The 88,798-nt window shown below is 66.9% G+C and carries 67 protein-coding genes and 2 pseudogenes (1 of these 69 running past the window's edge); 32 read left to right on the top strand and 37 right to left on the bottom strand.

Annotated features, from left to right (window positions below):
- Nucleotides 1-73 precede the first annotated feature (73 nt).
- The 10 genes from IFS44_RS03335 to IFS44_RS03290 all read right to left on the bottom strand — a co-directional run bounded on the left by IFS44_RS03335 (nt 74) and on the right by IFS44_RS03290 (nt 14,687).
- Nucleotides 74-2,659 carry a cation-translocating P-type ATPase gene (locus tag IFS44_RS03335; protein ID WP_192097473.1) on the bottom strand — a complete coding sequence of 862 codons (2,586 nt, stop codon included), beginning with the start codon at nt 2,657-2,659 and terminating at the stop codon, nt 74-76.
- The gene (locus IFS44_RS03330; RefSeq protein ID WP_192097472.1) at nt 2,660-3,475 is read right to left on the bottom strand and encodes a universal stress protein; all 816 of its coding nucleotides are present in this window, start codon (nt 3,473-3,475) and stop codon (nt 2,660-2,662) included.
- 396 nt (nt 3,476-3,871) lie between these two features.
- Nucleotides 3,872-5,983 carry an ATP-binding cassette domain-containing protein gene (locus tag IFS44_RS03325; protein WP_192097471.1) on the bottom strand — a complete coding sequence of 704 codons (2,112 nt, stop codon included), beginning with the start codon at nt 5,981-5,983 and terminating at the stop codon, nt 3,872-3,874.
- Nucleotides 5,980-8,586 (bottom strand): cysteine peptidase family C39 domain-containing protein, encoded by a 2,607-nt coding sequence (locus tag IFS44_RS03320; protein ID WP_192097470.1) that lies wholly within the window; start codon nt 8,584-8,586, stop codon nt 5,980-5,982. Before IFS44_RS03320 ends, IFS44_RS03325 begins: the two co-directional genes overlap by 4 nt.
- On the bottom strand, nt 8,583-9,731 hold the full coding sequence (locus IFS44_RS03315; RefSeq protein WP_192097469.1) for an HlyD family secretion protein: 1,149 nt from the start codon (nt 9,729-9,731) through the stop codon (nt 8,583-8,585). Before IFS44_RS03315 ends, IFS44_RS03320 begins: the two co-directional genes overlap by 4 nt.
- Nucleotides 9,732-9,738: 7 nt before the next feature.
- Nucleotides 9,739-11,178 (bottom strand): efflux transporter outer membrane subunit, encoded by a 1,440-nt coding sequence (locus IFS44_RS03310; RefSeq protein WP_192097468.1) that lies wholly within the window; start codon nt 11,176-11,178, stop codon nt 9,739-9,741.
- A 311-nt stretch (nt 11,179-11,489) separates the two neighbouring features.
- Nucleotides 11,490-12,116, bottom strand: coding sequence for a TorF family putative porin (locus IFS44_RS03305; protein WP_192097467.1), 627 nt, complete (start codon nt 12,114-12,116; stop codon nt 11,490-11,492).
- 67 nt (nt 12,117-12,183) lie between these two features.
- Nucleotides 12,184-13,428: a S8 family peptidase gene (locus tag IFS44_RS03300; protein ID WP_192097466.1), complete on the bottom strand. Its 1,245-nt coding sequence runs from the start codon at nt 13,426-13,428 to the stop codon at nt 12,184-12,186.
- Nucleotides 13,425-14,087 carry a zf-HC2 domain-containing protein gene (locus IFS44_RS03295; protein WP_192097465.1) on the bottom strand — a complete coding sequence of 221 codons (663 nt, stop codon included), beginning with the start codon at nt 14,085-14,087 and terminating at the stop codon, nt 13,425-13,427. Before IFS44_RS03295 ends, IFS44_RS03300 begins: the two co-directional genes overlap by 4 nt.
- Before the next feature lie 9 nt (nt 14,088-14,096).
- Nucleotides 14,097-14,687: an RNA polymerase sigma factor gene (locus tag IFS44_RS03290; protein WP_342366315.1), complete on the bottom strand. Its 591-nt coding sequence runs from the start codon at nt 14,685-14,687 to the stop codon at nt 14,097-14,099.
- A 391-nt stretch (nt 14,688-15,078) separates the two neighbouring features.
- Here IFS44_RS03290 and IFS44_RS03285 point away from each other — a divergent pair.
- The 3 genes and pseudogenes from IFS44_RS03285 to IFS44_RS03275 form a co-directional block, all read left to right on the top strand.
- Nucleotides 15,079-15,629 (top strand): annotated as a pseudogene (locus IFS44_RS03285) (transposase); the annotation flags it as partial.
- A 95-nt stretch (nt 15,630-15,724) separates the two neighbouring features.
- Nucleotides 15,725-15,946, top strand: a complete 222-nt coding sequence (locus IFS44_RS03280; protein WP_274604203.1) for a transposase — start codon at nt 15,725-15,727, stop codon at nt 15,944-15,946.
- A gap of 38 nt (nt 15,947-15,984) precedes the next feature.
- On the top strand, nt 15,985-16,299 hold the full coding sequence (locus IFS44_RS03275; RefSeq protein WP_152555467.1) for a hypothetical protein: 315 nt from the start codon (nt 15,985-15,987) through the stop codon (nt 16,297-16,299).
- Here the strand turns inward: IFS44_RS03275 and IFS44_RS22080 are convergent.
- Nucleotides 16,281-16,450: pseudogene (locus IFS44_RS22080) on the bottom strand (IS3 family transposase); the annotation flags it as partial. The gene IFS44_RS03275 and the pseudogene IFS44_RS22080 sit on opposite strands and share 19 nt — an antisense overlap.
- 76 nt (nt 16,451-16,526) lie before the next feature.
- On the opposite strand from IFS44_RS22080, the gene IFS44_RS03270 reads away from it, so the two are divergent.
- Both IFS44_RS03270 and IFS44_RS03265 read left to right on the top strand, forming a co-directional pair.
- Nucleotides 16,527-18,239 (top strand): methyl-accepting chemotaxis protein, encoded by a 1,713-nt coding sequence (locus tag IFS44_RS03270; RefSeq protein WP_192097463.1) that lies wholly within the window; start codon nt 16,527-16,529, stop codon nt 18,237-18,239.
- A gap of 861 nt (nt 18,240-19,100) precedes the next feature.
- Complete coding sequence (locus IFS44_RS03265) at nt 19,101-21,821, top strand: TonB-dependent receptor (protein ID WP_244649848.1); 2,721 nt, start codon at nt 19,101-19,103, stop codon at nt 21,819-21,821.
- Between the two features lie 273 nt (nt 21,822-22,094).
- Here the strand turns inward: IFS44_RS03265 and IFS44_RS03260 are convergent, their stop codons facing one another.
- A complete protein-coding gene (locus IFS44_RS03260) occupies nt 22,095-22,421 on the bottom strand; it encodes a putative quinol monooxygenase (RefSeq protein ID WP_192097461.1) in 327 nt (108 codons plus the stop codon).
- 121 nt (nt 22,422-22,542) lie between these two features.
- Here IFS44_RS03260 and IFS44_RS03255 point away from each other — a divergent pair, with 121 nt between their 5' ends.
- On the top strand, nt 22,543-22,899 hold the full coding sequence (locus IFS44_RS03255) for a winged helix-turn-helix transcriptional regulator (RefSeq protein WP_192097460.1): 357 nt from the start codon (nt 22,543-22,545) through the stop codon (nt 22,897-22,899).
- A 232-nt stretch (nt 22,900-23,131) separates the two neighbouring features.
- On the opposite strand, the gene IFS44_RS03250 is transcribed toward IFS44_RS03255, so the two are convergent.
- On the bottom strand, nt 23,132-23,512 hold the full coding sequence (locus tag IFS44_RS03250; protein WP_192097459.1) for a hypothetical protein: 381 nt from the start codon (nt 23,510-23,512) through the stop codon (nt 23,132-23,134).
- Nucleotides 23,513-24,123: 611 nt separating this feature from the next.
- Between IFS44_RS03250 and IFS44_RS03245 the strand changes: the two genes are divergently transcribed.
- Nucleotides 24,124-24,690: a hypothetical protein gene (locus IFS44_RS03245; protein ID WP_192008562.1), complete on the top strand. Its 567-nt coding sequence runs from the start codon at nt 24,124-24,126 to the stop codon at nt 24,688-24,690.
- A gap of 179 nt (nt 24,691-24,869) precedes the next feature.
- Here IFS44_RS03245 and IFS44_RS03240 read toward each other — a convergent pair whose 3' ends face one another.
- Nucleotides 24,870-25,667 carry an SGNH/GDSL hydrolase family protein gene (locus tag IFS44_RS03240; protein WP_192097458.1) on the bottom strand — a complete coding sequence of 266 codons (798 nt, stop codon included), beginning with the start codon at nt 25,665-25,667 and terminating at the stop codon, nt 24,870-24,872.
- 179 nt (nt 25,668-25,846) lie between these two features.
- Between IFS44_RS03240 and IFS44_RS03235 the strand changes: the two genes are divergently transcribed.
- From IFS44_RS03235 to IFS44_RS03220, 4 genes are all read left to right on the top strand, one after another.
- The gene (locus tag IFS44_RS03235; protein WP_192097457.1) at nt 25,847-28,057 is read left to right on the top strand and encodes a hypothetical protein; all 2,211 of its coding nucleotides are present in this window, start codon (nt 25,847-25,849) and stop codon (nt 28,055-28,057) included.
- Nucleotides 28,058-28,067: 10 nt separating this feature from the next.
- On the top strand, nt 28,068-29,690 hold the full coding sequence (locus IFS44_RS03230; RefSeq protein WP_192097456.1) for a DUF5597 domain-containing protein: 1,623 nt from the start codon (nt 28,068-28,070) through the stop codon (nt 29,688-29,690).
- 52 nt (nt 29,691-29,742) lie between these two features.
- Entirely contained in the window at nt 29,743-32,631 is a 2,889-nt protein-coding gene (locus IFS44_RS03225; protein ID WP_192097455.1) for a glycoside hydrolase family 31 protein, read from the top strand.
- Nucleotides 32,632-32,796: 165 nt separating this feature from the next.
- Nucleotides 32,797-35,106: a glycoside hydrolase family 3 C-terminal domain-containing protein gene (locus tag IFS44_RS03220; RefSeq protein ID WP_197977721.1), complete on the top strand. Its 2,310-nt coding sequence runs from the start codon at nt 32,797-32,799 to the stop codon at nt 35,104-35,106.
- Here the strand turns inward: IFS44_RS03220 and IFS44_RS03215 are convergent.
- Both IFS44_RS03215 and IFS44_RS03210 read right to left on the bottom strand, forming a co-directional pair.
- Nucleotides 35,060-36,268 (bottom strand): MFS transporter, encoded by a 1,209-nt coding sequence (locus IFS44_RS03215; RefSeq protein ID WP_192097453.1) that lies wholly within the window; start codon nt 36,266-36,268, stop codon nt 35,060-35,062. The two genes, IFS44_RS03220 and IFS44_RS03215, sit on opposite strands and share 47 nt — an antisense overlap.
- A 27-nt stretch (nt 36,269-36,295) precedes the next feature.
- Nucleotides 36,296-37,330: an aldo/keto reductase gene (locus tag IFS44_RS03210; protein WP_192097452.1), complete on the bottom strand. Its 1,035-nt coding sequence runs from the start codon at nt 37,328-37,330 to the stop codon at nt 36,296-36,298.
- A 120-nt stretch (nt 37,331-37,450) separates the two neighbouring features.
- Here IFS44_RS03210 and IFS44_RS03205 point away from each other — a divergent pair, with 120 nt between their 5' ends.
- Nucleotides 37,451-38,341, top strand: coding sequence for a LysR family transcriptional regulator (locus IFS44_RS03205; protein ID WP_192097543.1), 891 nt, complete (start codon nt 37,451-37,453; stop codon nt 38,339-38,341).
- Between the two features lie 26 nt (nt 38,342-38,367).
- Here IFS44_RS03205 and IFS44_RS03200 read toward each other — a convergent pair whose 3' ends face one another.
- The 8 genes from IFS44_RS03200 to IFS44_RS03165 form a co-directional block, all read right to left on the bottom strand.
- Nucleotides 38,368-39,900 carry a DHA2 family efflux MFS transporter permease subunit gene (locus IFS44_RS03200; protein ID WP_192097451.1) on the bottom strand — a complete coding sequence of 511 codons (1,533 nt, stop codon included), beginning with the start codon at nt 39,898-39,900 and terminating at the stop codon, nt 38,368-38,370.
- Complete coding sequence (locus IFS44_RS03195; RefSeq protein ID WP_342366312.1) at nt 39,897-41,366, bottom strand: TolC family protein; 1,470 nt, start codon at nt 41,364-41,366, stop codon at nt 39,897-39,899. The genes IFS44_RS03200 and IFS44_RS03195 overlap by 4 nt, the downstream gene beginning before the upstream one ends.
- Nucleotides 41,363-42,265 carry an efflux RND transporter periplasmic adaptor subunit gene (locus IFS44_RS03190; protein WP_192097450.1) on the bottom strand — a complete coding sequence of 301 codons (903 nt, stop codon included), beginning with the start codon at nt 42,263-42,265 and terminating at the stop codon, nt 41,363-41,365. Before IFS44_RS03190 ends, IFS44_RS03195 begins: the two co-directional genes overlap by 4 nt.
- Nucleotides 42,262-42,468 (bottom strand): DUF1656 domain-containing protein, encoded by a 207-nt coding sequence (locus IFS44_RS03185; RefSeq protein ID WP_192097449.1) that lies wholly within the window; start codon nt 42,466-42,468, stop codon nt 42,262-42,264. Before IFS44_RS03185 ends, IFS44_RS03190 begins: the two co-directional genes overlap by 4 nt.
- On the bottom strand, nt 42,465-44,519 hold the full coding sequence (locus IFS44_RS03180; protein WP_192097448.1) for an FUSC family protein: 2,055 nt from the start codon (nt 44,517-44,519) through the stop codon (nt 42,465-42,467). Before IFS44_RS03180 ends, IFS44_RS03185 begins: the two co-directional genes overlap by 4 nt.
- Nucleotides 44,516-44,968: a MarR family winged helix-turn-helix transcriptional regulator gene (locus IFS44_RS03175; RefSeq protein ID WP_107932957.1), complete on the bottom strand. Its 453-nt coding sequence runs from the start codon at nt 44,966-44,968 to the stop codon at nt 44,516-44,518. Before IFS44_RS03175 ends, IFS44_RS03180 begins: the two co-directional genes overlap by 4 nt.
- A 113-nt stretch (nt 44,969-45,081) precedes the next feature.
- Nucleotides 45,082-46,872, bottom strand: a complete 1,791-nt coding sequence (locus IFS44_RS03170) for an IlvD/Edd family dehydratase (RefSeq protein ID WP_056676310.1) — start codon at nt 46,870-46,872, stop codon at nt 45,082-45,084.
- Nucleotides 46,873-46,903: 31 nt separating this feature from the next.
- Nucleotides 46,904-48,049, bottom strand: coding sequence for an aldose epimerase family protein (locus IFS44_RS03165; protein WP_192097447.1), 1,146 nt, complete (start codon nt 48,047-48,049; stop codon nt 46,904-46,906).
- A 135-nt stretch (nt 48,050-48,184) separates the two neighbouring features.
- Here IFS44_RS03165 and IFS44_RS03160 point away from each other — a divergent pair, with 135 nt between their 5' ends.
- Complete coding sequence (locus IFS44_RS03160) at nt 48,185-49,516, top strand: sugar MFS transporter (protein ID WP_192097446.1); 1,332 nt, start codon at nt 48,185-48,187, stop codon at nt 49,514-49,516.
- Between the two features lie 25 nt (nt 49,517-49,541).
- Here IFS44_RS03160 and IFS44_RS03155 read toward each other — a convergent pair whose 3' ends face one another.
- Complete coding sequence (locus IFS44_RS03155) at nt 49,542-50,303, bottom strand: FadR/GntR family transcriptional regulator (RefSeq protein ID WP_056407587.1); 762 nt, start codon at nt 50,301-50,303, stop codon at nt 49,542-49,544.
- 111 nt (nt 50,304-50,414) lie between these two features.
- Between IFS44_RS03155 and IFS44_RS03150 the strand changes: the two genes are divergently transcribed.
- The 3 genes from IFS44_RS03150 (at nt 50,415) to IFS44_RS03140 (ending at nt 53,957) form a co-directional block, all read left to right on the top strand.
- Complete coding sequence (locus IFS44_RS03150; protein ID WP_192097445.1) at nt 50,415-51,968, top strand: aldehyde dehydrogenase (NADP(+)); 1,554 nt, start codon at nt 50,415-50,417, stop codon at nt 51,966-51,968.
- A 67-nt stretch (nt 51,969-52,035) separates the two neighbouring features.
- The gene (gene araD1, locus IFS44_RS03145; RefSeq protein WP_192097444.1) at nt 52,036-53,028 is read left to right on the top strand and encodes an AraD1 family protein; all 993 of its coding nucleotides are present in this window, start codon (nt 52,036-52,038) and stop codon (nt 53,026-53,028) included.
- 2 nt (nt 53,029-53,030) lie between these two features.
- Complete coding sequence (locus IFS44_RS03140) at nt 53,031-53,957, top strand: Gfo/Idh/MocA family protein (protein ID WP_192097443.1); 927 nt, start codon at nt 53,031-53,033, stop codon at nt 53,955-53,957.
- A gap of 41 nt (nt 53,958-53,998) precedes the next feature.
- Here IFS44_RS03140 and IFS44_RS03135 read toward each other — a convergent pair whose 3' ends face one another.
- The gene (locus IFS44_RS03135; protein ID WP_183935735.1) at nt 53,999-54,688 is read right to left on the bottom strand and encodes an OmpW/AlkL family protein; all 690 of its coding nucleotides are present in this window, start codon (nt 54,686-54,688) and stop codon (nt 53,999-54,001) included.
- 126 nt (nt 54,689-54,814) lie between these two features.
- Here IFS44_RS03135 and IFS44_RS03130 point away from each other — a divergent pair, with 126 nt between their 5' ends.
- Both IFS44_RS03130 and IFS44_RS03125 read left to right on the top strand, forming a co-directional pair.
- Nucleotides 54,815-56,134 carry a radical SAM protein gene (locus tag IFS44_RS03130; RefSeq protein ID WP_192097442.1) on the top strand — a complete coding sequence of 440 codons (1,320 nt, stop codon included), beginning with the start codon at nt 54,815-54,817 and terminating at the stop codon, nt 56,132-56,134.
- On the top strand, nt 56,124-56,840 hold the full coding sequence (locus IFS44_RS03125; protein ID WP_192097441.1) for a Crp/Fnr family transcriptional regulator: 717 nt from the start codon (nt 56,124-56,126) through the stop codon (nt 56,838-56,840). The genes IFS44_RS03130 and IFS44_RS03125 overlap by 11 nt, the downstream gene beginning before the upstream one ends.
- A 23-nt stretch (nt 56,841-56,863) precedes the next feature.
- Here the strand turns inward: IFS44_RS03125 and IFS44_RS03120 are convergent, their stop codons facing one another.
- Together IFS44_RS03120 and cydD are read right to left on the bottom strand one after the other, a co-directional pair.
- Nucleotides 56,864-58,522, bottom strand: coding sequence for an amino acid ABC transporter ATP-binding/permease protein (locus tag IFS44_RS03120; protein ID WP_192097440.1), 1,659 nt, complete (start codon nt 58,520-58,522; stop codon nt 56,864-56,866).
- Complete coding sequence (cydD, locus tag IFS44_RS03115; protein WP_192097439.1) at nt 58,519-60,246, bottom strand: thiol reductant ABC exporter subunit CydD; 1,728 nt, start codon at nt 60,244-60,246, stop codon at nt 58,519-58,521. The genes IFS44_RS03120 and cydD overlap by 4 nt, the downstream gene beginning before the upstream one ends.
- Before the next feature lie 119 nt (nt 60,247-60,365).
- On the opposite strand from cydD, the gene IFS44_RS03110 reads away from it, so the two are divergent.
- From IFS44_RS03110 to IFS44_RS03095, 4 genes are all read left to right on the top strand, one after another.
- Complete coding sequence (locus IFS44_RS03110; RefSeq protein ID WP_192097438.1) at nt 60,366-61,967, top strand: cytochrome ubiquinol oxidase subunit I; 1,602 nt, start codon at nt 60,366-60,368, stop codon at nt 61,965-61,967.
- Nucleotides 61,968-62,000: 33 nt separating this feature from the next.
- On the top strand, nt 62,001-63,140 hold the full coding sequence (cydB, locus tag IFS44_RS03105) for a cytochrome d ubiquinol oxidase subunit II (protein ID WP_192097437.1): 1,140 nt from the start codon (nt 62,001-62,003) through the stop codon (nt 63,138-63,140).
- A gap of 28 nt (nt 63,141-63,168) precedes the next feature.
- A complete protein-coding gene (cydX, locus tag IFS44_RS03100) occupies nt 63,169-63,291 on the top strand; it encodes a cytochrome bd-I oxidase subunit CydX (RefSeq protein ID WP_031440400.1) in 123 nt (40 codons plus the stop codon).
- 103 nt (nt 63,292-63,394) lie between these two features.
- Nucleotides 63,395-64,105, top strand: coding sequence for a Crp/Fnr family transcriptional regulator (locus IFS44_RS03095; protein ID WP_037529129.1), 711 nt, complete (start codon nt 63,395-63,397; stop codon nt 64,103-64,105).
- Nucleotides 64,106-64,133: 28 nt separating this feature from the next.
- Here the strand turns inward: IFS44_RS03095 and IFS44_RS03090 are convergent, their stop codons facing one another.
- Entirely contained in the window at nt 64,134-64,730 is a 597-nt protein-coding gene (locus IFS44_RS03090; RefSeq protein ID WP_192097436.1) for a hypothetical protein, read from the bottom strand.
- 419 nt (nt 64,731-65,149) lie between these two features.
- On the opposite strand from IFS44_RS03090, the gene IFS44_RS03085 reads away from it, so the two are divergent.
- The 3 genes from IFS44_RS03085 (at nt 65,150) to IFS44_RS03075 (ending at nt 70,099) form a co-directional block, all read left to right on the top strand.
- A complete protein-coding gene (locus tag IFS44_RS03085) occupies nt 65,150-67,747 on the top strand; it encodes a PAS domain S-box protein (protein WP_192097435.1) in 2,598 nt (865 codons plus the stop codon).
- Nucleotides 67,748-67,766: 19 nt separating this feature from the next.
- Nucleotides 67,767-68,381: a response regulator transcription factor gene (locus IFS44_RS03080; RefSeq protein ID WP_031394397.1), complete on the top strand. Its 615-nt coding sequence runs from the start codon at nt 67,767-67,769 to the stop codon at nt 68,379-68,381.
- Between the two features lie 77 nt (nt 68,382-68,458).
- Entirely contained in the window at nt 68,459-70,099 is a 1,641-nt protein-coding gene (locus IFS44_RS03075) for a Na+/H+ antiporter (RefSeq protein WP_192097434.1), read from the top strand.
- Nucleotides 70,100-70,114: 15 nt separating this feature from the next.
- Here the strand turns inward: IFS44_RS03075 and IFS44_RS03070 are convergent, their stop codons facing one another.
- On the bottom strand, nt 70,115-71,101 hold the full coding sequence (locus IFS44_RS03070; protein ID WP_244649847.1) for an alpha/beta fold hydrolase: 987 nt from the start codon (nt 71,099-71,101) through the stop codon (nt 70,115-70,117).
- 152 nt (nt 71,102-71,253) lie between these two features.
- Between IFS44_RS03070 and IFS44_RS03065 the strand changes: the two genes are divergently transcribed.
- On the top strand, nt 71,254-72,660 hold the full coding sequence (locus IFS44_RS03065) for a coniferyl aldehyde dehydrogenase (protein WP_446740836.1): 1,407 nt from the start codon (nt 71,254-71,256) through the stop codon (nt 72,658-72,660).
- Nucleotides 72,661-72,697: 37 nt separating this feature from the next.
- Here IFS44_RS03065 and IFS44_RS03060 read toward each other — a convergent pair whose 3' ends face one another.
- From IFS44_RS03060 to IFS44_RS03045, 4 genes are all read right to left on the bottom strand, one after another.
- Complete coding sequence (locus IFS44_RS03060) at nt 72,698-75,025, bottom strand: TonB-dependent receptor (protein ID WP_192097431.1); 2,328 nt, start codon at nt 75,023-75,025, stop codon at nt 72,698-72,700.
- Nucleotides 75,026-75,112: 87 nt separating this feature from the next.
- The gene (locus IFS44_RS03055) at nt 75,113-76,363 is read right to left on the bottom strand and encodes an MFS transporter (RefSeq protein WP_192097430.1); all 1,251 of its coding nucleotides are present in this window, start codon (nt 76,361-76,363) and stop codon (nt 75,113-75,115) included.
- A gap of 100 nt (nt 76,364-76,463) precedes the next feature.
- On the bottom strand, nt 76,464-77,543 hold the full coding sequence (locus IFS44_RS03050; RefSeq protein WP_192097429.1) for an LLM class flavin-dependent oxidoreductase: 1,080 nt from the start codon (nt 77,541-77,543) through the stop codon (nt 76,464-76,466).
- Nucleotides 77,540-78,433 (bottom strand): aldo/keto reductase, encoded by an 894-nt coding sequence (locus IFS44_RS03045; protein WP_192097428.1) that lies wholly within the window; start codon nt 78,431-78,433, stop codon nt 77,540-77,542. Before IFS44_RS03045 ends, IFS44_RS03050 begins: the two co-directional genes overlap by 4 nt.
- A 31-nt stretch (nt 78,434-78,464) precedes the next feature.
- Between IFS44_RS03045 and IFS44_RS03040 the strand changes: the two genes are divergently transcribed.
- From IFS44_RS03040 to IFS44_RS03015, 6 genes are all read left to right on the top strand, one after another.
- Nucleotides 78,465-79,553, top strand: coding sequence for a Gfo/Idh/MocA family protein (locus IFS44_RS03040; protein WP_274604196.1), 1,089 nt, complete (start codon nt 78,465-78,467; stop codon nt 79,551-79,553).
- Between the two features lie 72 nt (nt 79,554-79,625).
- Entirely contained in the window at nt 79,626-79,925 is a 300-nt protein-coding gene (locus IFS44_RS03035; protein ID WP_031394383.1) for a putative quinol monooxygenase, read from the top strand.
- A gap of 108 nt (nt 79,926-80,033) precedes the next feature.
- Nucleotides 80,034-80,549 carry an RNA polymerase sigma factor gene (locus IFS44_RS03030; protein WP_192097427.1) on the top strand — a complete coding sequence of 172 codons (516 nt, stop codon included), beginning with the start codon at nt 80,034-80,036 and terminating at the stop codon, nt 80,547-80,549.
- 36 nt (nt 80,550-80,585) lie between these two features.
- A complete protein-coding gene (locus tag IFS44_RS03025; RefSeq protein ID WP_192097426.1) occupies nt 80,586-81,521 on the top strand; it encodes a FecR family protein in 936 nt (311 codons plus the stop codon).
- Nucleotides 81,500-83,893 carry a TonB-dependent receptor domain-containing protein gene (locus tag IFS44_RS03020; protein WP_197977719.1) on the top strand — a complete coding sequence of 798 codons (2,394 nt, stop codon included), beginning with the start codon at nt 81,500-81,502 and terminating at the stop codon, nt 83,891-83,893. The genes IFS44_RS03025 and IFS44_RS03020 overlap by 22 nt, the downstream gene beginning before the upstream one ends.
- A gap of 79 nt (nt 83,894-83,972) precedes the next feature.
- Nucleotides 83,973-87,170 carry an autotransporter outer membrane beta-barrel domain-containing protein gene (locus tag IFS44_RS03015; protein ID WP_192097425.1) on the top strand — a complete coding sequence of 1,066 codons (3,198 nt, stop codon included), beginning with the start codon at nt 83,973-83,975 and terminating at the stop codon, nt 87,168-87,170.
- 24 nt (nt 87,171-87,194) lie between these two features.
- On the opposite strand, the gene moaC is transcribed toward IFS44_RS03015, so the two are convergent.
- The 3 genes in view from moaC to trpD are tightly spaced (at most 1 nt apart) and all read right to left on the bottom strand, a layout consistent with a single transcriptional unit that may run on beyond the window.
- A complete protein-coding gene (gene moaC, locus IFS44_RS03010; protein WP_192097424.1) occupies nt 87,195-87,668 on the bottom strand; it encodes a cyclic pyranopterin monophosphate synthase MoaC in 474 nt (157 codons plus the stop codon).
- The gene (gene trpC / locus IFS44_RS03005; RefSeq protein ID WP_031440383.1) at nt 87,665-88,441 is read right to left on the bottom strand and encodes an indole-3-glycerol phosphate synthase TrpC; all 777 of its coding nucleotides are present in this window, start codon (nt 88,439-88,441) and stop codon (nt 87,665-87,667) included. Before trpC ends, moaC begins: the two co-directional genes overlap by 4 nt.
- 1 nt (nt 88,442) lies before the next feature.
- On the bottom strand, nt 88,443-88,798 hold the 3' end of the coding sequence (trpD, locus tag IFS44_RS03000) for an anthranilate phosphoribosyltransferase (protein WP_192097423.1). It continues 637 nt past the right edge of the window; 356 of the gene's 993 nt are visible here — the last part of the coding sequence; its start codon lies beyond the right edge, outside the window — the gene reads right to left on this strand; its stop codon occupies nt 88,443-88,445.

Below are 88,798 nucleotides of genomic sequence, written 5' to 3'. Positions count from 1 at the left end.
GCCTGACAGGTTCATCGTCGATCCGATCCACCAGATGCCGGGACTAAACAGCTAGTCCCTGAAAGAGCGTCGATCATTGCACGACAAGGGCGCGGCTGCCCAGATCGCTCCGCCTGCGCGGCGTCGCCTTGCGGATCAGCGGCTTGCACGCTTCGAGTATGGCGAGCAGCCCGATCCCCATGCCGAGCGCCAGCGTCATATCGCTCCAGGCGATCAGCCCGAACTTCAGCAGCATCTGCGCACGGGGCAGAAACAGGATCAGACCGGTTACGCAGACAATCGCTGCGACGACATAGCGGAGTGCTGCATTGTGGCGGACCAGCGCATCGCGCATCGACGCGCTGAACGACCGGTTGACCAGGATCAGCGCGAGGATTTCGGCGATCAGCGCAAAGAAGATTAATGCGCGAAGCTCGCGCTCCGGCATCCCGGCTGCTTGCTCGATTATAAAAACTGCCGCCAGCATGGCGAAGGCAAGCCCGCCCTGGAACACGCTCCAGACAATCATCGGCACGGAGAACAGCGCCTCGGACGGCGCGCGTGGCGGGCGGCGCATGACGTCTTCCTCGTCCCGCTCGGCTTCGAACACGAGGGTGCAGACCGGATCGATCACCATTTCGAGCAGGGCGATATGGATCGGCCCGAACAGGATCGGCATGCCGAAGAACAGCGGCAGCAGCGCGAGCCCGGCGATCGGCACGTGCACCGCAAAGATGAACGCCATCGCCTTGCGGATATTGTCGTAGATCCGTCGGCCCAGCCGCACCGATTGGACGATCGCGCCGAAGTCGTCATCGATCAGTATGATCGCGGCGGCTTCGCGCGCGACGTCCGTCCCGCGCTTGCCCATCGCCACACCGATATGCGCGGCCTTGAGAGAGGGCGCGTCGTTGACGCCGTCACCCGTCATCGCGACGATCTCGCCCGCGGCCCTGAACGCGTCAACGACACGCAGCTTCTGCTCGGGCATTATCCGCGCGAACACCGTCACAGATGGCAGCTGTGCCGCGAGATGGGCATCGTCGAGCGTCGTGAGGTCCGCGCCGGTCAGGACCTCGCCCTCGGCGATCCCCGCCTGCCGTGCGATCGAGCGCGCGGTCGCGGCATAATCGCCGGTGATCATCACGACACGAATTCCTGCGCGACGACACTCGGCGACTGCACCCGGAACACTGGCGCGGATCGGATCGGCCAGTCCGACCAGCCCGACCAGTTGATAGCGATAGCCGTGCTGCGTTTGCGCCCAGTCGCGATCCGGCGGTGCCGCGCTCGCGACGGCGAGGACGCGAATGCCGCGCACCGCCATGGCGTCGACCGCGGCGGTCATCGCTGCATGTTGATCCGGGGCAAGCGCGCACAGGCCGGCGATCGCCTCGGGCGCGCCCTTGGCCGCGATGCGCAGCGCGTCGCCGTCGTCCCACACGTTCGACATCGCCAGCAATTCGGGACGCAGCGCATAGGTGTGGACGAGCGTCCCGGTGGATGGCGACCGCGCCACGACCGCGGACCACGCGTCGTGCAGCGCGATTTCCATCGGGTCGCTCGGAGCAATCGCACTGGCGCGCGCGGCGGTGGCGAGCAGCGCGTGATAGCCAGGCGTCACCGGCCTATTCCCCGCGAGCACGAGCGTCGCGGAAGAGGGCAACCAAAGCTCGCCGACCGACATGCGGTTTTCAGTCAGCGTGCCCGTCTTGTCGGTGCACAGGATCGTGGCCGATCCCAGCGTCTCGATCGCGGCCGCGCGGCGGGTGAACACGCCGACCTTGCCGATCCGCCACGCTCCCATCGCCAGAAACACCGTCAGGACGACGGGAAACTCCTCCGGCAACATCGCCATGCCGATCGCGATCCCGGCCAGCAGCGCCTCGATCCAGCCGCCGCGCAGCAGCCCGAACAACAAAACGACCAGTAGCGCGACCACGCCGCCGCCGATCCCGCACCAGGTCACGATCCGGGTCGTCTCGCGGCGCAAACGCGGTGCCTCGGTCTCCAGCCTCGCCAGCGACTGGCCGATCCGTCCCACCTCGGTGCGAGGCCCGATCGCGAGAACGCGTGCAAGCCCATTGCCGCGTGCGACGAGCGAGCCCGAATAGACGAAGGGCTGGCCTTCGCCACCGGGGCGGCGGGGCTCCGCGACGGCGGCATCCGCGGCCGGGAGCTTGCCCACGGGCAGCGATTCGCCGGTGAGGAGCGACTCGTCGGTCTGGAGATCGTCGGCGTCGAACAGCAGCGCATCGGCGGCGATCCGGTCCCCCTGTTCAAGCACGAGGATATCGCCACACACCACCTCGCGCGCGGCGATGTGCTGCCGCGCACCATCGCGGATGACCTGCGCACGCGGTGCGGAGAGATCGCGTAGCGCATCGAGCACATGCTCGGTGCGGCTTTCCTGGACCACCGTCACAACGATCGAAAACGTCGCGAAGGCGAGCAGGATCAGCGCTTCGGTAAGATCGCCGAGCAGCATATAGGCGACACCGCCGGCGAGCAGCAGCGCCAGCATCGGCTCGCGCAGCACGTCCAGCGCGAGCCGCAACACCGAATGCCGGTCGGCGCGCGGCAATTCATTGGGGCCGTCGCGTAAAAGCCGATCGGCGGCGACCGCACTGGACAGTCCGCTGCGATCGGCGTCGACGGACAGCGTGGCCGTGCCGGACATTCAGTGCGCCATGAGAACGGGCAAACGCGGATCGTCGATCAGACTGCGCGTGACGCCACCGAGCACGATCTCGCGCATCCGTGAATGCGCAAAGCCGCCGACAACGAGAAGGTCGGCACCGCGATCGAGCGCGAAGCTGGTCAGCCCGTCCTGCGCTTTCCCGCTCCGGTCGAGCGCATGCCCCTCAACGCCGAAACCGTGGCGGTGCAACAGCGCGACGACCGGTTCGAGCGCGGTTTCCGGCTGATCGGCCAGACCGTGTTTAATCGCAACGACATCGATCCGCGCACCGGACGCGGCGAGCCGGACGAGATTCTGCAAGGCGCGCATCGCAGTCGGCCCGGGCTTCCAGCCGAGCACGGCGTGATCGACGTTGCGGATCGAGCGGCCCGGCGGCAGCAGCAACAAGGGCGTGCCCGAGGCCATTAATACGGTCTCGATTGTCCGGCGGCGGAGCCAATCGATCGACCAGGTCTCATGCGGACCGATCATGACGAGATCCGCGAGAGGCGCGCTGGCGCGGACGTCGCCCGGGATCCACCCGACATCGTCGCATTGCGACACGATCTCTGCTTGGCTGTCGGGCGGCAGGAGCGCGCGCAGGCTGCTGGCATGGTCGCGGACCAGTTGCCGAAGTTCGCTGGACAATGTGTACACCGTGCCGAACGGGGCAAGATGAGGCGACAGCATGGGTGCCGCGGTCAGGACATCGAAGATCATATGCGCCTGCCGGTGGTCGGCTAAGCCAAGGACCGCGTCAATAAAGCTGCCACCGCGGACGGGGCCCTCCACGATTGCGAGAATTGTCTTGATCATGGCCACCTCGTTGTATCGGGCCAGTTTAGGTCAAGGATCATGGGCTAGATTTACGTAGTTTACGCAGAGGCTGCCGCGACGCTTTGCGATCTTCTCGGCCAGTCACGCCTCCCGCGCTTCAGCGTAGGGGGCGCTCTCATGGGAAAAGAGCAGTCGGAGCGTGTTGGCCAGTCTACCGGACGAAGTAAGCAGCATTGACCGATATGCGTACCAACGACTTGGATACCAATTTTTCGAAAGGCATCTAAGGCGCCAGGTGCCTAGAACCGCAGACGGGTCACTGCCAAGCGGCTTGTAAAAGTTTGGCTTCCGCAGGATTCTGTCCGAGATCTGAGGATACCCTGAGGCTCCAATCAACACGCTGAGCGCGATGCTGGCATAGTCGAATATGCGCGGTCATCGATGCGTGATGACGACCAGGGCCTGCGACCGGCTGGTCGCCGCAGCCAGGCATTGACCAAGACGCTGTGGATCCAGCGACGCGAAGCTCTCGTCGAGGATCGTGAGCGATGCGCGCTGCAGCAACGCACGCGCGAGGAAGATGCGGCTCCGCTCGCCATGCGACAACTGCCAGCCGGTCTCGCCCACCTGCTGCTCGATCCCGCCTGGCATCCGCGACAGCAGATCCCCCAGACCAAGCTCCTCGCATAACTCTGTCGCATCGGCGAGATCGGTGGACGTGGGCGGCCAGCTGCGGGCCATCAGCAGGTTGAAGGCGAGCGATCCCGACAGGATGTGGTTGTCGTGAAACTGCGGCGCGGCGGCGGCCAGACGGTGCCAGGCGTCGCCCCGCGTCGCCTTGTCGAGCCCGTCGAGCAGCAGCAGGCCCGATGTCGGCGTCTCCAGTCCGGTCAGCAATGCTGCCAGCGTGGACTTTCCGCCGCCCGATGCGCCGTCGAGCAGGATCTTCTCACCGTGCCTGATCATCAGGTTCGCGCGATCGACGACTCGGCGATCGGCACCGGGATAGCGAAACATAAGTCCCTCGGCCTCGATCACCGGCCGGTCCTCGTCCGCAATCCCTTCGGTTCGCCGGGTCACGGTGACCGCCCCGCCGCGCGACGCGGCAAAGAGCTCGCGCACCCGCGACCAGGCGATCGCGGCGCGTGCAAGTCCAGCCGAACCGCCGGCGATCCCGCCAAAAGCGCGCTGGCCGAGAAGCAGCCCGCCCAGACTTATCGCCAGCGTCACGGGCGACGGCACCGGCTGTCCCGCGAAGGCCGGGACGAGGGCGGCGATGCCCGCCAGCAGCCAGATCGATGGCAGCGCGGTGACGCCGACAATGCTCGCGCCATCCATCGCCGCCGATGTCGTGAGATAGCGCTGCACCACCGCGTCGTCCTGCGCGTCCCGGCGCGCAGCGCGGTCCTGGGCCAACCGGGTCCGATGTCCGACCATCGCCTCGATAAGCGCGTTGGTCATGTCCAGACGTTCCCCCGACCACTGACGCATCCGCACGAAATACCGCCAGCCAAGCAACCCGGTCAGCACGACCCAGCCGACCAGTAGGGTCAGATGCGCGGCCGGCGCCGCGCCATGGGCAAGGACCCATGCGGTGAAGACGAGTTCGATCCCCGCGAGCAGCACCCCGATACCGCCGTTGAAGGTGAGCGCTTCGAGCGCCTGCGCCTCGATCACGCGACCGATCATCTGGCCGACACCGCTGCGCTTGATCGCGTCGGGTCGCAACGCGAGCGCGCCGGCGAGCAGCCGCGCCTTCATGATCCGTCCGAGGTCGACCGCGAGGCTCGCCTCGCACCACGCGCTCGCGGTCTGCGCAACGACGGCGGTGAGCAGGATCACCATCCAGCCGAGCAGCCAGCCGGAATCGACCTTGCCCGCCAGAACGCCTTCGCCGATCACCTTCCACCCTGCGATTTCCAGCACGTAGAGTGCGACGAATGCCACAACGATCAGCGCGAGCGTACGCAGGCCGCCGTCCAGCCGCATCTGCCGCCAGACCGGCGCGGAGGCCGGCACACGGAGCAGGCTGATCCCGCCGATCCGTTCGGCTTGCAGCCGTCCGTGGAGCAGCGCGGCCGCGGCGCGCGGACGACGGCGTGGCTCGATCAGCGCGCGATCGAGCAGCTCGTCGACCGCCGCGCGGTGTTCTGCGGCGACCGGCTCGACGAGGCGATCGCGCAGCATCCCGAAGGGTACGCGGCGACGGTACGCATGCCGATCGAGCAGCAGCACGCCGCCGAGTCGTCGGCCGGCGAGCGCGAAGAAACCCGGGCCTTCCGCCGTGTCATCCAGCAGGATCGCGGGCCCGCCGCTTGCCAGCACAGCGTCGATCGCGGAGGCCGGTGTCTCGACGTCGACCACCTCCACTCCCAGCCGCGCCGCCGCCCATTCTGTCCACCTTGGCACGTCCTCGAGCGCGAAGGCGGCGGGGACGACCAGCGGATCGGTCGGCGGGTCGCGGATCAGCCCGGCATCCAGCGCCAGCGCCTCGATCGCTTCGCCGAGCCGGGCAAGCGGCCACCAATTGGGGGCGAGATCGGTCATCGTGCGCGCTCCACGACCAGGCCATCGACCATTGTCAGTTGCCGCCACGCCATGCCCTCACGCAGCGCACTCTGCACCGCTGCTTCCGCGTCGAGCAGGTCGCGGTAGCGCGACGGGGCCGCGGCGAGCACCGCCGGCGCACCGTCCTCGACCAGCCGCCCGTCCTCGATCACAAGGACGCGATCGAACGCCCGCGTTTCCGCGAGATCATGGGTGACGCACAGCAACGTCGTCTCGGCCCACCACACGCGTGCTTCGGCGAGCAGCGTCTCGCGCTGACCACGATCGAGTCCGCGAAATGGCTCGTCGAGCAGCACCAGCCGGGGATCGGCGACCATCAGCGCCCGCCCGAACCGGACGCGCTGTCCCTCGCCGCCCGACAGCAGTCCGCCGCCTTCGCCGAGCATCGTCTGCAGTCCTTCGGGCAGGGCGCGCGCGATCCCGCGCAGCCGCGCCGCCGCCATCACGGGCCCGACCTGGCCGATCGCGTCGTCGGTCGCGGCGTAGAGCAGGTTGTCGAGCAGCGAGCAGTTCCACAGCTGGATCGCCGGATCGACCCAGGCCGTCGTCGCGCGCAACGCCACCGCGCAGAGCGGTGCCCCATCGATCGTGACAGTTCCTGCCGCGGGCACATGCCAGCCGAGCAGGACGCCCAGCAGCGTCGACTTGCCCGCCCCCGACGTGCCGACGATCGCGACATGCTCGCCTGGCGCGATGCGGACGCTAAGCCCGGTCAGGATCGGATGCCCGCCCGCGACGACATCGACCGCATCGAACGCGATCGCGGCAGGACCCTCGCCGGTCGGCGCCGGGCCGGCGATCGGCTCTTCCCGGGCATCGAGCGGCTCGACGAGGCGGAGCAGGACGTTGCGCTGGCCCGGATAGCTTTGTGCGAGCCCGGCAAGCCGCGATCCCAGGCCCGGAAGCTTCAGCGCCCAGAACACCAGCAACAGGTCCGCACCGCCGACACCGGACCCGCGCGACAGATGGCTCGCGACCAGCGCCGCCGCCGCCAGGGTGCCGATCAAAGCCTGTGCGCCGTCCGCCGTCACTGCGGTGCGCGCGAGACTGCGCATCGCATGCGCCCATTCGACGAGGAGCCCCTCATGCTGGCGCGCCACCGCACGCTGCGCGCCGTGCGCGCGAATCGGCGCGAGGCCGAGGATCGCGTCGAGATAGAAGCCGTGGAGCGCGCCTGCGTGATTGCGGACGCGCAGGTCGCGTTCGTTGAGCAACGGCTGGATCGCGAGCGGCATCGCGATCGTCAGCAGCGCGACGCCAACTGCGGCGAGACCGCTGTCCGGGGCGATCAGCGCAATCGCAAGCGCGGTCAGGGCAAGTTCGAACACGGTCTCGACGAAGCGCAGACCGATGCTGGGAACACTGCGGATCCCGTGGATATTGTGGCTCCGGTCCGCCATGTCGCTGATCGGGCGGCTTTGAAAATAGCGATCGGCCAGCCGCGGCAGCTTTGCGAGCAGCGCTATCCGGAGCCGCACTTCCAGCGTCCGTCCCATCCGCAGCGCAGCCGATCCCGTCGCCAGTTCGATCGTGAGCAGCACCGCGATGAACATGAGCAGCGCGACTCCAGCGGTCAGCCGGTCCAGCCCCGTCGGCAGCCGCTGTGCGACATCGATCAGTCCGCGGAACAGCAGCGCCTCGAGTATCAGCGCGCCCGCCGCGAGCGCCGTGGCGAACATCAGCGCTACCGGCGCGACCAGGCCGTCGGCCCGCAGCATCGCAACCAGCGTCCGGAGCGGCGTGGCGGGCGGCTCGGCGAGCGCGGCGGCGAGTTCGGGCGGAAGATCGCTGGCGGGTGCGGCGGCGGTATGCCTGCCGGCGATGGTCACCAGCACCGCCCCGCGCACCACCGCGTCGTCCCCGGCGGGGACCGCGCTCCAATAGGTTTCGGGGATCGCCGTGAACGGATCGGCCGCAGCACGATCGGCGAGCGCCGCGATCAGTCGTGCGGCATCCGATCCGGGCGGCAGCGCGCGCGCGTCGACCAGTGCCGTCACCAGCCGTATCGCTGCATCGATCGCGGCGGCGTGCTGCCACTCCGCAGCAGTGACGGTAGCGAGCAGCCGATCCGCCGTTCCGCCCGCGACGCCGATCGCGGCAAGGCGTTCGCGCCACGCCGTCGCTGCCTCCGCCGAGCGTGCCCATCCGTGCCAGGCCGCCGCGGGGACGCGCGTGCCATGCCGGTAGATCGCGGCGCGGAACGTCGCCTCGCGCAGCCAGCGTCGTCCGATTGCCGGGTCCATCACCTGCACCCAGCCGCGGACGCGCCGCCACAGCACGACGAAATGCGTCGCCTCATCGGCATGGCGAACCACGACGATCGCGGGCAGCGTTGTGCTGGCGAGCATCACATGGTCGGCGGGAACCAGCACCTGCTCCGCCGCCAGGCCGAGATGGTTGGCGACGGCTTCGATAGTGTCGATCGACGTGCCGTCGACGCTGGTCTGGCACGCCTCGCGCAGCCGCCCGTAGCTGACCGGGATACCATGCCCCTCGAGCAGGCACTTGAGTGCCGCCGGGCCGCAATCCATGCTCGATGTCTGGACGACTTCGGGGGCGAGCCATCGCCGCGGACCGCTCATCGCAGCGCCCCGCCTGCGGTCCGCATCAGCAACCGCGCGGGCGAGACATGCTCGACCGCGACCTCGACGGACCCCGCAAGCCCGTGCACCAGCGCGACGCCGCGGATGGCGCCGCGTGCCGCGGACAGCTCGACCCGCATCCGGCCGTCGCGCAGCTCGCCGGCGACACGCTCGACCCGTGCCGGCACGACGCCATATTCGGTCCAGGGATACCCCGCGAGGCGAAGCGTCGCGCGCTGACCCGGACGGATCCGGCCCAGTCCGTTTGCCGGATCGAACGCCGCGACAACGATCAGGTCGCCGGCCGGGAGGATCGTCGCGAGCCGCTGACCTGCCACGACGATCGCGCCTGGGGCGACCGCCTGGACATCCGCGACGACCCCCGACACCGGCGCGCGAACCACGCGACCGGCAATCTCGATACGCAGTTGCGTGGCCAGCGCCGCGGTCGATGCTAGGTCGTCGGCCAGGGCGAGGCGCATGCGTTCGAGCTCCTCGCGGTGCGCGCTGTTCCGGCCGCCGCGGGACTGTGCTTCGGTTGCGATGCGGCGTGCGTCCTCGGCGAGTGCATCGCGCGAAGCAGCGGCACGGCGCGCATCGGCGCGGGTGCGGATGGCGTCGGCCTGCGACACGCCACCCGCCTCGCTATCCTCGACGTGACGTCGCGCGATATCCGCGGCAAGGCGCGAAGCTGCATCGGCTTCGGTCGCGCGGGCGCGCGCCGCGCGTGTTGCCGCCGCCGCGCTCGATCGATCCGCGCTGTCGGCCTCCCCAAGCAGCGCCATCTCACGGTCGAGCGACGCCAGACGTCGCGGATAGTCGCGCATTCGCCGCTCCGCCTCTGCGAGCCGGAGCCGCTGGGGTTCGGCATCGAGCGAGACCAGCGCGTCCCCGGCCGTCACGCGGCGCCCAATCGAGAGCCGCGTCGCGATCATCCGCCCCGATTGCGCGGGCGACACGGCTCGCGGGACAGTGCCGACCTCGAGCCGCGCACTGGTCGACACCTCGTACAGCGTCACCGACGCCAGCGTGAACCACAGCAGCCAGACCGCGAGCAGGGCTGCTGCGACGGCTAGCGCGAACAGTGCGAGGCGCGGCGTCTCGCGAGCCAGCGCGTTATGCGTCCGGGCGAATGGTGTGGCCATGCCGCGATCACTGCCCCGCCGGAGTGACGGGGGATGGCGGCGAAGACGTCGTCCGCCATCCACCGCCGAGCGCGCGAACAAGGCCGACGGTGGCGATCGCCCGCGCATGAGTCAGCCGGACCAGCCGGGTTTGTGCGCCAAGATCCGCGCGTGCCGTGTCGAGTGACTCGAGCAGGCTGATCGCGCCGCGGGCGAGGCGTCGGGCAGCCAGCTGCTCGCTGCGAAGGCTCGCATCTGCCGCTTCGCGCGCCACCGCCTCCTCCGCCGCAAGCAGGCGCGTGGCTGCGAGCTGGTCCTCCACGTCGCGAAACGCGCGCAGGATCGTGTCGCGCTGCTGCGCCTGGGCCAGCTCATCCTCGGCCGCCGCCCGGCGGACGCGCGCGGCGGTACGCCCGCCGTCGAAGATCGGCAGCGAAAGGATCAGGTTGAAGCCGAACGTCTGCGCGGTTTGGGACAGGAGCTCGCCGAGCGTCGGCGAGGCCTGCCCGCCATTGCCCGTGAGCGCAAAGCCCGGAAACCATGCGGTCTTCGCGGCCCAATGCCGCAACCGCGCCGCCTCCACCGCATCCGCGACCGCCGCAACGTCCGGTCGTCGCAGCAGCATCTCGCTCGGCAGTCCGGCCGGGATCGTGGGAACCGTGAGGAGTTCCGGTGCGGCGCGACGGTCGGGGATTTCTGCGGCACCGACCAGCAGTGCCAGTGCATGCCGGGTCAGTGCGCGGTCGCGGTCGCGCGCGAGCAGGTCGGCGCGCAGCATGGCAAGTTCCACCTGTCGCCGATTGACATCGCGCGCCGCGGCATTGCCGCGCGCGGCCTGCGCCGCAACGATCGCCAGCGCCCGCGCCGCCCGGTCGATCGCGCTGGCCAGGACGTCGCGCTCGCCATCGAGCGCGCGCAACGTGAAATAGGTCTGCGCAATCTCCGCCTGCACCGCGAGCCGCGCACCGGCCAACCTTGCCTCTGCGGCGCGCGCATCCAGCCGCGCCGCGCGCGCGGCCTTGCCAAGGCCGCCAAATAGGTCGGGCTCCCACGCCGCACGGAGGCCAAGCTCAAACAGACGGCCGTTTTCGCCGCTGGCGGTGGCAAGATTGCCTGACTGGTCGGCGACGCCGGCGATCGCGGCAACCCGCGGCAGACGTTCGGCTGATATCGTGCGGACGGCGGCCCGTGCGATCGAAAGCCGCGCCGCGATGATCGCGATGTCCGCGTTATCGATATTGCCCCGCGCGACGAGCGCGTCGAGCTCTGGGGAGCCGAAGATCGTCCACCAGTCCGCGCGCCAAGGCAGCGGGCTCGCGATGCGCTGTGCCTCGGCATAGGTCACGGGCACGTCCGCTGCGTCAGCGCCCGCCGCGATGCCGAGCACGCTGGCGACGAGAAGGGGGATTGCGTGCCGGACGCGGAGATGGCCGGAACAAGTCCGGCCATCTCGTCTGGAAACGATCATCTGAGATCGCAACCGCAGCGGGTCAGGCGTGCGGCTTGGGATCGTCCCTGCCACGACCGCGACGGATGTGGCCGGCGGGATCATCGGCGCCGCGTTTGCCGGCGTGCAGATCGGTCTGGATCTTCATGCTTCTTCTCCTGACATGCCGCGCAGCAAGACTCCGCGGCGGGTTTCGGTGTGTCGGATCCTGTCGAAATTGGGCGTTCTTGCGTCGCTCGAAGGTTGTTCCGACCGCATCCCATCACCGCTGCAGGCGGTGACATGCGTTAGTGTCGCGCGCGCAAAAAACGGTTCAAACCATTGGAACTTTTTTAGAAACTGCGTCGCGCACCAAGGATGAGACCGCTCTGCCAGCGTCCGCTGTCATGGTTTGGGCCATTGCCTGCCCATTGCACGGTGATGGCGAGTCTATCGAACCGGCGCGCGACACCCAGTCGCCAGTCGAGCTCGATGAATCGCGGCCTGCCGGGATCGCATGGTGGCGTCAGGACCCCGCCATGGCCCGCCAGGGACCAAGGGCCGTGCTCGACCAGCGTCGCGTTGACGTCCACATAGGCCGCTTCGCCGCCGCGGCCGTCATAATCGGGCGTCAGGTAGAGATGCGACTGCACGCGCCGCCCGATCAGTCCGACATAGGCTTCGGTCAAACGGCGTGCATAGTCGCCGGTAAAGAACCGGCTATAGACCCGATTGGTGATGCCGATGTCGAAGGTCAGCGCGCCGCTGAGACGTCTGGCGTAACCGACATACTGTACCGAACGGTGCGGCCGGACGCCGCTGTCTCGCGTCGCAACGACCGTCGCCGAAATACCGGCATAAAGCCCACGGACATCGTCATAGGCCAGCGTCGCGGTGCCGATCGGTCGATCGCCGCTGACCGTCTGTCCGCGAAAGCGGTCATCCGATGCGACGGAAATCTCGAACCCGGTTTGCGCCATCGCAGGCACGGGGACGAGGCCGATCGAGCATATTGCAAGACCGTGCAGACCGCGCGCCCGCCGCCGCCTAATTCGGCACGGAACAGCGCGCGCTGCCGGACCGCGCCAAATGTTGGAGCGTGTCGCACGCATCAATGACGCCGCCGCCGCTGCGCGCGGACACAAAAGACTGGCCCGTCTTGCCGGGGCGCAATTCCTGCATGAGCGCCATCAGCCCGCTGACATGTGCTGCCGCATAGGAATTTCCACTGACCAGATACCATCGACCGCCCGGCTCCGTGGTCGGCACGTCCCGCCCGGGGGCAATGTAAACCCCGGTTCGCGTTCCCGCCACTCCATCGTCTGCGACCGCGACAACGCCGGGCAGCGCCGCCGGGAAGCCCGAGCCCGTCTCCGGATCGACCGCCGCGACGAACGCGACGCCGCGCGCGATGCCGACCTGGACAAGCCGGGCGAGCAGCTGATCGAACGGCCCTGTCAGGCTGAGATTGACGACGCGCGCCTTGCGCTCGATCGCGAAGGTCAGCGCCTTGGCGAGGCTCAGCGTGTCGCAGATCGTTCCTGCGGTGCCGCCGGGTTGCCAGCATGCGCGCAGCCCCATGAGGCGCGCACCAGGCGCAATACCCGCGATTCCGACCGCGTTGTTCGCCCGCGCGCCGATGATCCCTGCGACGCCGGTCCCATGGGTTTCTGCCCCCACGGTCGCGGCATCGGCGACAAAATCGCGATTGATCATCAATTGCCCGCGAAGATCGGGGTGGCCGGCATCGATCCCGCTGTCGATGATCGCCACCGTGATGCCGTTGCCGGTCGCCATCCGGTGGAGCGCCGCGAGCTGCCAGCCGCGCGTCGCGGGCTGGGCACGGAACAGGCGATCATTGTAGAAGGCCGGCGCCTGGCCCTGCGTCGCGTAGCGGTGGAGCGGCTGTGACCAGGCGACGCCTGACAGGTGCGAAATCCGCTCGGCGGTTCCCTCGAGTGATCGGCCTTCGGGGACGATCATTACCATGCAGTCGATCCCAAGGATCGGCATCGGCCAGCCGGTCTCCAGCCGCAACCCTTCCTTGCGCGCGATCCGCGCCGCCAGTCCGCGTCGCGCCTGTGCGCTCGTTGGATCACCGTAGCCGCCGCCATAGTCGGTGCCCGGGCGATAGTGCTCCGGGGCGAGCCTGAGCATCACCAGGATGCGGCGATCCGCCATCGCGTCGGGGCTCGGCGATGGTGCGGCCGCCGCGCCTGCCGGGCGTTGCGCGGTCGCCATCGACGGCGTGGCCGTGATCGCGAGCGCGAGGAGCAAAAGCGCGCGATTCATTTTGCGGGCGCCTGTTCGATCGGTTCCGCCATCGTCACGTCCGCGTCGCGCCGCAGCCGTGCAAGCGCCGCGTCGCCCGGTACCGCGAGGACATAGGCGCCGGACGCGGTCGGCCCGTCGACCAGTCTCGCGCCGCTTGCCTGGAGTGCCCGACGGAACGCCGCTTCGCTCGCCTCGGGCCGAAACATCGCCAGCACGTTGCCGCTGTGTGTTGCACCCGCGTCGCCCAGCACATGATACGCGCCCGGCCGCCCATCGGATCGCTGCGTCAGCGTCTGCGCGCCGAGCGCGAGTACGGCGACGAATTGCGCTGCGACCACCCAGCGTAGCGTCCGGGGGCGCATGACGGCGCGACGTGCCGCGCGCAACGGATCGCGTGTGCGGCGTCGCTGCGCAGCCGTCGCGACCGACACGCTGCTCGTCGCGTCGAGCCGCGCCGCCATCGCCGCCCAGCTATCGCCGGTTTCACCCGTATCCCGCGCGACCGCATCCGCCAGATGCCGCTCCTGCACCAGATCCGCGCGGCATGCACCGCACTCGGCGAGATGCTCGGCGACGAACGCGGTCTCCACGGCATCCAGCTGCCCGGTAACGTACCAAGGCAGCAGCAGGTGCACCTCGGCATGCCGGTCGGTGGGGAAGGGAAGGATCTGGGTCATTGTCCTGTTCTAGAGCCAGTCCGACAGATCGCCGGGAAGGCTTTGCTTGAGGTGGCGGCGGGCGTGAAACATCCGCGTCTTCACGGTATCGACGGGGCAATCCATGATTTCGGCAATCTCGCGGTAGCTGAAGTCCTGGTAATAGGTCAGGTTGACGACGGCACGGTGCGACACGGACAAGCCTTCGATGGCTTCGGCCAGCGCCAGCTTCACGCGGACCGCCCGGCTGTTCTCCTCGGGTGTCGCGGCGTCGCTGGCGAGTGCTTCCGAGCGGTCGTCATCGACCGGTTCGTCCAGCTTGCGCAGCGCCGCAAGGCCCTGGCGATAGGCAATTCCGAACATCCAGGTCGACAGCCGGCTCTCACCATTAAAGCCTCCGATCCGGTTCCACACGACCATCATGGTATCGTTCCGCACCTCCTCCACGAGATGCGGGCGGCGTAACAAATTGAGGAGGAAGCGTGACAATCGGGCGTCCCACGCGCGATAGAGCATCTCGAACGCCCGCCGATCGCGCGCACGGATGCGATCGATCAGCGCGGCCTCGCCGATACCGTGTCCGTCCTTGGCGCGCGGCGCCGCAGACCCGACCCCTGCCACTCCGGTCCTCCTGTTCGCCCGTTAGTGTCTTTCCGGCAGGAAATGGTTCAATCGCAACTTCGCATGGCGATACAGTCCAGTCCTGGATGAGCGGTCCTCAACGTGCACACGGGCCGACGCCTCGTTAACGTTGCCAGCAATCAGCGCGAGACGATAAGCCAATTCCGCTCACCCTCGCGAGCATGAACACGCGGCAGAAACGTTGCTCTTCGTGCCGGAACAGGACGGTCCGCGTCCGACCAGAAAGCGGCCGGTTGGCCCCTTACCCGACCGCCTGAACGAAGGTCCACTTGCGACGATAGTCACTCAAAAGCGACCGCACGCTTACCACCGAGGCTGTGTGAAAACGTCTTGTTAGGCTATGCTTGGCTGCGTCATCTGGAGACGTCGGATGGGTCGTTTCATCGAGGGGTGTGACCGCCGGGAGCAGCTTTTTCTGCCGCCCTGCGTAGACGATGACGCTGCGGAAGACAGCACCGTGCGCATTGTCGATGTGTTCGTCGACGAACTGGATCTGGCGACGCTGGGGTTTGCCGGCGCCGCTGCGACGGGTCGGCCAGGCTATCATCCGGCGACGTTAGTCAAGCTCTAGGTCTACGGCTATCTGAATCAGGTTCAGTCGAGCCGACGCCTGGAGCGCAAGGCGGGCCGCAACGTCGAGCTGATGTGGCTGACGGGCAAGCTCGCACTGGATATCAAGACCATCGCCGACTTCCGACGCGAACACGGGCTGCGATCCAGGCGGCCTGTCACCGCTTCGTGCTGTTGTGTCGGCAGCTCGGCCTCATCGCGGGCGGCACGGTCGCGGTGGACGGGAGCCGCTTTCGCGCGATGAATGCGCGCGACCGTAACTTCACGCCGCTCACGATCCGGCGCCGGATGGATCAGGTCGATGCAAGCATCCAGCGCTACCTCGGCATCCTCGACACCGCGGGAAAGCGTCGCGGCTGTCCCCGTTTCTTGGAAAATGCGACGAGGTCGGATCTGCTCCCCAAAATCATGCCATTGGGAAATTTGCTCGTCAGTTGAAACGAGTGATGCGGCGAGGCCGATTTACCGGGGATTGGATCATTGGCGTGCTGCGCGAGTATGAGGCCGGCGTGAAAACCGCCGAGTTGTGCCGGAAGCACGGGATTAGTGACGCGACGTTCTACAACTGGAAGGCGAAATACGGCGGGATGACCGTGTCGGAGGCGGCGCGGTTGCGGGCGCTCGAGGACAAGAACCGTCGGCTGAAGGATCTGCTGGAAATAAACTGATCCGGTCTGCGAAGCGCTACGCTGCAGTGGAGGAGCTGATGGCTGACCACGGTTTCTCCGAGGGGCGTGCCTGCGGGCTTATCGGGGTCAATCGGTCGGCATGGCATTATGAGCCGCTTCGCGGGCAGGACGATGCTGCCCGCGTCCGGATGCGCGAGATCGCGAACGAGCGTCGTTGGTTCGGCTACCGGCGGCTGGCGATCCCGCTCAGGCGCGAGAGGAGAGGCATGAACCTGAAGAACGTGTATCGGTTGTATCGCGACGAGCAGGTGACGGTGCGCAAGCGTAGCGGCCTCGAGCGCGCGCTTGGGACGCGACCGCCGGTCGCCTTCATCCCCCGGCACGAGCGATAGCGCATTCTCGTGCGATCCGCTTCGACGACAGCATACGCCCGCCGCTCGCTCATCCCCAGCACCGTCCGGAGATGCGCGACTGCTTGCTGCTTCACTGCAGGCGTCACCGTTTTTTTGACAACAGGTCTTTCAGACCTGCGTTGTTCAGCATCTGTCACACAGGATTAAGATGCGCGCCGTAGCGGCCGCCTATGACAAATCGAACGTTAAGACTCTGGTCGCGGAGCATGGTCGCACGGCTGATGGTACCCGTCGCCATCATGCTGGGGCTGGTGTGCCTGCTGGGCCTGATCGGGCACGGTACCAGAGACCGTGTTCAGACGGCGCGCGATGCGGCGAATGCCGGCCAGACCGTTCGGATCAACCTGATCGAGGTGCGGTCGATCAGTCGCTCGTTGCAGCGTGACGCGCTGAACCTACTGCTCGAACGCGATCCTCGCGCACTTGCGATTATCCATCGGAAATTCGCGAAACGGTCAAACCAGATGCGGACGCAGCTTGCCCAGCTGGTGCGAAACCCCATCGCAGGGTTGAGTGCACGGAGCCCATATATCGCCAGTCAGATCATCGTATTACGTCAGTTGGCGATCATGGCTAACAACGCCACGAGGAATCGCCAGGATCGGGCTTGGACCGTCTTTCGCGATGACGTCCGTCCCAACGAGCGGATGGCATCCAAAATCGCCGATACCCTCATCGCGTCCCAGGAAGACGAGGTCGAGCGTCTGTTCCGGAACGCCCATGATCTGGAGCGGCAAGAGGTCGCAATCAGTGTCGCGGCAGGCATCATCCTGTTCGCACTGTCCGCATACGGCACGGTGGTGATCGTCCAACGGACCATTGTCCGCCCGTTGCTGGACATCGAACACACATTGGCGGTGATCGCCGGAGGGAATGCAGAAGGTCGCACGCCGCATGCAGAACGAACCGATGAGATCGGTCGGATGTCACGCGCGATCGAAGTCTTTCGGGCCTCGGTCGTGGAGCGCGGACGGTTGGAAGCCGATAATGGCCGGCAGCGGTTGGCAGAGGTTCAGCGCGAACGTCAAATCGAAGATGCGCGGCGCACGGCACAGACAGCCGAGGCGGAACGTGACCGCATCGTCCGACAGGCCGCAACCACGTTGGAAGGCGAGATAGCGAACGTGCTTGCCGAGCTTCGCGGAGCAGCCGGACAATTGTCCACGACATCGGGCGAACTCGAGGATCATTCGACCGACGCGACCCGCGAGCTTGGTAGTGTCGGCGTAGCCGTCAGGCGAGCGATCGACGGAGCAACGGATATTGCCGCGGCAACGAACCAGTTTATGGGCGCGATAAGTCAGTCCAGCCAGAGTACACGTCTGTCTGCCGATCTCAGCGCAGAGGCTGCGGACTGCGCGGCACGGCTCGCACAGGATATGACGGACGTCCAGAATGACGCCCGCGCAATTGGTGCAATCGTCGGAGTCATCAGGACCATTGCTGCACGAACCAAGCTCCTCGCGTTGAACGCCGCCATGGAGGCGGCCCGTGTCGGCGAGGCCGGAAAGGGGTTTGCGGTCGTTGCCGACGCCGTGAAATCTCTGGCCGCGCAGACCGCGGACGCTACGGGCGAAATTGCCGAGCAGATAGCTGGTATGCAACGCGGCACCGCGGCAGCCTATGCTGGTCTGCTACATATCCGCGCAATGGTCGAGGACATGGCTCGCGGTACCGATGATCTCGCGTCGAGCATTGGCGAACAGGCGCAGAGCGGCCAGGCCATCAGCCGGAACGTGGATGGAACCGCGACAGACCTGGATCTGATCGGGCGTCTGGTGACGCATGTATCCGTCGCGACGCAAAGCACGACGGGGATGGCAGCCAAGGTCCGCATGGAGTCACGGTTGGTCGAAAACGGTGCATCGTCAATCGACGCCGCCCTGTTGCGCTTCTTCGAGACGCTGCACGCAACTTGAGGCTACGCGTCGTCGATCCGGAGCATCGCACGGGCGCGGTTCAGCGTAGACCGCTGCCCTCCAACGCGAGGACCGCGGCCCGCATTGCCACGATGCGATCGGCAGTTGTGGGCGAAAGCTCGCCCCAAGAGAATGCCGAACGGTCACGCGCGCCTTCGCGCCACATCCGCGCAGCGACATTGTCCAGGTCCGCTGCGGTCGGGGACCGGCCCGTCGACATGCAATCGACTATTTGATGGGGAACGAGCGAGGTAGCGCTGGACATCGGGAATACCCTCTACTGCAAGCACTTTCCCTAGCTGCGTTTGATGGCACCAGAATGACAGGCGCGGTGTTTTCAAACACCTAGCGGTATGGAAATGCTTTCCGGAGCTTCGGGCCCTGACGCGAAAATCACGTCCAGCCATTGGCTGTGCTGATCCGAATATATGCCAAAGCCATCGACGTGACGATCAAGTCATGCCGCATCGTAACATGCACGTCACAAGTTTACCGCATTCAGCCTGGAGCCGGATGCGGTAATTGGGGGCGCGATGTTTTAGATCTTGGCTGGTTGCTGGCGTTCGTCATTTTGACAAGCCGATGTAAGCGATAAAGTCGGGCGACGCGTACGCTTTCTGCTGCAACGTGACGGCATGAAGAATTGTCTGGTCTGCCCGATCAATAGTCGTCGCGTGCACTAGAGCCAACGTATCACCGCCGGCGGACTGCCGTTCCATTAAATGAAATCTGTCATAATCTCGAACGCACACGTTCGGGGCGCGAAGTCGCACGTCCAGCGATCACCTCGCGAGGTGTCACTGGCATATCAGCACCGGGGGAAACCGAACAATGATCCGTAGTTTGAAGCATGTCGACCGCATGGCGTCCCTGCTCCTGGGAGCCGCGACCGCAGCACTGTCCGTGGCGCCGGCCGCTGCCCAAACCGTCGCGGCGCCCGTCAGCCAGGAGGCCGATACGGGCGACGAGATCCTCGTCTCGGGGTATCGCCGCAGCCTCGAAGAAGCGATCGACATGAAGCGCAACACGATCGGCTTTTCGGACTCGATCATCGCCACCGATATCGCGGACTTCCCCGAGCAGAATCTCTCCGAAGCGCTGCAGCGCGTGCCCGGCGTGACGATCGAACGCGAACGCGGCCTCGGCACGCGCGTCAACGTCCGCGGCTTGCCGAGCGAATTCACCTTCGTGTCCATCAACAAGCTGGCGACTGCCTCGGGCTCGGGCGGCCGCGACGTCGAGTTCGACATCTTCGCGTCCGAACTGATCCAGTCGGTCACCGTGCAGAAGTCGCCGGTGGCGGCGGACGAGGAGGGCGGCATCGCCGGCTCCGTGCTGATCCGTACCGCGCGGCCGTTCGACAACCCCGGGCTTCGCGTGGTCGGCAGCGTTGATGGCGCGTATAATTCGATCTCCGAAAAGATCGATCCCAACTTCTCGTTTCTCGCCAGCAAGACCTTTGGCGATTTTGGCGTGCTGGTTTCGGTCGCCAAGCAGCGGCGCACGAACCGCACCGATTCCAACTCGGGTATCAACTTCCGCCCGATCGCGCGCTGGACCGATCGTGCCAACACCGTCTACCGCAACCAGGCGATCGCGGTATTGCAGCGCGACGCTGGCGTGACGTTCACCGAAGCCAACAAGAACAAAATCGTGTTCCTCGATAAGGTCGGCGACCGCGTCTATCAGAACGATCAGAACCGCCTCGGGCTGTCGGGCTCGGTGCAGTACAAGCCGAGTGACGATTTTAGCCTCGCGTTCGATGCCTTTCTCGGATCATACGACACGACCGAGGACGAATATGACGCTGCCGGCTATTCGGCATCGAGCAATTCGACGCTCGAGACGATCCACGAATATGACGCCAAGACGCTCGCCGATAGCGGCATCGTCGTGCTGCGCGACGTCTCCTACACCAACACGCAGCATGAATTCTTGAGCAAGGAATATATCAACGAGACCGACTATCGTCAGTTCGGCGGGGAGATGAACTGGACGACGGGCAACTGGAAGATCAATGCACTGGGCGGCTATTCCGGCGCCAGGAAGACGCTTGACTATGCCAATCTGAAGCACGTCGCCTACGCGCCCTCGCGCACGCGCTATACCGAGAATGGCGGCGAAACGATCCCGAGCGGCAATCCGAAGACGATCGACATGTACGATGCGCCGAATTCGTATCTGTTCGAAGCCTATGAGACCACGCGCGAACAGATCAAGGACGACAAATATGCCGCTCAGATCGATCTGAGCTATCAGTTCGAATCGTCGGTGCTCAAGCGTTTCAATTTGGGTGGTCGCTACACCGACAAGACCAACGAGCGTCAATATGGCGAGGAGAAGATCCAGGGTCCGACCCGCGGCAGCACCGCCTATGTCAACACCCGCAAGCTGGGCGATAGCCCGCTCGAGACCGTCACCGACATCGTCGGCGGGAAAAACTACCAGGCACGCGACCTGAGCTGGGCGCAGGTCTCGAACGCCTATGCGCGCGACTTCTTCCGGCCCGACGGTTTCGTCACGCCGTTCAGCGATGCGAACTATTACAAGGTCAAGGAAGAGACGATCGCCGGCTATGCGATGGTCGATTTCGAATTCGACGTGGCCGTGCCGCTGTTCGTCAATCTGGGTGGCCGCTATCTGCGCACCACGATCAATTCGGAAGGGTACCAGCAGGTCCAGAACCCGAGCGGCTCGATCGGCCTGACCCCCGCGCCGGTGTCAAGCGACGGCAAATATGAGAAATTCCTGCCCTCGTTCAACGCGCATGCCGAGCTGACCGACAGCCTGTTCCTGCGCGCTGCCGCGTCGAAGACGCTGATCCGCCCGGCGTTGACCGATCTGGCGTACAAGCGGATCGCGAGCATCGGCAATTTCCGGTACACCGATGGCAATCCCGGCCTGAAGCCTACGCTTGCCGATCAGTGGGAAGTCGGCCTCGAGCAATATCTCCCGCGCGGCGGTATTCTGGCAGCGTCCTATTTCTGGAAGAAGATTAAGGGTGTGGTGCAGAGCCAGTTGACCGGTGAGGTACCCGGCGTGACGGTCTACAACGCCAACGGCACGGTCAACGGCGTCTATGACTTCGACGTCTACCAGCCCGTCAACGCCAAGGGCGCGTACAAGGTCAGCGGCGTCGAGGTGAACGCGGTGATCCCGTTCGGCATGATTGCGGACTGGGCGGACGGCTTCGGCGCCAACGCCAACGCCACCTTCCTCGACAGTTCGCTGACGGGTCAGTCCGACCTCGGCATCGATACCTCGCCGATCGGCCTTGCCGACAAGACCTACAATGCCACGGTCTTCTACGACAAGGGGCCGGTGTCGCTGCGCGTCTCGTACAACCGCAAGGGTGCCTATGTGGAGCGGATCGAGCGCAACATGTATCCGGTTTACCGCGATGCCTATGGCCAGTTCGACGTCGCCGCCAGCTATCAAGTGACGCGCAACGTCCGTGTCGAGCTGCAGGGCATCAACGTCGGCAATGCGAAGACCACCGGCTACACGATGGATCCGTCCTTTCCGGCGATCTACGAATCCTCGGGCAGCCGCATCAGCCTAGGCGTTCGCGGGCAGTTCTGATCCTCGGCAGGCCTCGCCGTGGGGGCGGGGCCTGCCGCGTAATCTCGTTGTGGAGAATCCCCAAGTCTCGCGTAGCGCCCTTGCCGCTCTCGCTCGACGCCAGCAACAGGACGGCACTCGCGACAAGTTCAAGCCGCCCCAGGCGCCGGAGTGGAACGCCTGTGATCAGCTCTTCGTCAGCTCCCGGCGTTGCGCCAAAATTGTACCGAATAAGACGTGTTTCAGTGCCTCCAGGACGAGACGACGTTCACGCGGATGCCGCGTTCTTTCAGCTCAGGACGGCATATCAAGCGCCGCTCTGCCCGAAATCGAATAGGCGTCCGCCTGACGGTCGATGATGCCGAGTTTCCCGGCTTCCTCGAACACCGTTTGAAAATCGGGCGTGGAGAGGTGCGCGTTCAACGCCGCCTGATCTCGCCAGGCTTCAATCAGGCGGAACGTGCCGGCGGCACCTACTTCCTCCGTAACGTCGAGAAATACACAGCCGTCCCGTAGCTTGGCTGCGCTCGCCATGCGCGAAGCGATACCCCGGAACGCCTCCACGTCGCTGAGCTGAATGCGATATGTTGCATAGATCAGGATGGTCGGGGTGTCGGTCATGTCCAAGCTCCATTGTGGCGACGGAAAAGACGATCGATCCCGTCCCGCACGTTTCCGGGATATGGACTGGCACTGGTGCTGAGGGTAGAACCTACCTAAAGGTAAGTACCGAAGAGGCTTGATGAACGTTCCCCGATCTGACCCTGCAAGTGACTGTGGACTCGATGTCGCGCTGGCCATCATGGGCGGCAAATGGAAGCCGCTGATCCTGTATCATCTCCGCTCGGGTCCGAGGCGGTTCGGCGATCTCAAGCGGGCGGTTGCCGGCATCAGCGAAAAGGTGCTGATCCAGCAATTGCGTGAACTCGCTTCGGCAGACGTATTGGTTCGTCACGATTATGGCGAGGTGCCGCCCAAGGTCGATTACACCGTCACGCCATTCGGCATGACGCTGATCGAGGCTCTGCTGCCCCTGTGTGAGTGGGGCGTAAGGAACCGCACCCGCGCTTCGGCCAACATGACTTCGAGGGCAAGCTAGAGAGCCGCTAGATTGCGCCTCGTTGCTAAGGCTTTCCCAATATTTTATCTTTTTTTGAAGCGGCATCGCCGCGATGTCGGCTATTGCCGCCCGCCGTCCCGAAAACCGCCGTTCCAATTTCCTACCTCGGCGAACATCAGACTAACGTGCAGAGAGGCGGAGCAGCTGACCGCCGCAAATGTTTGCGATCAGGCGCCTGGCCGACGATCCTGCCATCAGTCGTTCGAAAATGCTATTCTCCCCGCGCGTTCAAGAGGCCTTCGTGCCAAATCGCAGCTAAGGTTGCCGTGTGCAGCAGAGCGATGGCCAGGTTGCTCTTTGCCACCGGATTGCGCCAGCCGACCGCGGGTATGGTCATCAGCTTGTAGGTTATCTGCATCGGAAACAAGACGCCGGCGATGGCGATCGACAGCGTCGTATTGCCCGAAGCCTGACCGATCAGCGCGACGGCGCTGGCCATTGCGATGGTCGCGTAAAGGCATGCAAGGATACGCCGCGCAGCACTGTCGACGCCGTAGCACACAGTCATCGCGGGCACGTCGCGCGCGATCAACGCTGGAATGACCGTCACAACGATAACATTCACGAGATGAGATAGGGTCAACAAGACCATGGCTTCATCCGATCAGAAGCTGGCGCATCGTCAATATAGAGATTCGATGCGTACCGGTCCAGCGCGGGCGCGGCTTATGCATCCGACAACAGACACGCCTGATCGGAATTGATCAACGAGGCGCTAAATCCGATCTATAAAATATCCTTGCGAGTTAGCTAAGCTGCGAGTTCGTTGAGTATCTATAGGCCGATGCTTTTCAATCAACGATATCCCGGTTTAGCGTCCTTAGTCCGTAAGGTAGTCGGAAAAGTAGAAGGCCCACAAAGTGGCCAATTTTTGCTTTTACCGCCGTCAGACGAGCTCATTTAAACCGGACATTGCCGACGCAAGAAACGCGAGATAGATTCTAGCCATGTGGACATTGTTCCCTTGAAATATTGCAGCTCTGGGCATCCAGGCTTTCCGCTGCGGGCCTTCCGGGTGCGCTTCGGATTACCGGACCAGTCGGGAAGCTCTCCTGCCGTATGAGGCGGAACGGGGGCGGCTGACTCAAAGGATATAGATTGTTGGTGCGAACTTCCTAACTTAAGTCTACGAAAGCTACCATCAACGGCGTTCCGTTGGCTGAGAGACGCTGGAGTGCTCCCGCTTATCTGGGGGAGTGACCAATGTTTTGTTTCGAGCTAGAGCCTGCGATACCGCTTCTGACGGTCACCCAGAAAGGCGTTTGGACAGCCGCGACGGTGGCGACGTTTGAGCCGGCATTTCGGCAAGAGCTGAAACGGCTTCTGGTCTCGGGGCGGCCGACATCGCTGATTATCGAAATCAGAGCCACGGTGCCCAGGGATCTTCTTGTCACCAAGGCGCTGCGCGCAATGGTTGCGCGACTTGGACATCTCAACGCGGACAGAACCGCCGTCGTGTCGTCGTTGGGATTTGCAGATTTGCAAGCCGGACGCATTCCCGACCCAAATACACGGATTTTTACGTCGATCGTTCAGGCAAGGGATTGGGTGACGAACAAGCCCGGGGAAAGCCTCAGTATGACGTCAGGCAACGAGCCGAGCGATGCTAGCCCAGAAGGGTCCGTCGTCCATGTACGCGGTCCTGCAGACGTGGACTTTGTGCTTACCCCGGCCGCCGCGCTCGAAACGGCTAGGCGTATTAGCGATGCAGCGGTGGAAGTGCTGCTCGAAACCGCGAGCGCGACGGCTCAGCGCGTCATTCCGATGTAAGCAGTTCCAAAGCCCGGACGCCTGATTTGGTGCCAGCACTGTAGTGGCGCTGAGTATGGAAAATCTTTGCATCCCATCATTGCTTGATCATGACGCGCGCACTTGGCGCCACCGGTCTAAGGTTCGCCACTGGGAACCTTAGACCGGGTCGTGTTCGCTGGGACCGGAAATTCGGAATGTCACCTGCCGAGCGCTTGGGCGATCGCCGCGGTCGCGAGGGGGCGCATGGCGGCATAGCCCTGCGGGGTCGGGTGGACGCCGTCGGTTGCGTAGCCGGGCTTCATCGCCCCCGCCGGCGTCGAAAGTGCGGCGTGATAATCGACATAGGTGAAGCCATTGGCTTTGGCAAAGCCGCGCAGCCAGTCGTTGAGCGCGGCGATCTGCGGGACCGGGCGTTTGTCGGGGCTCCAGGGAAAGGCGGCGGCGGGGGGAACCGAGGCGAGGATCACCTTGATCCCGTGCGCGCGCGCGAGTTCGGCCATGCTCCGGATATTGCCTTCGACCGTCTCGATCGTTGCGGCGCCGGTGTTGCCGGCGATGTCGTTGGTCCCGGCCATGATGTGGACTGCCCGCGGTTTGAGCGCGATGACATCGCTGCGAAACCGGACGAGCATCTGCGGGGTCGTCTGCCCGCTGATCCCGCGATCGACCACGCCGTTCGAGAACAATGCCGCGTCGGCATGGATCCAGTTGTCGGTGATAGAATCGCCCATAAAGACGACGCGGACCGTCTTGCCGGCGAGTGCGCGATTATCCGCAGCGTAACGGCACAACTGGCCAAAGTCGCGGGTCAGCATATGCCGTTTCCACGTTGCCCAGCCGGCTGCATCGGCCGGTGCTGGATGTTGCGGGCAGGGGTCGGCGACGATACCCACCGGATCGCTGGCATAGGGCGTGTCTGCGTCCCTGGTCTGCGCGGGCACGGAGGCCGGCAACACCCCGAGTGCGAGTGGCAAAATCCAGTGTTTCATCGCCATGCGGTGGATCCTTTACTGTGTCCTACGTCGCCCTAGACCGGCGCGATTATATAATTACCGCAATTTATCATACAAACCTTGTTACCGCTATCGGATCAGGCAATACAGCGGCGCTACGCGACCGGAGCTTACCGGTTGCGAGGCTAGAGGGGACGGGACTGGTGGGGAAGAGGGTGGTCTTGACGAGCGCGATCGCGTTGCTCGCCCTGTCGGCGCCTTCCCGTCCCGCCGCGTCGCACGCCGAGGTTTCTCCGGCTCGTGCGCCCTATGCGTGGCGCAACGTCCGGGTCGGTGGCGGCGGCTTCGCGCCCGGCATCATCTTCAGTACCGTCGAGCGTGGGCTCGCCTATCTGCGTACCGACATGGGCGGAGCCTATCGCTGGGACGCGGCCGCGCGTGCCTGGCTGCCGTTGCAGGATGGCAATGCCGTCAGCAGCTATATGGGGATCGAGAGCATTGCCGCGGATCCGGTCGATGCGGATGTCGTGTATCTCGCGGCGGGCATGTCGGCGCGGGGCGAAGCGGCGATCTGGCGATCGGACGACCGTGGCGCGCGGTGGCGGATCACGCCGGTACCGTTCGCGATGGGCGGCAACGAGGATGGCGGCGGCCTTGGCGAACGGCTTGCGATCGACCCGCATCGCCCGGCGACGCTGATGTTCGGGTCACGCCATGACGGCCTGTGGCGCAGCGACGATTCGGGTGCGCATTGGCGAAAGGTCGACAGCTTTCCGGTCGCGGGGCTCGGCAAACCGGTACAGTCCCGCGCAACGCATGGCGGGCTGAGTTTCGTCTTGTTCGATCGCGCGCATCGCGGGCGGATCTTCGTCGGCCGGGCGGACCCGGGCGCGCATCTCTTCCGGTCCGATGACGGTGGTGGGTCGTGGCGCACCGTGTCCGGAGGGCCGGATGACAGCATGTGCGCGGTGAAGGCCGTGCTCGGCGCGGACGGCGTCCTGACGATGACCTTTTCCGACGCGATCGGGCCGAACGGGATCACGCGAGGCGGTGTCTGGCGATATGATCCCGCGACCAATGTCTGGACCGACGTGACCCCCGACAGGCGCCCGGATGCACCGCCGGGGGGCTATATGGGCGTGGCGGTGTCGGCGCAGGATCCGCGCGTCATCGCCGTCAGTACCGTCAATCGCTATCGCCCCGTCGACACCGTGTGGCGATCGAGCGACGCTGGCGCACATTGGGACCAGCTCTACCAGCGCAGCACGCGGGATGTGACACAGACTCCGTTCCTCGCGTTCGACGGCCCGGCGGATTTCGGGCACTGGATCGCTGGGCTTGCGATCGGTCCGTTCGACCCGGGCCACGCCGCCTATGTGACCGGCGCGACGCTGTACGAGACACGCGCTTTCGACCGACCCGGTGCCGTGCCGTGGAAGCCCTGGACACGGGGTATCGAGCAGACCGCGATCATCACGCTGATCAGCCCGACGGGGGGCGCACCGTTGATCTCGGGGTTCGGCGATATTGCGGGGTTCCGTCACGACGATCTGACGGTTTCACCGCCCAACAGCCACCGTAATCCCTATCTGACCAACACGAACACGCTCGATTATGCGGGACTGGCGCCGGCGGTGGTCGTCCGCAGTGGCAGCAGTCATAGTCGCGAGGTCGCGGGCGCGAGCCTGGCCTGGTCGCAGGATGGGGCCCGGAGCTGGCAACCGCTCGTCACGCCGGGCAGGCTCGCGTCCGAACGGACCGGCGATGCGCCGATTATCGTGTCGGCCGATGGGGCGACCTTTCTCGTCGAGACAGAACAGCCAGTCCTGACCCGCGATCGCGGGCGGACCTGGGTCCGGATCCAAGGTCTTCCGGCGGGGCTGCGGCCGGTCGCCGACAAGGCCGACCCATCCCGGTTCTACGTCGTCGACACGCTGAACAATCGCGTCCTGCGCAGCACGGACGGCGGCGCGCATTTCATGCCCGTCGCTGCACAGGGCCTCCCCGCTGACCTTTCGAGCGCGCGGGGCCGCAACCGGGAGGCGCAGAGCCCGCTGCTCGCGACGCCGGGCACTGCGGGCCTGCTATGGCTCAATCTCGGCGGCGACCTGTATCGCTCGGTCGATGGCGGCGTGCACTGGGCGCGGGTCGGGGCAGGGTTGCGCGTCGCGCAATTCGGTCTGGGCAAGGCGGCAGCCGGCGCCCGCTGGCCGGCACTCTACGCGATCGGCCAGCAGGCCGGACAGGATGCGGTGTGGCGATCGATCGACGGCGCGACGACGTGGCAGCGGATCAACGACGACCGGCATCAATGGGGACTGCGCTTCCGCGTGATCAGCGGCGATCCGCGGATATTTGGCCGGGTCTATATCGGTACCGACGGCCGCGGCGTCGTCTATGGCGACCCGGTCGCCCGGAACAAGAAGAGCTGAGGGGATGATGATGAAACGACAGGCTCTGCTGCTTGCGTGGACGATGTCTACGCTGGTGACCGCCGCACATGCGCAACAGGCGACGCCAGTTCCGCATGTCGAGACGAAGAACGGCCGACATGCGCTGATCGTCGACGGCGCGCCCTTCCTGATGCTCGGAGCGCAGGTCAACAATTCGAGCAACTACGCCTCCGCGCTGCCGAAGGTCTGGCCGATGCTCGAGCGGATCCATGCGAACACCGTCGAGGTCCCCGTTGCCTGGCAACAGATCGAACCGATCGAGGGGCAGTTCGATTTCTCGTTCGTCCAGACGCTGCTCGACGAGGCGCGCACGCATGACAGGCGCGTCGTCCTGCTCTGGTTCGGAACGTGGAAGAACACCGCGCCGGGGTACACGCCCGACTGGGTCAAGCTCGACAATCGCCGCTTTCCCCGGATGAAGGACAAGGCGGGGCAGGATCATTCCGTCCATACGCCGCTCGCCCGGTCGACGCTCGAGGCCGACAAGCGCGCCTTTGTACGCCTGATCGGTTATCTCAAGGAGCATGATCCGCAGAACACGGTCATCCTCGTCCAGCCCGAAAACGAGGTTGGCAGCTACCGCGTCCCGCGCGACTATAGCCCGGCGGCGGACGCGCTGTTCGCGAAGCCCGTGCCCGCGGCGCTGACGCGCAAGCTCGGCAAGCCCGCCGGAAGCTGGACCGCGCTGTTCGGCGCGCAGGCCGACCGTGCGTTCAACACCTGGCACACCGCACGATATGTCAACGAGATCGCTGCCGCGGGCAAGGCGGTCAAGCCGATCCCGATGTACGTCAACGCGTCGCTGGCCGGACCATCCAACGTGCCCGATCCGACCGGCGTTGCCAGTGGCGGGCCGCAGCAGGACGTGCTCGATATCTGGAAGGCGGCAGCGCCGTCGATCGATTTCGCCGCGCCAGACATCTATGACCGTGCGAGCGAGAACGTCGCGCAATATCTCGATAAATATGCGCGGGCCGACAATGCGCTGATGGTCCCGGAAATCGGCAATGCGCGTGAATTCGCGCGCTATTTCTACGGTGCGCTGGGTCGTGGCGCGATCGGCTACGCGCCGTTCGGGATGGATGATACCGGCTACGTCAACTATCCGCTCGGCGCGCGGTCTCTCGACGAGGCGACGCTCGATGCGATCGCCAAGCCCTATGCCCTGTTTGCCGGCATGGCGCGCGAGTGGGCGAAGATCGCGTTCGAGCGTCCGACCTGGGGCGTCTTCAAACCCGACGACAATACGCCCCGGTCGACCGTGATGGGCGAATGGACGATCGCTGCGACCTGGGGCGAATGGCAGTTCGGTCAGAAGGACTGGACCTGGATCAAGACCGAGCCCGCGCCATGGGGCAACGAGCCCGTCGGCGGCGCGGCGATCGCGCACCTGTCCGCCAATGTCTTCCTGGTCGCGGGCGACCATGTCCGTCTCAACTTCGGCGCGCGATCGGGGGGGCCTGCAAACGGCCTCATCCTGCGCGTGGAGGAGGGGCATTTTCGGGACGGTGTCTGGGTGCGCGACCGGATCTGGAACGGCGATCAGACCGATTACGGGATTAACCTGATCGAGCCCGTGCTGCTTCGCGTCACGATGGGCGCATATCGCTGAAACATTACCGATCGACGCGCCGCGGGCTGCGTCGGCACTGTTGGAGAGTAAGATGACCAAGCCATTCCTGACCCTGTTGCTGGCGAGCGGCGCGATCGCCTCCGCGCACGCCGCTGCACCCGGCGGGTACGAGAAGATCGACGGCGGCGTCGCCGTGACCCCCGCAGGTGGCGCGACCGCGCGCGTAGAGGTCACGGTTCACGGCGACGGGATCATCCACGTCGTCGCCGCCCCGACGAGTTCGATCGGCGTGACCCGCACCACGAGCCTGATGGTGCCGAGCCCCCCAAAGGCGGGCGCGTATACGGTGACGGAGCGGGCAGGGCATGTCCTCATCAAGACGGCGCGGGATACGGCGGACGTCGACCTCGCGACCGGGCATGTCCGGTTCCTCGACGCTGCCGGCAAGACGGTGCTCGACGAGGCCAATACACGCCGCTTCCTGCCGAAGACGGTCGACGGACGGCAATATGTCACGGCGTCGCAGCAGTTCAACCGCGGCACCAGCGAGGCCTTTTACGGGCTTGGCCAGCACCAGAATGCGCAGATGGATTATAACGGCGAGGACGTCGAACTCGCGCAGCACAACATGGACATCGCCGTCCCCTTCCTGGTTTCGACCGGCAAGTACGGCATCCTGTGGGACAATGACGGGATCACCCGGTTCGGCAATCCCGAGCCCTATGACCTGGTCGGCGCGGGAACCGACACGGGCCTGCGCGTGACGAGCAACGGCAAGCCGGGCTTCACCGCCAACTATTATCTCGACGGCAAGCTGGCGGTCACGCGCCAGGAAGCCACGATCAACTATCAGTATATCAAGGACCAAGCGAACTGGCCCGAGGCGGCCAAGGCGCGCACGGTGGCGGCGACCGGCGGCCAGAATACGGCGGGCAACGCGGCCCAGACGCAGCGGGTCGTATGGACCGGCCGCGTGACGCCCGACCAGACGGGTGATCATAAATTCCAGCTCTATGGCTCGAGCTATTTCAAGGTGTTCGTCGACGGGCGCGAAGTGCTCAACCGCTGGCGGCAGAACTGGAATCCCTGGTACGCCAATTTCGACCTGCCGATGACCAAGGGCAAGGCCGCGGAGATCCGTATCGAATGGGATCCGAACGCCGGATACATCGCGCTGCTGCACAATGATCCGCTGCCCCAGGCCGACCGCCACTCGGCATGGTTCACCAGCGACGTCGCACGGTCGGTCAATTACTGGTACGTGCCCGGCAGCGACATGGACGATGTGATTGCGGGCTATCGCAAGCTGACCGGCAAGGCCGTCATGATGCCCAAATGGGCCTATGGCTTCTGGCAGTCGCGCCAGCGCTACAACACGCAGGACGAGGTCGTCGACGTGGTCCGCAAGTATCGCGACCTCCGCATCCCGCTCGACAACATCGTCCAGGACTGGTTCTACTGGCCCGAAAACGCCTGGGGCAGCCACCAGTTCGACAAGACGCGCTTTCCGGAGCCGCAGAAGATGGTCGACCAGCTCCACGCTCTTAACGCGAACTTCATGATCTCCGTCTGGCCGAAATTCTACCCGACCACCGACAATTACAAGGAGCTGGCGGCTAAGGGTTTCGTCTATGACGGCAATCTGAAGATGGCGAACAAGGACTGGGTCGGGCCCGGCTATGCCAATACCGACTATGATCCCTATGCGCCCGAGGCACGGACGATCTTCTGGCGGCAGATGCGCGACAGCCTCGCCAAGTTCGGGGTCGACGCCTGGTGGCTCGATGCGTCGGAGCCGGACATCCATTCGAACCTGTCGATCCCCGAGCGGATCGCCGCGATGGGGCCGACCGCGCGCGGGCCGGCGGAGGAATTCTTCAACAGCTTCTCGCTGGTCCATGCCGGGGCGGTCTATGACGGCTGGCGCCAGTACAAGCCCGATGTCCGGCCGTTCATCCTGACCCGTTCGGGCTTTGGCGGACTGCAGCGCGAGGGGGCCGCGATCTGGTCGGGCGATGTCGCCAGCCGCTGGTATGACCTGCGCGCGCAGGTGTCCGCGGGCGTCAATGCGTCGATGTCGGGCATACCCAACTGGACGCACGATATCGGCGGCTTCGCGCTCGAGGATCGCTATGCGAGCAAGACGCCCAAGCCTGCCGATCTCGACGAATGGCGCGAGCTCAACCTGCGCTGGTTCCAGTTCGGCGCGTTCAGCCCGTTGTTCCGCAGCCATGGCGAGAGCCCGTACCGCGAGATCTACGAGATCGCGCCCGAAGGCACGCCGATGCGCGCGTCGATGCTATGGTATGATCAGCTGCGCTATCGTCTGATGCCCTATATCTACACGCTCGCCGCGGAGACGTGGTTCAAGGACGGCAGCATCATGCGGGGCATGGTGATGGATTATCCCGACGACGTGAAGGCGCGCCGGATCAACGACCAGTATATGTTCGGCCATGCGTTTCTGGTCGCGCCGGTCACCGACTACAAGGCTCGGTCGCGGTCGGTCTATCTGCCGGGCGCGGCGACGCTTTGGTATGATTTCCAGTCCGGCCAGACGTATCGCGGCGGCCAGACGATTGACGCGCCCGCGCTCTACACACGCATGCCGCTGTTCGTGAAGGCGGGGGCGATCGTACCGATGGGGCCTGTCCGCCAGCATGTCGATGACCTGCCCGACGCACCCGTGACGGTGACCGTCTATACCGGCGCCAACGGGCAGTTCAGCCTGTACGAGGATGACGGTCGCAGCGAGCAATATCGCGGCGGTGCGTTTGCCCGCATTCCGATGCGGTATGACGATGCAACCGGCACGCTGTCGCTCGGTGCGCGCGAGGGCAAGGGCTTCAAGGGCATGTCGGAGTCCCGCACGATCAATGTGCGCTGGATCACGCCCGGCAAGCCGGTGACCGACGCCGATACCGCCGATGCGACGGTGACCTATGCGGGCAAGGCGATCACGGTGCAGCGCCCGCGTTGATGGCCGCGCGAGGGGGCACGGACGCGAAATCCCTTCGGGGCTGAACAGTCGCGGCGGACATCTGGACGCCGCGACGAATGCCGGGCTAGATCGGGCGAAACGAGACTAGGCGGGACGGCATGCGCCGCCCGTCTAGAGACGGCATGTAGAGAGAGAAATGTGATGATGACGCGCGGTACTCGATCGCTCCTGAACGTCTTGCTGCGCAGCGCGGTGCTGGTCGGTGTAATCGGGGTTTCGCCCGCGCTGGCGCAAACGACGAACAACGCGCCCGCGGCTGCAGCGGCGAAGACCGATGCGCCGGTCGCGCGGCCGTGGATGGATGCGAGCCTCGATCCGTCCGCCCGCGCCGATCTCATCCTCAAGGAGATGACGCTCGACGAGAAGCTGCAGCTGACCTTCGGCTATTTCTCGACCGATGCCGCCTGGCTCAAGACGCCGACCAAGAACTGGGAGTTCCCGAAGGACGGCTTGCCGGGATCCGCGGGGATCGTTCCGGGCATCGCGCGGCTGGGTATCCCGAGCCAGTGGCAGACGGATGCGGGCGTCGGTGTCGCCAGCCAGCGCAGCGCCACCCCGCGGCTGCGGACGTCGCTGCCATCGGGAATATTGACGGCGGCGACGTGGAACCCGGCGCTCGCCGAAGCCGGTGGCGCGATGATCGGCAACGAGGCGTTCCTGTCGGGCTTCAACGTGCAGCTGGCGGGCGGCATGAATCTGCTGCGCGAACCCCGTAACGGCCGCAATTTCGAATATGGCGGCGAGGATCCGCTGCTCGCGGGCGTCATGACGGGGCATGCTATCAAGGGAATCCAGTCCGAGCACGTCGTCTCGACGATGAAGCATTACGCGTTCAACGGGCAGGAAACCAACCGCTTCACGATCGATCACCGCATCGGCGAACAGGCGGCGCGCCAGTCGGATCTGCTGGCGTTCCAGATCGCCAACGAGATCGGCCAGCCGGGTTCGGTGATGTGCTCGTACAACCGCGTCAACGGTCACTATGCATGCGAGAACGACTGGCTGCTGAACACGGTGCTGAAGAAGGACTGGGGCTTCAAGGGCTATGTGATGTCGGACTGGGGGGCCGCCCATTCGACGACGGAAGCCGCCAATGCCGGGCTCGACCAGCAGTCGGGCTGGGCGTTCGACCGGTCGCCCTATTTCTCCGAAGCGCTGCGCGAGGCGGTCAATAACGGCCATGTCAGCACGGCGCGTGCCGATGACATGGCCCGGCGCGTGCTGTGGGGGATGTTCTCGGTGGGCGCATTCGACACGCCGGTCCGCGGCGATCGCGCGGCGACGATCGACTATGCCGCACACGCGGCGGTCACGCGCAGCGATGCCGAGGAGGGTATCGTCCTGCTGAAGAACGACGCTAATCTGCTGCCCCTGGCGAAAACGGCGAAGTCGATCCTGCTCATTGGTGCGCATGCCGATGTCGGCGTTTTGTCGGGCGGCGGATCGTCACAGGTCTATTCGCCCAACGCGCCGACCAGCGGCCTGATCGTGCCGGACGAGTTCAACAAGGGCTTTCCCGGCCCCAAGACCTATCACGCATCGTCGCCCATGACCGCGCTGCAGGCCCGCACCGGTGCCCGCGTCACCTATCTCGACGGCAAGGATCCGCGCGCGGCCGCAGCGGCGGCGCGCAAGGCCGATATCGTGATAGTCTTTGGCGAACAGTGGACCGGTGAGTCGATCGACGTCCCCGATCTGGCGTTGCCCGATGCGCAGAATGCCCTGATCGACGCGGTCGCCCGCGCCAACCGCAAGACCGTCGTGGTGCTCGAGACGGGCGGGCCGGTCGTCATGCCGTGGCTGTCGAAGGTCGGCGCGGTGATCGAGGCCTGGTATCCGGGCACGGCAGGCGGCGAGGCGATTGCGCGCATCCTCACCGGCGAGGTCAATCCGTCAGGTCACCTTCCTGCGACCTTCCCCGCATCGCTGTCGCAGCTGCCGCGCCCGGTGCTGGAAGGCGACCCGAAGCTCGACCGCGACGCACATCCGATGGGCAATTACGACATCGAAGGCGCCGCCATCGGCTACAAGTGGTTCGACAAGACCGGCCGCAAGCCGCTGTTCCCGTTCGGCTACGGCCTGTCCTATACCCGGTTCGCGCTCGACGGTCTGAAGGCTGAAGCGAAGGGCAAGGGCATCGCCGCGACGTTCGCGGTCCGCAATACCGGGCCGGTCGCGGGCAAGACCGTCGCGCAGGTCTATGTCGCGGCGCCGGGCTGGGAAGCGCCCAAACGGCTCGGCGCGTTCCAGAAGGTCGATCTGGCAGCGGGGGCGAGCCAGTCGGTGGCGACGATGATCGACCCGCGCCTGCTCGCGACCTTCGACACGGCGACCGCGACGTGGAAGATCGCGGAGGGCGACTATCAGGTCATGCTGGCCGACTCGGCGGCGAGCATCGCGCAGACGGTCACCGTGCATCTGCCGGCGCAGACGCTCGACAGCCGGGGGAAATAGCGGACGGCGCGGGGGCTGTCGCGCGGCGCCGGACGCTGATCAGGACCGCGACCAGCCCCAGTGCCGACGCCCCGGCACCCGCAAGCGCGATCATCGGATAGCCGAGGCCTGTCGCGATGACGCCGCCGCCAACCGCCGCGCCGATCGCGTTGCCCAGGTTGAACGCACCGATGTTCATCGCCGAAGCGAGGTTCGGCGCGTCGGCGGCGGCGTGCATGACGCGGACCTGAAGCGGGGGGACGAGCGCGAAGCTGGCGACGCCCCACAGGAAGATGAGGATCGCGGTCGGCACCTTGAACGGCATCAGCACGGCGAAGCCGACCAGGATCGCGGTCAGCAGCGCAAGCGTCACGATCAGCGTCCGGTCGACCGAGCGATCGGCGAACCGCCCGCCGAGCCAGTTGCCGACCGTCAGCCCCACGCCGTAGGTCACCAGCATCGCGGTGACATAGCCGAGCGACGCCTGCGTCACCTCGCGCAGGATCGGCGTGATATAGGTGAAGACGGTGAACATCGCGCTGGCGCCGACGACCGTCAGGCCGAGCGCACCCAGCACGGGCCCGCGCGTGAGGACGCGCAGTTCCGCCTTCGGGTCGGTGCCTGTCGGCGCGGGCAGCACGGGAAGCGTCAGCCGCAGCGCCGCCATCGTCGCTAAGCCCAGCACCGAAATACCCCAGAACGACGCGCGCCAGCCGAGGTGATCGCCCGCCCATGTCGCGAGCGGAACGCCGACGACATTGGCGATGGTCAGCCCCATGAACATCGCCGCGACCGCGCCGGCCCGGCGTTCGGGCGCGACGAGGCTGGCGGCGACGATCGCCCCGACCCCAAAGAACGCGCCGTGGTTGAACGACGTCAGGATCCGCGCGGCCATCAGCATGCCGTACCCCGTGGACATCGCGGCGAGCAGGTTGCCGATCGTGAAGATGCCCGCGAGCACGATCAGCAGCGTCCGGCGCGGCACGCGCCCGGTCGTCAGCGTCATCAGCGGCGCGCCGATGACCACGCCGAGCGCATAGGCACTGATGAGCAGGCCCGCTGTCGGGATCGAAACGCCAAGATCGCCGGCGATGACGGGGAGCAGGCCCATGGGGGCGAATTCGGTCACGCCGATGCCGAACGCGCCGACGGACAGGGCCAGAAGCCCGGGGTTCAATTTCATCGCTCTATTCCTGATGACTTGGGCGGGTCAGACCATCGCCGGGTTCAGCCGGGCGAAACCCTCCTGCTGACGATAGGGGGTGTGCGGGTAAGGCGGCAGAACCGCGCTGGCGGCATCGAGCGCGGCGACCTGTTCGACCGACAACGCCCAGCCGACCGCACCGATATTGTCGCGTAGCTGCGCCTCGGTACGTGCGCCGATGATGACCGACGCGACGGTCGGCCGACGGAGCAGCCAGTTGATCGCGATCTGCGGCACGGTCTTGCCCGTTTCGTCCGCGATCACCTCGAGTGCATCGACCACGCGGTAGAGCAGTTCGGCGTCGACGGGCGGCGCGAATTGCTCCGTGTCGTGAAGCCGGCTGCGAGCGGGCACCGGTCGATCCCGGCCGATCTTGCCGGTCAGCCTGCCCCAGCCGAGCGGGCTCCAGACGAGCGCGCCGATGCCCTGGTCGGCGCCGACCGGCATGAGGTCTGCTTCGTACGCACGACCGACGAGCGAATAATAGACCTGGTGCGCGACGAGCCGGGACCAGCCATGGCGGTCGGCCAGGTTCTGCGCCTTCATCACCTGCCACCCGGGATAATTGGATATCCCGGCATAACGAACCTTGCCCGCCGCGATCAGCTGGTCGAGCGTCGCCATCACTTCCTCGGTCGGGGTCGACGCGTCGAAGGCGTGAAGCTGCAACAGGTCGATATGGTCGGTGCCGAGGCGTTGCAGCGACTCCTCGACCGCACGGATCAGCCGGGCGCGCGACGTGCCCCAGTCCTGCGGCCCGTCCCCCATCGGCAGGCCGGTCTTGGTCGAGATCAGCACGTGATCACGCCGCCCCTTGATCGCGCTGCCGAGCACCGTTTCGGACGCGCCGTGCGAATAGACATCGGCGGTGTCGAACAGGGTGATCCCGGCATCGATGCACAGGTCAACCAGTCGTCGGGCTTCGACGGCGTCGCTGCATCCCCATGCGCCGAACAGCGGACCCGTTCCGCCAAAGGTGCCAGTTCCGAAGCTCAATGCCGGCACCCGCAGGCCCGACGATCCCAATTGGCGATAGTCCATAATTTTGATCCCGATCGCGGTGTACCCGGCTGCGATTTAGACGCATAGATAGGGCGAAGTGTACGGACCGATTAGGCTGTATCGCCACGAAGGACCTTTGACTTGAACGCAAAGACGGGAATGGGGGCTGATCGGGCCCGCGCGCTTGAGATCTTCGCGGCGGTCATGCGCGAGGGAAGCTTCTCTGGAGCCGGCCGCGTGCTCGGACTGACGCCATCCGCGGTGGCGCGGGCGATCGACCGGATCGAGGCTCGGCTCGGCGTCCGGCTGCTCCTGCGGTCGACCCGTGCGCTGACCCCGACGGCCGAAGGGCAGGCCTATCTCCAGACGGCGCGTCGGATCCTCGCCGACCTCGATGATGCCGAACAGCAGATCGCCGATCAGGGCGCGCCCCGGGGACGGCTGCGGATCAGTGCCGCTCTGTCGCACGGGCGGTTGTGCGTCGTCCCGCTGCTCGGCGCATTTGCCGAGGCCTATCCGCATATCCTCGTCGATATCGCGTTGACCGACACGATCGTCGACGTTGCGGCGGGGCAGGCGGACGTCGCGATCCGCTTCGGTCCGCTGGTCGACAGCCTGTTGACCGCCAGAAAACTCGGCGAGAGCCGGCGGGTAATCGTCGCGGCACCCGACTATCTGGCGCGGCGTGGTACCCCGACCCGGCCCGAGGAGCTGCACCGGCACAACTGCCTGAACTTCAACTTCCGGCGGGTCGAACCCGTCTGGCCGTTCCTTGTCGATGGGGTAGACATGGCGCTCGTCGTGACCGGCAATATCGAAGCCAATAACGGCGAAACATTGGGGCAGCTGGCCGCCGCGGGCGTCGGGATCGCGCGCGTCGGTGCGTTCAGCGTCGTCGACGATATCGCCGCGGGCCGTCTCGTCCCGCTCTTCGAGGCGTATAATCCGGGCGACGTCGAACATATCCACGCGCTGTTCGTCGGCGGCACCAACACGCCGGCCCGCGTGCGGGTGTTCGTCGACTTTCTCGCGGAACGCCTCCGGGGGTGATCGTCGCGCCGGTGTGCCGGGAGAGGCTATTGGTCCGCGGCCATCCCGGGTCGCGCAGGCGTCTGCCGGTGACCGCTGAGATCGGATCCGGCATCGACGGCAAAGCGGCGGTTCCAGATCGTCGCGGCCGCCGACACCGCCGTCACGACCAGGAAGGCGAGGGTGAAATCGGCGAGCACCGGGCGTGTCGTGCCCGATCCGAGCATGCCGACATGCAACGCGGCCGCGCCGACGCAGATGCCGAGCGAGAGCATGAGTTGCTGGAACGTCGCGTAGAAACTGGTCGCGCTGCTCATCCGTGACGAGGGAATCTCGTCATATGCGATCGTGTTGTAGGCGGAGAACTGGAACGACATGAAGAAGCCGGAGAGCATCAGGACGCCGAAGATGACGGGGATGGGCCAGTCGGGGCGGAACAGCCCGCACACCGCATAGCCGCCGCTCGAACACAGGCCGCCGACGATCAGGCTGTTGCGGAATCCGAACCGTCGCAGCACGCGGGGGGCAAGGCTCTTCATCATCAGCGAACCGATCGCCCCGGCGATCGTGATCGCGCCGCTCGCCGCCGCGGTCATGCCGAACCCGAGCTGGAGCATCATCGGCAACAGGAACGGCTGAGCGCCTTGCGTGATCCGCGTCAGCGATCCGCCGATCACCGACAGGCGGAAGGTCGGGATCCGCATCAGCGAGAGGTCGAGGATCGGATCGCTGCGGCGTCTGGCGTGGCGGATATAGGCGACGCCCGCGACCAGGCCGATCACGATGAGCGCGACGGCCTGCGTTAATTCGCCCGTGCGGCTGGTCATCTCGAACCCGAACAACAGGCAGCCGAGCGACACGCCTGACAGGATGAAGCCGGGGACGTCGAACCGTGCCGGGCGATCCTCGCGCACATCACCGATATAGCGGGTGACAAGCACCACGCCGAGCATGCCGATCGGGATGTTGAGGTAGAAGATCCAGCGCCAGTCCAGATAGGTGACGATCGCGCCCCCGACCGGTGGCCCGAGAATCGGACCGATCAGCGCAGGCATGATCAGCCACGACATGGCCTGCACCATGTCCTCCTTGGCCACGCTGCGAAGCAGGACGAGACGCCCGATCGGGATCATCATCGCGCCGCCCAGACCCTGCAGGAACCGCGCGCCCATCATGAACGACAGGCTGGTCGCCTGACCGCACAGGATCGAACCGCCGACGAAGATCAGGATCGCGGCCCGGAACACGGTGCGCGATCCGAACCGGTCGGCGAGCCGCCCGCTCGCCGGGATGAAGATCGCCAGCGCCAGCAGATAGGAGGTGAGTGCCGATCCCATGCTCGTCGCGGGAACGCCAAAATCGCGCGCCATGGTCGGCAACGCCGTCGCGAGCACGGTGGAATCCATCTGCTCCATGAACAGCGCGCAGGCAATGATCAGCGCGGTGACGCGGTAGTTGCTCGACGTGTGCGGGGGCGCTCCGGCGTCGCGCGGGACCCGCGCGATAGTGTCCGCGGCCGGGACGATGCCGTCGCGGACTTCGCTGTTGATCGCGGCGAGCCCGCGCCGGCGAAGCCTCATGCCTGCCACCCGCCGCCCAGCGCCCTGAAGACGTCGACCTGACGATCGATCAACAACGCGTCGGACGCGGCGAGGTTGGCCTGGGCCGTGGTCAGGGCCGCCTGCGCGGTCAGCAGCGACAGGAAATCGGTTCGGCCAAAGCGATAGAGTGTGCCCGCCTGGCCGGCGGCGGTCGCGGCACTCGCCTGCGCTCGCGACAGCGCGGCGTTGCGGTCGCCTTCGCGCGCATAGGCGGACAGCGCGGTCTCGGTCTCGCGCAACGCCTCCACCGTCGTCGAATCGAATTGCGCCAGCGCCTGATCCGCCGAAGCGCCGGCCTGCGCGATGCGTGCACGGACGACCGGGCGGTTCGGGAAGCTCCAGCTGATGAGCGGGCCGAGCCCCAGGTGGAACGCGCTGGTGGATCCGAGCGTCGAGACCGGCCCTGTGAACCCGGCGGATCCCCCCAGGCTGACCTGCGGATACAGGTCGGCGGTGGCGATGCCGATCCGCGCGGTCGCTGCGGCCAGTGCGCGTTCGGCCTGACGGATATCGGGCCGGCGGCGGATCAGCGCGGCGCCGTCGCCGATCGGCAGCGGCCGGGTCAGCGCGGGGGGCTTTGCGCAGCTCGCGACCTCGGCCGGATAGGCGGCGGGTGCGCGACCCATCAGCGTCGCCAGCCGGTAGAGCGCGGCGGTGCGCGTCGCGACCTGTGACGGGATCAACGCCTCGCTCTGGTCGACCGCGGTCCTTGCGCGCGTGACGTCGAACGCCGTGCCGCGCCCGCCGCGCTGCAAGCGGCGCGTGACGTCGAGCGTCTGGCGCTGCAGGGCCAGGACGCGGCTGTTCGCGGCGAGCACCATGTTCGCCGTGCACACCGCGGCATAGCTGCGCGCGGTTTCGGCCGCGACGGTCACGCGGACGTCGTCGCGCGCCGCGGCGACCGCCTGCGCATCGCCCTGCGCGGCTTCGATCGCGCGCCGGATGCGCCCCGACAGGTCGAGCGGATAGGCGAGGGTGATGCCGAGATTGGCGTCAAGCGTTCCGGGCAGGTTGCCGCGGCTCGCATAGGGCCGGTCGATCGACGTACCGCCGCCGATCGTGGTCGACAGCGTCCGCCCGGCGGCGATCTCCGCAACGACCGCGTCGGCGCGGCGGAGATTGGCATCGGCCGCCCGCAGATCGGTGTTCGCAGCCAGCGCCTCCGCGACGAACGCGTCGAGCCGGGGATCGCCATAGAGCTGCCACCAGCGATCGGGGAGGGGGGCATCGACGAACGCGGCCTCGTGACCGCTGTCGAACGCGCCTTGCGCGGCTGGCATCGCGGCGACGGCGCGATCGGGACGCGCATAGTCCGGGCCGGCGGTGGCGCAGGCGGCGAGGCCGAGCGCGAGGATACTCGCGGCAAGACCCCGGCGGGTGGGGGAGGCGGCGATCCCGCCCCGTCCAGGAGAAGGGGCGATCTGCGAGAGACGCGTGCGCATCACGCCGGCGCTCCCGACTGAAGTTTGGGCTCCACCGTCACCGTCGCCGTACGCCCGACGATCAGCGGGACACCCTTCGGCACCTGCATCAGCTTCACGCGCACCGGGATGCGCTGTGCGAGGCGGACCCAGTTGAACGTCGGGTTCACATTGGGCAGCAGGTTGGTCGTGTTCGTCCGTTCGCTGTCATTGATGCCCGCCGCGATACTGTCGACGCGGCCGTGCAGCGCCTGCGCTTCGCCCATCAGATGCACGGTCACCGGGTCGCCGACATGGATGCTGCCGAGCTTGGTTTCCTCGAAATATCCCTCGACGCGAAGCGAGTCCGTGTCGATCAGCGCCATCGCCTGTGCGCCAGCCGCGATATAGTCGCCGGGATGGAGATCGAGATTTGTGACGATGCCGTGCACGGTCGCCCGCACCGTCGTCCGCGCGAGGTTCAGCGCCGCAGTCGATCGCGCGCTCCGGGCCTGCGCGAGCGTTGCCGAGGCGGTGGCGACGCGCGCGACATTCTGTTCGTGCGTTTCCTTGGCGACCAGATCGCCCAGTGCGAGGTCGCGCTGTGCCTCGCGCCGCGCCTGCAGCAGCGTCGCGCGCGCGCTCGCGATCGAGGCGTCAGATTGCGCAAGCGTCAGTTCGAAACGCGGACGATCGACCACGAACAGCACGTCGCCGGGCTTGACCCTCTGGTTGTCCTGCACCGCGACGCGCGTGACGAGACCCGCGACATCGGGCGTGACGCGAACGATGTCGGCGCGGATATGCCCGTCGCGCGTCCACGGATCGCTCTCATAGCGCTTCCACAGCCACAGCGCGACGACCACCGCGAGGGCGACGATGACCAGAGTGACGGCGGAACGGCCGAGCGGGGCCAGCAGGGACTTGAGACGGGGCGAGGTCATGCGGAGGGTCCGGTGAGCAGGGCAAGCAGCCCGAGGATGAGGATGAACAGCGCCAGGTCGACCAGCGGACGATAGGTCACCGCGCGATAGGCCCCGGCAAAGGCGAGCAGGCGGGTGGTGACGCCCGTGAGCACGACCGCGGCGACCGCAAGCAGGAGGAGGGTCGGCAGATAGACACCGCCGATCGAGATCTCGCCGGTCATGCGGGCATCTCCGGTGAGCCCGCATAGGCGGGGGCCGAGGGAAAGAGGTTGCGGCGCAGCGAGGTGAGCGCGAGCACGCTCGTGCGGTGTCTCTCGGGCATGCTCGACGCGAAGCCGGCCAGCGCCCGGTCGATCCCCGCGAGCAGATCGGGTTCGGGGGGCGCCGGCTGGTTGGGGCGTAGTGCGCGGTAATGCGTGCCGACCCCGCGCAGCACCGGCGTGATCATCGCCGCCTCGTCGACCGGACCGTCGATGCGGAGCTGGCGGAGTTCGCCGACCGCCACGCCAACGCGCAGGTCGGTCAGCGCATCGAGCAGCGGCTTGCCGGGATCCTCGCCCTGCAGTGCAAGCCGCGGTGCGAGCAGTCCGATCCGGTCGAGCATCCGCGCGATCCAGCCGGCCGTATCAGGCCGGCCGGTCGAATCCGCACGCGCCGCCAGTTCGCGCCAGCCCGCGCGGAGCAACCGCCGCGCGCTGGTCTGCGCGCCGATCGTCTGAAACAGGCCGACCGTGACGACCGCGAACAACGTCCCGATCAATTGCGCGATCGCGCCGTTCATAAACTGATCGACGCCGCCGCCGAACCGGTCGTTCAGCCCGACCGTGTTAAGTCCGCCAAGCAACGCGCCGAGCGTGACGAGCAAGGTTGCCGGCCGCGCGAGGAACATTCCTCCGATCAGCATCGGCGGCGCGAGCACCGCGGCGAGCGTCACGAAGTCGGTCACGCGTGGCAGGATCGCGAACGCATAGACGGCCGACACGACCAGGCCGAGGATCGTGCCATAGAAGAACGCCTTGATCGCCGGTGCCGGGTTGTCGCTGTTGCCGAACAAGGCGCAGCACACCCCCGCGATCAGCACCGCGCCCGCACCGTCCGTCCATGCGGTCCCGATCCAGAAGGCGCAGCCCAGCAGGATCGTCATCACCGTGCCGGCGGCCGCTCGCAGCGCGATGCCGCGATCGCGGTGGAGCGGTCGCCTGGCGGAGCGCGCGAGCAGTCGCGCGACTGCGGGGGTGACGGGCGCGCGCGACGGCGATCGCATCTGATCGCGCAGGTCGCGCACGTTGCGATGCGCGTCGACCAGTTCCCCGAGCCGCGCCACCAGGCTCAGCCGCAACGCGTCACGCCAGATCAGCGCGCTGCCGGGCGCGGGTTCGAGCGCGCGGGCCCGGGCGATCAGTTCATCGGCGTGCGCGCCGCGCTCCGATGCCGAAGAGGGATCGCGCAGCCATTCGCGAACGTCCTCGATCAGCGCGAGCGCCTCGGGCCGCGGCCTGTCGGCGCCCCGCTTGAGCTCGACTATCCGGTCGTCGATCGCGCTCGCCAGCGGCAACAGCATCGACAGTTCCGCCTGGAGTGCGCGCAACGTCCGGACGCGCGGGAGCAGCCGTGCGGTGTCGAACGGCAGATGGATGGAAAGCTGGTGCAGCTCGTTGATGTCCAGTGCCAGCCGCCGCCGGTCGCGGTCGAGCGCGGCATCGCTTTCCCCCGCAAGCGAATCGCGCGACCAGCGTTCCGCGTCGGCGAGGATCGCGTCGATCCGGCCGAGCAGCACGGCGGTGACGGTCTGCGGGAAGACGAAGCCGTGGATCAGACTGCCGCACAGGATGCCGATCGTGATCTCCTGCACCCGCAGCGCAGCGATGGTGAAGACCGCGCCCGGCGCCGCAACCGACGGAAAACCGATGATGCTGGCGGTATAGCCCGCGAGCAGGAACACATAGGCCCGCGGCGTCCGGTCGAGCAGCGAGATGTAGAGGCACAGCCCGAGCCACAGCGCGAGGCCGAGCGACAGGAGTTCGGGCGCGTTGACGAGGTTCGGCACGAGCACGACCGCGGCAATCGCGCCAAGCACGGTCCCCGCGACCCGGAACACCGCCTTCGACAACACCGCGCCGGCCAGTGGCTGCGCGACGATATAGGACGTCGTCACCGCCCAATAGGGCCGCGTCAGACCGATCCGCAGCGCGATGTAATAAGCGAGGATCGCGGCGACGAAGCATTTGACCGAGAAGAGCGCCTCCTTCCCCCCGAAACGCGACAGCGTCATCGTCCGCGATCTGCCACAAACCGCGCGCCGAGCCGTTCCGCAACACGGAGCGCGGTGGCCAGATCGTCGTCCGGCACGCCCTCGAGCATCGCATGGCGCAGCGTCGCGAACTTCGCCTCGATCGTGGTGACGAGCCGCCGCCCGTGTGGCGTCAGGCGGATCCGGCTGACCCGCGCATCGGCGGGATCGCGGTGGCGCTCGACAAGCCCGGCGGCGGTCATCTGGTCGATCGAGCGCACCAGCGATGCCTGTGTCACGTCGAGTTCACAGGCGAGATCGATCTGCCGCACGTCGTCACCCAGCCGCCCGACCTGAACAAGCGCCCAGCCGGTCGATGCCGACACCCCCATGTCACGGAGCGCATGGTCGGCCGCCTGCCGCCAGCTGCGCGCGAGCGGCAGGAGGGTTCGGGCGTAGGATGATTCAAGCACGGCGCGGGGGGAGGTCATTAGCGTGCTAAGTAATCATGTCAGCTCATGCTGCAATGCAAAATAGCGAGCCATGCGAGGAATTTGTTCGCGCCCGCCGGGCCGCGCGGCGTGCGCGACCCGGCGGCTCAGACCTAGTGGTTGTCGCGCGGCAGGCCCATCGTCTGGGCGATGCGCTGGTATTTCTCCGCACCTTCGAGGATGGCGCCGGTTTCCATCTGGCCGACGGTGGCGCGCTGGATTTCCTGCCACGGCGTCTGCGAGCGCGGGAAGGCATAGCCGCCCGCCGCAGTCAGCGTGCGGCGCCGCTCGGCCAGTTCCTCATCGGAGATCAGGACATCGGCGCTGCCCTTGCCGAGATCGATGCGAACACGGTCGCCGGTGCGGATCAGCGCGAGGCCGCCCATTGCCGCCGCCTCGGGGCTGGCGTTGAGGATCGAGGGCGAGCCTGACGTGCCCGATTGGCGACCGTCGCCGATGCAGGGAAGCGCGTGGACGCCCTCGCGGATCAGATAGGCGGGCGGACGCATGTTGACGACTTCGGCGGCACCCGGATAGCCGATCGGGCCGGCACCGCGCATGAAGAGCAGCGTATCGGTGGTGATGCCGAGCGACGGATCGTCAATCCGGTGATGATAGTCCTCGGGGCCGTCGAACACGACCGCGGGGCCTTCGAACGCCTCGGGATCGTCCGGATTGCTGAGATAGCGTTCGCGGAATTCCGGCGAGATGACGCTCGTCTTCATGATCGCGCTGTCGAACAAATTGCCGCGGAGCACGATGAAGCCGGCATCCTCCAGCAGCGGCGTCGCGAACGGGCGGATGACGCGCTCGTCCTCGATCGTCGCGGTGCGGCAATTGTCGCCGATGCTCTTGCCGTTGGCGGTCATCGCGTCTTCGTGAATCAGCCCCTGCTTCATCAGCTCGGCTACGACGGCTGGCACGCCTCCGGCATGGTAATAATCCTCGCCGAGATACTCCCCGGCGGGCTGAAGGTTGACCATCAGCGGGACCTTGTGACCGTGCGTCTGCCAGTCGTCGATCGGCAGGTCGACGCCGATATGGCGCGCGATCGCGGCGAGGTGGATCGGCGCGTTGGTCGATCCGCCGATCGCCGAATTGACGACGATCGCGTTGTGGAACGCCTCCCTGGTTAGGATGTCGCTGGGCTTCAGATCCTCGGCGACCATGTCGACGATGCGCTTGCCGGTCTTGTACGCGACCTCCTGGCGGTCGCGATACGGCGCGGGGATCGCGGCCGAGCCGGGCAGCTGCATGCCGAGCGCCTCGGCCAAGCTGTTCATCGTCGTCGCGGTGCCCATCGTGTTGCAATAGCCGGTCGAGGGCGCCGACGAGGCGACGAGCTTGATGAAGCCTTCATCGTCGATCGCGCCGGTCGCGAGCAGCTCGCGCGCCTTCCACACGATCGTGCCCGAGCCGGTCCGCTCACCCTTGTGCCAGCCGTTGAGCATCGGCCCGACCGACAGCGCGATGGCGGGAATGTTCACGGTCGCGGCAGCCATCAGGCAGGCGGGTGTGGTCTTGTCGCATCCGATCGTCAGCACGACGCCGTCGAGCGGATAGCCGTAGAGCACCTCGACCAGCGCCAGATAGGCGAGGTTGCGGTCGAGCCCGGCGGTCGGGCGCTTTCCGGTCTCCTGGATCGGGTGGACCGGGAATTCGAGCGCGATGCCGCCCGCCTCGCGAATGCCTTCGCGCAGCCGTTCGGCGAGCACGAGATGATGGCGGTTGCAGGGGCTGAGGTCGCTGCCGGTCTGCGCGATGCCGATGATCGGCTTGCCCGAGCGCAGTTCCTCAAGGCTCAATCCGAAGTTCAGATAGCGCTCCAGATAGAGCGCGGTCATGTCGATATTCTCGGGATTGTCGAACCACGCGCGGCTGCGGAGTTTGGGCAAGTCGGTCATGAGAGGCTTTCTGGGGTAAGCAGGTCGAATATCAGCGAGCGACGGAGACGCGGTAGATCATGGCGTGATGATAGGGCTTGCCCGGATCGACGCGCGCGGAGACGAAATTCGGCTTGTTCGGTGCGTCCGGAAATTTTTGCGGTTCCAGCGCGATACCGTCACCCATCCGGTAGAGATGGCCGTGCTTGCCGATGAACGTCCCGTCAAGAAAATTGCCGGTGTAGAATTGCACGCCGGGCTCGGTCGACAGGACTTCGAGCACGCGTCCCGATGCAGGATCCTCAAGCCGCGCGGCCAGCTCGGGCTTGGCGGTGACGCCCTTGTCGAGCGCGAAGTTGTGGTCGTAGCCATGGCCGTAGCAGATCTGCTGGTCACGGCCGTCGCGAAGCCCTTCGCCGACGATCCGGCCGTTGCGGAAGTCGAATACGGTCCCCTGGACGGGCTGCAACACACCGGTCGGGATCAGCTTGTCGTCGACCGGCGTGATCGCCTTGGCGGGGATCGTCAGTCGGTGGCCGTTCGCGCCCATCGCCGATCCCTCGCCACCAAGATCGAAGATCGCGTGATTGGTCATGTTCACGATCGTCGGCTTGTCGGTCCTGGCATCATAGGCGATGCCGAGATTGCCCGCTTCGTCGAGCGTGTAGGTGACCGTGACGTCGAGGTTGCCCGGATAGCCGGACTCGCCATCCGCGCTGCGGTGGCCGAGCACGAGCGTCGCGGTCGGGCCGTCTTTGATCGACAGGACTTTCCACGCGACCTTGTCAAAACCCTTGCCGCCGCCGTGCAGCGAATTGACCTTGTCGTTGAGCGGCAGCTGATAGGCGTTGCCGTCGAGCGTGAAGCGGCCGCCGGCGATGCGGTTGGCGAAGCGCCCGACCGTCACGCCGAAGAAATTGGGATGGTCGACATAGGAGGCGAGGTCGTCATAGCCGAGCACGACGTCGGCGACCTTGCCGGCCCGGTCGGGCGCCATCAGCGATTGCAGCGTCGCGCCATAGGACAGGATGCGCGCGGAGACGCCGTGCGCGTTGCTGAGCGTGATCGCCTCGATCGCCGTGCCGTCGCGCAGCGTACCCGCGGGGGTGCGCCTGGCATCGGCCGCGTTCGCCGCTGGCGCTGCCAGAGCGGCTAAGAGAGTTGCCAAGATGATCCCCGTTTTTCCGATTCCGCTCATTCCGGTTCCTATCCTGATCCTCTGACGCCGTTGACGCGCCTTATGGGGGTATATAGTCGGACAATATATTTCTGAGCAAGCCATGCGGGAAAAGACTGATGTTCAGTCGCAGACGTGGCACGGAGGATGACGACTATGGCGATGCCGATACAGACGCACGGGACGATCGCAGGCGCTGCACCGGGGGCAGGGGGCAGCGCGGAGGGGCCAAGCTACCAATCCGCGCTGACCTTGCTGGCCAGCCTGTTCTTCATGTGGGGCTTCATCACGGTCATCAACAATACGCTGCTGCCGCATCTGCGCAGCGTGTTCGACCTCAGCTACACACAGACCACGCTGATCGAGAGCGTCTGGTTCATCGCCTATTTCTTCGCGTCCATCCCGTCCGCCAAGCTGATCGAGCGTGTCGGCTATCAGCGCGCGATGGTGTTCGGGCTCGCCATGATGGCCGCCGGTGCGCTGATGATGGTGCCCGCCGCGCGGCTGCCGTCTTATGGCGTGACGCTGTTCGCCTTGTTCGTGATCGCCAGCGGCATCACGCTGCTTCAGGTCGCGGCGAACCCCTATGTCGCGGTCGTTGGCCCGCCCGAGACCGCGTCGTCGCGGCTGAACCTGGTCCAGGCGTTCAATTCGGCCGGCGCGACGCTCGCGCCCTTGTTCGGCGGCTATCTGATCCTCGGCCGCTCGACCTCGGGTACGGCGGTCGCCGGATCCACCGCGGTACTGACCCCCGCCGAGCGGCTTGCAGACGCGCAGTCTGTCGTGCTGCCCTATCTCATCGTCGCGGGCGTGCTGGTCGTGCTCGCGGTCGTCATCGCACGCTTCCCGTTGCCGGCGATGGGGGCGGCGACGCAGCGTTCGGCAAAGGCCGATCGCAAGGGGCTGTCGCTCTGGTCGCATCGCAACCTCGTCCTCGGCATCCCGGCAATCTTCATCTATCTGATCGCCGAGATCGGCGTCGCCAACCTGTTCATCAACTTCGTCAGCCAGCCGCAGATCGGCAATCTGACGCACGAGCAGGCCTCGCATTATCTGTTCATCCTGTGGGGCGGAATGATGGTCGGACGGCTTGTCGGCAGCGTCATCATGCGCAGCGTTCCGGCGGAGCACGTCCTGGCGCTGGCCAGCATCGGCGCGTTCGTCGTGATGCTGGTCGCCACCTTCACCACCGGGCACGTCGCGATGTGGGCGCTGATCTCGGTCGGGCTGTTCCATTCGATCATGTTCCCGACGATCTTCACGCTCGGCATCCGGGGGCTCGGACCGCTGACGGAAGAGGGATCGGGGCTGCTGATCATGGCGATCGCGGGTGGTGCGCTGGTGATCGTGCAGGGCTGGCTTGCGGACCGTTATGGCCTGCAGATCTCGTTCCTGCTGACCGCGGCGTGTGAACTCTACATCCTGTTCTACGCGCTCTGGGGATCGCGCGTGACGCATGCGCTGCCCGAGCCGGTCGCGGTTGGATGATCCGGATGGCGGCGGTGCGGCGCGTTCAGCGCTGCATCGCCGCCTTCGTATCTTCCAGTGCCAGGTCGACCAGCGTGCGCATCGCGGCACTTGCCGCCGCGGCATCGCCAGCCGCGATCGCGTCATAGACGAGCACATGATCGGGGATCGGGTTGCGGGGCAGCGCGCGGGCGCGTTGCTTGTACTGGGTGGTCCAGTTGACCGCCGCGCCGATGCTGGCGCTCAGCACGATCAGCGCATCGTTCCGCGTCGCGGTCAGCACGGCGTCGTGGAATTCGCGATCCGCCGCGCGGCCCGCCTCGGTCGCGAGCGTGTGGCGACGCATCGCGGTGAGCGCGTCCTTCATGATCTTCAGATCGGCGCGGTCGCGGCGCTCGGCCGCGAGCGCGGCGGCGGCCGGTTCGACGATCGCGCGCAGTTCGAACAGGTCGCGCACGAACATGATGTCGGGCTCGGCCGCGAATGCCCAGGCGAGCACGTCGGGATCGAGCAGATTCCATCGGCTGCGGGGCAGGACGCGCGTGCCGATCTTGGGCCGGCTCTCGACCAGCCCCTTGGCGGTCAGCACCTGGACGGCCTCCCGGTACGCGCTTCGCGACACGTCGAGCGTCTTGGAGAAATCGACTTCCCCGGCCAGCGTGTCGCCGGGCGCATATTCGCCCGACAGGATCGCGGTGCCCAGCTTGTGCGCCACCGCGCCGTGCAGGCGGCGGCCGGTCCCCCGGGGGCTGCGTGCTGTTCCGGCGTCGGTCACAATCTCCTGTGGATCGTCGTCGTTGATCGTCATAGCGCCTGCTCCATCATCACGGCGTAACAGTCCGCGTGCCATCAAGGAACGCCAAAAGATTGCTAAATTGGGCCATTGCGCATAAGTCTGAGTATAAGGGAGCTACTATCCATGACTGATATCCAGACGGCCAAGACGGCCGGCAACGACGCGTTCCGTTCGATCGACGCGGCGACGGGGCTCGCGACCGGCGAGGCCTTTGCGGTCCACGGCGCTGATGACGTTGCGACGGCCTGTGCTGCCGCCGACGCGGCTTTCGATTCGTATCGCGCGACCGACAATGCAGCTCGCGCGGACTTTCTCGAACGGATCGGCGAAGAGATCGTCGCGCTTGGTGACACGCTGATCGTCACCGCGATGCGCGAGAGCGGCCTGCCGCGCGCGCGGCTCGAGGGCGAGCGGGGTCGTACCGTCGGCCAGCTGAAGCTGTTTGCCGGCGTCGTGCGCCGCGGCGGCTGGATGGGTGTCCGGATCGACCCGGCGCTGCCCGACCGCGCACCCTTGCCGCGTCCCGACCTGCGCCTGCGGATGATCCCGCTCGGCCCGGTCGCGGTGTTCGGCGCGAGCAATTTCCCGCTCGCCTTCTCGACCGCAGGTGGTGATACCGCCTCCGCGCTCGCTGCGGGCTGCCCAGTCGTCGTCAAGGGCCATCCGGCGCATCCCGCGACCGGCGCGATGGTCGCTGGCGCGATCGCGGCGGCGGTTGCTGCCTGCGGCCTGCCAAAGGGTGTGTTCTCGCATCTGGTCGGCCCCGGCAATGATCTGGGCAGCACGCTGGTCCAGGATCCGCGGATCGCTGCGGTCGGCTTCACCGGGTCGCGCGCTGGCGGCCTGGCACTCGTCAAGCTGGTGCAGGCGCGCGACGTGCCGATCCCGGTCTATGCCGAGATGTCGAGCATCAATCCCGTCGTGCTGCTGCCCGAGGCGCTGAAAGCGCGCGGCGCGGCGCTGGGTACGGCGTTCGTCGGGTCGCTGACGATGGGCGCGGGGCAGTTCTGCACCAATCCCGGCCTCGTCCTCGCGATCGAGGGTGACGGGCTCGATGCGTTTGTCGCCGCGGCGGCCACCGCGCTTCCCGACGCACCGGCGGCGACCATGCTCACCGGCGGCATCCACGCTGCGTACCAGAAGGGCGTCGAGGCGCTCGCGGGCCATGACGCGGTCAAGACGATCGCACAGGGCAAGGTCGGCGAAGGTGTCGCACAGGGGCAGGCGGCGTTCTTCGAAACCACCGCTGCACAGTTTCTGAGCGACGCGGCGCTGGGGCATGAGGTGTTCGGGGCGTCGTCGCTGCTGGTCCGCTGCGCAGACGAGAACGAGCTCCATGCCGTGCTGCGCGCCGCGGAAGGTCAGCTGACCGCGACGATCCAGATGGACGCGGGCGATGCCGGGATGGCGTCGCGCCTGATCCCGCTGCTCGAGCGCAAAGCGGGGCGGATCCTGGCCAATGGCTGGCCGACGGGCGTCGAGGTCGCGCATGCGATGGTCCATGGCGGACCGTTCCCGGCGACGTCGGACGGTCGCACGACCTCGGTCGGCAGCTTGGCGATCGACCGCTTCCTGCGGCCTGTATCCTACCAGAACCTGCTGCCGGAATTGCTGCCCGCCTGCGTGCGTGACGACACGGACGCGCCGCGGCTGATGGACGGCGTCGTCGCCGGCTGACCCGCCAATTCCCTGCATGATGACGTCCGGGCGAACCGTAACAGCGGCACCCGGAAAGGAGAGGATGATGAGCTTGCGCCTGTTGCAGCATGTTGGCGTCGACGGCACGCGATCGGTGATCGCGGCCACCAGCGCCGGGGCGGCGTTCGTTCCCGGCATGGACAGCGTTCGCGCGCTCGCCGAACGGGCGATCGCGGAGGGTCTCGATCTTGCCGCGACGGTCGCGGCCTGCGGTACGGGGACCAATGTCGACATCGCGGCCGAACTGGCTGCCGGTCGGCTGATGTCGCCGATCGATCATGTCGACCCGGCGCATGTCGTCATGACGGGTACCGGGCTGACGCATCTCGGCTCGGCCGAGGGACGCGACAAAATGCACCGTGCCGCGGCGGATGCGGAAAAGCAGACCGATTCGATGCGGATGTTCCTGGAAGGGGTCGAGCGCGGCAAGCCGGGGCCGGGGGAGCGCGGTCAGCAGCCCGAATGGTTCTACAAGGGTGACGGTTCGGGGCTCGTCGCGCCGGGCGCCGCGCTCGAGATGCCTGATTTTGCCGAAGATGGCGGCGAGGAGCCCGAGCTTGCCGGGATCTACCTGATCGGGGCTGACGGCACGCCGTTCCGGCTCGGCCTGTGTCTGGCCAACGAGTTCAGCGATCACGTGACCGAGCGGCACAATTATCTGTGGCTCGCGCATTCCAAGCTGCGCCAGGCGTCGCTCGGCCCGGAGCTGCTCGTCGGCACGCCGCCCGAGCATGTCGAGGGGATGAGCCGGATCCACCGCGACGGCGCCGTCCTGTGGGAGAAGCCGTTCCTGTCGGGCGAGGCGAACATGTCGCACAGCATCGCCAATCTCGAGGCGCATCATTTCAAATATGATCTGTTCCGCCGCCCGGGCGACATTCATGTCCATTTCTTCGGGACCGCGACGCTGTCGTTCGCCGAGGGCGTGACGACGCGCGAAGGCGACGTGTTCGAGATCGAGGCCGCGCCCTTCACGCTGCCGCTGCGCAACACGCTGACCAGGGCCGCGCCGCGGTTGGTCTCGGTAAAGGCGCTCTGAGCGTGGCCGCCATTCGCATCGCCGTCGTCGGCATGGGCAAGATCGCCCGCGACCAGCATCTCCCGTCGATCGCGGGCAACACCGAATTCGAGCTCGTCGCCAGCGTCAGCCCGCGGGATCCGGGCGTCGAGGGCGTCGCCAACTTCAAGTCGCTGGAGGCGCTGCTCGCCGACGGTCCGGCGATCGACGCGATCGCGCTCTGCACGCCGCCGCAGGTGCGCTATTCGCTCGCCGCGATGGCGCTCGATAAGGGCCTGCATGTGTTCCTCGAAAAGCCGCCGGGCGCGACACTCGCCGAGGTTGATGCGCTCGAGGCTCAGGCCGCACAGACCGGCGCGACGCTCTTTGCCGGCTGGCATTCGCGGTTCGCCGCGGGTGTCGCGCCCGCCAAGGCCTGGCTGGCCGATCGTCGCATCGACCGCGTGTCGATCGTCTGGCGCGAGGACGTCCGCGTCTGGCATCCCGGTCAGGCATGGATCTGGGAGCCCGGCGGGCTCGGCGTATTCGATCCGGGCATCAACGCCTTGTCGATCGCGACCGAGATCCTGCCCGAGCCGTTCTTCCTCGAGTCCGCGACGCTGTCGACACCGGCCAATCGTGCCGCGCCCATTGCTGCCGATCTCGCTTTCCGCAGTGCGTCGGGCACACCGATCACGATGGATCTCGACTGGCGTCAGACCGGCCCGCAAAGCTGGGACATCGTCGTCGACACCGACGCCGGCACGCTCCGTCTCGCCAAAGGCGGCGCGGTGCTCACGCTGCCCGAGGGCAGCAGCGAGCATGACGATGCCGAATATGCCGGGCTCTACGCGCGTTTCGCCGCCCTGGTCCGTGACGGGCGCAGCGAGGTCGACACGACCCCCTTCACGCTCGTCGCCGACGCGTTCCTGCGTGGCACCCGCGTCTCGGTCGCGGCGTTCGACGACTAGGACCGCGGGTGCGATGGCCCGCGGTCCTGCTCGGCCGTGGGTTAAAGCCTCAGGCCGAGACCGACGCCGAAGACGAGCGGATCGAGATTGATCTTCACGGTCTGCGTACCGATTGCCGTCGTACGCAGGCGGGCGCTCGTGTCGATGTCGATATATTTGACGTCGAGATTGAGAAAGACCTTCGGCGTGATGTCGACATCGACCCCGGCCTGCGCCGCCCAGCCAAAGCTGTCCTTCATACGCACCCGCGTCCGCCCGACCGCCTTTTCGAGACCCGCCGAGGCATCCTCGTTCCAGAACATCGTGTAGTTCAGCCCGGCCCCGACATAGGGACGGATCGAGCCGCGTGGGTTGAGGTGATATTGCGCGGTCAGCGTCGGGGGCAGCACCCAGGTCGAGGCCAGCTTGCCGATCGATCCGGTCGTCCCGCTACGCCCGCTGGCGCTGTGCTTGGTCGTCGCGGCGATCAGTTCGAAGCCGATCTGGTCGGTGGCCATATAGGTGACGTCGACCTCGGGCATCGCGCTGTTGTCGACGCTGACGCGTTCGCCGGGAAAGGTCGGGAGGATCCCGCCCGAGCGTTCGTTCGGGGCGACGAGGATCGCGCGCAGGCGGACGAGGACGTCGCCGGCCTTGATACCGGTGCGCGGTGCCGGGTCCTGCGCCATGGCCGGCGTGGCGATGCCGAGGCCGGCGGCGGCTAGAACTACGCCGATGGAAAGATGCTTCATTGCCCGACTCCTGATTGGGATGCGTTCGGGCTAGGCGTGCGGCGAGGCGGGGGCGTTGATCACGGCCAAACGCGGATTTGATGCCGATCAAAGACCAGTCGAAGGGGACATCGCACCCATCATCGCATGTGGACCTATCACCCCGAACTGCTCGCGACACCCGTGCCGCGCTACACCAGCTATCCGACCGCTGCCGAATTCGGCGACGATGTCGGTCCGGTCGACATGGAGGAGGCGCTGGCAGCGATCGCGCCGGGGACGGTCGTTTCGCTGTATCTGCACATCCCCTATTGCCGGGACATCTGCTGGTATTGCGGATGCAACACGGGGGCGGCGAACCGCGCCGCGCGGCTCGCCGCCTATGTCGAACGGCTCGAACGCGAGATCACACTCGTCGCGCAGCGGGTGACTGGCATCCGCGTGGGACGGATCGCGTTCGGCGGCGGCAGTCCGAACGCGATTCCGCCGGCGGCTTTTCTCCGGCTGGTCGAACGCGTCAGGACGGCGTTCGACTGCACCGATGCGATACTATCGGTCGAGGTCGATCCGCGCGGTTTCGACCGGGACTGGGCGGGGGCGATCGGGCGGGCAGGGGTGTCGCGGGTCAGCCTCGGCGTCCAGACGCTCGACCCTCAGGTCCAGGCGGCGATCGGGCGCGTGCAGCCGTCGGAGGATATCCGTCGCACGACAGCGCTCCTGCGCGAGGCCGGTGTCGGGTCGATCAATTTCGATCTCATGTATGGCCTGCCGCGACAGTCCGAGCAGAGCCTGCGGGCCAGCATCGTCGAGAGCATCGCGATGGGCCCCGACCGGCTCGCGGTGTTCGGCTATGCGCACGTCCCGCACCTCGTACCGCGCCAGAGACGTATCGTCGCGGACGGGCTGGCGGGGACGGCGGAGCGCTTTGCGCAGGCGGCCCTGGCGCATCGCATGCTGGTCGATGCCGGCTATGATCCGGTCGGGTTCGACCATTTCGCCCGACCGGGCGATGCGCTCGCGCAGGCGGCGGCGAGCGGCGGCCTGCGCCGCAACTTCCAGGGTTTCACCGAAGACCCGGCGGAGATCCTGATCGGTCTGGGCGCCAGCGCGATCAGCGATTTCCCCGACCGCATCCTGCAGACCGAGAAGAATACGGGGCGCTACGGCATGCGGATCGATGCCGGAGCCCTTGCAACCTGTCGCGGGCTGCGGCGCAGCCCCGAAGACAGGCTGCGCGGCCGGGCGATCGAGACGATCCTGACCCGGGGCACGGCCGACCTGACCGCACTGGATGGCGGGGCCGATATCCGTATGCGGCTGACGCCGTTCGAACGGTACGGGCTGATCGCCTGGGAGGGAAGCGTGCTGCGCCTGAGCGAAGACGCGCTTCCCTATGCGCGCGTCATTGCGAGCAAGCTGGACGCGTACCGGCAGACCGCCTCGGCACGGTTCAGCCATGCGGTCTAGCGCGGCTGGCGGGGCGGTCGTGACGCTGCCGCCGCGCTGTGCCGCCTGCAACGTACGCGACGATGCGCTGTGTGCGACGCTCGAAGACGCGGGCCTGGTCGCGCTGCACGGGATCGGCCGACGGCGGACGATGCCGGCAGGGCAGGTGCTGGTCTGGAGCGGGGATCCGAACGCGATTTGCGCCACCGTCGTGTCGGGCGTGCTCAAGGCGATGCGCACGGGGCCCCAGGGTCACGAACACATTGTCGGCCTCGCCTTTGCCGGAGATTTCGTCGGCGACCTGTTTGCCGACACCGCGAACGAGACGATCCGGGTGATCACCGATGCGGAGCTGTGCGTGTACCCGCGCGCGGCGCTGCAAAACATGCTCGACGCGCATCCGGCGATGGAACGCCTGTTGCTGCACCGCGCGCTCGGTGCGCTCGACGATGCGCGGATGTGGATGCTGATGCTGGGACGCAAGGCCGCAGGCGCGCGGATCGCCACGTTCCTGCTGGAAATGGCACGGCGGATGGGTCAGCCGGGCCCGGCCCGCTTCGACCTGCCGATGAGCCGGTCGGAGGTCGGCGCACTGCTGGGGATGACGATCGAGACCGTCAGCCGGCAGATGACGTCCCTGAAGCGCCGCGAGGTCGTTGCCCTGCCGGGCGGGCGCGGCGTCATCATCCTCGATCGGGCGCTGCTCGCGCGGGCCGCGGCAGGCTGAGCGACAGCCCCCGAGATTTGGTACTAGGCGGCGCTGCGCCGGTCCGATCTTGCCTGTGTCAGGTCGAAACGCCGCGGGCAGAGGGCGACGAGCGCCGGGCGGTGGCTCACAAGGATCAGCCCCTGTCCGGTCGTGTCGAGGCGCTGCGCCAGTCGGACCGCGAGCAGCTTTTCGGTCGTGCGGTCCAGCCCTTCGCTCGGCTCGTCGAGCACGAGCCATGGCGCGAGCGAGCAATAGGCGCGCGCCACCGCGAGACGGCGCCGCTCCCCGCCCGACAGCCGTGCGCCGTTTTCACCGACCCACGCGTCGAGTCCGTGATCGAGCGCGCGAACCCGACCGTCGAGCACCGCGTCGTGCAGCGCCCGCCACAGGGTCGCATCGTCGGCATCCGGGTTGGCCAGCATTAGATTGTCGCGCACCGTTCCCGACAGCAGCGCGGCATCCTGTGGTGCCCAGGCGAAGCTCCGCCGCGATATCTCTGCCGGGATCAGGCCGATATCATCTCCGTCCAGCCAGATATCGCCAGGCGCGCTCGACCGCAACGACAGCATCTTTTCCACGAGCGTCGTCTTGCCGATCCCCGAGGGGCCGGTCAGCGCGACCCGATCGCCGTGCTGCACGTGACACGTCCCCGCCGGCAGGACGAAGTGCAGTGCGCTACGGCTAGGACCGGCCGTGTTCGGCAAAGCAAGCGAAGATGCATTCTCCAGGTAAGTCTCTGCGCTCTCGTGCGTTTCCAGGATATCGTCGAGCCGGTCGCGTGCCGCGCGCATGCGGCCCCGCTCGATCATCGCGCGCAACACCGGCGTGCCCGCATCGATCGTCATCGCCGCTGCCAGCGCCGCCAGCGCAGCCCGTGGCGCCCCCGATCCGGCCGACAGGATCGCGGCGCCGGCGGCGGCGATACCGACGGCCGTCGCGTGCAGCAGGTCCAGCCATCCGGCGGCTTCTGCCTGCGCACGCTGCGCGGCGGCGAGCGCACGGCTTCGATCGTCGACCTGCGCAGCGGCCCAGGGCTCGAGCCCGAAGCATCGCAGTTCGGGGGCGGCATCGGCAAGGCCTGCGAACGTCTCGCGAAGTGCCCCGGCAGCATATTGCACCGCCTGGCCGAGCGGCGCGCTACGACGGGCAAGCCGGTCGGCAACGATGAGGAGCACCGCCATGCAACAGGCGGTGGCGATCGAGGCTGCGACGCTGCCCAGCGATACGAGCCCAAGCCCCGTGATCAGCGCCGCGGCGACGCCCCAGGGCGCGGACTGGCGTACGAACTGCATCTCCATCGCATCGACGTCGCCGATCAGCCGGGCGGTCGCCTCGCCCGTCCCGAAGGCGAGCGCGGTCCCAGCGGGCTGTGCTGCGAGCGCGCGGAAGATGGCCGGGCGGATCCGCGCGAGCGCGCCGAACGCCGCCTCGTGGCTGGCGAGGCGCTCGCCGTAACGTGCGCCGGTCCGCAGGATGGCGAGAAGCCGGATTCCCGCGCTCGGCAACATGTAGTTGAACGCGAGCGCTGCCGCCGGGCCCGCCAGACCGGCGATCGCGGCGGCGGTGATGAACCAGCCCGACAGCCCGAGCAGCAGGACCGACGCTGCCGCAACGATTGCGGCGAGCAGCGCGGCGCGTGCGAGGATTGGGCGCTGCGCACCTCGCTCCTGCGCGAGCAACCTGTCGAGTGGACCGTTCATGCGGGGTCTCCAAGCCGGACCACATGATCGGCGATGCCGGCCAGGCGGTCGCTATGCGTCGCAATCAGCGTCGTCCGGCCGCGACAGGCCGCCGCGATAGTCGTCACCAGCGCGATCTCCGACAGTGAATCGAGATGCGCCGTCGGCTCGTCGAGCAGCAGGATCGGTGCCGGCTTGAGCATGGCACGCGCCAGGGCAAGCCGCCGCCGCTCGCCACCGGACAGCCCGCCGCCGCGCGCATCGAGCCGCGTGTCGAGACCGGCCGCCATCCGACCGCCGCCGCGTGCCATCAGCATCGGCCGAAGACCGGCCTGCACCACCGCGCAGTCGATCGCATCGTCGGTGGCGTCGGGGCAGGCGAGGCGCAGGTTTTCGCGGATCGTGCCGGCGATGATCAACGGATGCTGGCCCGCCCAGGATGCGCGCGGCGCGAGCGAACCGCCGGGTGGGAGTCGCTCGCCGTCGATCAGGACATCGCCCGCGACCAGCGGCGCGAGGCCGAGCAGCAGGTGCAGCGCGCTGGTCTTGCCGCTGCCCGATGGTCCGGTCAGCACGACGATGCGGCCGGACGGAACGTCGAACGACAGGTCGGACACGGCGTCCCGTTCCGCGTCGGGATAGCGGATCGCGACCGACCTGAACGCCAGTGCGGGAAGAGCGGGCATTTCGAGCCGCAGTGCGTGCCGCGTCGATGGTAGCGACGCAGGCATGGGTGAGACGGGCGCGGGCGCGGGGAGGGCGATCAGGCGATCCGCCGCCGTCTCGGCCGCCTGCTTGTCGTGATAGGCGGCGGCGAGACGTCGCATCGGTGCGTAGAATTCGGGCGCGAGCGCGAGGACGAAGAAGGCGCGGCCGAGATCGAGCTGCTCGGGCACCGGGAAGGGCAGGAGGTGGAGCAGGTTGAACCCGCAATAGACCGCGACCAGCGCGACCGAGAGTGCGGCGAAGAACTCCAGCGCGCCCGAGGACAGGAAGGCGACGCGCAGCACGCCCATCGTCCGCGCCGCGAGTTCGTCCGCGGCGACCCCGAGCGCGCGGGCCTCGCGGTCCCCGGCGCCGAACGCAAGGACGACCGGCAGTGCGCGGACCCGATCCGCGAACCGCCCGGTCAGCCGGGCCAGCGCGGTGAACTGGCGCCGGGATTTGTCCGCGGCCGCGCCCCCCGCAAGCGCCATCGCGACGACGAACGGTATGAGCGTCACGACCAGGATGCCCGCGGCGACGGGGCTGGCCAACGCGGTTGCGAGCAGGATCAGGAAGGGTGCGATGGCGGCTGCTTTGCGCGCGGGCAGGAAGCGCGCGATATAGCCATCGAGCGCGTCCACCTCGTCCACCACCGCGGCCATCAGGACACCCGTGGTCGTCGGCGCGCCGGGGTCGCGGTGCAGCGCCGACGCGACGATGCGGCGGCGCAGCGTCACCTTCGCGTCTTCGGCCTGGCGGGCGCCCGTGCGCGTCGCGAGCATGACGACGAGACCGCGAAGGCCGCCGGACAGGACGACGAGCGCGACCCAGGGCAGGACCGCGGCGGCACCGGCCGGAACCGCGACGATCGCCCCCGCCAGGCCGCCGGCAAAGCCGATTGCGGCAATGCTGTCGAGCATGAGCCAAGCCGCCGCCGCATCGCCGCGTCGACCGCCCTGGGCGATGGTCTTGAGCCACTGGCGACGCGCGCGGGGCGTCGGGTCGGTGGATGCGAGGTCGCTCGAAGATAGTGCCGTCATGGACGCGCTTGTCGCGTATTGCCGTTCGTCCGGTCTTTGACCGCGGTCAATGTTCTGACCGGCCGCGCGACTTACGCCCCGACCAAACCGGCATGTTCGCCGGGGGGGGAGACCGTTCCATGGACCTCGGGGTCATCGACCTGTCGCGGCTGCAGTTTGCGCTCACCGCGCTCTATCATTTTCTCTTCGTGCCGCTGACGCTGGGCCTGTCGATGATGCTCGTCATCATGGAATCGGTCTATGTCATGACGAACCGGCCGATCTGGCGCGTGATCACACGCTTCTGGGGGCGGATCTTTGCGATCAACTTCGTGCTGGGGGTGGCCACCGGGCTGACGATGGAATTCCAGTTCGGCACGAACTGGTCGTATTTCTCGCATTATGTCGGGGACATATTCGGCGCGCCGCTCGCGATCGAGGGGCTGATGGCGTTCTTCCTCGAAGCGACGTTCGTCGGCATCATGTTCTTCGGCTGGGGGCGGCTGTCGAAGCTCGGGCATCTGCTCGTCACGGCGATGGTGGCGCTCGGCACCAACCTGTCCGCGCTGTGGATCCTGATCGCGAACGGCTGGATGCAGAATCCGGTTGGTGCAAAGTTCAATCCGGAAACGATGCGGATGGAGGTGACCGATTTCGGCGCCGTCCTGTTCAACCCGATCGCGCAGGCCAAGTTCGTCCACACGGTCAGCGCGGGTTATGTCTGCGCGGCGGTGGTCGTGCTGGGCATCAGCGCCTTCTGGTTGCTCACCGACCGCTACAAGGGCGTGGCGCGGCGATCGATGACGGTGGCGGCAGCCTTTGGCCTGGCCGCGTCGCTGTCGGTCGTCGTGCTGGGTGACGAGAGCGGCTATGCCCTGACCGACAACCAGAAGATGAAGCTCGCCGCGATCGAGGCGGCCTGGCACACGGCACCCGCGCCGGCCGGTCTGACGCTGTTCGGCGTACCCGACGTCGCCGCCCGTGAAACCCGGTATGAGGTCCAGATCCCCTGGGTCCTCGGGCTGATCGCGACGCGCAGCCTCGACGGCACCGTCACCGGCATGTCCGAACTGGTGCTGAAGGCGCAGGAGCGGATCACGTCGGGCGTGGTCGCCTATGACGCGGTCGAACGGCTCAAGACCGACCCTGCCAACGTCGTACAACGAGCACGGTTCGAGGCGCACAAGCGTGACCTCGGCTACGCCCTGTTGCTGAAGCGGCATGTCGCGGACCCGCGCACTGCCAGCCCCGTGCTGATCGCCACGACGGCATGGGACGTGGTGCCGAACGTGCCGCTGATGTTCTGGAGCTTCCGGATCATGGCCGCGATCGGGGTCCTGATGATCGCGCTGTTCGGTGCGGCGTTCGTCCTGACGTCGCTCCGCCTGCACACGCAGACGCGGTGGTTCCTGAAACTCGCGGTGATCGCGATTCCCTTGCCCTGGATTGCGATCGAGTTGGGCTGGATGCTCGCCGAGATCGGCCGCCAGCCCTGGGCGATCGAAGGTGTGCTGCCGACCTTCCTCGCCGCATCCTCGCTGACGCGCGGTGTGCTGTGGACGACGATCATCGGTTTCACCGCAATCTACGGGACGCTCGCGGTCATCGAGGTCCGCCTGATCCTCGCGACGATCCGCAAGGGGCCGTTCGAGCATGACGAGGATGCCTATCCGGTGCCCGATGCCGGACCGGCAGGGCGCGCCGCCACGCGCCCCGTTGCTGCTGACCCGATCCCCGCCTGACCCCTTTTCGCCTGATCCGAAAGGCACGATCCGATGTTCGACTATGAGACGCTGCGCATATTGTGGTGGGGGCTGATGGGGGTGTTGCTCATCGCCTTTGCGCTGACCGACGGGTTCGACCTCGGGGTCGCCACGCTTCTGCCGTTCGTCGCAAGGACCGATTCCGAGCGCCGGATGGTGATCAATTCGGTCGGTCCGACCTGGGAGGGGAACCAGGTCTGGTTCATCCTGGGTGGCGGCGCGATCTTTGCCGCCTGGCCGTTCGTCTATGCGGTCAGCTTTTCGGGCTTCTACCTCGCGATGTTCCTCGTGCTCGCGGCGCTGATCCTGCGACCGGTCGGGTTCAAATACCGGTCGAAGCGGCCGGATCCGCGGTGGCGGTCCGGATGGGACTGGGCGCTGTTCGTCGGGGGCATCGTGCCGGCGCTCGTTTTCGGGGTCGCGGTCGGCAATGTCCTGTCGGGGGCGCCGTTCCGGCTGGACAGCGATCTGCGCGCCTTTTTCGACGGCAGCTTTTTCGGGCTGTTCACGCCCTTCACGCTGATCTGCGGCCTGTTGTCGGTCGCGATGCTGGTCCTTCACGGCAGCGCGTGGCTGGCGATCAAGGTCGAGCATGGCCCCGTCCATGACCGCGCGACGCGGTTCGGGACGTTGGCCGCGATCCTGTCGCTGGTCCTGTTCGCGGCCGGCTGGGCGTTCGTCGCCTGGACCGATATCGGGTTCCGCATCGTCGGGACCATCGATGCGGCGGGGCCATCCAATCCGCTGCGCACGACGAGCGAAATCGCCGCGGGCGCGTGGCTGGCGAACTATGCACTCCATCCCTGGATGATGATTGCCCCGCTGCTGGGATTCGGCGGCGCGGTGGTCGCGCTGATTGGCATACGCCGACGGATCGAGAGTGCGGCATTTGCGGGATCCTCGGCATCGGCGGTAGGGATCGTCGCGACCGTCGGGCTGTCGATGTTTCCCTACATCCTGCCGTCCAGCATCGACGCGCATTCGAGCCTGACGGTCTGGAATGCGTCATCGTCCGAAAAGACACTCGGGATCATGCTGTTCGTCACCGCCGTCTTCCTGCCGATCGTCCTCGCCTACACCGCATGGGCCTTCAAGCTGATGTGGGGCCGGGTCACCGCGCACGAGGTCGCGACCAATCCCGATTTCTACTGATCACTCCGTGCGGCAAGGACGATAGATAATGTGGTATTTCAGTTGGGTATTGGGTCTCGGCCTTGCGCTGGGCTTCGGAGTGCTGAACGGCATGTGGCATGAATTCTCGTTGCCGGCCGATGACGAGATCGACGTACCGGACATGCCGTAGACAGTGACGGGCAACATATCCTGCCCGGCCCGTCCGGCGATATTGACCAGTCGGCGCCGAATTGATGCGGTCAATTCGGCGACCGGGCGCTATATCTGCCGTCATGCTTGCTGCAACCATCTGTGTCGACTGTGCAGTTCGCGATCAGTCGCTCTGCGGAAGCCTGACCAATAGCGAACTGCATGCGCTCAATACCCTGGGTCGGCGGCGGATCGTGCGGCGTGGCGAGACGCTGATCTGGGCGGGTGAGGACAATATCCTGTGCGCCAATCTCCTGTCGGGCGTGCTCAAGCTCGTCGCATCGAGCGGTGACGGTCGCGAGCAGATCGTCGGGCTCCTATACCCCGCCGACTTTGTCGGGCAGCCCTATCCCGGGCAGGCCGATTTCAGCGTGTCGGCGCTGACCGACGCGGAAGTGTGCATCTTTCCGCGGGCGTCGTTCGAGCGCGTCCTGACCGATCATGCGCGGATGGAGCGGCTGTTGCTGCAACGCACGCTTGCCGCGCTCGACGAAGCACGATCGCGCATGCTGACGCTCGCGCGCAAATCGGCGAGCGAGAAGGTCGCAGGGTTTCTCGTCGATATGGCGACCCGTGCCGCGGCGACCGGTTGCAGGGGAACGCCCAGCGGGCCGGTCACGTTCGACCTCCCGCTTTCGCGGGGACAGATCGCCGACATATTGGGGCTGACGATCGAGACCGTCAGCCGGCAGATGACGCAGCTGAAGACCCGCGGCGTCATCGGCTTGCCCGGCGGACGAGCCATCACCATTGTCGACCGCGACGCTCTCGCGGCGCGCGCCGATCCGGCATAGCGACGCCGGGAGCGACAGCAGGCTGTGCTCAGGGTAAAGTGCTACGCGCCAGGCTGTCGGTCAGCCGCATCCTGGCGGGGCGCGTGAGGCGGGCATGCCCCAGGGTCAGGATCGCCAGCTCGGTGAAGTCGGTGGCACGCCGGCAGCCGTCGAAGAAACATCGCAGCATATAGCCGAGCATGTCGGGCGCGAAGCGGTCGGCTTCGATCGAGCGCGGATCAAGCGCGACGATGAGATCCTGCGCATAGACGGCGTCGGTCGCGCGGTGCGCGGCGACATGATCGAGCAACACGCCGATCAGCGGCTGTGACGGGGTTCGTCGGAACAGCGTGTCGAGCGTCGGCTCGAGGCCATCGTCGCGCCGTTCGGTCATCAAGGCCAGTCGCGCACAGATCCAGTCCGCATCGCGCGCCGAGGGTCTGACGGGCAAGCAGTCTGCGCAATGCTCCAGAATGCTGCACAGGCTGCGCAGATCGGCATGCGCGGACAACAGGTCCACAAGATCGTCGTCGCGGATGACATGCCAGTGACGACACGCTGCAACCGGGGACGACTCGCCGTCGCGCGATGCCCGATCGACGCGCTGCGCCTCGCCGTCCTGCTTCGTGCCGTGCCCGTCCGTCATGCCGGCTCCTCCGGTTATCGCTCTGCCCGTTATGGCGAACCGTGGCATTGATCGTCGTCAAAGGGGCGGGGTGCCGGTTTGAGGCGACCGCGGCGCCAAGTCGCGAACTGATATTTGGTGACGTTTACCGATGCTTAGGCGCGCCGGCCTATCCTGGGACGGGTCGCCGCGCCGTTCCGAAGTCGCGGGATGGACGCATTTTCACAGCTGACCATAATGGTGGAACTGCCCGTCATAATGGGTCAATATATTCGCCAATGAGCTAGGTAATAATACAGTATTGGCATATACTTGCCGGATAGCATGGAGACTTCAACGCAAGACGATCCTGTTTCGACAATGAGCCAGCCGGGCCGTACTGTGGCCGGGTTGTGCATCGCGGCTGTCTTTGCGTGTGCGACGGTCCCGATGATCGGGGGATGCTGCGGATTCCCGTGCTGACGACGTTCGGTTTGGTCGAGCCAATGCCGCCGTTCGGCTGCATTGCCTTTGCCTGCATGGCGGCGGCGACCCTGATATTGTCACGCGGACATTCCAGTCGCCGGGCCATGCCGCTGCTCGCCGTGCCGATCGCCATTGGTCTTGAGCGCCTGTTCGTCCAACTGGTCCTGCCGGCCGGGAGCCATGGAATCGATGGGTGGCTGTTTGCGGACGATGTCCGGACAGCCTTTGATCGCGCGATGACGGGGCCGGGCATTGTCGCCGATCTCATACTCGTCGCATTGCCCGTCGCGATCGGCGCAGCCGCGGCAAATACCCGCTCCTATGGACGGCTGGCGGCGGCACTCGCAGGCGGCAGTTTGGTGACTGCAAGCACAGCCTTATTGTTGATCCCGATGCTCCCGGCCCTGCATGCGACCGGGTGGCATCTGTCGTCGACGTCCCTGCCATCCGCGATCGGCGCGATGCTGCTGGCCCTGGCGGTACTTGCCTGGCGAAGTGATATTCTGGACGAGCCCGGTGCCTGGTCGCCCGAATGGCACATGTTGCGACTTGTTCTGCCTCTGCTGCTGGTCGTACCGGTGCTAGCGCCGCTCGTGGAAATGGCGAGCATCGAGCTTGCCGGGGTGTCTGCGGTCTGGGGCGAACTGCTGACCGTCACGCTGAATTTCGTGGTGGTCAGCGCGCTCGTCACCTGGACGGTGCGGAGCGGAGCGCGGCATCGCGCCGCGTTGTCCGAGCTGACCGAGGCATTGAACGCCGCACCTATGGCGCTGGTCGACACCGATGACCGGATCATCCACTGGTCGCGCGGGTGCGAGGAATTATACGGTTGGCGTGCGCACGAGGCGCTCGGCAGGCAGAAGCATGTATTGCTCGCGTCGTGCACCGCCGACGGCAGCTTGGCGACAGGCTGCCCGCATGCCGATGGCGAGCGCGAACTGATCGAGCGCCGCCGCGACGGCAGCGCGGTTCACGTGATCGAGCAGGCGCGCAGGGTCGAGAAGCTAGCCCGTGCGCCGGCTCTCGTCCTGTCGATGACCGATATCAGCACCCGGCTCAAGATCGAGGCCGCGCTGCGCAAGAGCGAGGAGCGTCTCGCGCTCGCCAGCAGCGCGCACGAGGTCGGGGTCTTCGAATGGGAGGTGGCGACCGGGGCACTGACCTGGACCGCAGGGTCCGAGCAGCGTCTTGGGCTGCCGGCGGGAAGCCTGCACGATTATCCGAGCTGGGCGGCGCTGATCGATCCGGACGATCTGGCGGAGGTCGAACGTACGATCGCGGAAACCGTCGGCAAGCGCGCACCCCGCATCAGCTTCACCTATCGGCTCAGATTGCCCAACGGCACGCAGCGCTTTCTCGAGGGCTCTGCCCGGTGCTTCTATGATCAGGCCGGCGTCATGATCCGGACGACGGGGATCACGCTCGACATCACGCGGCACGAAGAGCGCGAGGCCGCACTTCGGGTGCGCGAGGCGCAGCTGCGGTCAATTCTTGAAACCGTGCCCGACGCGATGATCGTCATCGACGAGGCCGGCGCCATCCGCTCCTTCAGCGCCGCCGCCGAACTCATCTTCGGCTATAGCGCCGCCGAGGCGATCGGATTGAACGTGCAGACCCTGATCCCGGGCGAGCGTGAGGCGTGGCAGCAGGGGTATTTACGGCGTTATCCGGCCTCGGGCGATCGGCGTGGCGTTGGTCATGGCCGGCTCACCACCGCGCGGCGCGCGGACGGGAGCAGCTTCCCGGTAGAGCTGCATGTCGGCGAAGCGCTGGTCGACGGCGAACGCGTGCTGACGGGGTTCGTCCGTGACATTTCGGAACGGATCGCCGCGGAAGAGCGGCTGAGCCTCGTCCGGCGGGAATTGATGCAGGTCATCCGGTTGAACGCGGTCGGCGAAATGGCTGCGGCGCTCGCGCATGAACTCAACCAGCCGCTCGCTGCGATCGCGAACTTCGTCACGACCGCCGAATTGCTCCTCGACAGCGGCGCCGGCATGGATGGCGACCGGCTCAAGGCCACGTTGATATCAGCGAACACGCAGGCCCTGCGGGCAGGAGACATCATCCACCGGCTTCGCGAGTTCATCGCCAAGCGCGAGTCCGAGATGCGGATCGAGCCCGTGGAGGCGACACTGCGTGAGGCCGTCACGTTGCTGACGTCCGGCGGACAGCATGCCGATATCGAGCTGAGCTTCTCGCTGTCCCCCGACGCCGACTTCATGCTCGCGGATCGGATCCAGGTGCAGCAGGTGGTCGTCAACCTGCTCCGCAACGCGTTCGAAGCATTGGCGACATCGCCCGACGGCGCGCGCGGCGTCCTCATCGAGGCGCGGTTGAACAAAGCGGCGCTCGTCGAGATCAGCATCTGCGACAATGGTCCCGGCTTGCCCGATGCGATCCTGTCGCGGATGTTCACGCCCTTCACGTCATCGAAGGGGGAGGGGGGCATGGGCTTCGGCCTGTCGATCTGCCGCCGCATCGTCGAAGCGCATGGCGGGGAGCTAGTCGGCTTCAACGCCCCGGGCGGTGGCGCCTGCTTTCGCTTCACCGTGCCGCATGTCTGTTTGGAATAAGCCGTGAAAGGATGTCTGGATGCGTACCGTCTATGTCGTCGACGATGACGACGCCGTCCGTGCATCGGTGCAGGGGCTGCTGTCGACCCGTCCGAACCTGCTGATTCGCGGCTTTCGCTCCGGGGATGCGTTTCTGGACGAACTCAGCAGCCTCGACCCGGGTATCGTGCTGCTCGACCATCACATGCCCGGAACCACCGGGCTCGAGGTGTTGCGAAAGCTTGTGCCGTTCGCACCGCATTTTGCGCCGATCATCCTGACCGGGCAGGGCGACGTGCAACTCGCCGTCGAGGCGATGAAGGCGGGCGCGCTCGAGTTTCTGGAGAAGCCGTGCGATCCGCACATCCTGCTGCGCACGGTCGACGAAGGTTTTGCGCGGCTCGAAACCGAAACCGCGGCCGCGGACCGGACCCAGGCGGCGCGTCAGCGGATCGCGCGGCTCTCGATGCGCGAGACCGACGTGCTGATGGGACTGATCGACGGCCAGCCGAACAAGGTGATCGCGCATGCGCTGAGCCTGAGCCCGCGTACCGTCGAGATCTACCGTGCCAATCTGATGGACAAGCTCGGCGTGCGGAGCCTGTCTGAGGCGCTTCGGATCGCCTTTGCCGCCGGCCTCGTGACGGTCGACTGACGATCGTGCGGTCCAAGGGGGTGTCGTTTGTGGCGCCTGCCGGTTAGGAAGGATCCGACGCCACGCGGGAGTATCTTTTGGAAGCTGTATCGATCGTTCTGTTCCTCCTGCTCGCGGTCGTCCTGAGCGGGTCCATTTCGCGAATGCTCCCCGTGCCGGTGCCGACGCCTCTGGTGCAGATCATGCTCGGTGCGGTCATCGGTTTGTCGACGTCGTACCGGGTCGCGCTCGATCCCGAACTCTTCCTGCTGCTGTTCCTGCCACCGTTGTTGTTCCTCGATGGCTGGCGGATCCCCAAAGACGAGCTGCTCAAGGACATTTCGACCGTGGTCGAACTGGCGCTGGGGCTGGTCCTGATCACCGTGATCGGCATGGGACTGTTCATCCACTGGATGATCCCGGCCATGCCGCTCGCCGTGGCGTTCGCGCTGGCTGCGGTGGTGTCGCCGACCGATCCGATCGCAGTCTCGGCGATCGCCGCACGCGTCCCGATCCCGAAGCGGATGATGCACATCCTTGAAGGGGAATCGCTGCTGAATGATGCGTCGGGCCTCGTCTGTCTGCGCTTCGCGATCGCCGCGGCGCTGACCGGATCCTTCTCGCCGTCCTCCGCCGCAATCAACTTCGTCTGGGTGGCCGGCGCAGGGATCGTCGTGGGCGTCGGCCTGACGCTCGCGGTCACGCGCGCCAAAGCCTGGGTATCGCGGCGGTTCGGTGAGGAATCGGGGTCGCAGATCCTTGTCAGCCTGCTGATTCCGTTCGGTTCCTATCTGCTCGCCGAACATCTTCACGCGTCGGGGATCCTCGCGGCCGTCGCGGCGGGCGTGACGATGACCTATGCCGAGATATCGCGTCAGGCGCTGCCCAATACGCGGATGCGGCGCAACTCGGTGTGGGACACGATCCAGTTCGCGCTCAACGGTATCATCTTCGTGCTGCTCGGCGAACAGCTGCCGGCGATCCTTGCGGGTGCCAGGACGACGGTCAAGATGACGGGGCATGACAGCACTGTCTGGCTAGCTGCCTATGTCCTCGCGATCGTCGCCGGGCTTGCCGCCCTGCGGTTCGTCTGGGTCTGGGTTTCGTTGCGGCTGACGCTGCTGCGCCGACGCTATCGCGACGGGGTGACGGTCCACAGCCCGGACTGGCGGCTGGTCGCGGCGATGTCGCTGGCGGGTGTTCGCGGGGCGATCACGCTGGCAGGTGTCCTGACGATCCCGCTGATGCTCGACGACGGCACCGCGTTTCCGGCGCGCGACCTCGCCATATTCCTCGCCGCAGGGGTGATCATCGTGTCGCTGGTGCTGGCGAGCGTCGGCTTGCCGATCCTCCTCAACGGCCTGACGATGCCGCCCGAGCCGTCGTTGCTGGCGGAAGAGGATGCGGCGCGGGTCGCGGCGGCGGAAGCGGCGATCCGCGCGGTCGAGCGGTCGCAGCATGAGCTGGCCGAACGGATGGGCGACGGCGATTTCTATGCGGCGGCGGGTGGCCGGGTGATGGACATCTATCGCGACCGGATCGACAGCCGCAGCGGTTCTGCCAAGGCGTCCGCGGCCGCGCGGGTGCAGGACCGGATCGAGCGCGACTTCAAGCTCGTCGCGCTCCAGGCGGAACGCAGCACGATCGTCGATCTCGCGCGCGATCGCCGGATCGGCAGTGCGACGATCCGCAAGCTGGTCCGAGAGCTTGATCTCGTCGAAGCCCGGTATCGCAGCTGACGGTTTGCGAGGGCCTTAGACGGGGGCTCCCGGCTTGGTCAGCGTGGAAAGCCATGCCGCCACATCGTCGGGCCGGGTCACGGGGATCATGTGGCCGCCCGCGACCAGCGTGAGCGCCGCGGCGGGACAGGCGTTGGCGAGGCCCCGGCCGTGCGCCAACGGATCGAGCACCGCGTCGTCGCGTCCGAACAGGATCGCGGTCGGAACGGACAGTGAGGGATAGCGCGCGACCATCGCCGGCAGATTGGCATTTGCCGCGGCGAGATCTGCCGCCGCTCCGGCAAAGGCCGATGGACGACCGATCAGCGCGCCGCCGCCGCGTGTCGCGAAATCGTCGGGTACCGGATCGGGTGCGAAGACCATGCGCGCGCCGCTGGGTCGCGCGAGCAGCGCCGCGGGCGTGGCGACCGTCCATGCCAGCGCGCTGCGCATCGCGCGCGTACCGATGGCGCGCGTCGCGACGATCTGCGGCACGGTGGCGAGCGGCTGGGTCAAGGGTGCGATCAGCGCGAGCCCGCCGACCTGCTGCGGATGATCGAGCGCAAGCGCGAGCGCGATCGCGCCGCCCAGCGAGTGGCCGACGACGAGCGGCCGGTCGAGCCCCATCGCGGTGATGAACGCCGCGACATGCGCGGCTTGTGCACGGATATTGGCCTGCGCGATCGGCGCCGAATAGCCGGAGCCGGGGCGGTCGATCAGGATCACGCGGTGATCCGCACTTAGTCGGTCGAGCAACGCATAGCCGAAGTTGCGCATCTGCCCGCCAAGCCCGTGGATCATCACGATCGCCGGGCCCGTACCGCGTTCGAGATAATGCATGCGTCGCCCGTCGATCTCGATGAACCTGCCGTCGGCGGGCACGCGGCGTTCCACGCGGTTCGCCGCGAGCCTGGCGAACAGCGCAAGACCGGCCACCACACTGAGCGCGAGACCGGCTGCACGCGCGGCCGGATGGCGAGGCGGCGTGGAGGCCGCATGGTCGTTCTCATTCATATGCGTCATCCGCCGACACATAGATTGCGCCGACAGGTCACGCCAAGCCTCCGCGAGGCCGGTATGCAACCCGCTTGCGAAGCGGCAGGCGCAGGCGGCATGACGCTGGTATTGGAACCGGGCCGGGCGGGTGCGCCGGATGGGAGATGGTGATGACCGACATGATGGCGATCCTGGCGGCGCAGCGCGCGGCATCGATGGCGGCGATGCCCGAGCCGCTGTCGGTCCGCAAGGACCGGCTGAAACGGGCCGCGGCGATGATCCGCGAGTCCGCCACACGGTTCTGCGATGCACTGTCGGTGGATTTCGGTCACCGGAGCCGCGAGCAGTCGATGATCACCGACATCGCCGGATCGATTGCGCCGATCACCCATGCGATCAAGCATCTCGACCGCTGGGCGAAACCGGAGCGGCGTGCGGTGCAGTTCCCGCTCGGGCTGCTCGGCGCGAAGGCCTGGGTTGAATATCAGCCCAAGGGCGTGGTCGGGGTGATCGCGCCGTGGAACTTCCCGGTCAACCTCATCATGGCGCCGCTTGCCGGCATCTTCGCGGCCGGCAACCGCGCGATCGTCAAGACCAGCGAATATACCCCGGTCACGGGTGCGCTGTTTGAGGACTTGGTCGGGCGGTATTTCGCGGCGGACGAACTGGCCTTTGTCGGGGGCGGTCCGGAGGTCGGCAAGGCGTTTGCCAGACTGCCGTTCGACCATCTGCTCTTCACCGGCGCGACAGGGATCGGGCGCCATATCCTCCACGCTGCCGCTGACAATCTCGTCCCCGTGACATTGGAGCTGGGCGGCAAGTCGCCAGTGGTGATCGGCAAGGGCACGGATATCGCGCGCGCGACCGAGCGGGTTGCGCTCGGCAAGATGCTGAATGCCGGCCAGATCTGTCTCGCGCCCGATTACATGCTGGTCCGCGACGCCGACGAGGCTGCGGTTGTGGCCGGGCTGACCGCGGCGGCGAGCGCGATGTATCCGACATTGCTCGACAACCCGGACTATACGTCGCTGGTCAGCGACCGTCACATGGCGCGGTTGAACGACTGGCTCGACGATGCCCGAACCAAGGGCGCGCGGGTCGAGATCGTCAATCCGGCGGGCAAGGACCTGAGCGGTGCGAATACGCGCAAGATGCCGCTGCACATCGTCCGCGACGCGACCGATGACATGATCGTGATGCAGGAGGAGATATTCGGTCCGGTCCTGCCGATCCGTCGCTATGACGATATCGACGACGCGATCGGCCAGATCAATCGCCGCGACCGGCCGCTCGCCCTCTACCACTTCGGCAGCGATGCGGGCGAGCGTCGCCGGTTGCTCGATCGAACCGTGTCGGGTGGCGTCAGCCTCGACGACGTGATCCTCCACGTCTCGATGGAGGATCTGCCGTTCGGCGGCATCGGCCCGTCGGGCATGGGCGCCTATCACGGCGCAGACGGGTTCCGCACGTTCAGCCATGCCCGCGCGGTCTTCCGGCAGGCGCGGTTCGACGTCGCCAAACTGGCTGGCCTGAAGCCCCCCTATGGTGCAACCGCGCGCAAGGCCGCCGCGCGGCTGATCGGATGAACCGCGCGTCCAACCGACCCACCGCGCCCGCCGGCGGTCAGAAGTCCTTGCGCAGCAGCAGCCCGGCGTAGCGCTGGTCGTCACGCGGGACGAACCGGACCGTCCCTGCGAACGTCCCCGCGGTCAGGAATGACGAATAGGAGGTGTTCGTCAGGTTCTTCACATAGGCGCGCAGCTGCCAGCCCGACTGGTCGCTGAGCAGGGCGACGCTCGCATTCCAGATCGCATAGGCGGGCTGCACCGTGCTCGGTGTCTGCGCCAGTGCATATTGCACCTTGCTGCTGAACGTCACGTCGCTCTGCAGTTCGAGCGCGAGCGTGTCGCTGAGCGCGAAGCGATAGGCCGCATTCTCATAGAGCTTGATCTTGGGGGCATAGGGGAGTGGCTGGCCGTCGATGTTGCAGCTCGTCGGCGCACCCGGCGGGCAGAGGAAATTGCGCACCGTGGCGTCGGTATAGGCGGCCGAGATGTCGAGCGTCAGGCCCTTGGTCGGGCGCAGCGTCACGTCCGCCTCCGCCCCGCGCGACCGCACCGAGCCGGCGTTGATCAGGCGGCTGACCTGCGCGCCCGCGACGACGTCGTTAAAGCTGGCCTGATACCCGTCGAAGTTCGTCGTGAACGCGGCCAGGCTGTAGCTCAGTGCACGGTCTGCGGTGCTGCCCTTCAACCCGACTTCGTAGGAGTTCGACGTCTCGGGGCTCAGCGGGACCTCGTCGAGCGGCGTTGTGGCGTTGAGCGACCGCATGTTGAAATACACGTTATACGCCGACCCCTTATAGCCGCGCGAATAGGTGAAATAGGTCTGCGCATGATCGCCGAGATCATATTGGAGACCGAGCCGGTAGCTGTCGCCACGCCGATCGAGCCCGTCGCTGGCATTGTGATAGGCGCGCACGCCGGGTCGATCGAGCGCCGCTGCACCGGTATTGAGCGGATCCGCGCTCGACGTGCGGACATGGTAGAAATCGAGGCTGTCCCAGGTCGAACGATAGCCCGCGATACCACGGAAGCGCGGGGTGAAATTGACGTTGGCCTCGCCGAACAACGCGAAATTGTTGTTGGTGATGCCGTAGTTCGCGACACCCGTCGTCGTGCTGCGCGCACCACCAGCGGCGAGCGACGTCAGCGTCCGCTGATAGGTCTCGTCGGTGGTGGCGTGGAGATAATAGGCGCCGAGCACGTAATCGATCAGCCCGCCCTTGGGCGATGTGAGCCGCAGCTCCTCCGAGAACTGCTTGGTGTTCACCCGCCCCGTATCCTGGCCGGACGGGAAGGCGGTCGAAAGCGCGGCGACGCTGTCATAATCCTGACGCTGCGTGTTCAGCCACTGCCGCCAACCGGTGATCGAGGTGAGGTGATAGTCGCCGAGCGTGAGGTCGCCCGTGAACGAGCCGCCGTAATTCTCGTCACGCACGTCGGTGATCGTATCGTTGTTCGTCAGGCGGTTGCCGGCGTTCGCACCGATGCCGCTTGCCGTGAGCGCGGCGGCCAGGTCGGGGGAATTGGTGACGGTGCCGGTGGGGTAGGCGGTCCGGCTGGTGGTGGCATAGACGCTGGTCGGGGTGGTATCGTGCGAATTGAGATAGTCGCCGATGATCGTGAACTTCAGTGCGTCCGACGGCGTGATCACCAGCTTGCCGCGCGCACCGTAGCGCCGATAGCCGTTGACGTCGTCGTTGCGGGCGACGTTGCGGACATTGCCCTTGAAGTCGTCGTAAAGGCCGCCGATCAGCGCCTGGACCTTGCCGGGCACGATCGCACCCGAGATGCCGGCCTTGATCCGGTATTCCTCGTCCGACGTCACGCCCGCTTCGCCGAACATCCGGAACTCGTCGGTCGGATTGCGCGTGACGATGTTGACGACGCCCGCGGACGCGTTCTTGCCGAACAGCGTGCCCTGTGGGCCACGCAGGACCTCGATCCGCTCGACTTCGCCCAGATCGAGCGTCGACTGGCCGGGGCGGGTGAGGACGACGCCGTCGAGCACGGTCGACACCGACGGCTCGACGCCCGGCGAGGTGGTGATCGTGCCGACGCCGCGAATGAAGATCGTCCGGTCCTTGTTCGACGCACCGCTTCGAAAGCCGACCGCGGGGATCGTCGCGGCGATGTTCTCGACGGTGTTCAACTGGCGTTCGGCAAGCGACTGTCCGCTGACGGCGGTGATCGCGATCGGTACGGACTGAAGGCTTTCGTTGCGAAAGCGCGCGGTGACGACGACGTCTTCGCCGGTGTCGGCGGCAGGCGTCGCCGCCTTGGGCGTCGCGGTTGTCGGCGCGGCGGCCGTGTCCTGAGCGAATGCCGGCGCGGCCAGGGTCGCAAGCGCGGTGCCGGCCAGCAGCGCCACATGGCGTGGATCGATCATGATATCCCTCCCGAAGATGATGTCGTCTTTTAAATCCCATTCAGCCGATGGGTATATAGATCTGGATGCAGGCGCATCGTATCAGCTTTAGTGCCCCTCGACCGGGCGCAACCGCGGCAACAGCAGCTGGATCCAGCCGACCGCGAGCAGATAGGAGACGCTGGCGAACAGGAACAGCGGCAGGTAGCCGAGCCCGGCGGTCAGGACGAGGCCGGCGACCTTGGCGATCACCATACCACCGACATTGCCGCTGAACGAGCCGAACGCGGTAACCCGGCCGAGCTTGTCCTGCGGCACGACGTCGGCGATCAGCGCGAACAGGTTGGTCGAGAACGCCTGGTGCGCGGCGAGCGTCAGCGCCATCAGCGCGATCGTGACGGGATAGCTGCCGACGTAAAGCACGAGCGGAACGGGCAGGACGCAGAGCGCGGCAACCAGCAATATGCCCTTGCGGACGGCGTTGACGCTGTAGCCGAGGCTCAGCAGCCGGGTCGCCACGCCGCCGCCGAGCAGCGAGCCGACCGCAGCGCCACCATAGGCGATGGCCAGCGGGACGCCGAGCGCGACCCCGCTCAAACCATATTGCCGGTGAAAGAAGTCGGGCAACCAGAAGAGCATCAGCCACCAGGTCGCGTCGGACAGGATCTTGGCGACCGCGATCGCCCAGGTCTGGCGATTGTGCAGTATCGGGCCATAGTCGCCGACCGGTGCCGCGGCATCTGCGGCGCCCATGGGCTGCAAGGTGAAGCGCAGGCGACGTGTCGCCATCAGCCAGACCGCCGCCCAGACGAGCCCGAGCGCGCCTGCGACGACGAACGTCCCCCGCCAGCCGACGAGCAGAGCGACCCCCGGAATCGCCAGCGGCGCCAGGATCGCGCCGATGCTGTTGGCCGCATTGGTCGCGCCGAACCCGCTCGACCGCCAGTTCTTGGGCAGCACCGACGCGATCGTCTTGATCCCGGTCGGCGTGCCCATCGCCTCGGTCGCGCCCAGGCTGACGCGGATCATCACGAATTCGGTCATCGATCGTGCCCAGCCATGCGCCATCGCGGCGATGCTCCACGCCGCGACACCGATCGGGTTCGCCCATTTCACCCCGAGCTTGTCGACGATCCAGCCAGTGAACAGGAACGCGAACGCCGCACCGCCCTGGAACCAGGCGGCGAGCGTCCCGTAATCATCGTCACTCCAGCCGAGATCGGCGGCGATCGTCGGCTTCAGCACGGCGATGATCTGACGGTCGACGAGGTTGAGGATGCCGGCGGTGACGACCAGCGCGAACAGCAATGTGCGGCCACGGGCGCTGAGTTGTGCGACGGTCTTGGTGGGCAAAGTCATAGCGGGCCAGCATGGACAAGAGGACGATGGATGCGAGCCAGTTTCTCTTGTCCGCGTCGGTTATTTGATTTCAGTCGGTCTCAGCGGGCAGGCCTGCGTCCTAGACGACCAAGGGACCATGCTCGATCCGCGGCAGCACGTGGCGTGCAAACAGGTCGGCCTCGGCGGCGTGCGGATAGCCCGACAGGATGAACGCATCGATCCCTTCGGCCCGGTAGGCGTTGAGCTTGGCGAGCACCTGATCCGGATCGCCGACGATCGCGGCACCGCATCCCGACCGTGCGCGGCCGATCCCGGTCCACAGATTGGCCTCGGCATAGCCATCGTCGGATCCCTCACGCAGTTCGGCCTGGCGACGGACGCCGGCGGACTGAGAATCGAGCGAACGCGCGCGGATCGCCTGGCCTTCGGCATCGTCGAGCTTGGACAGCAGACGATCGGCCGCGGCGCGGGCTTCCGCCTCGGTGTCGCGAACGACGACATGGACACGGTAGCCGAAGCGCAGCGTGCGGCCGTGACGTGCGGCGCGGGCGCGCAGGTCGGCGATGATCGCACGAACGCCGTCCATCGTGTCGGGCCACATCAGATAGACATCCGCATTGGTCGCCGCGGCCTCCCGTGCGGCCTCGGACAGGCCACCGAAATAAAGCGCGGGACAGCGCCCCGACACGGTGGTCGTCCGCGGAGGATCGAGCTTCAGTTTCCAGAAGTCGCCGTCATGATCGAGCGGCTTGCCGTCGAGCAGCGTGCGCAGGATGTGCATTGCCTCGACCGTGCGCGCATAGCGTGGCGCGCTTGCGAGCGTTTCGCCGGGCAGGTCGCTGGAGATGATGTTGATCGCCAGCCGGCCGCCGAGCATCTGGTCGATCGTCGCGATCTGGCGGGCGAGCTGCGGCGGCCAGCTTTCGCCGATCCGTACCGCCATCAGCAATCGCAACCTCTTGAGCATCGGTGCGATCCCCGCGGCGAACGCGGTCGTGTCGATGCCGAGCGTATAGCCCGAGGGCAGCAGGATATTGTCGTATCCCGCCGTCTCGGCCTGCATCACGATGTCGCGGCAATGCTCCCAGCTCGATTTCAGCGCGGGGTAGGGGACGCCGAGAAACTCGTAATCATCGTCGCACAGCGCGGAAAACCAGCTGATCTCGCAGGGTGGAAGGCTTGCTGACGGATCGATCATGGCAGCGAGACACCCATGCCGGCCTGCAGCACCGCATACCATTCGCTGCGGGTCCATTCGACCTTGTACGCATCGGCCGAGGCAGCGATCCGCGCCGGGGTCTGCGAGCCGACGATCGGGATGATCCGCGCCGGATGCGCCATGATCCACGCCAGCGTCGCGGTGGCGGCGTCGACGCCGTAGCGCGCGCCATGCTCGGCGAGCAGCGTTGCCGCCGGATGATCACCCTGCGCCAGCCGGCCCCCGCCAAGCGGCGACCACGCCATCACCGCGACGTCGTGCGTCATCGCCTGATCGAGCGTGCCATCGAACAGGGGCGCGGTCTGGAGCGGGGAAAACTCGGGCTGGGTGCTGACGATCGGCTGGCCGAGAAACGCCTGCAATGCCGCAAATTCGTGGACGCTGTAGTTCGAGACGCCGATGCTGCGCACCTTGCCCGCGTCGATCATGCGCGTCAGCGCCTCGGCGACCTCCTGCGGATGGGTCAGGAAATCGCGGCGGTGGATCTGGTACAGATCGACCTGTTCGATCGCCATCCGCGTCAGCGACGCGTCGAGGGCGTCGGCCAGATACTCTGCACTGGAATTATACGGAATGCCGGGACGGATGCCCGCTTTGGTCGCGATCACCATCTTCGCGCGCAGGCTCCGGTCCTCGGCCAGCGCGCGCCCGAACAGCGCCTCTGCCGAGCCGAAGCCCGCCGGGACGTCGCAGCCATAGATGTCGGCGGTGTCGAAGAAGTTGATTCCCGCACCCAGCGCCGCGTCGATCATCGCGCGGACCGGCGCGGTTTCTCCGGCCAGCCGCCACATGCCCCAGGCTATCGGCGAAACAAGGATTTCGCTCTTGCCGAGCGGGCGAAGGTCGTTGGAAAGGCGGATCGTCGTCATGCCGACGGCTCATGGCATAGGGATAGACAGCTTGGTAGCCACGATCAGATACGGTGTCGTCGGAACGGGCATGATGGGCGTCGAACACATCCGCAACCTGGCGATCCTCCCCGGTGCAGAGATCGTCGCGATCGCGGATCCGGTCGCGACGTCGATCGACTGGGCGACCGAGGCGCTCGGCGACCGGGCCGATGGCGTCGCGCGGTTCGACTCGGTCGAGGCGTTTGCAAAGCGGGCCGATGTCGACGCGATCGTCATCGCGTCGCCGAACAACACCCACCGCGACGTGCTTGAGCAGCTGTTCGCGATGGACGCCGCGATCCTGTGCGAGAAACCGCTGGCGACGACGATCGACGATGCGCGGTGGATCGTCGAGCGTGCCGCCGCGCACGCCAGGCCGTTCTGGACCGGGATGGAGTATCGCTTCATGCCGCCTGCAGCCGCCTTTATCGACCAGGTCCAGGCGGGCCGGGTCGGCCGGCTGCAGATGCTGTCGATCCGCGAGCACCGCTTTCCCTTCCTGTCCAAGGTCGGCGACTGGAACCGGTTTTCCCGGAACACCGGCGGCACGATGGTCGAGAAATGCTGTCACTTCTTCGATCTGATGCGGCTGATCGTCGGGTCGGAAGCGGTGCGCGTCCATTGCTCGGGCGCGATGGACGTGAACCATCTCGACGAACTTTATGACGGCGCGCGCCCGGACATCATCGACAACAGCTATACGACGGTCGATTTCGCGAACGGCGTGCGGGCGATGCTCGATCTCAGCATGTTCGCCGATGGTGCGGAGAATCAGGAGGAGATGTCGGCGACGGGCGATGCGGCGCGGCTTGACGTGCTAATTCCTGCAGGCGAGCTCGTCTATTCGCCACGGGTCGGATTTCTCAACCCCAAGGCGGTCGAGCGCAGCCATGTCTCGGTCGATCCGGCGGCCCGGGCCGCGGGCTCGCACGAAGGTGCAACCTATTATCAGCACGCCGCTTTTGCCGCCGCCGTGCGCGGCGAGGGACCGGTACAGGTCACCGCGGAGGATGGCCTGCGCGCGGTCGCGATCGGTACCGCCGCGGAGATCAGCGCGCGCGAGCACCGGGTCGTGACGATGGCGGAACTGGGCGTCTGACACGGCCGCGGGGTTGCGCGCCACCCGCCGGGCGCGCACAGGCTGTGGCGAAATCACGCCCAGGAGGTCGATATGCCCGTGAAGGTCATTGCGTTCGTTTCCGTCAAGCCCGGCCATGAGGAGGCGTTCATCGACGCCGCCCGCATCTGCGCCGCGGCGTCGCGGAATGAACCGGGGGTGCTCCACTACGATCTGTGGCGCGAGGCCGATGGCGACCGGCGCTTCGTGTTCAACGAGCTGTATGTCGACGATGCCGCGGTTCAGGCGCACATGGCGTCCGACCATTTCAAGGCACTGGGCGTGGCCTCGCGCGATCTCGCCGCCGCGCGTCCGACGATCATCGCGACGCATCCGGTCGACGTTGCAGGCTGAGGCAAGACCGCGGCCGCGACGCGCGCATCCGTGAGGGTCTAGCGCGTGCCGCCTGCGGCCGAGCATCCGCCATGGTCGTGACGTTTTCTCTTACGGTATAGGCGACGGATGGACACGCAGGGTCTGGAGGCCGTCTTCCTCGCCAATCGCGATACGCTGCTCCGCTTTCTGTCGGCGCATGGCGCGGGGGATGCGGCGGAAGACCTTTTGCACGAGCTCTGGATTCGTGTGCGGACGCCGCGCGGCGGGCCGATCGCCGCGCCGCTGGCCTATCTGTACCGCGCGGCGCACAATCTCATGCTCGACCGTCATCGCGCGGTCCGGCAGGCCGCCCGACGCGATCATGACTGGAGCGACGCGGTCGGCGCCACGGTCGCGGGCCAGTCCGATGCGCCATCGGGTGAGCGCGTACTGATCGCGCGCGAAGAGGCGCGGATGGCGGCGCGCGCGCTGGAGGCGGTCGGCGAACGCGCCGCAGCGGTGTTTCGCCGCCACCGGATCGACGGGGTCGCGCAACGTGCGATCGCGGACGAGATGGGCGTGAGCCTCAGCACCGTCGAAAGTGATCTGCGGCAAGCCTATCGTGCGATGATCGCGTTGACAGGGCGGCTCGATGAGGTTTGAGGCGAACGTCTCCGTCAAGCCAGTCAGGAGGCCATGATGGCGCAGGACGACACCGCATTGGACGCACAGGCGCTCGACTGGATCGTGCGGACGGGCGATCCCGCATTCGACGACTGGCCCGGCTTCATGGCGTGGATGGAGGCGGACCCGGCGAATGCCCCGCGCTATCACGCGCTGAACGCCGCGATCGATGATGGCGTCGCACTGGTGCGCGCGCCGCAGGCGGGCGCGGTGGCGCCGCCGATCGCCAGCCCGTCACGACGCGCGCCGAAGCGTATCGGTCGGTGGGCCGGTGGGGCGATCGCCGCATCGCTGGCGGTCGTCGCCGGCCTTTCGGTCTATGAGCGCCGGCCCCAACCCTATGCCGTCGAGGCGGCGCCGGGGGCCGCGCGGACGATCCTCCTCGCTGAGGGAAGCCGGATCATGCTCGCCGGCGGGTCCTGCGTGACGATCGATCGACGCGACGCGCGCATCGCGACGCTCGATCGTGGCGAGGCGATGTTCGTCGTCGCGCATGATGCGGCGGATCCGTTCGAGGTCCGGGTCGGCGAGACGCGCCTGGTCGATGTCGGCACGGCCTTCGACGTCAAGCGTACCAGCGATGGCATGCGGGTCGCCGTGTCCGAAGGTGCGGTCGACTATGATCCGGGGCCGAACGCGATCCGGATGACGGCGGGGCAGGGCGTCGTGGCCACGCGCGGCGGTGTGATGCGGATCACGGTCGATGCCACGGCGGTCGGGTCGTGGCGCGAGGGGCGGCTGGCGTTCGAAAATGCGCCGATGACCGAAGTCGCCGAGGATCTGTCGCGAACGCTGGGCATCGCGATCGCGGTGGCACCGGAGATCGCCGATCGCCGCGTCCGTGCGACGATCGCCACGGCAGGGCTCGCGCGGGACCCCATGCCGCTCGCCGCGCTGCTCGACGTGACGATGCGGCGGTCCGCACAGGGTTGGACGATGTCGGCACGGTGATCCGGCGGGGCGGGGTCTTTGTCGTTGCGGTGGCGATCGCCGGGCTGACCGCTGCGTCGGCGGCGGCGGGGCCGGTATCGCTCGACCTGCGCGCGGGCCGCCTGGGCGACTCCGTCCTGGCACTGGGGCGGCAGGCCGGGGTCAGCATCGCCGTCGACGACCCGGTCCTGTGGGCACGACCCGTCCCCGCGATCCGGGGACGCTTCACGGCGCGGCAGGCGCTCGCAAAGCTCGCACGGTCGACGGGGTCGACGATACGGTCCGCAGGGGCCGGGGGGTGGCGTCTGGTCGCGCGTGCCGCGCCGCCACGTGCGGCACAGCGCCGTCTGCCGCCGGGCACCGCCCATGCCGCAGTCCCGACCATCGCGGGGGCCGATATCATCGTCGCCGCCAGCAAGCGGGACACCCGGCTGCGCGATTTCGCCGGGCAGGTCGCGCACCTCGATGGAATCGACCTGGCGCTTGGCGGCGCGGGGGGCAGCGACGCGGTGCTGGCGCGGCTCGCGAGCGTGTCGTCGACGCATCTCGGTGCGGGGCGCAACAAGCTGTTCATTCGCGGCATCGCGGATTCGAGCTTCACCGGGCCGACGCAGACGACCGTCGGCCAGTATCTCGGCGACATCCGGCTCAGCTACAACGCGCCCGATCCCGACCTGCGGCTCTACGATATCGCCTCGGTCGAGGTGCTCGAGGGGCCACAGGGTACCCTCTACGGAGCAGGGTCGCTCGGCGGCATCATCCGCACGGTCCCTAATGCGCCCGTGATCGACGACACCACGGCCGCCATCGCGATGGGCGTGTCCGCGACGACGCACGGCGACCCTGGCGGCGACATCGGCGCGACGCTCAACCTGCCGGTGATGGAAGGTCGGACGGCGCTGCGCATCGTGGGCTATGCGGTGACGGAGGGCGGGTATATCGACAACCCGACGCTTGGGAAAAGCGACGTGAACCGCACCAGCATCGCCGGCGGACGGGGCACGCTGCGCGTCGATCTGGGGCGCGACTGGACGCTGGATCTAGGCGGCGTGTACCAGCGGACCCGCGGCGATGACAGCCAATATACCGATCGCGACGCGCCGCCCCGCACGCGGAACAGTGCCGTCGTGCAAGGCTTCGGTGCGGATTACCGGATGGGCGATCTGGTCGTGTCGGGCACGCTTGGCGGCCTGATGCTGCGATCGTCGACGGCGATCGTCGGGCAGACGCTGACGGAACGCTATGACGCCACCATGGTGGACGGTGATCCGCGGCTGTTCGTGCAGCGCAACGCGACCGCGATGGTGACCAACGAGACCCGGTTGTGGCGGCCGATGCGCGCCGGCTTCGGCTGGGTAGTGGGCGGCAGCTTCACGCACAACCGGACGCGGCTGTCGCGCGCACTCGGCGCAGTCGAGGCACCGGTGCCGGTGACGGGCGTCACCAACCGGATCGATGAGGCGACGTTGTATGGCGAGGGCAGCATCGCGCTGTTCCCCGGATTGATCGCGACCGGCGGCGCGCGCGTGACACGGGCCGCGCTGTCAGGGACGGGCCAGGATCTTGCGGAGGCACTCGCTCCGGTCGCGCTCGCGCGTGCGCAGGTGACCGCCAGTCGTCGCGAAATCAGCCTGTTGCCGTCCGGATCGCTGATCGCGACCGTGCTGCCGCGACTCTCGCTTTATGCCCGGTACCAGCAGGGGTTCCGGCCCGGCGGGCTCGCGATCGAGAGCGACTTCGTCCGGCGGTTCCGCAACGACCGGGTCCGCACGATCGAAAGCGGCATACGGTTCGGGCAGAGCGGGATCGACGCGGTATCCGTGTCGGCCGGGCTGTCACATACGCTCTGGGACGATATCCAGGCGGACTTCATCGACGGGTCGGGGCTGCCGAGCACTGCCAATATCGGCAACGGCCGGATCTGGTCGGCAAGCGCGGCGGCCGCCTGGCGACCGGTCGCCGGGCTCACGATCGACGCCGGGCTGACCTATAACGACAGCCGGGTGACCGAACCCAGCCAGGCCTATGCACTGGCGTTCGCGCGCATGAGCCAGGTTCCCAATATCGCCCGGTTCGCAGGGCGGCTGGGGCTCGACTATAGCCGGCCGCTCCGCGGTGACCTCGATCTGCGGGTCTATGGCTGGGCGCGTTATGTCGGCCGCTCCCGGCTCGGTATCGGCCCGGTGCTCGGGGAGGAGCAGGGCGATTATCTCGACACCGCGCTGACAATGCGGGTCGGCCGGCCGACACTGGGTCTGACGCTCGGCGTGACCAATCTGACGGATGGCACCGGCAATCGCTTCGCGCTGGGCACGCCGTTCCAGATCGGCAGCGGCCAGATCACGCCATTGCGACCCCGCACGTTGCGCCTGGGGATAGACGCGGCATTCTGAAAAGCTGCGCAGGCCAGCAAGGCTGCGCGGCAATGGTTCCGTCCTGTGTTCGAAACATATTCGAAAAGGGACCTGGTTCATGCGTCGTATCCTGCTTGCCTCTACCTGCCTGATGGCGGTCGTTCCGGCCCATGCGCAGACCACGATCGAGACCAAGCGCACCGATACGGTGCGGACCTCGACCGTGAAGGCCGGGGCGCCGGATGCGATCCGGATCACGACGGCGGGATCGGTGACCCCTGCCGGCGGCACGGCGGTGACGATCGACAGCGTGCATGCCGTCACCAACGAAGGCACCGTCCAGATCACCAATGCAGACAATGCCACGGGCATTCTCGCGGTGGCGGGGACCGGCGGCGGTATCACGAACAGCGGCAAGATCATCGTCGACGAGACCTATGAGGCGACCGATGTCGACAAGGATGGCGATCTCGACGGCCCCTTCGCTGCGGGCAGCGGCCGTACCGGCATCCGCACCGGGGGCGCCTATAGCGGTGCCATCACCAATACGGGCGCGATCACGGTCGAGGGGAACGAGTCTGCAGGGATCTGGCTCGGCGGCCCGCTGTCCGGGGCGTTCAAGACCGAGGGCACGATCGCGGTGACGGGGACGAACGTCGTCGGCGTGCGGACGGGGGACATTACCGGCAACGTCCGGCTTGCCGGAACGGTCGCGGCGATCGGGCAGGGAGCCGTGGCGGTCCGGCTCGATGGCGCGATCACCGGTGCGCTGGTGGTGCAGGGGGCGCTCGGCGCGACGGGCTACCGCACCACCACCGCGCCGGCGGATCCGTCGAAGCTCGATGCTGACGACTTGTTGCAGGGCGGATCGGCGCTGGTCGTCGCGGGCAACGTGTCGGGGGGCATCGTCTTCGCGGTGCCGCCAAAGGATGCCAGCACGACCGACAATGACGAGGACAAGGACGGGATCGACGACAGTAAGGAAGGATCGGCGTCGGTGACCGCCTATGGCGCCGCGCCCGCGGTCCAGATCGGGTCGGCGACCAATGCGGTCGCGATCGGCGCAGTCGCGGGTAGCGGCACGAATTTCGGGCTGATCGTCGATGGCGGCATCGGCGGCAGCGGTGTCTATGCGGGTGTCACCGCGACCGGCCTGTTGATCGGTGGCCTTGGTGGCAGCGTGTCGATCGCCAACGGGATCGCGGTCAACGGCACGGTCCAGGCGCAAGCCAATGGGGCGAGTGCGACCGCGATCCGGATCGGCAGCGGCACGACGATGCCCGAACTGCGCAATGCCGGGACGATCGCGGCGGCGGGCGGCGGCACGACCGCATCGCTGTCGAGCGCGGTCCTCGTCGAGGCGGGCGCGACGGTCGGCACGATCCGCAACAGCGGGACGATCAAGGCGAGCGCACAGGCAGCCGATGGCAGCGCCACCGCGATCCTCGACCGGTCCGGCCGGGTGACGCTGGTGGAGAATAGCGGGGCGATCACCGCAAGCGGTGCACTCGCGACGTCGGAGCGCAACGTCGCGATCGACCTGTCCGCAACGACGGCGGGCGCCACCGTCCGCCAGACCGCAGTCGCGGCGGGCGTCACGGCGCCGAGCATCGTCGGCGACGTCCGCTTCGGTACGGGGAACGACGTGTTCGAGATCGCCGATGGGACCGTGTCGGGCACGACCCGGTTCGGCGGCGGCGCGAACCGTTTCGCGCTGTCGGGCGATGCAGCCTATGCGGGGACGGCGCTCTTCGGCACCGGCAGCGACACGATGGCCCTTGCCGGGACGGCGGTGTTCAGCGGCGCGGCGGATTTCGGTGGCGGGGCAGACACGCTCACCATCGGCGGGACATCGCGCTTTTCGGGCACGCTCGCCAACAGCGGCGGGCTGGCGGTGACGGTCGCGGGCGGTACGCTCGACCTGACCAAGGCTGCGACGATCGCATCGCTGGCGATGGGTTCGGGCAGCGTGCTGGCGGTGACGCTGGACAAGACCGGGGGGACGGGGACGTCGATCACCGTCGCCGGGCTGGCATCGTTCGAGAAGGACACCAAGCTCGCGCTCAAGCTCGCCAGCATCACCGGTGCGGAAGGGCGGTACACGGTCCTGCGTGCGGGGAGCCTGACCGGCGCGGCAAACCTGACCGCCTCGACCACGCTGTTGCCGTTCCTCTACAAGGGGAACGTCGCGACGGGCACGGGCAACGACGTCGCGATCGACATCGTCCGCAAGACGACGGTCGAACTCGGCCTCAACCGCTCGCAGACCTCCGCCTACAATGCGGTCTATGCAGCGCTCGGCACCGACGCCAAGGTCGGGCAGGCGTTCCTGAACATCAATGACGGCGACGCATTTCGCGGATCGCTGCGCCAGATGCTTCCGGATCATGCCGGCGGGACGTTCGAGACCGTGACGATGGGCTCGCGCGCCACCGCCAGGGTGATCGCCGACCCGCACGGCCCGTTCAAGGATGAGGGGCAGTGGGGCTATTGGATCAGCCAGGTCGGCTGGGGCACGTCGAAGAGCATCGGCGATACCGGCGGCTATGACGTGACCGGCTGGGGCGTCTCCGGCGGGGCCGAATACAAGACCGGGCTGGGTAATATCGGTGCGTCGCTCGCCTATCTCAGCGGCCGCGATGCCGATGAGGGGACCAGCAATGAAGTCAGCTCCAACCAGTATGAGCTTGCGGCCTATTGGCGTGGGCACTGGGGTGGGCTGAACGCCAATGCCCGAGCTTCGGGCGCGCGGATCGGGTTCGACGGCGTGCGGCGCTTTGCCGGCACCGCAGGGACCGAGGCGGTCCAGCGCGTGTCGAGCGCGGACTGGAACGGCACGCTCTACTCGGCGTCGGGCGGCCTGTCCTATGATGCCGATCTGGGCAATATCTCGTTTCGGCCGATCATCGCGGTCGATTATTACAAGTTGAAGGAGGACGGCTACAGCGAAACCGGTGGCGGCACCGCGATCGATCTGGTCGTCCAGTCGCGCAGCAGCGACGAACTGGCGGTCACCGGCAGCGCGGCGCTGGGTCTCGATCTTGGGGGGCAGAACCAGGACGCAGGCTGGTTCCGCTTCGAGCTCGAGGGCGGGCGGCGCGAACTCGTCGGCGGGGGGCTGGGTGCGACGACCGCGGCCTTTGCCGGCGGGACCGCGTTCACGCTGACACCCGAGGAGCGGACAAGCGGCTGGGTCGGCAAGCTGCGCGCGGTCGGGGGCAATGCGGCGTTCCGCTTCGGCGGCGAATTCAACGCCGAGGAGCAGCAGGGACGCGCCGCATTATCGCTGCGCGCAAGCCTGCAGATCGGGCTGTAACGACGGAAGACTGGTCCGCCCGCGTCAGCGCGGTGCGGACCAGGCCCCGGATTTCCCGCCGCGCTTTTCGAGCAGTCGGATCCCGTCGATCTCCATCGCCTTGTCGATCGCCTTGGCCATGTCGTAGACCGTCAGCAGTGCAACGCCGACCGCGGTGAGCGCTTCCATCTCGACGCCGGTCTTGCCGTCGGTCGCGACGGTCGCGGTCGCGGTGACGCCGCTGGCGTCGACGTCGAGGTCGAGCGTGATCTTGGTCAGCGGCAGCGGATGGCAGAGCGGTATCAGGTCGCTGGTCTGCTTGGCGGCCATGATCCCCGCAACGCGGGCGACGGCGATGACGTCGCCCTTTTTGGCCGAGCCCTCGGCGATCGCGCGCGCAGCCTCGGCCGACATGGTGATCCGGCCGGTCGCGACGGCCTCGCGTGCGGTCGGCGTCTTGCCGCCGACATCGACCATCCGCGCGGCACCCGCCGCATCGACATGCGTGAGCTGGCTCATCCGACCAGTGCCCGCGTTGCGGCCTCGACATCGTCCTGGCGCATCAGGGCCTCGCCGATCAGGAAACACCGGATCCCGCGCTCGGCCATCGCGTCGAGGTCGGCGCGCGTCGTCAGCCCGCTTTCGGCGACGAAGGTGCAGTCACGCGGGGCCTTGTCGACCAGGTCGTAGGTCCGTTGGAAGTCGACGGTGAAGTCGCGCAGGTCGCGGTTGTTGACCCCGATCAGCCGCGATTTGAGCTTGAGCGCGCGATCGAGTTCGTGCGCATCGTGGATCTCGACCAGTACGTCCATCCCGCATTCGAGTGCCGAGGCCTCGATCTCCGCCATCTGGATATCGTCGAGCGCGGCGACGATGATCAGGATCGCGTCGGCGCCGATCGCGCGCGCCTCGGTCGCCTGCCACGGGTCGACCATGAAATCCTTGCGCAGCACCGGGATCGACACGGCGTCACGCGCGGCGGACAGATAGGCGTCAGCGCCCTGGAACCATTTTTCGTCGGTCAGCACCGAGAGGCAGGCGGCACCGCCCGCCTCATAGGCGCGGGCATGCGCGGGGGGATCGAAATCGGCGCGGATCAGCCCCTTGGACGGACTGGCCTTCTTGACCTCGGCGACCAAGGCATAGCCCGACTTCGCATCGAGCGCAGCGCGGAAGCCGCGCGGCGCGGACATGCGGGCGATGCCGGCGTCGATGTCCGACAGCGATGTGGTGGCCTTGCGCGCGGCGACTTCGGCGCGCTTGGTCTCGAGGATACGGTCGAGCATGGTCATGTCAGTAGGCGATCCAGCGGTCGAGCAGCGCGTCGGCGCTGCCGGTGTCGAGGGCGGTGGCGGCCAGCGCCGCGCCCGCGACAAGGGTGGGGACGGTCCCGGCGACCATCAAGGCAGCAGCGGCGTTGAGCAGGACGGCGTCGCGGTAGGCGCCCGCCTCGCCCTTCAGCAGGCGGCGGAGCGCCTCCGCATTATGGGCGGCATCACCGCCGCGAATTGCCGTGATCGCATGCCGCGGCAACGCTGCATCGTCGGGCGTGACGCGCGCGGGAAGCGCGACGTTGCCGATGGACGCAACGACGCTGGGGCCCGCGCCGGACAGTTCGTCGAGCCCTTCCTCGCCGGAGACGACGAGTG

Origin of the sequence: Sphingomonas sp. CFBP 13706, from assembly GCF_014842355.1 — a bacterium.
GTDB lineage: Bacteria > Pseudomonadota > Alphaproteobacteria > Sphingomonadales > Sphingomonadaceae > Sphingomonas > Sphingomonas aerolata.
Note: the sequence above shows the minus strand (reverse complement) of the source record. Positions and strands in the feature narration are given on the sequence as shown.

Coding starts and splice junctions, on each gene's coding strand:
- IFS44_RS03335 (WP_192097473.1), bottom strand. CDS start 2,659: ATGTCCGGCACGGCCACGCTGTCCGTCGACGCCGATCGCAGCGGACTG.
- IFS44_RS03330 (WP_192097472.1), bottom strand. CDS start 3,475: ATGATCAAGACAATTCTCGCAATCGTGGAGGGCCCCGTCCGCGGTGGC.
- IFS44_RS03325 (WP_192097471.1), bottom strand. CDS start 5,983: ATGACCGATCTCGCCCCCAATTGGTGGCCGCTTGCCCGGCTCGGCGAA.
- IFS44_RS03320 (WP_192097470.1), bottom strand. CDS start 8,586: ATGAGCGGTCCGCGGCGATGGCTCGCCCCCGAAGTCGTCCAGACATCG.
- IFS44_RS03315 (WP_192097469.1), bottom strand. CDS start 9,731: ATGGCCACACCATTCGCCCGGACGCATAACGCGCTGGCTCGCGAGACG.
- IFS44_RS03310 (WP_192097468.1), bottom strand. CDS start 11,178: ATGATCGTTTCCAGACGAGATGGCCGGACTTGTTCCGGCCATCTCCGC.
- IFS44_RS03305 (WP_192097467.1), bottom strand. CDS start 12,116: ATGGCGCAAACCGGGTTCGAGATTTCCGTCGCATCGGATGACCGCTTT.
- IFS44_RS03300 (WP_192097466.1), bottom strand. CDS start 13,428: ATGAATCGCGCGCTTTTGCTCCTCGCGCTCGCGATCACGGCCACGCCG.
- IFS44_RS03295 (WP_192097465.1), bottom strand. CDS start 14,087: ATGACCCAGATCCTTCCCTTCCCCACCGACCGGCATGCCGAGGTGCAC.
- IFS44_RS03280 (WP_274604203.1), top strand. CDS start 15,725: ATGCGGCGAGGCCGATTTACCGGGGATTGGATCATTGGCGTGCTGCGC.
- IFS44_RS03275 (WP_152555467.1), top strand. CDS start 15,985: ATGGCTGACCACGGTTTCTCCGAGGGGCGTGCCTGCGGGCTTATCGGG.
- IFS44_RS03270 (WP_192097463.1), top strand. CDS start 16,527: ATGGTCGCACGGCTGATGGTACCCGTCGCCATCATGCTGGGGCTGGTG.
- IFS44_RS03265 (WP_244649848.1), top strand. CDS start 19,101: ATGGCGTCCCTGCTCCTGGGAGCCGCGACCGCAGCACTGTCCGTGGCG.
- IFS44_RS03260 (WP_192097461.1), bottom strand. CDS start 22,421: ATGACCGACACCCCGACCATCCTGATCTATGCAACATATCGCATTCAG.
- IFS44_RS03255 (WP_192097460.1), top strand. CDS start 22,543: ATGAACGTTCCCCGATCTGACCCTGCAAGTGACTGTGGACTCGATGTC.
- IFS44_RS03250 (WP_192097459.1), bottom strand. CDS start 23,512: ATGGTCTTGTTGACCCTATCTCATCTCGTGAATGTTATCGTTGTGACG.
- IFS44_RS03245 (WP_192008562.1), top strand. CDS start 24,124: ATGTTTTGTTTCGAGCTAGAGCCTGCGATACCGCTTCTGACGGTCACC.
- IFS44_RS03240 (WP_192097458.1), bottom strand. CDS start 25,667: ATGGCGATGAAACACTGGATTTTGCCACTCGCACTCGGGGTGTTGCCG.
- IFS44_RS03230 (WP_192097456.1), top strand. CDS start 28,068: ATGAAACGACAGGCTCTGCTGCTTGCGTGGACGATGTCTACGCTGGTG.
- IFS44_RS03225 (WP_192097455.1), top strand. CDS start 29,743: ATGACCAAGCCATTCCTGACCCTGTTGCTGGCGAGCGGCGCGATCGCC.
- IFS44_RS03220 (WP_197977721.1), top strand. CDS start 32,797: ATGACGCGCGGTACTCGATCGCTCCTGAACGTCTTGCTGCGCAGCGCG.
- IFS44_RS03215 (WP_192097453.1), bottom strand. CDS start 36,268: ATGAAATTGAACCCCGGGCTTCTGGCCCTGTCCGTCGGCGCGTTCGGC.
- IFS44_RS03210 (WP_192097452.1), bottom strand. CDS start 37,330: ATGGACTATCGCCAATTGGGATCGTCGGGCCTGCGGGTGCCGGCATTG.
- IFS44_RS03205 (WP_192097543.1), top strand. CDS start 37,451: ATGGGGGCTGATCGGGCCCGCGCGCTTGAGATCTTCGCGGCGGTCATG.
- IFS44_RS03200 (WP_192097451.1), bottom strand. CDS start 39,900: ATGAGGCTTCGCCGGCGCGGGCTCGCCGCGATCAACAGCGAAGTCCGC.
- IFS44_RS03190 (WP_192097450.1), bottom strand. CDS start 42,265: ATGACCTCGCCCCGTCTCAAGTCCCTGCTGGCCCCGCTCGGCCGTTCC.
- IFS44_RS03185 (WP_192097449.1), bottom strand. CDS start 42,468: ATGACCGGCGAGATCTCGATCGGCGGTGTCTATCTGCCGACCCTCCTC.
- IFS44_RS03180 (WP_192097448.1), bottom strand. CDS start 44,519: ATGACGCTGTCGCGTTTCGGGGGGAAGGAGGCGCTCTTCTCGGTCAAA.
- IFS44_RS03175 (WP_107932957.1), bottom strand. CDS start 44,968: ATGACCTCCCCCCGCGCCGTGCTTGAATCATCCTACGCCCGAACCCTC.
- IFS44_RS03170 (WP_056676310.1), bottom strand. CDS start 46,872: ATGACCGACTTGCCCAAACTCCGCAGCCGCGCGTGGTTCGACAATCCC.
- IFS44_RS03165 (WP_192097447.1), bottom strand. CDS start 48,049: ATGAGCGGAATCGGAAAAACGGGGATCATCTTGGCAACTCTCTTAGCC.
- IFS44_RS03160 (WP_192097446.1), top strand. CDS start 48,185: ATGGCGATGCCGATACAGACGCACGGGACGATCGCAGGCGCTGCACCG.
- IFS44_RS03155 (WP_056407587.1), bottom strand. CDS start 50,303: ATGACGATCAACGACGACGATCCACAGGAGATTGTGACCGACGCCGGA.
- IFS44_RS03150 (WP_192097445.1), top strand. CDS start 50,415: ATGACTGATATCCAGACGGCCAAGACGGCCGGCAACGACGCGTTCCGT.
- araD1 (WP_192097444.1), top strand. CDS start 52,036: ATGAGCTTGCGCCTGTTGCAGCATGTTGGCGTCGACGGCACGCGATCG.
- IFS44_RS03135 (WP_183935735.1), bottom strand. CDS start 54,688: ATGAAGCATCTTTCCATCGGCGTAGTTCTAGCCGCCGCCGGCCTCGGC.
- IFS44_RS03130 (WP_192097442.1), top strand. CDS start 54,815: ATGTGGACCTATCACCCCGAACTGCTCGCGACACCCGTGCCGCGCTAC.
- IFS44_RS03125 (WP_192097441.1), top strand. CDS start 56,124: ATGCGGTCTAGCGCGGCTGGCGGGGCGGTCGTGACGCTGCCGCCGCGC.
- IFS44_RS03120 (WP_192097440.1), bottom strand. CDS start 58,522: ATGAACGGTCCACTCGACAGGTTGCTCGCGCAGGAGCGAGGTGCGCAG.
- cydD (WP_192097439.1), bottom strand. CDS start 60,246: ATGACGGCACTATCTTCGAGCGACCTCGCATCCACCGACCCGACGCCC.
- IFS44_RS03110 (WP_192097438.1), top strand. CDS start 60,366: ATGGACCTCGGGGTCATCGACCTGTCGCGGCTGCAGTTTGCGCTCACC.
- cydB (WP_192097437.1), top strand. CDS start 62,001: ATGTTCGACTATGAGACGCTGCGCATATTGTGGTGGGGGCTGATGGGG.
- cydX (WP_031440400.1), top strand. CDS start 63,169: ATGTGGTATTTCAGTTGGGTATTGGGTCTCGGCCTTGCGCTGGGCTTC.
- IFS44_RS03095 (WP_037529129.1), top strand. CDS start 63,395: ATGCTTGCTGCAACCATCTGTGTCGACTGTGCAGTTCGCGATCAGTCG.
- IFS44_RS03090 (WP_192097436.1), bottom strand. CDS start 64,730: ATGACGGACGGGCACGGCACGAAGCAGGACGGCGAGGCGCAGCGCGTC.
- IFS44_RS03085 (WP_192097435.1), top strand. CDS start 65,150: ATGCTGCGGATTCCCGTGCTGACGACGTTCGGTTTGGTCGAGCCAATG.
- IFS44_RS03080 (WP_031394397.1), top strand. CDS start 67,767: ATGCGTACCGTCTATGTCGTCGACGATGACGACGCCGTCCGTGCATCG.
- IFS44_RS03070 (WP_244649847.1), bottom strand. CDS start 71,101: ATGACGCATATGAATGAGAACGACCATGCGGCCTCCACGCCGCCTCGC.
- IFS44_RS03065 (WP_446740836.1), top strand. CDS start 71,254: ATGATGGCGATCCTGGCGGCGCAGCGCGCGGCATCGATGGCGGCGATG.
- IFS44_RS03060 (WP_192097431.1), bottom strand. CDS start 75,025: ATGATCGATCCACGCCATGTGGCGCTGCTGGCCGGCACCGCGCTTGCG.
- IFS44_RS03055 (WP_192097430.1), bottom strand. CDS start 76,363: ATGACTTTGCCCACCAAGACCGTCGCACAACTCAGCGCCCGTGGCCGC.
- IFS44_RS03050 (WP_192097429.1), bottom strand. CDS start 77,543: ATGATCGATCCGTCAGCAAGCCTTCCACCCTGCGAGATCAGCTGGTTT.
- IFS44_RS03045 (WP_192097428.1), bottom strand. CDS start 78,433: ATGACGACGATCCGCCTTTCCAACGACCTTCGCCCGCTCGGCAAGAGC.
- IFS44_RS03035 (WP_031394383.1), top strand. CDS start 79,626: ATGCCCGTGAAGGTCATTGCGTTCGTTTCCGTCAAGCCCGGCCATGAG.
- IFS44_RS03030 (WP_192097427.1), top strand. CDS start 80,034: ATGGACACGCAGGGTCTGGAGGCCGTCTTCCTCGCCAATCGCGATACG.
- IFS44_RS03025 (WP_192097426.1), top strand. CDS start 80,586: ATGGCGCAGGACGACACCGCATTGGACGCACAGGCGCTCGACTGGATC.
- IFS44_RS03015 (WP_192097425.1), top strand. CDS start 83,973: ATGCGTCGTATCCTGCTTGCCTCTACCTGCCTGATGGCGGTCGTTCCG.
- moaC (WP_192097424.1), bottom strand. CDS start 87,668: ATGAGCCAGCTCACGCATGTCGATGCGGCGGGTGCCGCGCGGATGGTC.
- trpC (WP_031440383.1), bottom strand. CDS start 88,441: ATGACCATGCTCGACCGTATCCTCGAGACCAAGCGCGCCGAAGTCGCC.